General features: G+C 46.6%; 118 protein-coding genes and 2 tRNA genes (2 of these 120 cut by a window edge). 16 read left to right on the top strand and 104 right to left on the bottom strand.

Going from position 1 to position 115,343, the window contains the following annotated elements; all coding sequences use genetic code 11:
* The 4 genes from buk to ACQKD4_RS05230 all read right to left on the bottom strand — a co-directional run.
* Nucleotides 1-253: the 5' end (the start) of a butyrate kinase gene (gene buk, locus ACQKD4_RS05245; protein ID WP_427372659.1), read on the bottom strand. Its footprint begins 839 nt before the window's first position; 253 of the gene's 1,092 nt are visible here — the first part of the coding sequence; the start codon lies at nt 251-253; the stop codon falls past the left edge of the window.
* Nucleotide 254: 1 nt separating this feature from the next.
* Nucleotides 255-1,376, bottom strand: a complete 1,122-nt coding sequence (locus tag ACQKD4_RS05240) for a Glu/Leu/Phe/Val family dehydrogenase (RefSeq protein ID WP_427372658.1) — start codon at nt 1,374-1,376, stop codon at nt 255-257.
* A gap of 25 nt (nt 1,377-1,401) precedes the next feature.
* Nucleotides 1,402-2,298 (bottom strand): phosphate butyryltransferase, encoded by an 897-nt coding sequence (gene yqiS, locus ACQKD4_RS05235; protein WP_427372657.1) that lies wholly within the window; start codon nt 2,296-2,298, stop codon nt 1,402-1,404.
* Nucleotides 2,299-2,419: 121 nt separating this feature from the next.
* Nucleotides 2,420-4,057, bottom strand: coding sequence for a sigma 54-interacting transcriptional regulator (locus tag ACQKD4_RS05230; RefSeq protein WP_427372656.1), 1,638 nt, complete (start codon nt 4,055-4,057; stop codon nt 2,420-2,422).
* 135 nt (nt 4,058-4,192) lie between these two features.
* On the opposite strand from ACQKD4_RS05230, the gene ACQKD4_RS05225 reads away from it, so the two are divergent.
* Nucleotides 4,193-4,441 (top strand): DUF2627 domain-containing protein, encoded by a 249-nt coding sequence (locus ACQKD4_RS05225; RefSeq protein WP_074033291.1) that lies wholly within the window; start codon nt 4,193-4,195, stop codon nt 4,439-4,441.
* 655 nt (nt 4,442-5,096) lie between these two features.
* Here the strand turns inward: ACQKD4_RS05225 and spo0A are convergent.
* The 15 genes from spo0A to aroQ all read right to left on the bottom strand — a co-directional run bounded on the left by spo0A (nt 5,097) and on the right by aroQ (nt 18,809).
* The gene (gene spo0A / locus ACQKD4_RS05220) at nt 5,097-5,828 is read right to left on the bottom strand and encodes a sporulation transcription factor Spo0A (protein WP_427372655.1); all 732 of its coding nucleotides are present in this window, start codon (nt 5,826-5,828) and stop codon (nt 5,097-5,099) included.
* Nucleotides 5,829-7,526, bottom strand: a complete 1,698-nt coding sequence (gene recN, locus ACQKD4_RS05215; RefSeq protein ID WP_427372654.1) for a DNA repair protein RecN — start codon at nt 7,524-7,526, stop codon at nt 5,829-5,831.
* A gap of 13 nt (nt 7,527-7,539) precedes the next feature.
* On the bottom strand, nt 7,540-7,989 hold the full coding sequence (gene ahrC, locus ACQKD4_RS05210; RefSeq protein WP_074033294.1) for a transcriptional regulator AhrC/ArgR: 450 nt from the start codon (nt 7,987-7,989) through the stop codon (nt 7,540-7,542).
* A 155-nt stretch (nt 7,990-8,144) separates the two neighbouring features.
* Nucleotides 8,145-8,960 (bottom strand): TlyA family RNA methyltransferase, encoded by an 816-nt coding sequence (locus ACQKD4_RS05205; protein ID WP_427372653.1) that lies wholly within the window; start codon nt 8,958-8,960, stop codon nt 8,145-8,147.
* A 6-nt stretch (nt 8,961-8,966) separates the two neighbouring features.
* Nucleotides 8,967-10,859, bottom strand: coding sequence for a 1-deoxy-D-xylulose-5-phosphate synthase (gene dxs / locus ACQKD4_RS05200; protein WP_427372652.1), 1,893 nt, complete (start codon nt 10,857-10,859; stop codon nt 8,967-8,969).
* Nucleotides 10,860-10,982: 123 nt separating this feature from the next.
* Nucleotides 10,983-11,861, bottom strand: a complete 879-nt coding sequence (locus ACQKD4_RS05195) for a polyprenyl synthetase family protein (protein WP_427372651.1) — start codon at nt 11,859-11,861, stop codon at nt 10,983-10,985.
* Complete coding sequence (xseB, locus tag ACQKD4_RS05190) at nt 11,858-12,082, bottom strand: exodeoxyribonuclease VII small subunit (protein WP_074033298.1); 225 nt, start codon at nt 12,080-12,082, stop codon at nt 11,858-11,860. Before xseB ends, ACQKD4_RS05195 begins: the two co-directional genes overlap by 4 nt.
* Nucleotides 12,057-13,403 carry an exodeoxyribonuclease VII large subunit gene (gene xseA / locus ACQKD4_RS05185; protein ID WP_427372650.1) on the bottom strand — a complete coding sequence of 449 codons (1,347 nt, stop codon included), beginning with the start codon at nt 13,401-13,403 and terminating at the stop codon, nt 12,057-12,059. Before xseA ends, xseB begins: the two co-directional genes overlap by 26 nt.
* Nucleotides 13,396-14,232, bottom strand: a complete 837-nt coding sequence (folD, locus tag ACQKD4_RS05180) for a bifunctional methylenetetrahydrofolate dehydrogenase/methenyltetrahydrofolate cyclohydrolase FolD (protein ID WP_427372649.1) — start codon at nt 14,230-14,232, stop codon at nt 13,396-13,398. The genes xseA and folD overlap by 8 nt, the downstream gene beginning before the upstream one ends.
* Nucleotides 14,233-14,295: 63 nt before the next feature.
* Complete coding sequence (gene nusB / locus ACQKD4_RS05175) at nt 14,296-14,682, bottom strand: transcription antitermination factor NusB (protein WP_214692966.1); 387 nt, start codon at nt 14,680-14,682, stop codon at nt 14,296-14,298.
* A 112-nt stretch (nt 14,683-14,794) separates the two neighbouring features.
* A complete protein-coding gene (accC, locus tag ACQKD4_RS05170; protein WP_427372648.1) occupies nt 14,795-16,138 on the bottom strand; it encodes an acetyl-CoA carboxylase biotin carboxylase subunit in 1,344 nt (447 codons plus the stop codon).
* A gap of 7 nt (nt 16,139-16,145) precedes the next feature.
* Nucleotides 16,146-16,595, bottom strand: coding sequence for an acetyl-CoA carboxylase biotin carboxyl carrier protein (accB, locus tag ACQKD4_RS05165; protein ID WP_427372647.1), 450 nt, complete (start codon nt 16,593-16,595; stop codon nt 16,146-16,148).
* Nucleotides 16,596-16,712: 117 nt separating this feature from the next.
* Nucleotides 16,713-17,279 carry an elongation factor P gene (gene efp / locus ACQKD4_RS05160; protein WP_214820223.1) on the bottom strand — a complete coding sequence of 189 codons (567 nt, stop codon included), beginning with the start codon at nt 17,277-17,279 and terminating at the stop codon, nt 16,713-16,715.
* Nucleotides 17,280-17,308: 29 nt separating this feature from the next.
* Entirely contained in the window at nt 17,309-18,376 is a 1,068-nt protein-coding gene (locus ACQKD4_RS05155; RefSeq protein ID WP_427373269.1) for a M24 family metallopeptidase, read from the bottom strand.
* Complete coding sequence (gene aroQ / locus ACQKD4_RS05150; protein ID WP_427372646.1) at nt 18,372-18,809, bottom strand: type II 3-dehydroquinate dehydratase; 438 nt, start codon at nt 18,807-18,809, stop codon at nt 18,372-18,374. Before aroQ ends, ACQKD4_RS05155 begins: the two co-directional genes overlap by 5 nt.
* A gap of 141 nt (nt 18,810-18,950) precedes the next feature.
* Between aroQ and ACQKD4_RS05145 the strand changes: the two genes are divergently transcribed.
* Together ACQKD4_RS05145 and ACQKD4_RS05140 are read left to right on the top strand one after the other, a co-directional pair.
* Nucleotides 18,951-19,892 carry a DUF1385 domain-containing protein gene (locus ACQKD4_RS05145; RefSeq protein WP_427372645.1) on the top strand — a complete coding sequence of 314 codons (942 nt, stop codon included), beginning with the start codon at nt 18,951-18,953 and terminating at the stop codon, nt 19,890-19,892.
* A gap of 14 nt (nt 19,893-19,906) precedes the next feature.
* Complete coding sequence (locus tag ACQKD4_RS05140; RefSeq protein WP_214748021.1) at nt 19,907-20,317, top strand: SA1362 family protein; 411 nt, start codon at nt 19,907-19,909, stop codon at nt 20,315-20,317.
* Nucleotides 20,318-20,341: 24 nt separating this feature from the next.
* Here ACQKD4_RS05140 and hpt read toward each other — a convergent pair whose 3' ends face one another.
* Together hpt and mntR are read right to left on the bottom strand one after the other, a co-directional pair.
* Nucleotides 20,342-20,869 carry a hypoxanthine phosphoribosyltransferase gene (gene hpt / locus ACQKD4_RS05135; RefSeq protein ID WP_427372644.1) on the bottom strand — a complete coding sequence of 176 codons (528 nt, stop codon included), beginning with the start codon at nt 20,867-20,869 and terminating at the stop codon, nt 20,342-20,344.
* Nucleotides 20,870-21,045: 176 nt separating this feature from the next.
* Entirely contained in the window at nt 21,046-21,474 is a 429-nt protein-coding gene (gene mntR / locus ACQKD4_RS05130) for a transcriptional regulator MntR (RefSeq protein WP_074033309.1), read from the bottom strand.
* A 163-nt stretch (nt 21,475-21,637) separates the two neighbouring features.
* Here mntR and ACQKD4_RS05125 point away from each other — a divergent pair, with 163 nt between their 5' ends.
* On the top strand, nt 21,638-22,018 hold the full coding sequence (locus tag ACQKD4_RS05125) for a rhodanese-like domain-containing protein (protein ID WP_083600098.1): 381 nt from the start codon (nt 21,638-21,640) through the stop codon (nt 22,016-22,018).
* Between the two features lie 34 nt (nt 22,019-22,052).
* On the opposite strand, the gene gcvPB is transcribed toward ACQKD4_RS05125, so the two are convergent.
* From gcvPB to ACQKD4_RS05060, 13 genes are all read right to left on the bottom strand, one after another.
* Nucleotides 22,053-23,528 carry an aminomethyl-transferring glycine dehydrogenase subunit GcvPB gene (gcvPB, locus tag ACQKD4_RS05120; RefSeq protein ID WP_427372643.1) on the bottom strand — a complete coding sequence of 492 codons (1,476 nt, stop codon included), beginning with the start codon at nt 23,526-23,528 and terminating at the stop codon, nt 22,053-22,055.
* Complete coding sequence (gene gcvPA / locus ACQKD4_RS05115; protein ID WP_214748283.1) at nt 23,528-24,865, bottom strand: aminomethyl-transferring glycine dehydrogenase subunit GcvPA; 1,338 nt, start codon at nt 24,863-24,865, stop codon at nt 23,528-23,530. The genes gcvPB and gcvPA overlap by 1 nt, the downstream gene beginning before the upstream one ends.
* Before the next feature lie 25 nt (nt 24,866-24,890).
* Nucleotides 24,891-25,967, bottom strand: coding sequence for a glycine cleavage system aminomethyltransferase GcvT (gene gcvT, locus ACQKD4_RS05110; RefSeq protein ID WP_427372642.1), 1,077 nt, complete (start codon nt 25,965-25,967; stop codon nt 24,891-24,893).
* Nucleotides 25,968-26,115: 148 nt separating this feature from the next.
* On the bottom strand, nt 26,116-26,454 hold the full coding sequence (locus ACQKD4_RS05105) for a hypothetical protein (protein ID WP_214748009.1): 339 nt from the start codon (nt 26,452-26,454) through the stop codon (nt 26,116-26,118).
* Nucleotides 26,451-26,939 carry a shikimate kinase gene (locus ACQKD4_RS05100; RefSeq protein ID WP_427372641.1) on the bottom strand — a complete coding sequence of 163 codons (489 nt, stop codon included), beginning with the start codon at nt 26,937-26,939 and terminating at the stop codon, nt 26,451-26,453. The genes ACQKD4_RS05105 and ACQKD4_RS05100 overlap by 4 nt, the downstream gene beginning before the upstream one ends.
* Nucleotides 26,932-27,231, bottom strand: coding sequence for a hypothetical protein (locus tag ACQKD4_RS05095; protein ID WP_214692997.1), 300 nt, complete (start codon nt 27,229-27,231; stop codon nt 26,932-26,934). Before ACQKD4_RS05095 ends, ACQKD4_RS05100 begins: the two co-directional genes overlap by 8 nt.
* On the bottom strand, nt 27,207-27,611 hold the full coding sequence (locus ACQKD4_RS05090) for a hypothetical protein (RefSeq protein ID WP_427372640.1): 405 nt from the start codon (nt 27,609-27,611) through the stop codon (nt 27,207-27,209). Before ACQKD4_RS05090 ends, ACQKD4_RS05095 begins: the two co-directional genes overlap by 25 nt.
* Before the next feature lie 13 nt (nt 27,612-27,624).
* Nucleotides 27,625-27,861 (bottom strand): hypothetical protein, encoded by a 237-nt coding sequence (locus ACQKD4_RS05085; RefSeq protein ID WP_427372639.1) that lies wholly within the window; start codon nt 27,859-27,861, stop codon nt 27,625-27,627.
* Nucleotides 27,848-28,279: a prepilin-type cleavage/methylation domain-containing protein gene (locus ACQKD4_RS05080; protein WP_427372638.1), complete on the bottom strand. Its 432-nt coding sequence runs from the start codon at nt 28,277-28,279 to the stop codon at nt 27,848-27,850. The genes ACQKD4_RS05085 and ACQKD4_RS05080 overlap by 14 nt, the downstream gene beginning before the upstream one ends.
* Nucleotides 28,276-28,578 (bottom strand): prepilin-type N-terminal cleavage/methylation domain-containing protein, encoded by a 303-nt coding sequence (locus tag ACQKD4_RS05075; protein ID WP_427372637.1) that lies wholly within the window; start codon nt 28,576-28,578, stop codon nt 28,276-28,278. Before ACQKD4_RS05075 ends, ACQKD4_RS05080 begins: the two co-directional genes overlap by 4 nt.
* Nucleotides 28,579-28,592: 14 nt before the next feature.
* Complete coding sequence (locus tag ACQKD4_RS05070; protein ID WP_427372636.1) at nt 28,593-29,570, bottom strand: type II secretion system F family protein; 978 nt, start codon at nt 29,568-29,570, stop codon at nt 28,593-28,595.
* Complete coding sequence (locus ACQKD4_RS05065; RefSeq protein ID WP_427372635.1) at nt 29,552-30,358, bottom strand: ATPase, T2SS/T4P/T4SS family; 807 nt, start codon at nt 30,356-30,358, stop codon at nt 29,552-29,554. The genes ACQKD4_RS05070 and ACQKD4_RS05065 overlap by 19 nt, the downstream gene beginning before the upstream one ends.
* A gap of 58 nt (nt 30,359-30,416) precedes the next feature.
* On the bottom strand, nt 30,417-30,803 hold the full coding sequence (locus tag ACQKD4_RS05060) for a Spx/MgsR family RNA polymerase-binding regulatory protein (protein ID WP_074033321.1): 387 nt from the start codon (nt 30,801-30,803) through the stop codon (nt 30,417-30,419).
* Between the two features lie 250 nt (nt 30,804-31,053).
* Here ACQKD4_RS05060 and ACQKD4_RS05055 point away from each other — a divergent pair, with 250 nt between their 5' ends.
* Entirely contained in the window at nt 31,054-31,317 is a 264-nt protein-coding gene (locus ACQKD4_RS05055; RefSeq protein WP_012726597.1) for a DUF2626 domain-containing protein, read from the top strand.
* 30 nt (nt 31,318-31,347) lie between these two features.
* Here ACQKD4_RS05055 and ACQKD4_RS05050 read toward each other — a convergent pair whose 3' ends face one another.
* The gene (locus ACQKD4_RS05050; protein WP_427372634.1) at nt 31,348-31,968 is read right to left on the bottom strand and encodes an MBL fold metallo-hydrolase; all 621 of its coding nucleotides are present in this window, start codon (nt 31,966-31,968) and stop codon (nt 31,348-31,350) included.
* A gap of 157 nt (nt 31,969-32,125) precedes the next feature.
* Between ACQKD4_RS05050 and ACQKD4_RS05045 the strand changes: the two genes are divergently transcribed.
* Nucleotides 32,126-32,305 carry a DUF2759 domain-containing protein gene (locus ACQKD4_RS05045; protein ID WP_074033323.1) on the top strand — a complete coding sequence of 60 codons (180 nt, stop codon included), beginning with the start codon at nt 32,126-32,128 and terminating at the stop codon, nt 32,303-32,305.
* Nucleotides 32,306-32,416: 111 nt separating this feature from the next.
* Here ACQKD4_RS05045 and ACQKD4_RS05040 read toward each other — a convergent pair whose 3' ends face one another.
* The 22 genes from ACQKD4_RS05040 to ACQKD4_RS04935 form a co-directional block, all read right to left on the bottom strand.
* Nucleotides 32,417-34,333, bottom strand: coding sequence for an LTA synthase family protein (locus ACQKD4_RS05040; protein ID WP_427372633.1), 1,917 nt, complete (start codon nt 34,331-34,333; stop codon nt 32,417-32,419).
* Between the two features lie 222 nt (nt 34,334-34,555).
* A complete protein-coding gene (locus tag ACQKD4_RS05035; protein WP_427372632.1) occupies nt 34,556-35,518 on the bottom strand; it encodes an ROK family glucokinase in 963 nt (320 codons plus the stop codon).
* Between the two features lie 93 nt (nt 35,519-35,611).
* The gene (locus tag ACQKD4_RS05030) at nt 35,612-35,806 is read right to left on the bottom strand and encodes a YqgQ family protein (protein ID WP_012726602.1); all 195 of its coding nucleotides are present in this window, start codon (nt 35,804-35,806) and stop codon (nt 35,612-35,614) included.
* Nucleotides 35,803-36,825, bottom strand: coding sequence for a M42 family metallopeptidase (locus tag ACQKD4_RS05025; protein ID WP_427372631.1), 1,023 nt, complete (start codon nt 36,823-36,825; stop codon nt 35,803-35,805). The genes ACQKD4_RS05030 and ACQKD4_RS05025 overlap by 4 nt, the downstream gene beginning before the upstream one ends.
* A gap of 12 nt (nt 36,826-36,837) precedes the next feature.
* On the bottom strand, nt 36,838-37,887 hold the full coding sequence (locus tag ACQKD4_RS05020) for a rhomboid family intramembrane serine protease (RefSeq protein ID WP_427372629.1): 1,050 nt from the start codon (nt 37,885-37,887) through the stop codon (nt 36,838-36,840).
* 122 nt (nt 37,888-38,009) lie between these two features.
* Nucleotides 38,010-38,966, bottom strand: a complete 957-nt coding sequence (locus tag ACQKD4_RS05015) for an L-lactate dehydrogenase (protein WP_074033328.1) — start codon at nt 38,964-38,966, stop codon at nt 38,010-38,012.
* A 169-nt stretch (nt 38,967-39,135) separates the two neighbouring features.
* Complete coding sequence (locus ACQKD4_RS05010) at nt 39,136-39,906, bottom strand: DUF92 domain-containing protein (RefSeq protein WP_427372628.1); 771 nt, start codon at nt 39,904-39,906, stop codon at nt 39,136-39,138.
* Nucleotides 39,885-40,439 (bottom strand): 5-formyltetrahydrofolate cyclo-ligase, encoded by a 555-nt coding sequence (locus ACQKD4_RS05005; RefSeq protein WP_427372627.1) that lies wholly within the window; start codon nt 40,437-40,439, stop codon nt 39,885-39,887. The genes ACQKD4_RS05010 and ACQKD4_RS05005 overlap by 22 nt, the downstream gene beginning before the upstream one ends.
* Nucleotides 40,440-40,493: 54 nt before the next feature.
* Complete coding sequence (gene rpmG / locus ACQKD4_RS05000) at nt 40,494-40,658, bottom strand: 50S ribosomal protein L33 (RefSeq protein WP_255313299.1); 165 nt, start codon at nt 40,656-40,658, stop codon at nt 40,494-40,496.
* Nucleotides 40,659-40,742: 84 nt separating this feature from the next.
* Nucleotides 40,743-42,944, bottom strand: a complete 2,202-nt coding sequence (locus ACQKD4_RS04995; RefSeq protein ID WP_427372626.1) for a 1,4-alpha-glucan branching protein domain-containing protein — start codon at nt 42,942-42,944, stop codon at nt 40,743-40,745.
* Nucleotides 42,945-42,959: 15 nt separating this feature from the next.
* Entirely contained in the window at nt 42,960-43,712 is a 753-nt protein-coding gene (locus ACQKD4_RS04990; RefSeq protein ID WP_427372625.1) for a DUF4912 domain-containing protein, read from the bottom strand.
* Between the two features lie 115 nt (nt 43,713-43,827).
* Complete coding sequence (gene phoU, locus ACQKD4_RS04985) at nt 43,828-44,490, bottom strand: phosphate signaling complex protein PhoU (RefSeq protein WP_274664794.1); 663 nt, start codon at nt 44,488-44,490, stop codon at nt 43,828-43,830.
* Between the two features lie 16 nt (nt 44,491-44,506).
* The gene (gene pstB, locus ACQKD4_RS04980; RefSeq protein ID WP_224862754.1) at nt 44,507-45,268 is read right to left on the bottom strand and encodes a phosphate ABC transporter ATP-binding protein PstB; all 762 of its coding nucleotides are present in this window, start codon (nt 45,266-45,268) and stop codon (nt 44,507-44,509) included.
* Between the two features lie 110 nt (nt 45,269-45,378).
* Entirely contained in the window at nt 45,379-46,290 is a 912-nt protein-coding gene (pstA, locus tag ACQKD4_RS04975) for a phosphate ABC transporter permease PstA (RefSeq protein ID WP_427372624.1), read from the bottom strand.
* A 1-nt stretch (nt 46,291) separates the two neighbouring features.
* A complete protein-coding gene (pstC, locus tag ACQKD4_RS04970) occupies nt 46,292-47,236 on the bottom strand; it encodes a phosphate ABC transporter permease subunit PstC (RefSeq protein WP_074033335.1) in 945 nt (314 codons plus the stop codon).
* An 83-nt stretch (nt 47,237-47,319) separates the two neighbouring features.
* Nucleotides 47,320-48,255 carry a PstS family phosphate ABC transporter substrate-binding protein gene (locus ACQKD4_RS04965; protein WP_427372622.1) on the bottom strand — a complete coding sequence of 312 codons (936 nt, stop codon included), beginning with the start codon at nt 48,253-48,255 and terminating at the stop codon, nt 47,320-47,322.
* Between the two features lie 153 nt (nt 48,256-48,408).
* The gene (locus ACQKD4_RS04960; RefSeq protein WP_427372621.1) at nt 48,409-50,472 is read right to left on the bottom strand and encodes a peptidoglycan D,D-transpeptidase FtsI family protein; all 2,064 of its coding nucleotides are present in this window, start codon (nt 50,470-50,472) and stop codon (nt 48,409-48,411) included.
* Nucleotides 50,473-50,628: 156 nt separating this feature from the next.
* A complete protein-coding gene (locus ACQKD4_RS04955; RefSeq protein WP_074033338.1) occupies nt 50,629-51,237 on the bottom strand; it encodes a superoxide dismutase in 609 nt (202 codons plus the stop codon).
* A gap of 85 nt (nt 51,238-51,322) precedes the next feature.
* A complete protein-coding gene (locus tag ACQKD4_RS04950; RefSeq protein ID WP_427372620.1) occupies nt 51,323-52,795 on the bottom strand; it encodes an alpha-amylase in 1,473 nt (490 codons plus the stop codon).
* 113 nt (nt 52,796-52,908) lie between these two features.
* A tRNA-Ile gene (locus ACQKD4_RS04945) sits at nt 52,909-52,982 on the bottom strand.
* A gap of 7 nt (nt 52,983-52,989) precedes the next feature.
* Nucleotides 52,990-53,063, bottom strand: a tRNA-Met gene (locus tag ACQKD4_RS04940).
* 107 nt (nt 53,064-53,170) lie between these two features.
* Complete coding sequence (locus ACQKD4_RS04935; protein ID WP_214693048.1) at nt 53,171-54,814, bottom strand: Na/Pi cotransporter family protein; 1,644 nt, start codon at nt 54,812-54,814, stop codon at nt 53,171-53,173.
* 180 nt (nt 54,815-54,994) lie between these two features.
* Here ACQKD4_RS04935 and ACQKD4_RS04930 point away from each other — a divergent pair, with 180 nt between their 5' ends.
* On the top strand, nt 54,995-55,453 hold the full coding sequence (locus tag ACQKD4_RS04930; RefSeq protein WP_214693050.1) for a hypothetical protein: 459 nt from the start codon (nt 54,995-54,997) through the stop codon (nt 55,451-55,453).
* 17 nt (nt 55,454-55,470) lie between these two features.
* On the opposite strand, the gene ACQKD4_RS04925 is transcribed toward ACQKD4_RS04930, so the two are convergent.
* Nucleotides 55,471-57,171, bottom strand: coding sequence for a methyl-accepting chemotaxis protein (locus ACQKD4_RS04925; protein ID WP_427372619.1), 1,701 nt, complete (start codon nt 57,169-57,171; stop codon nt 55,471-55,473).
* Between the two features lie 213 nt (nt 57,172-57,384).
* On the opposite strand from ACQKD4_RS04925, the gene ispG reads away from it, so the two are divergent.
* A complete protein-coding gene (gene ispG, locus ACQKD4_RS04920; protein ID WP_074033343.1) occupies nt 57,385-58,506 on the top strand; it encodes a flavodoxin-dependent (E)-4-hydroxy-3-methylbut-2-enyl-diphosphate synthase in 1,122 nt (373 codons plus the stop codon).
* Between the two features lie 76 nt (nt 58,507-58,582).
* Nucleotides 58,583-59,167, top strand: a complete 585-nt coding sequence (locus tag ACQKD4_RS04915) for a hypothetical protein (protein WP_274665455.1) — start codon at nt 58,583-58,585, stop codon at nt 59,165-59,167.
* Between the two features lie 39 nt (nt 59,168-59,206).
* On the opposite strand, the gene ACQKD4_RS04910 is transcribed toward ACQKD4_RS04915, so the two are convergent.
* From ACQKD4_RS04910 to ACQKD4_RS04895, 4 genes are read right to left on the bottom strand one after another with little or no spacing between them, the layout of a single operon-like run.
* Nucleotides 59,207-60,595 carry an NAD(P)H-hydrate dehydratase gene (locus tag ACQKD4_RS04910; RefSeq protein WP_427372617.1) on the bottom strand — a complete coding sequence of 463 codons (1,389 nt, stop codon included), beginning with the start codon at nt 60,593-60,595 and terminating at the stop codon, nt 59,207-59,209.
* A 36-nt stretch (nt 60,596-60,631) separates the two neighbouring features.
* On the bottom strand, nt 60,632-61,057 hold the full coding sequence (locus ACQKD4_RS04905) for a Fur family transcriptional regulator (protein ID WP_214747940.1): 426 nt from the start codon (nt 61,055-61,057) through the stop codon (nt 60,632-60,634).
* Complete coding sequence (locus tag ACQKD4_RS04900; protein ID WP_214693059.1) at nt 61,050-61,907, bottom strand: metal ABC transporter permease; 858 nt, start codon at nt 61,905-61,907, stop codon at nt 61,050-61,052. The genes ACQKD4_RS04905 and ACQKD4_RS04900 overlap by 8 nt, the downstream gene beginning before the upstream one ends.
* Entirely contained in the window at nt 61,904-62,665 is a 762-nt protein-coding gene (locus tag ACQKD4_RS04895; RefSeq protein WP_214693061.1) for a metal ABC transporter ATP-binding protein, read from the bottom strand. Before ACQKD4_RS04895 ends, ACQKD4_RS04900 begins: the two co-directional genes overlap by 4 nt.
* Before the next feature lie 186 nt (nt 62,666-62,851).
* Between ACQKD4_RS04895 and ACQKD4_RS04890 the strand changes: the two genes are divergently transcribed.
* The 3 genes from ACQKD4_RS04890 (at nt 62,852) to ACQKD4_RS04880 (ending at nt 66,813) form a co-directional block, all read left to right on the top strand.
* Nucleotides 62,852-64,381, top strand: a complete 1,530-nt coding sequence (locus ACQKD4_RS04890; protein ID WP_427372615.1) for a Ppx/GppA family phosphatase — start codon at nt 62,852-62,854, stop codon at nt 64,379-64,381.
* 2 nt (nt 64,382-64,383) lie between these two features.
* Nucleotides 64,384-66,549: an RNA degradosome polyphosphate kinase gene (locus tag ACQKD4_RS04885; RefSeq protein WP_427372614.1), complete on the top strand. Its 2,166-nt coding sequence runs from the start codon at nt 64,384-64,386 to the stop codon at nt 66,547-66,549.
* A 93-nt stretch (nt 66,550-66,642) separates the two neighbouring features.
* Nucleotides 66,643-66,813, top strand: coding sequence for a DUF1427 family protein (locus tag ACQKD4_RS04880; RefSeq protein WP_074033351.1), 171 nt, complete (start codon nt 66,643-66,645; stop codon nt 66,811-66,813).
* Between the two features lie 29 nt (nt 66,814-66,842).
* Here the strand turns inward: ACQKD4_RS04880 and ACQKD4_RS04875 are convergent, their stop codons facing one another.
* From ACQKD4_RS04875 to ACQKD4_RS04855, 5 genes are all read right to left on the bottom strand, one after another.
* The gene (locus ACQKD4_RS04875; protein ID WP_427372613.1) at nt 66,843-67,412 is read right to left on the bottom strand and encodes a hypothetical protein; all 570 of its coding nucleotides are present in this window, start codon (nt 67,410-67,412) and stop codon (nt 66,843-66,845) included.
* A gap of 3 nt (nt 67,413-67,415) precedes the next feature.
* Nucleotides 67,416-68,318 (bottom strand): deoxyribonuclease IV, encoded by a 903-nt coding sequence (locus ACQKD4_RS04870; RefSeq protein WP_427373268.1) that lies wholly within the window; start codon nt 68,316-68,318, stop codon nt 67,416-67,418.
* 81 nt (nt 68,319-68,399) lie between these two features.
* Nucleotides 68,400-69,743, bottom strand: coding sequence for a DEAD/DEAH box helicase (locus tag ACQKD4_RS04865; RefSeq protein WP_214693072.1), 1,344 nt, complete (start codon nt 69,741-69,743; stop codon nt 68,400-68,402).
* 61 nt (nt 69,744-69,804) lie between these two features.
* Complete coding sequence (locus ACQKD4_RS04860) at nt 69,805-70,743, bottom strand: sugar ABC transporter substrate-binding protein (RefSeq protein ID WP_427372612.1); 939 nt, start codon at nt 70,741-70,743, stop codon at nt 69,805-69,807.
* Nucleotides 70,740-72,494 (bottom strand): HAMP domain-containing sensor histidine kinase, encoded by a 1,755-nt coding sequence (locus tag ACQKD4_RS04855; protein WP_337874026.1) that lies wholly within the window; start codon nt 72,492-72,494, stop codon nt 70,740-70,742. The genes ACQKD4_RS04860 and ACQKD4_RS04855 overlap by 4 nt, the downstream gene beginning before the upstream one ends.
* 129 nt (nt 72,495-72,623) lie before the next feature.
* Here ACQKD4_RS04855 and ACQKD4_RS04850 point away from each other — a divergent pair, with 129 nt between their 5' ends.
* The gene (locus ACQKD4_RS04850) at nt 72,624-73,577 is read left to right on the top strand and encodes a 4-hydroxy-3-methylbut-2-enyl diphosphate reductase (protein ID WP_427372610.1); all 954 of its coding nucleotides are present in this window, start codon (nt 72,624-72,626) and stop codon (nt 73,575-73,577) included.
* A 43-nt stretch (nt 73,578-73,620) separates the two neighbouring features.
* Here ACQKD4_RS04850 and ACQKD4_RS04845 read toward each other — a convergent pair whose 3' ends face one another.
* The 26 genes from ACQKD4_RS04845 to ACQKD4_RS04720 all read right to left on the bottom strand — a co-directional run bounded on the left by ACQKD4_RS04845 (nt 73,621) and on the right by ACQKD4_RS04720 (nt 97,224).
* Entirely contained in the window at nt 73,621-74,733 is a 1,113-nt protein-coding gene (locus ACQKD4_RS04845) for a Nif3-like dinuclear metal center hexameric protein (protein ID WP_427372609.1), read from the bottom strand.
* Nucleotides 74,733-75,449, bottom strand: coding sequence for a tRNA (adenine(22)-N(1))-methyltransferase (locus ACQKD4_RS04840; RefSeq protein WP_214749209.1), 717 nt, complete (start codon nt 75,447-75,449; stop codon nt 74,733-74,735). Before ACQKD4_RS04840 ends, ACQKD4_RS04845 begins: the two co-directional genes overlap by 1 nt.
* Nucleotides 75,450-75,545: 96 nt before the next feature.
* On the bottom strand, nt 75,546-75,884 hold the full coding sequence (gene cccA / locus ACQKD4_RS04835) for a cytochrome c550 (RefSeq protein ID WP_012726639.1): 339 nt from the start codon (nt 75,882-75,884) through the stop codon (nt 75,546-75,548).
* A 132-nt stretch (nt 75,885-76,016) separates the two neighbouring features.
* Nucleotides 76,017-77,111 (bottom strand): RNA polymerase sigma factor RpoD, encoded by a 1,095-nt coding sequence (rpoD, locus tag ACQKD4_RS04830; protein ID WP_012726640.1) that lies wholly within the window; start codon nt 77,109-77,111, stop codon nt 76,017-76,019.
* A gap of 35 nt (nt 77,112-77,146) precedes the next feature.
* On the bottom strand, nt 77,147-78,958 hold the full coding sequence (gene dnaG, locus ACQKD4_RS04825) for a DNA primase (RefSeq protein ID WP_214693088.1): 1,812 nt from the start codon (nt 78,956-78,958) through the stop codon (nt 77,147-77,149).
* Nucleotides 78,959-79,085: 127 nt separating this feature from the next.
* On the bottom strand, nt 79,086-79,928 hold the full coding sequence (locus ACQKD4_RS04820; protein WP_427372607.1) for a pyruvate, water dikinase regulatory protein: 843 nt from the start codon (nt 79,926-79,928) through the stop codon (nt 79,086-79,088).
* Nucleotides 79,915-80,544 carry a helix-turn-helix transcriptional regulator gene (locus tag ACQKD4_RS04815; protein ID WP_074033362.1) on the bottom strand — a complete coding sequence of 210 codons (630 nt, stop codon included), beginning with the start codon at nt 80,542-80,544 and terminating at the stop codon, nt 79,915-79,917. The genes ACQKD4_RS04820 and ACQKD4_RS04815 overlap by 14 nt, the downstream gene beginning before the upstream one ends.
* Before the next feature lie 20 nt (nt 80,545-80,564).
* Nucleotides 80,565-82,619, bottom strand: a complete 2,055-nt coding sequence (gene glyS / locus ACQKD4_RS04810) for a glycine--tRNA ligase subunit beta (protein WP_427372606.1) — start codon at nt 82,617-82,619, stop codon at nt 80,565-80,567.
* Nucleotides 82,612-83,505, bottom strand: a complete 894-nt coding sequence (glyQ, locus tag ACQKD4_RS04805) for a glycine--tRNA ligase subunit alpha (protein WP_214789808.1) — start codon at nt 83,503-83,505, stop codon at nt 82,612-82,614. Before glyQ ends, glyS begins: the two co-directional genes overlap by 8 nt.
* Before the next feature lie 295 nt (nt 83,506-83,800).
* On the bottom strand, nt 83,801-84,550 hold the full coding sequence (gene recO / locus ACQKD4_RS04800) for a DNA repair protein RecO (RefSeq protein ID WP_427372605.1): 750 nt from the start codon (nt 84,548-84,550) through the stop codon (nt 83,801-83,803).
* A 3-nt stretch (nt 84,551-84,553) separates the two neighbouring features.
* Complete coding sequence (gene era, locus ACQKD4_RS04795; RefSeq protein WP_074033366.1) at nt 84,554-85,462, bottom strand: GTPase Era; 909 nt, start codon at nt 85,460-85,462, stop codon at nt 84,554-84,556.
* A 30-nt stretch (nt 85,463-85,492) separates the two neighbouring features.
* The gene (locus tag ACQKD4_RS04790) at nt 85,493-85,840 is read right to left on the bottom strand and encodes a diacylglycerol kinase family protein (protein WP_427372604.1); all 348 of its coding nucleotides are present in this window, start codon (nt 85,838-85,840) and stop codon (nt 85,493-85,495) included.
* Nucleotides 85,837-86,313, bottom strand: coding sequence for an rRNA maturation RNase YbeY (ybeY, locus tag ACQKD4_RS04785; RefSeq protein WP_214782295.1), 477 nt, complete (start codon nt 86,311-86,313; stop codon nt 85,837-85,839). Before ybeY ends, ACQKD4_RS04790 begins: the two co-directional genes overlap by 4 nt.
* Nucleotides 86,291-88,378 (bottom strand): HDIG domain-containing metalloprotein, encoded by a 2,088-nt coding sequence (locus tag ACQKD4_RS04780; RefSeq protein WP_339962768.1) that lies wholly within the window; start codon nt 88,376-88,378, stop codon nt 86,291-86,293. Before ACQKD4_RS04780 ends, ybeY begins: the two co-directional genes overlap by 23 nt.
* 42 nt (nt 88,379-88,420) lie before the next feature.
* The gene (locus tag ACQKD4_RS04775; protein WP_074033920.1) at nt 88,421-89,377 is read right to left on the bottom strand and encodes a PhoH family protein; all 957 of its coding nucleotides are present in this window, start codon (nt 89,375-89,377) and stop codon (nt 88,421-88,423) included.
* A 134-nt stretch (nt 89,378-89,511) separates the two neighbouring features.
* Nucleotides 89,512-89,934 (bottom strand): hypothetical protein, encoded by a 423-nt coding sequence (locus ACQKD4_RS04770; protein WP_427372603.1) that lies wholly within the window; start codon nt 89,932-89,934, stop codon nt 89,512-89,514.
* Between the two features lie 5 nt (nt 89,935-89,939).
* A complete protein-coding gene (gene floA, locus ACQKD4_RS04765) occupies nt 89,940-90,926 on the bottom strand; it encodes a flotillin-like protein FloA (RefSeq protein ID WP_074033371.1) in 987 nt (328 codons plus the stop codon).
* Nucleotides 90,923-91,462, bottom strand: a complete 540-nt coding sequence (locus ACQKD4_RS04760; protein ID WP_224861488.1) for an NfeD family protein — start codon at nt 91,460-91,462, stop codon at nt 90,923-90,925. Before ACQKD4_RS04760 ends, floA begins: the two co-directional genes overlap by 4 nt.
* Nucleotides 91,463-91,567: 105 nt before the next feature.
* The gene (locus ACQKD4_RS04755; RefSeq protein WP_074033373.1) at nt 91,568-92,017 is read right to left on the bottom strand and encodes a GatB/YqeY domain-containing protein; all 450 of its coding nucleotides are present in this window, start codon (nt 92,015-92,017) and stop codon (nt 91,568-91,570) included.
* Nucleotides 92,018-92,051: 34 nt separating this feature from the next.
* Entirely contained in the window at nt 92,052-92,246 is a 195-nt protein-coding gene (gene rpsU, locus ACQKD4_RS04750; protein ID WP_029334745.1) for a 30S ribosomal protein S21, read from the bottom strand.
* A 74-nt stretch (nt 92,247-92,320) separates the two neighbouring features.
* Nucleotides 92,321-92,986: a deoxyribose-phosphate aldolase gene (gene deoC / locus ACQKD4_RS04745; protein WP_427372602.1), complete on the bottom strand. Its 666-nt coding sequence runs from the start codon at nt 92,984-92,986 to the stop codon at nt 92,321-92,323.
* Nucleotides 92,987-93,065: 79 nt separating this feature from the next.
* Entirely contained in the window at nt 93,066-93,944 is an 879-nt protein-coding gene (gene rarD / locus ACQKD4_RS04740) for an EamA family transporter RarD (RefSeq protein WP_427372601.1), read from the bottom strand.
* Between the two features lie 108 nt (nt 93,945-94,052).
* Nucleotides 94,053-95,210 (bottom strand): bifunctional cystathionine gamma-lyase/homocysteine desulfhydrase, encoded by a 1,158-nt coding sequence (locus tag ACQKD4_RS04735; RefSeq protein WP_214693119.1) that lies wholly within the window; start codon nt 95,208-95,210, stop codon nt 94,053-94,055.
* Nucleotides 95,176-96,114 carry a PLP-dependent cysteine synthase family protein gene (locus ACQKD4_RS04730; protein WP_427372600.1) on the bottom strand — a complete coding sequence of 313 codons (939 nt, stop codon included), beginning with the start codon at nt 96,112-96,114 and terminating at the stop codon, nt 95,176-95,178. The genes ACQKD4_RS04735 and ACQKD4_RS04730 overlap by 35 nt, the downstream gene beginning before the upstream one ends.
* A gap of 1 nt (nt 96,115) precedes the next feature.
* Complete coding sequence (locus tag ACQKD4_RS04725) at nt 96,116-96,583, bottom strand: S-ribosylhomocysteine lyase (RefSeq protein ID WP_427372599.1); 468 nt, start codon at nt 96,581-96,583, stop codon at nt 96,116-96,118.
* A 17-nt stretch (nt 96,584-96,600) separates the two neighbouring features.
* Entirely contained in the window at nt 96,601-97,224 is a 624-nt protein-coding gene (locus ACQKD4_RS04720; RefSeq protein WP_427372598.1) for a class I SAM-dependent methyltransferase, read from the bottom strand.
* Between the two features lie 308 nt (nt 97,225-97,532).
* Between ACQKD4_RS04720 and ACQKD4_RS04715 the strand changes: the two genes are divergently transcribed.
* A complete protein-coding gene (locus ACQKD4_RS04715; RefSeq protein WP_427372597.1) occupies nt 97,533-101,186 on the top strand; it encodes a S8 family serine peptidase in 3,654 nt (1,217 codons plus the stop codon).
* 44 nt (nt 101,187-101,230) lie between these two features.
* Here the strand turns inward: ACQKD4_RS04715 and ACQKD4_RS04710 are convergent, their stop codons facing one another.
* From ACQKD4_RS04710 to hrcA, 6 genes are all read right to left on the bottom strand, one after another.
* Nucleotides 101,231-101,983 carry a 16S rRNA (uracil(1498)-N(3))-methyltransferase gene (locus tag ACQKD4_RS04710; protein WP_427372596.1) on the bottom strand — a complete coding sequence of 251 codons (753 nt, stop codon included), beginning with the start codon at nt 101,981-101,983 and terminating at the stop codon, nt 101,231-101,233.
* Nucleotides 101,984-101,986: 3 nt separating this feature from the next.
* On the bottom strand, nt 101,987-102,925 hold the full coding sequence (gene prmA, locus ACQKD4_RS04705; protein ID WP_214820312.1) for a 50S ribosomal protein L11 methyltransferase: 939 nt from the start codon (nt 102,923-102,925) through the stop codon (nt 101,987-101,989).
* A gap of 18 nt (nt 102,926-102,943) precedes the next feature.
* A complete protein-coding gene (gene dnaJ / locus ACQKD4_RS04700) occupies nt 102,944-104,050 on the bottom strand; it encodes a molecular chaperone DnaJ (protein ID WP_214693130.1) in 1,107 nt (368 codons plus the stop codon).
* 110 nt (nt 104,051-104,160) lie between these two features.
* Entirely contained in the window at nt 104,161-105,987 is a 1,827-nt protein-coding gene (gene dnaK, locus ACQKD4_RS04695; RefSeq protein WP_427372595.1) for a molecular chaperone DnaK, read from the bottom strand.
* A gap of 29 nt (nt 105,988-106,016) precedes the next feature.
* On the bottom strand, nt 106,017-106,604 hold the full coding sequence (gene grpE / locus ACQKD4_RS04690; protein WP_074033385.1) for a nucleotide exchange factor GrpE: 588 nt from the start codon (nt 106,602-106,604) through the stop codon (nt 106,017-106,019).
* Nucleotides 106,605-106,621: 17 nt separating this feature from the next.
* Nucleotides 106,622-107,644 carry a heat-inducible transcriptional repressor HrcA gene (gene hrcA, locus ACQKD4_RS04685; protein WP_074033386.1) on the bottom strand — a complete coding sequence of 341 codons (1,023 nt, stop codon included), beginning with the start codon at nt 107,642-107,644 and terminating at the stop codon, nt 106,622-106,624.
* 192 nt (nt 107,645-107,836) lie between these two features.
* Between hrcA and ACQKD4_RS04680 the strand changes: the two genes are divergently transcribed.
* Nucleotides 107,837-108,442 carry a DUF1054 domain-containing protein gene (locus ACQKD4_RS04680; RefSeq protein ID WP_427372594.1) on the top strand — a complete coding sequence of 202 codons (606 nt, stop codon included), beginning with the start codon at nt 107,837-107,839 and terminating at the stop codon, nt 108,440-108,442.
* 44 nt (nt 108,443-108,486) lie between these two features.
* Here ACQKD4_RS04680 and hemW read toward each other — a convergent pair whose 3' ends face one another.
* The 5 genes from hemW to lepA all read right to left on the bottom strand — a co-directional run bounded on the left by hemW (nt 108,487) and on the right by lepA (nt 115,049).
* On the bottom strand, nt 108,487-109,665 hold the full coding sequence (gene hemW, locus ACQKD4_RS04675) for a radical SAM family heme chaperone HemW (RefSeq protein WP_427372593.1): 1,179 nt from the start codon (nt 109,663-109,665) through the stop codon (nt 108,487-108,489).
* Between the two features lie 43 nt (nt 109,666-109,708).
* A complete protein-coding gene (locus tag ACQKD4_RS04670; protein ID WP_427372592.1) occupies nt 109,709-110,890 on the bottom strand; it encodes a DUF1015 domain-containing protein in 1,182 nt (393 codons plus the stop codon).
* A 10-nt stretch (nt 110,891-110,900) separates the two neighbouring features.
* On the bottom strand, nt 110,901-112,064 hold the full coding sequence (locus ACQKD4_RS04665; RefSeq protein WP_427372591.1) for a phosphoglycerate dehydrogenase: 1,164 nt from the start codon (nt 112,062-112,064) through the stop codon (nt 110,901-110,903).
* Nucleotides 112,042-113,112 carry a 3-phosphoserine/phosphohydroxythreonine transaminase gene (gene serC / locus ACQKD4_RS04660; protein WP_427372590.1) on the bottom strand — a complete coding sequence of 357 codons (1,071 nt, stop codon included), beginning with the start codon at nt 113,110-113,112 and terminating at the stop codon, nt 112,042-112,044. The genes ACQKD4_RS04665 and serC overlap by 23 nt, the downstream gene beginning before the upstream one ends.
* A 113-nt stretch (nt 113,113-113,225) precedes the next feature.
* Nucleotides 113,226-115,049, bottom strand: a complete 1,824-nt coding sequence (gene lepA, locus ACQKD4_RS04655; protein WP_214693159.1) for a translation elongation factor 4 — start codon at nt 115,047-115,049, stop codon at nt 113,226-113,228.
* Nucleotides 115,050-115,268: 219 nt separating this feature from the next.
* On the opposite strand from lepA, the gene rpsT reads away from it, so the two are divergent.
* Nucleotides 115,269-115,343, top strand: the 5' end (the start) of a protein-coding gene (gene rpsT, locus ACQKD4_RS04650; protein WP_012726675.1) for a 30S ribosomal protein S20. Its footprint extends 186 nt past the window's final position; the window shows 75 of its 261 coding nt (coding positions 1-75); it begins with the start codon at nt 115,269-115,271; its stop codon lies beyond the right edge, outside the window.

The raw sequence follows: 115,343 nt of genomic DNA, 5'->3' as shown, positions 1-115,343 counted from the left end.
TTCCTGATGTCATCGGTGCAAGCAAACCACCACGACCGACAATCGCGGTCAAATCGTTGACCGCGATGCCAGTCTCTTCTAACAAAGCACGCACTTCTTGCTCACGATGAGGTAACTGCTCAGGAAGGCTGAGACCGGTCACGTCAATCTCATGGCGGACCGTACGTGTCATCACTTCTTCCTTCCCATCAAACAATCCAACTTTTGTCGAGGTCGACCCTGGGTTGATCGCAAGAATTAGCCGTTTTGTCATCTTAGCGTCTCCCTAGAATACTTTTTTCAACTTTAAGGAACTGACTACGTGAACGTGCCATCATGTGAATCCGTTCTTCGGCCATCTTGTCAGCCGCCACGTGCGTCGGTACTCCATCACGCTCCGCGATTTCAAAGACACGCATCATGTTGTCATAGATGAGTTCGACTTTCTTCATTGCCCGTTCACGGTTGTAACCTTCAAGTTCGTCCGCGACGTTGATGACACCACCGGCGTTGATAACAAAGTCTGGCGCGTAGAGGATCCCGTTCTCGTCAAGCACATCCCCGTGACGATCTTCAGCCAATTGGTTGTTTGCGGCACCCGCAACGATTTGAGCTTTCAATTGTGGAATCGTTTGGTCGTTGATGACTGCACCGAGTGCACATGGAGCGAAAATGTCACACTCGACCCCGTAAATCTCATCTGGTTTGACGACCGTCGCACCAAAGTCTGCTTCTGCACGTTTGAGCGCTTCTTCGTTGATGTCTGTCACAATCAAATGCGCGCCTTCTTCGTGGAGGTGACGACATAGGTTGTAGGCTACGTTACCGACACCTTGCACGGCAACCGTCTTCCCTGCGAGTGAGTCTGTTCCGAACTTCCATTTCGCAGCTGCTTTCATACCGCGGTAGACACCATACGCCGTTACTGGCGATGGGTTACCACTTGAACCGAACGCAGGGCTGACTCCTGTGACGTAATCTGTCTCCATATGGATGAAGTCCATGTCAGCAACCGTCGTATTCACATCTTCAGCAGTGATATAACGTCCGCTGAGTGATTGTACGTAACGACCGAATGCACGGAAAAGAGCTTCTGACTTGTCCGTCTTGGCATTTCCAATGATGACAGCCTTCCCGCCACCGAGATTGAGACCGGCTGCAGCATTTTTATAAGTCATTCCTTTTGCGAGACGCAATACGTCTGTGAGTGCTTCTTGCTCTGACTCATAATTCCACATACGAAGTCCGCCGAGTGCTGGACCGAGTGTCGTATCGTGAATCGCAATGATTGCTTTTAGACCAGACGCTTGGTCTTGGCAAAATACGATTTGTTCGTAATCCTCAGATTGTAAGACATCAAAAATACGGAAGCGTGGTTCTGTGTTTGTTTCCATCATGATCAATTCCTCCTGTTAAGTACGATTAGTTTTTGGCATGTAACAAAGCGAATGCGAGGGAATAAAGTTTCGCCTCCGCTGTATCGGCACGACTCGTCAATACGACAGGGGCAGATGCGCCAACGACAATCGCCGCAACGCTCGCCTCTGCGAAATACATGATTGATTTATAAAGGACGTTGCCGACCTCTATGTATGGTACGACTAATAAATCTGCTTGCCCCGCCACTTCACTATTGATTCCTTTTTGTTTCGCTGCGACCAGATCGACCGCGTTATCAAGAGCGAGCGGTCCATCTACGATACAGCCTTTGATTTGTCCCCGACGATTCATCTGACTGAGCAACGCGGCATCGAGCGTCGCGTTCATCTGAGGGTTGACAACCTCAACAGCTCCAATCGCTGCGACTTTTGGCGATTCGTAACCGATGTCATGCATCGCTTCTACCGCATTATGAATGATTTCGACCTTTTCTTCGAGCGTTGGTGCGATATGGATTGCAGCATCGGTCACACCAATCAATTTTTCCCGATTCGGAATTTGAAAGAGTGCGATATGACTCAGTGTACGGTTCGTCCGAAGACCGGCCTCTCGATTGAGGACGGCTTTCATGAATGTCGATGTCGACACCATCCCTTTCATGAGCACATCCGCCTCTTTGTTTTTCACGGCCAGTGCAGCACGTCTGGCAATCTCTACATCACCTTTTGCATGTAAAATATCGACGTCTGACTCATCGATTCCATACTGTTCACATAACTTTCGGATTTCCCGGGCTTCACCAAATAAAATGAAACGTGACAATCCATGATCCGTGGCAAGTTTTACGGCTCGGATCACTTCTTCATCCGCTGCCCCCGCAATGGATACCGTACAACCCTCTAGTTGTTTTGCGTTCGTCAGCATCCGTTCAAAATTCATCATTGTCCCCCCTTGCTCTCTACACTATAACATAAGCAAGTTTGTTTCCTAAATTGTAAGCGCTTTATTATGCGGATGACCATGCAAATAAATGCTTACCATGCATAAAAGTTCATGCATTTTATTGCATGGTTTCTAATTTATTATATAAAGTCCGAATCGAAATTTTTAAACGACGAGCAGCTTCTGACTTATTCCCACCAGTTTCTTCGATTGTTCGTTCAATCAAATCGCGCTCATATTTCGCTACCGCTTCATGGAGCGTTCGGGACTCAATGACTTTCTGACTCGGCGTTCGAGGTGATAATTGCAGGTGATGTGGAGCAATCCATTGTTCCGTGCTCGCCATATAAATCATCGCCCGACCAATCACATTCTCAAGTTCCCGGACGTTCCCTTTCCAATGCTGACTTTTCAGGAGTATAAGGGCATCTTCATCCACCCCTTGAACACTCCGACCATACTCTTGGTTCAACTTCCGAATGATCCGGTCACAAAGTGCCTCGAGTTCATTCAACCGTTCACGAAGGGGAGGGATATGGATGGGCATGCGATTGATGCGATAGTACAAATCTTCACGGAACGTCCCATCTGCCACTTTCTGTTCAAGATCGGCATTCGTCGCAGCGATGATGCGGACATCAATCGGAATCGCAGTCGTCCCTCCGACTCTGACAATCTCATTTTCTTGAAGGACTCGCAGAAGCTTCACTTGGACATCGAGAGGCAGTTCTCCGATTTCGTCTAAGAAAAGCGATCCACCGTCGGCCTCCTCGAAATAGCCCGTCTTTCCGCCACGCTTCGCACCACTGAACGCACCATCTTCATAGCCGAACAGTTCACTTTCGAGAAGCGTGGGTGAAATGGCTGCACAGTTTACCCGGATGAACTTTTTGAATTTCCGTGGGGACTCCCCATGAATGGCATGGGCGAACAGTTCTTTTCCTGTTCCCGATTCTCCGCGAATCAATACTGTCACCGGTGTCACTGCTGCCAATTTCGCTTGATCAATGACGAATCGCATCGTATCACTTGTCGCGATGATATCGGCAAACTGATATTTCGCCTCTAGATTTCGAATGCGTGTTTTCGCTTCTTGTAATTCATCACGCAGCGCACGAATTTGAGACACGTCGCGGATGACGCCGACCGAACCACGCAATTTCCCCTCAACGATGATCGGTTCGGCATTCACAAGGATGTCACGGCGTGTGGCACCGATTTGCATCCGAATGTCTCGGACCCCCTTCCCCGTCGATAGTACTTTCAAATGTACACTCTCCTGCATCCCGATGTCGGCAGTGGCAGGCTTATCGACGACATCCTCCTTCTTGAATCCCGTCAACCGTGTGTAAGACGGATTAATTAATATGGTGTTACCGTGATGATCGGCTACCGAAATCGCCTCACTCGTACATTCGATGATTGCCTCAAGCATCTGTTGATTCTGCTTCAATCGCTCGACAACGATCCGAATAAACTCTCCCGGCAACACAACTGCGTCTTGATAATGATCCTTCAACTCTTCAAACGTCTGATGCTGCCCTGTCGTCTCAATGACAAAGTCTAATGTTGCATCCGCATATTTCGTCCAATTATCCGTCACGGCGATGCCATAACTTTTGGCAAGTGCGATCCCTTCTGCTGATGCATCGGAGTCGACTACCGCAACGATTGTCGCGAGCGGAGAGTCCATCAACATGTTCAGGACTTCCGTCCCCCCTTTTCCTGCCCCGACAATCATCAATCGTTTATTCATACGAATTCCCCCATCTTTCTCTCTTCTCATCTTCATGCTACTGAATCCAAACATGATGCGCAAGCCGACTAAAAATAGACAGTGTGGAATGACTGAATTTCTGTTAAAATAATGTATGGTAAAGGAGGAGATTGCATGCGTTTCATCGCGCTTCTAATCTTAATCGTCCCTGGTTTACTCGGTGTTTACGGAATCAAATTACTTCGTGATAGCTTCTTTTTGAAGACGAGTGGACCGTTCACATGGATTGATTCACTCGCTGCCGCCTCCATGTTGCAGGGGACATTCGGACTTCTGCTCGCCATGGGCGGGATCGGATTTGTAGCTGGCTATATATTTAACCGCGACAAAAAAACAGGTAAAGTACAACGACTCGACTCATAAGCGCACAAAAAAAGGTTCCCTAACTTGACTTCATTTCAAGTGCGGAACCTTTTATTCGTATTGAATTGTGATCACTACGGATGATCTCCTTTCCAACTGCTTTACTTCCTTTGACATGAGATCCAACGTCTTCTTAATGAAGAAGTATGAAAGAACTTTAGTAACTGCCGTCTTGCGTGAACGGAACGTTTCCATTCGAGTTACTAACTTTTTTAGTTATCGGATCATGTCCAACCATCCATCGTGAAGTCGAACGCTTGCCATAAACTGTTCAACGGTTGACAACACTCCTTTTGGTTAACTGAACGATTTGTTTTTCCTATACCAACCCCTAGCTTCGAGTTGATGATAGAATCGTCTCGCGAATGAGCGACTGTCGCGACCTCACGTCGGGACATTAACGACTTGAGATGTCGTTCCCACCTCTGAGCTATTGTCGGATAGCGAACCGAGATGATTTTGTTTCTTCAAACATTGCTCCGGAACAAGTTTGAAAAGCGTTCATCTGACGCTTGTCCAAGTAACTTGGTACACCTTTATTATAACAAAACACTCTCGTTTTGCAAGCGCTTTCTTTCATAAAGTAAATAAATTTTTTAATGATTATTTTACAAAAAGGACTAAGCCATCAAACGGCTTAGTCCTTCTGAACGATTCAATTACTTTTAAACGACAAGTAGGTGACGAAATACGAAATGAACTCCGAGTTCTTCGGACTCCGTTCACGCTCAGGTCGCCCTTCAAACATCTCATGGTCGCGCATGCCATTCTCCCACGCCGTCTTGATGGCGTGACGCATCGCCCGCTCTACACGTGACGAAGTCGTATCATGCTCTTTTGCGACCATCGGATACAATTCTTTCGTAATCAATCCAAGCAAATCTTGACGCTCGCGTACGTAAATGACGGCTTGGCGGATATACTTGAACCCTTTGATTCGAGGAGAAATCCCAAGCTGTTGGAGCAAGAGCGAAATTTCAATTTCGTCTGGAGACATTCCTTCGAATTCGCGATTCGCACCATCCGACAACTCACGAATTTTCGTCAACAGTTGTTGAATATTGAAAGGTTTGACGAGAAAGTAAGAGGCACCCAATTGAACCGCTTGTTTCGTCACTTCATCTTTTCCGAACGCACTCAACATGATCACTTCTGGCTTAGCATCTCCGAGCTCTTCATGTAAACGTTGCAATACTCCGATTCCATCCAAATGAGGCATGATAATATCGAGTAAGAGTACATCCGGTTGGTGTGTCTTGACGACCTCTAAGCATGCTTCACCATCGTGCGCTGTTCCAACGACACGGAGATCAGGCTCAGATTCTAGTTGTCGGCTCAACAAATCGACGATTTCTCGATTGTCGTCCGCAATACATAATGTAATCACTTATGACACTCCTTTGATGAACTTCTGTTTTACTTGCTGTGACATTTCGAGCAACTCTTCAACATGTTGCTTCGTCAAGTCTGTCATTTGAATACCCGCAATCATTCGACCTAGCTCGTCAATCCGGCTCTCACGGTCAAGAGTGGCAACGTTCGTCTTCGTCCGGTCGTTTGTTTCCGTCTTCGTGATGTAAAGGTGTTGATCTGCCATTGCAGCAACTTGCGCTAAATGCGTGATACACAGTACTTGCGAACCGACAGACAGACGGAAGATTTTTTCTCCCATTGCTTGTGCGACACGCCCTGATACTCCTGTATCAACTTCATCAAAGATAATCGATGCGACTCCCACCGTTCGGGAAAAGATTGATTTAAGGGCTAACATGACACGAGAAAGTTCACCACCTGAAGCCACTTTCGCAAGTGGCTTGAACGGTTCCCCGACGTTCGTCATCATATAAAATTCGACATCTTCAAGACCGTCTTGTTTTAATGGCGTCGTTCGGAATCGAACTTCAAACGCTGTTTTCTCCATATACAATTCTTTTAGTTCTCGATGGATGTCGTGCTGAAGGGACTCGGCCGCCGCTTTACGTGACGCTGACAGTCGTGCACCTGCCTCTTTTGCAACCTTCTCTAGTCGGACAAGGTCTTCTGACAGTGTTTGCAGCAACTCCTCACGATTCGTCATCGATTTTAATTCATCGGATACTTGTTCCCCGTAAGCGATGACTTCTTCGATTGTCGTGCCATATTTCCGCTTAAGCTGTTGGAACAACGCTAGACGTGACTCAATTTCATCCAACCGAATCGGATCGAACTCAAGTGAGTCGAGTTGATCCCGCAATTGAAACTTCGCATCTTCGAGCAAATAATAAGCATTCGAGATTGTTTCTGACACGGATGCGAGGGAAGAGGACAATTGAGAAGCTTCTTCCATCTCGCGCATTGCGACCCCGATTTGGTCAAGTCCGTTCGAATCTTCCGCGACCGCCTCATAAGACAGGCGAATGTGTTGATGAATGCGTTCAAAGTTCGCTAATTCATCCCGTTCTTCCATTAACGCCTGTTCCTCACCTGCCTTTAGTTCAGCCGCCTCAATCTCTTTTGTTTGAAACGATAGCAAATCCATGCGTTGTGCAAGCTCTTGTTCGCTTTGACTGAGTCGCTTCAGTTCATCCGCGACTTTTTTCCAGGATGCGTACGCTGTCTGATACTCCTCTAATAGTGGTCCGATTTCCTTTTCGGCATAATGATCGAGAATGCCCAAGTGAAATTCTGAGTCCATCAAGTGTTGATGTTCATGCTGACCATGGATATCGACAAGCAAGCGACCGAATTCACGTAGCGTGGAGAGTGGCATCATCTTCCCATTCACACGGCAGACGCTTTTCCCGCTACTATGTAAGTCTCGGCGCAAAATGACTGTCCCGTCCTCGATTTCAATGCCATATTGTTCGGCCGCCTCAATGACCGGATGATCCGATTCAACCATGAACATTCCTTCGATTTCGGCCTTATCCTGACCATAACGAACGAACTCGCTCGATCCACGTCCTCCAACAAGCAACCCAATCGCATCTAACAAAATCGATTTACCGGCACCTGTCTCACCTGTGAGAACGGTCATGCCCCGATTAAACGGAATGTTTAATTCGTCGATAATCGCAAACTGTTTGATTGATAGTTCTGCCAACATACGTACTTTCACCTCATAACATTCCGAGTAGTCGCTCGATGATTTGCTTCGCTTTCTCCTCATCGCGAGCAATCATGAGAATCGTGTCATCCCCACAAACTGTTCCAATTAATTCATCCCATGACAGATGGTCAATCAAGACGCCGATTGCATCCGCGTTACCTGGTAGTACTTTCATGACAACCAAGTTTTGAGCTGAGTCGACCGAGACGAAGCTGTCACCAAGGATGCGCTTCATTTTTCCGTATGGGTTAAAACGCTGATCCGCAGGCAAGCTGTATTTGTATCGTCCGTCATTCAAAGGAACTTTTACTAAATGTAACTCTTTAATATCCCGAGATACAGTCGCCTGTGTGACGGGATATCCTAGGCGACGAAGTTCGTCTACTAATTCATCTTGCGTTTCGATTTCACGATTCGTCACGATGTCTCGAATTTTAATCAATCGCTGTCCTTTATTCATAAGCGCTGACACCTCATTCTTCGTTTCACATACACATTATCATTCTAAAGTATTGTCGAAAAAAGGTCTAGCATTCCAGTGGGTATTTCCACCATTCCCCATCTCTTCTTCGTCGATAAGAAAAAGCTACAGACAAATCTGTCTGTAGCCATTGCTTATCCCTTTAGTTTGGCATGTGCCGCATCTACCACGTCTTCGATTCGTAGCGATGGTTCGATCCCGCCTACTCCCGTATAACGGGCGAATAAGAGGAATTCAATATTTCCGTCTCCACCCGTGATCGGGGAGTAATCCAATCCTTCGACGAAGAATCCTTCCGATGCAAAATAGCGAACCATATCACTCGCCACACGCTCATGTACGTCACGGTCTCGCACAATCCCTTTCTTTCCGACGTCGGCTTTACCGGCTTCGAATTGAGGTTTAACGAGCGCCATGACGACCCCTTCTTGCTTTAAAATCGCTTTAAGAGGTGGCACCATGAGACGAAGTGAGATGAAAGAAACATCGATCGTCGCAAAATCCGGTTTGACGGGGAATTGATCGGCTGTCGCATGACGGAAGTTCATCCGTTCCATAACGATGACGCGATCATCGCTGCGAAGCTTCCAGGCGAGCTGGTTGTAACCGACATCGACCGCATACATTTGTGTGGCCCCGTTTTGAAGCGCACAGTCTGTAAAGCCTCCCGTAGAGGAACCGATATCAATCCCTACACGACCTTGTACGTCGAGCGGAAATACTTGCAGAGCTTTCTCAAGCTTCAGTCCGCCTCGTCCGACGTACGGTAGAACTTGACCTTTCACTTCAAGAGGGATATCGTCAAACACTTTATCGCCTGCTTTATCCAGACGTTCGGTCCCGCTGTAGACAAGACCGGCCATGACGGCCCGTTTCGCCTTCTCTCGTGTTTCAGCGAGACCGCGTTCGACGAGTAGTACATCTAATCTTGTTTTCGTTCTTTTTTCCATAATCCCTCACACATTCTGTCGATTTGTCTCCATCACGAACCGTTCAATCGATTCCGCCATTTGGGCTGGTCGGAGACCAATCTCTTCTAAAAGTTGGTTGACACCGCCGTGCTCGATATATCGGTCTGGAATCCCGAGGCGTTGAATCCGCGGGAACGCTCCTGTTTCATTCGCATGTTCTAACACACTGCTTCCAAAGCCACCTGCGAGTGCCGCTTCTTCAAGTGTCACGAGCGGAATGCCTTCTGCATATAAAGAAGTGAGCATTGCATCATCGAGCGGTTTGATCGTACGACAATTGATGACACGCACACTGAGCTTACCTTCTAATAATGAACGTACTTCCAAAGCATCTTGAACTTGTGGTCCAAACGTCAAAATGGCGACATCCGTTCCTTCCGCCTCGACTTCCCAATCATCGAGCGAGATTTCTTGGAGCGTATCACTCATCGGCACGCCAATCCCTTCGCCACGAGGGAAGCGGATTGCGATCGGTCCATCATCATAACGAAGCGCTGAGTAAACGAGTTGTTGTAACTCTTCTTCATCTTTCGCCATCAAAATTCGAATGTTCGGTACGTGACGCATGAAGGCGATATCGAATACCCCTTGGTGCGTCTCTCCATCTGCCCCGACAAGTCCTGAACGGTCAATCGTGAATACAACGTTCAAGTTTTGACGACAAATGTCATGGACAAGTTGGTCGTACGCGCGCTGGAAGAATGTAGAGTAAATCGAGACGACCGGTTTCAAACCTTGTGTTGCCTGACCTCCCGCTAACGTTACCGCATGCTGCTCGGCAATCCCGACATCAAACATGCGTTCCGGGAATTTTTTCGTGAAGCAGTCGAGTTTTGAACCGACACTCATTGCAGGCGTGATCAACGTCACCCGCTCATCCGACTCTGCCACTCTCGTGATCGTCTCTGCGACGACTTTCGAATAGCTAGGTCCTTTCGGTTTTCCCTTGATCACTTCGCCTGACTCAATCTTGTAAGGTCCTAAACCGTGCCACGTTCCAACACCGTCTAACTCAGCGGGACGGTAACCCTTCCCTTTTTTCGTGATGACGTGAACGAGAACCGGTCCATCGATTTTTTTCGCATATTCGAGTGTCTCAAGCAAGTCTTTCAAATCGTGACCGTCTGTCGGTCCAAAGTAAGTGAAACCGAGTTCTTCAAAGAATGTGCCTGGAATGAGTGCAGACTTCAACAAATCTTTTACTCGCTCCCCACTTCGTTCGAGTGAATTGCCGACGAGTGGAATATGCTTGATGATTGATTCCATCTCTTCACGTGCATGTTTCAATTTGCGTGACGCACGGATTCGACCGAGCATATTATGCATCGCCCCAACGTTCGGCGCGATGGACATCTCATTGTCATTCAAGATGACAATGACATTCTGCTTCTCGGCACCAATATGGTTCAACGCCTCGAGGGCCATTCCTCCAGTTAATGCTCCATCGCCGATGATGGCAATGGCACGATCATTCGCACGTCCCTTTAACTCATTTGCGATCGCAATCCCCATTGCTGCTGAAAGCGACGTCGAACTGTGGCCAGTCTCCCATACATCATGTTCACTCTCACATCGTTTAGGAAAACCACATAATCCGTTGTATTGTCGAAGGGTATCAAACTGGCTCGTACGTCCTGTCAAAATTTTATGAACGTACGCCTGATGACCGACGTCCCATACAAGTTGGTCTTTCGGACTGTCAAATACACGGTGAAGGGCTAGCGTCAACTCCACAACTCCTAGGTTTGGCGCTAAATGCCCTCCCGTCACTGCCAATTTTTCAATCAAGAATCGTCTAATGTCTGAGCCGAGTGATTCGAGTTCGGTGACAGACATCCTTTTCAGGAATGACGGGTCTTGAATGGATGTCAAGTCCATAATGACCATCCTTTCTCCTCACAGTTTACTGATTCGTACCTTACATTTTACAAGAATGTGACGGTAGATGCCACACATTCCCCAAAACAAAGGTGACACGATGTGCTCATCGTGTCACCGGGGTCAATGATTTCGTTTCACCACAAACGCCAACAAGTCTAATAATAGCGGAGCTTGAATCGAAAGTGACTCGATGGCAAAGGTCGCTGCCTCTACTTCTGCATCGAGCGCACGCTTAGCCCCGTCTAATCCGAGCAGTTTCGGATACGTCGTTTTTTCATTCTCTTCATCCGAACCGACACGTTTCCCGATTGTCTGCTCGTCTCCGACGACATCCAAAATATCGTCTTGTATCTGGAACGCGATACCAAGATGTCGACCGAATTGTTTTAATTGGGTCCGATCTTCCTCCGACACACCGGCCAGAATCCCACCCGCTTCAAGCGCATAGACGAGCAGTGCACCTGTCTTTCGTTCATGAATTGACTGGAGTTCCTGTAACGTGACGTCACTCCGTTTCTCAGCGAGCATATCGTCCAACTGACCGCCGACCATGCCAGAGCTACCAGCTGCTAGACCGAAAACGCGAATGATTTCGACGATTTCTTCAGCAGGGAGAGACATTTGTGTGAGAATGCGAAACGCATCCGTCAAAAGCGCATCTCCTGCTAAAATAGCAGTCGCCTCATCAAACTGTCGGTGACTCGTCGGTCGACCCCGGCGAAGATCATCATCATCCATCGCCGGCAAGTCATCGTGAATGAGCGAATATGTATGGACCATCTCGAGCGTCGCCGCAACCTCACTGCCTCGCTCGAGTGGAACACCGTACGTTTCTAGAACAGCATAGACAAGCGCGGGACGGATTCGTTTTCCGCCCGCTTCTAGAGAATAGACCATCGCATCGCGAAGTCGCGTCGGCATGTCACTCGCCTCAATGAGCGAACGCATCGATTCCTCGACAGTTCGCTTCCACTTGTTTAAATCATCCGTGCGGTTCATGCAGACCCTCCTTTTTCACGAAGGGTACCGTCTAACTCGAGTATTTCGTCCATTTTCTTTTCAGCGGCCGAGAGTTTTGTCTGGCACAAAGCAGATAACCGGACACCTTCTTCATATAAAGTCATCGCTTCCTCTAACGGTACGTCACCGGTTTCGAGTTGCGCGACAATCTGTTCGAGTCGTTCAAGTGCCGCTTCAAATGTCTGTTCTTGTTTCGTCACCAACAATCCTCTCCTTCACTTCAGCGACAGCATGACCGTCCCGAAAACGAATCGAGATGTTCCCATCGCGTAATTCTTTCACATTTTGCACATATGCTCCATCTTGTTCAATGAAGGTGTAGCCCCGTGATAGGACGGCGAGCGGACTGACCGCATGCAATCTTCCTACCTGTTGTGTAAATTGTCGTTTTGATTGTTCTAATGGTTTCGTCCGACGAAGTCGATCGACCATTTGATTGACCTGTTCTCCTTGTTGCGACAAGGTTCTTGAGAACCGTTTCACATCAAGCTGTTGTGACAACTGACGGAGTTGATGAGTCGCTTCGGAAAGATGTCGCTTCATCCCTTGCTCAAGGCGAATCTCCGATTGTGCAAAACGTTCTCGTTTTTGAGAAATCGTATAACGTGGTGATTTCAAGCCATAACTATTAATCATCCGGTCTACACGGTTCCGAGAATCATCGAGTTGAATCCTGACGGCTTTATGCAGATGGTTGTCTAGACGCTCTACATCTTTCCGTTGGGCGTCAATCATCGCTGTGGCGAGTTCGGCTGCCGCTGTCGGAGTTGCGGCCCGAACATCTGCGACAAAATCAGCGAGCGTATAATCTGTCTCGTGACCGACAGCAGAGATGATCGGGATGGTCGACGCATAGATGGCTTCGACCACGACATCCTCATTAAACGCCCACAATTCCTCAATCGAGCCGCCACCACGGCCGACGATGAGTACATCACAGTCGGTCCGTTCATTCATCCAACGAATGGCAGATGCCACTTGTGGGGCAGCCATTTCGCCCTGTACGGCCACAGGGGCGAATGTGATGGCAACGTGGGGCGCACGACGCCGAAGTGTGGTCGCGATATCATGTAACGCTGCCCCTTTCGGAGATGTAACAATTCCGATCCGCTCAGGAAACGTCGGAAGGAGTTGTTTTCGGTCTACATCAAACCAACCCTTCTCCTCAAGTTCACGTTTTCTCGCCTCATACTGTTCGTATAATAAACCGATTCCGTCTTGACGCATCAGTTCGACGTACAATTGAACGTCACCGGTCGCTTCATACATAGTCACTCTTGAGACGGCGATGACCTTCATTCCATCTTTCGGTTCGAATTGAAGCTGTTTCGCATCTCGAGAGAACATGACGGCTTTCATGCGGGACGCATCATCTTTCAAGGTGAAATAACAATGACCAGATGAATAGCGTTTAAAATTCGAGATCTCACCGATGACCGCGACTTGTCGAAGCAAGACATCATCATCGAGTTGTCGCTTCACATATCGAACAACTTCGGAGACCGGAAGTGGATTAGCCACGTGACGCTACCTCGACCGTGTTGTGCATAAGCATCGTGATCGTCATTGGACCGACACCGCCAGGAACCGGTGTAATCGCACTCGCCTTCTCTTTAACGGCCTCATAGTCGACGTCGCCAACGAGACGACCTTCGACACGGTTGACGCCGACGTCGATGACGATCGCACCAGGTTTGACCATGTCCGCAGTAACGAGACTTGCACGCCCAACTGCGACAATTAAGATGTCTGCCTGTCGCGTCATTTCTCCAAGGTCTTTCGTTTTCGAGTGACAGTACGTGACCGTAGCAGATTCATTCAAGAACAACATGCCGACTGGTTTTCCGACGATTTGACTGCGACCGACGACCACGACGTGTTTCCCAGCAATCTCAGTTTGTGTCTTTGCGAGATGCAAAATGCCGTGTGGTGTACATGGAAGCAACGTATCAAGACCGAGCATCATCTTTCCGACGTTTTCAGGATGGAAGCCGTCTACATCCTTCTCAGGAGAGATACGCATGATGACTCGTGATTCGTCAATGTGTTTTGGTAGTGGGAGTTGCACGAGAATCCCGTGTACTTCCTCATCCTCATTCATCAAGTCAATCAAGTCGAGCAATTCTTTCTCGCTAATCGTTTCATCAAAACGGAGCACTTGTGAATCGATTCCGATTTCTTGTGCTGCCCGTTCTTTCCCGCGTACATAGCTATGACTTGCTGGGTCATCCCCAATCAATACTACTTTCAATTTCGGTACGATGTTGCGTGCACGAAGTGCTGTCACACGCTCTTTTAACGTTTCTCGATATGATGCTGCCACTTGTTTCCCGTCGATCACTACTGCCATCTCTCTCATCCCCCGTTGTCTTTAGGTTTTTCTGTAGTTGGTCTGGTGTCTTATCTCTATTTTTTAGTCTTCTTTAATAATGTTGCCGAGTACGCCATTCACGAGCTTACCGGCTTCTTCGTCTCCGAACGATTTCGCGAGTTCGACCGCCTCGTTGATCGTAACGTTCTCTGGGATCGTTTCGACGTATAGCAATTCAAACGTCGCCATACGTAAAATCGTACGTTCGACATTCCCTAGACGATCCAAGCGCCAGTTTTTCAAGTTTTCGACGAGCAAAGCGTCAATATCCTCTTGATGCTCTAGCGTTCCTGTGACGAGTTGTTCGTAAAACGGATCAGACTCTTGCCCGTCCAATGCGAATTCGATGGCTTCGTCCACCTCTAATTTAGATACTTCGATTTGAAAAAGCGTTTGAATCGCTTTCTCTCGTGCTTCATGACGTTTCATTCAGTTACTCTCCTTTTACATGCTTTCATTGTGATAGTTTAGCATAAAGCACTCATAAATTCAGTACAAAAAACCAGGAAGCCGAAATAATGTTCGGGCTTCCTGGTTGTTGTTATTTCGCCAATGACATTTCTTTTTCGACAAATTTCGTGTCGAATGTACCGATTCGGAACTGTTCATGTGCCATCACTTGTTGATGGAACGAAATCGTCGTTTTGATTCCCGAAACCGTAAACTCGTCTAAAGCGCGTAACATCTTTAAAATCGCCTCGTCGCGCGTCGGCGCATGTACGATCAATTTGGCGACCATCGAGTCGTAGAACGGAGGAATCATCGCTCCTGCATATAGACCGCTGTCCACTCGAACGCCCATACCACCTGGGACGATGTATTGATCGATTTTCCCCGCCATCGGACGGAAGTCCATGAACGGGTCTTCTGCGTTGATCCGGCATTCAATCGAATGTCCAGAGAACGTGATGTCTTCTTGAGAGATGGCGAGCGGATGCCCGAGTGCCACTTCTAATTGTGCTTGCACGAGATCGAATCCGGTGATCATCTCCGTGACCGGGTGCTCGACTTGAATCCGCGTATTCATTTCCATGAAATAGAACTCATTGGATTCTGGAACATAGATGAACTCGATTGTCCCCGCTCCAGAATATTGAATCGCTTTCGCCGCTTTGACTGCCGCATCTCCCATCATTTGACGTGTTGCTTCGTCAATTGCAGGTGATGGCGCTTCTTCAACGAGCTTCTGCATCCGTCGTTGAATCGTGCAATCACGCTCGCCTAAATGAATCACATTCCCGAATTGGTCAGCGAGAACTTGCACTTCTACGTGACGGAACGACTCTATAAATTTCTCAAGATACACGTCTCCGTTACCGAACGCCTGCTTCGCCTCTTTGCGTGTAGCGACCAACCCTTGGATGAGTTCGTCTTCGTTTTGGGCGACCCGAATACCGCGTCCCCCACCACCTGCCGTCGCCTTGATGATGACCGGATAGCCCATCTCGCGCGCGAGTTCTACGGCCTCTTCATCCGTGACGACACCGCTAGAACCCGGGACGACCGGCACACCTGACTCAATCATCGTTCGTTTGGCCTCATCCTTGATTCCCATCTTGCGGATGGCATAGCTACTCGGCCCGACAAATTGGATGCCACACGCCTCACACATCTCGGCAAATTCAGCATTTTCAGCTAAAAATCCGTATCCAGGGTGTACCATCGTCGCGTCCACGGCACATGCGACCGACAAGATGTTCGGAATATTCAAATACGAGTCTTTTGACGGGTTTGGTCCGATACAGTATGCTTCGTCGGCCAAATGAACATGTAACGCTTCACGGTCTGCTTCTGAAAAAACAGCGACCGTCGGAATATTCAATTCTTTTGCAGCACGTATGATTCGAACCGCGATTTCTCCACGGTTAGCGATTAATAATTTCATAACGACCTCACTTCACGCTGAAGAGCGGTTGACCGAATTCGACGAGATCGCCATCTGCGACGAGCACTTCTACGATTTCGCCACTGATTTCCGCTTCGACATCGTTAAACAGTTTCATCGCCTCTAGAATACAGACAATTTGTCTTGACTCCACTCGATCACCTACGTTGACGAAGGCTTCTTTATCCGGAGCTGGACGGGAATAAAACGTTCCGACCATTGGAGAGGTGATTGTACGGTAAGACGCTTGTTCTGGCGTCGATTGTTCTTTATGTTCTTCTGCTTGAGGAGCAGGCGCAGGTGGCGTGATTGCTTGTGTCTGCATCACAGGCGCGCTCATGACCGCTTGCGCTTCTTTCTTTAATGACAGTTTGAAATCAGATGTTTCAAGCTCCATCTCATGAACCGTTGACTGGTCCAATAATTGAATGAGCTCTTTGATTTGATCGATTTGCATCTTTCTTACCCCCTGTTTATACCTGGTACTAATCTCCTCTTCACTATAACTGGTCAGACCAATGAATGCAATGAGAAAAAAAGAGTGCCCATTCATTCGAATGAACACTCTGTCAGATTAACCGTTGTAACGACCCATGAACTCTCCAGTACGTGTATCAACCGTCACTTTTTCACCTGGCTCGATGAAAAGTGGTACTTGAATCACATGACCTGTTTCAACTGTCGCGTTTTTCTTCACGTTCGATGCTGTGTCCCCTTTGACGCCTGGGTCTGCTTCGATGATTGTCAATACGACGCTTGTCGGAAGCTCGATTCCAAGAATCTCGCCATTGTAGTCCGCGATGCTGACTTCCATGTTTTCAAGCATGTAAGGAAGCGCTGCTTTCACTTGTTCGCTCGTCAACTCAAGTTGCTCGTATGATTCATTGTCCATGAAGACATACGTGTCACCCATTGGATAAAGGTATTGCATACGCTTACGCTCGATGTGTGCACGTTCGATTTTTTCTCCACCGCGGAACGTTGTTTCTTGGATCGCTCCGTTGCGCAAGTTACGCATTTTTGTACGAACGAATGCTGCACCTTTACCTGGTTTTACGTGTTGGAATTCGATGACTTGCCAAATCGAACCGTCAGATGTTTTGACTGTCAATCCTGTTTTTAAATCGTTAACTGATACCATGTTGATTTCCTCCTAAATTCAGACGAGACTCAAGCCTCAATCGTAATTAACTCTTTTGGCGACTGCGTCAGACGGTAACATCCGTCTTCCGTAACGACGACATCGTCCTCAATTCGGCAACCGCCGACACCGTTAATGTAAATACCCGGTTCAATCGTGACGACCATCCCTGGCTCGAGTACTGTTTCCGAGCGGAATGATAATCCAGGTGCCTCGTGCACTTCCATGCCAAGACCATGACCTGTCGAGTGGCCGAAGTATTCACCATATCCTGCTTCTTTGATAATGTCTCGTGTCAATGCGTCAGCTTCAATCCCTGTGATGCCAGCACGTGTACCTTCCACACCAGCGAGTTGGGCACGAAGCACTGTGTCATAGATTTGACGCAACTCGTCCGAAATCGGTCCTACTGCGAGTGTACGCGTAATATCTGAGCAGTACCCTTTATAGTAAGCACCAAAATCAAGTGTGACAAGTTCGCCAGATTCGATGACCTTATCGCTCGCAACGCCGTGCGGAAGTGCCGAGCGGAGACCAGAGGCAACGATCATATCGAACGATGACGAATCAGCACCTTTTGAGCGCATGAACATTTCGAGTTCGTTTGCGACTTCTCTCTCGGTACGACCCGGACGAATGAATGTCTGGATATGTGCATACGCTGCATCAGCGATTGCCGCAGCTTCCTTCATAATCTTAATCTCTGATTCATCCTTAATCAAGCGCAGTTTTTCAACGATTCCAGACGTCTCGATCAGATTTGCATCCACTTCTTTTTCATAAGCGCGATATTGACCGACTGTCATCGCGTCTTGCTCGATTCCAAGGCGTGCGATTGACTCACGTGACACAACATCTGCTACCGATTTGATGAGTGACGTATCAAGTTCAATGATGTCATACCCTTTTACTTGATCGTTCGCCTGTTCCGTGTAACGGAAGTCTGTGATAAAGCTTGCAGATTTCGCCTTGATAACGATCACACCACTTGATCCAGTGAAGCCTGATAAGTAACGGATGTTCTCCCGTTTTGTGACGAGCAATGCGTCAATCTCGTTTGCCTCTAACTGTGCTTGCAGTTTGTTTACGCGTTCAATCATGTCGATTCCTCCAATGTTCGATTAATGCATGCAGTGCCAACGTGTAACTCGTCAGTCCGAAGCCGGTAATGACACCTAAACAAACGCCTGCGAGTTTTGACTCGTGGCGAAACGTTTCTCTGGCATGCACGTTCGAGATATGTACTTCAACGACCGGGGCAGCGATTGCAGATATGGCATCGCGAATCGCGATCGATGTATGCGTATAAGCACCCGCGTTCAAAATGACACCTTCATAGTCGTAGGCATCATGTAGCGCATCAATCAACGCTCCTTCGTGATTGGATTGAATGAAAGTGAGTTCGACGTCATCCGGTGCAGCAAGCATCAATTCGGCAGCTAAACCTTTTAACGACACGTCCCCATACACGTCCGGTTCACGGCGACCCAATAAATTTAAATTCGGACCATTCAACACTAGAATCCGCAATCTTCTTCCCCCTCGTTCGTCAAGTCTTATCTATTGTAACAAATTTATCGAAAGAACGTGAATCGAGCCTTCCGCCCTTTCGTTTTTTTTATAAATCGCGGTATAATTCAAGTACAACTCTGTAAGAATCGAGGAAAGTGAATGAATTCTAAACCAAACATTCCTGTCGGAGGACAGGCACTCGTGGAAGGCGTCATGTTCCAAGGCCGCTCCGAGAGCGCATCCGCCATTCGGCGAAAAGACGGTTCCATCGAAACGTTCGAGCAAGCGCGCATCCTCGTCCCGTGGGTCCAATCGTTGAAAAAGGTACCGTTTTTGAGAGGGATTGTCGCATTATATGAATCCTTGAAGAACGGATCAGCGCATATGAATTTTGCAAGCGATCGTTATGACGTCGACCCGAGTGAAGATGTCAATACGAACGAGGAACAGAAGCAGAGCATGTGGATGATTGCTTTCATTGCCATCATCGGTGTGATTTCCTATGTCTTTGGGAAGTTGATTTTTAACGTGACTCCAGCTCTTCTCGCCTCGATGTTTCAAGACGTGCCGTTATTTTCCGGACACGTGGTTCAAAATCTTCTTGAAGGGGGAATAAAATTAGTATTGTTGCTCAGTTACCTCTATCTGATATCGTTGACGCCACTCATTAAACGCGTCTTCCAGTATCATGGGGCTGAACACAAGGTCATCAACTGTTATGAGTCCGGACGTCCGATTACGGTCGAACAAGTTCGAAAGAGCTCACGTCTTCATTACCGTTGTGGGTCGAGCTTCATTTTGTTCACCGTTTTCGTCGGGATTGGCGTGTATATGATCGTCCCAATCGATCCACTTTGGCTACGACTCGTCAGCCGAATCGCGCTCTTACCTGTCGTCATCGGAATCTCATTTGAAGTCCTACAATTCACCAATCGTTTCCGTGAACATCGTTTCCTTTCATTCCTTGGAAAACCGGGTCTGTCACTCCAACTATTGACGACTCGAGAGCCGAGCGATGAACAGATTCAAGTCGCAATCGAAGCATTCGAGACATGGGAACGTAAAGAGTTAGGAGAATCGGTCATTCATAGAGAGGGATAAGAGGAGGAAGCACCATGATCAGACAAAGAATTGGTTCGACTGCTGCAACAATCGTGTTTATCTTAGGCTTCATCGGGGTCGGCCATATGCTCGCCACCGATCCCGGTCGATTATTTAGACAATTGTTGTTCATCGGGATATTCGGGTTAGTCTTTTATGTGATCTACCGCGTTTTCATCGGACGACGTATGTCCCCAGAGGATATGCGCTATCGTAAAACCGCTCAAGCCTCTAAGAAACGGATGCAAGGGAACCGTGGACCTCAAGTCAAACCTTCCGCATCCGTGAAGAATAAGAAACACAAGAAGCCGGGATCAAATGTCACGAAGTTGTCCAAACGATCGAACGGACATCGAAGCAATCCCCCGCACCTCACCGTGATCGAAGGAAAAAAAGGGAAGAAGAAAAAGAAAGCCAACATGTAAAAAGGAGCGCCGCGGCGCTCCTTTTTACATTGTCTCTACATATCCGATGTATGGTAAGTTGCGATACTGCTCGGCATAGTCGATGCCATACCCGATGACAAACTCATCCGGGATCTCAAAGCCGACATAGTCTGCATCTAATTGCACGAGACGTCGAGCCGGTTTATCGAGAAGCGTACAGATTTTCAGCTGTTTCGGTTGATGCAGTTCCATATGCTTGCACAAGAACTTCAACGTCTGCCCTGTATCGATGATGTCCTCGATGATGACGACATACTTTCCTTCCACATCCAAGTCGAGGTCTTTACGTAGTTGTACACTCCCACTCGAAACGGTCTTTTTCCCATAAGAAGACGTCGCGACTGTGTCGAGTTGTACACTCCCTTTCATATAACGCATCAAGTCAGCAGCAAACACCATCGACCCTTTTAAGACCGCAACAATGACAATCGGCGTTCCATTTGCGTCTTTCTCAATTTCTTCTGCTAATTCTTGTACCCGATTTCGAATTTGCTGCTCATCAAATAGTTTTCCTTTAATTTGAATGTCCATCAGCTCGGCGAATGTTCGCCGTCACCCCCTATTTAGTGAATCCACGTTTCATCTTATCATATTATCGACTTAAAAATATACATTAGCAGATAAATTAGATGTTTTCGTTCGTATTTAAGTCCTGTTCACCCTACAAAAAAACGTCAACCGCAAGAAATTGACGTTTTTTCGATACATTATTCTTCTGCTGCTCGCTCTTGCTCACGAAATTCTCTAAATTGATCCATTAGTTCAGGTTTGTCTTCAAAAAATTCCACAAACTGCGTCATGCAATCGAGCGTATTTGAACTGAGGTGATGTTCGATTCCTTCCACATCCTCGTATACATCCGCTTCGTCGACTCCAATCAGACGTAAAAAAGACTCGAGCATCGCATGGCGCTCGACGAGTCGTTTCCCTACTTTTTGACCTTTCTTCGTAAGCATGAGGCCGCGGTATTTTTCGTACACCAGATATTCTTCACGGTCCAACTTTTGAACCATTTTGGTGACAGAGGAGGGATGAACTCCTAAATGTTCGGCAATGTCAGAAACACGCGCATATCCTTTTTCTGACATGAGTAAATAAATCCGTTCTAAATAATCTTCCATACTCGGTGTCGGCATGGGCACGACCTCCCCTAATGTTCCGGTTTCCACTTTATATTTTATCCTAACGAAGCTGAAATCGAAAGGGAAAGCCCCGATTCATTCAGTCAATCATTGTCTCGTGACCTTAAATTCATTATAATGAGATATGGTAACTTTGAAAGAGAAGGGAAGAACATCTATGGGAATTGAAACAATCCTCGTCATCCTCCTATGGGTTGCCTTGATCGCCTACATCGTATGGCGCTTCATGCCAGCTCGCGGGTTGAAAAAAATGAAACAAGAAGAATTCCGTGCTTCACTCCGCAAAGGACAATTGATTGACGTACGTGAACCGAATGAATATAAAGGTGGTCACATCGTCGGTGCTCGAAACATCCCGGTCGGTCAACTCAAGATGCGTATGAAAGAATTACGTAAAGACCAACCGATCTTAATTTATTGCCAAGGAAGCTCACGTTCTAACCAAGCGGCCAAACTACTCATGAAAAATGGATATAACAATATCTACATGCTTGAAGGCGGCTTCAAGAACTGGAAAGGCAAAATTAAAAAAGCATAAAAATGGGCGGGTCGATTGAATCGACCCGCTCCTTTTATTTCACGGATGACGCCTCACGACGTTCATATTTTAAAACAGGCTTCCGAGCAGCGAGCGTCTCATCCATACGCTTAACGACCGTCGTATGCGGGGCCGTCTGTACGATTTCTGGATTTTCTTCCGCTTCTTTTGCAATTTGAAGCATCGCATCGCAGAACGCATCAAGCGTTTCTTTTGATTCGGTTTCAGTCGGTTCCACCATAATACACTCTTCCACATTTAATGGGAAATAGATTGTCGGTGGGTGGTACCCGAAGTCGAGCAATCGTTTCGCGATATCAAGCGTACGGACACCGAGTGCCTTTTGTCGCTTCCCTGACAAGACGAATTCATGCTTGCAATACGTATCGTATGGTACGTCGAAGGCATCTTTCAATCGAGCAAACATATAGTTCGCGTTGAGCACGGCTTCACGCGATACACGCGTCAATCCTTCTGCTCCCATCGTTTTAATGTAGCTATACGCGCGAACATTGATCCCGAAGTTTCCATAGAACGGCTTGATTCGACCAATCGAGTGTGGACGATCATAGTCTAAGCCGAACCCTTTATCTGTCTTTGTGACGATCGGCGTTGGTAAGAACTGAATCAGATCACGTTTTACCCCTACTGGACCAGAACCTGGACCACCGCCACCGTGAGGACCCGTGAACGTCTTATGCAAGTTCAAGTGAACGACGTCAAAGCCCATGTCTCCCGGACGTGCGATCCCAAGAATCGCGTTCGAGTTCGCACCGTCATAATAGAGCTTCCCACCAGCCTCATGAACGACTTTTGAAATTTCGAGGATATCTGCCTCAAACAATCCGAGCGTATTCGGGTTCGTCAGCATGAGGGCAGCCGTATCTGCACCAACTTTTGATTTTAAATCTTCCAAGTCAACAAGGCCACGCTCATCCGACTTGACAGTCACCGTCTCAAATCCAGCGACAACGGCAGAAGCCGGGTTCGTTCCGTGTGCCGAGTCTGGAACGAGTACTTTCGTACGAGCCGTATCCCCATTGCGCTCGTGGAACGCTTTGATTAACATGAGCCCCGTCCATTCGCCATGCGCCCCTGCTGCTGGTTGCAACGTCACTTCATCCATCCCTGTGATTTCCGCAAGTTGCTCTTGTAAGTCGACCATGAGTTCAAGCGCACCTTGAATCGTTTCAACAGGCTGCAATGGGTGAATGTGCGCGAATCCAGGAAGGCGTGCCATATCTTCGTTCACTTTCGGATTATATTTCATCGTACAAGAACCAAGCGGATAAAATCCTGAATCTACTCCATGGTTTCGTGTAGAGAGCGCCGTGTAATGACGAACGACATCAAGCTCAGATACTTCAGGAAGTTCAGCCACTTCTTTTCGAATCATCGTCGCCGGCAATAATAACTCGAGGTCAACTTCCGGAACCGTTGGCGTCGGTAAGTTATATCCTGTTCGTCCTTCACGTGATACTTCAAAAATTAGCGTTTGTTCGTGTTGCATCATTTCATCCCCCCGACCACTTCGACAAACTGATCAATCTCTTCTTTTGTACGTAACTCTGTCGCACAGACTAGCATCTGTGACTGGCGCTCTTCTTCATACGTTCCGAGCGGAAGTCCACCAATCATTCCATGTTCAAGCAAGTGACGAGACACTTCTTCTGCATCGCGTCCGAAATCAACAACGAATTCATTAAACATTGGTCCCTCGTCAACGATTGTAAATCCTGCTGCTTTCAATGCTTCTTTCATGTAATGAGCTGTTTGGATATTCCGGACAGCCATGTCTCGAATGCCATATTTCCCTAAAGCGGACATCGTGATTGAGGCAGCCAATGCGTTGAGCGCCTGGTTCGAACAGATGTTTGAGGTTGCCTTGTCACGACGAATGTGTTGTTCACGCGCCTGTAACGTCAAGACGAATCCACGTTTTCCATCCTCATCTACCGTTTGTCCTACGAGTCGACCAGGTAGTTTACGCATCAACGACTTCTTCACTGCAAAATATCCACAAGACGGACCACCAAAGCTTTGTGGAATCCCGAACGGTTGAGCATCCCCGACCGTAATATCCGCTCCAAGCGCACCTGGTGATTCCAAAATGCCTAATGCAAGCGGGTTACTTGATACGACGAACAGTGCACCTGCATCATGCGCTTGTTTCGCCAATTGCTCCAAATCTTCAATACGACCGTAGAAGTTCGGGTATTGTACGACTAGACATGAAGCATCTGTTAAATCGAGGTCAGTTACATCCGTCACCCCATTTGTGACGTTTGTATATTCAACAGAAAGTCCTGGACCATCCGCATATGTGCGAATGACATCTTTCGCTTCAGGATGTACCGCTCCAGAAACGACAACGCGTTTTTTCTTCGTCTGCGCACTCGCTAGGTAAGTCGCTTCAGCAAGAGCCGTAATTCCGTCATACATCGACGAGTTTGCGACATCCATCCCGGTCAACTCACAAATCATCGTTTGGAACTCGAACATCGCCTGAAGCTCACCTTGTGAGATTTCAGGTTGATATGGCGTATACGCCGTATAAAATTCAGAACGTAAAAGCATATGGTTCATCACGGTCGGTGAAAGATGATCATACATCCCGGCTCCGAGGAAACTTGGATATGACTTTGTATGTTTGTTCTTATCCGCTAGTTTCGTCATATGACGAACGAGATCCACTTCCGGAAGTGGTGAACCGATTGCTGCAAGCGACGCTTTTTCGCGAAGCGACTCTGGAATATCCGCGAGCAACGATTCGATGGAATCCACTCCAATCGTTTGAAGCATGTCTCGCTCATCTTGTTCGGTCATCGGTAAATAACGAAATTCCATTCTATTCATTCTGAATCCCCCTGTTTCATTTCGTTCGTTTATAGAAAGGTGTCGGTACGCGTTCGGCTTCAATCTTTTTGCCACGAATGTCGATGACAAATCGCTCTTCATCTTTATAGCGTGCATCCACACGTGCCCAGGCAATCGACTCATTGACTGTCGGAGGCATCGTACCAGTAGTAACGACTCCAACGACGTTCCCATCGACTTCTACTTGCGCGCCTTGACGTGCGATTCCGCGACCAAGCAATCTCAAGCCCACCATCCGGTTCGGGATGTTTTCTTTTTGTGTGGCGAGCGCCTCTTTCCCAATAAAGTCAGTATCTAATTTAACCGCAAAATTAAGGTTCGCTTCGAACGGCGTAACCGACTCATCTAGTTCATGCCCATAGAGCGGAAGGCACGCTTCAAACCGTAGTGTATCTCGTGAACCTAACCCGCAAGGTGTAACACCCTCTGCTTCAAGCGCTTCCCAGATTGCTGAGATCCCTTCTGCCCGCGCATAAATCTCGAATCCGTCTTCTCCCGTATAACCACTTCGCGAAATGATCGAAGCAACACCGGCCACATCGCCGTTTATAAATTTAAAGAAACCAACTTCGTCAAGCGCTACATTCGTAATCGTTTGAAGAACAGCTTCCGCATTTGGACCTTGGATGGCAATTTGACCATATTCATCAGACTCATTCGTCACCGTGACGTCGCCACTAACAAATTGACGAATGTGCGCCTCGTCTTTTTCGATATTCGAGGCATTGACGACGAGCCAATAAGCATCTTCATCTAGCCGGTAAACGAGTAAGTCATCCACTACGCCACCATTCTCGAGACAGAGAAGGTTGTACTGCGCTTGACCGACTTTAATCTTTGAGACATCGTTCGTCACAAGATTCTGCACTTGTTCTAGAGCGTCCGGTCCTTCAACCCGAATTTCTCCCATGTGAGATACATCAAACATCCCCACGTTTTGACGTACAGCCTGATGTTCTTCTTTGATCGAAGAAAACATTATCGGCATTTCGAACCCCGCAAAATCAACCATCTTCGCCTTCGGTTCAATCAAATCGAACAAAGGCGTACGTTTCAAAGTAACCTTTTCCATAATATCCCCCAATCCCGAACATAAAATGCTTTTGTTTTTGAAATCTTTCGTTTTCCATTCCACTTTAACAATTTTTATTCTTTCTGCATAGTTAAAAAAGCGAAAAAGAAAAAGGATGAAAAACGAAAACGTTTTCATCCTCATTATTTCATATTTTTGTCTCGGTGGAAACGTCAGAGCGTTCGATTCCCGCCGTACGTTTGATTTCATGTGTCAGCCCGACTGCCGCCTGTTTCAATTCAATCGATTCGTCTTTAGCTTTGATACCGAAATCTTTGATTTGCGTAACGGAACGGTTGACCGCGTCCACATGCCCTTTGATTTCAGTGACTTGTTGGTTGATGACGTCAGCACGAATCTTAAATCGTTCCGTCAAACGGTTTAATCTTCCAAACGTCGGCTTCATCTGTTTTTTAAATAACAAATATCCATATACACCAAGTCCAATGATGGCGAATAAAAGAATTGCAAGGTTAATCCAAATCATACTTTTTCCTCCTTCATACGGATAATTTGCTCTGCAATACATCGCGGTGTCCGGGACGCATTAATCGTCTCGTCCGCTTCTTGATAAAGAGTGGTCCGTCGGTTGTACAATGTCCGAACTTCCGCCTCTCCTTTTTTCACAAGCGGTCGATCCGAATCTTTGATCCGTGCCCAGCATTCCTCAAATGGTAAATCTAAATGAATGATTTTACCGTGTTCGCGCATCCAACGAATATTTTCAGAGCGTTCGACAATTCCACCACCCGTGAGAACAAAGTCAGCATCGATTTGCTGAAGCACTTTTGTTTCCACTTCGCGAAACGCTGACTCCCCGTATCGGTCAAAATATGTAGCGATGTCGGTTCCAATCCAGGTTTCGATTTCTTCATCGAGGTCCACGACGTCTCCATGTTCTTGCATAAAAGTGAACAAGGTAGACTTACCTGTACCCATAAATCCCACGATATAAAACGGTTTCTTATTCATAAGCAATCACCTCTTTATGACGTTCACCAGATGTCAACACCATTTCCACTTCCGTTCGATTCGGTGCAATCGGACGACATGTCACCGTCCCCGTCGGTTTGGTGAGTGTTACTGGTTGATTGCCACAACGTTCTTTTGCCAACAACAAGTGGGATTCAAAACGTATGGCCAATATCTCATCTGAGATTCGTCTCGTCGTTCGTTCTACATCAGTATACCAAAATAATGCAGTACCAAGTAACCACACGACGATTGTCAACGTGGTGATCAGAAAGAATCCTCTTTCATACACATGACGTACCGCTCCCTCTCGAAAGTTGAATCTTTCCAAGAGATTCGAAATCCCATACCGACCGTTTCGACGCGATACTGATCGATTCCTCTTAAAAATAACAAGTTCCCCCCTCCATCCCCGACCATGACCAAGTTTCTATTCAGCTGTTTGATCGTCCATGACCACACTTCTTCATCTGACTTAAGGAAGTCACCTCTTAATCGTCCCCCATCGACGCGACAATTTTTGCTGTTCTGCAAACGACGCACGATGAGTTGGGGAGTCGTATGGTGGTCCCACTTCGGTTGTTCGTAAAGGCGTTGACCAAGGGTGAGCAATTCGACCAACAATATTAAAAAGATGGGAAGAATCAACAATACTGCCGTCATTTCTAACATGGTAAACCCCGGATCAAAGCGTCGGTAAGCAAAAACCCTTTTCACACACTTCTTCACGCCCAGTCGGTTCAGCGGCTTCAAGCAGCACCTCTCCTTGTAATCGTTCATAAATGAACAACGTGTCACGCAACCTTGTGACTTGGTCATTCCCTTCCGTCACAAACGACGTCAAAATGAGTACCCAGCCCATCACGACCGCTAGGCTCACACTCACTTCCCATAACGAGAATCCTTTCTCATCCCCCTTCATGGATGATCACCTCCGGTTCATACGTCCCAAGTCGAAACTTAAACGTGACGGATGTTTTCCCACTGACAAATTTCCACTGTCCTGCATAGGAAGCTGTTGCCTGGGAGAAGGTGATGGTATTGTAGGTCGGAAGATAAACAATGATTCCTTCCGGTACGTCCACCCTTCGCACTAACGTCATTCCACACATGATTAAATACCTTCGCTGTTTAGCCACCCAAATCAACTTTGGCACGCAACTTCCATTTTCCGAAATGTACGGGTATTGTCCCGCTTCTTGAATATTCGCCACTAACGTATCTGTAAAGTCATAAAGTTCAAGTCGCTCAAAAGGCTTCACTACAGGACTACTGATCAGTATGAGGAAGGAAATGATCACGAGTACCCACGCCATCTCGACAAACGTATAGCCTTTCATTGTTTCTTCAGCGAACCATCAAGTGGAGAATACGTGTAGGCTGACGATTGACAACTATACACTAGTGGATCCGTTTCAGAAGCACGCCCAATTACTTCTAATGTGGCAGGGTATGATTTATGTTCGGCATAGTGTAAATTGATTTCTGACTCGACGATTCGGACACTTCCCTCACAACTCACTTGGTCCGCCCGTGACTTCCCTTCTGTCAGCGTCGGTACGAGCAATAACAGTAAGATTGAAATAATGAGTAAGACTGCAGCCATCTCAACGAGTGTGAATCCTTGTTCTTCCTTCATGTGAATGTCCCCTTTCATAATTGAGCCATGATAAGTTTTACAGGCAAATAAAGCGTATAGAATAAGGTGCCAACCATGACGCTGAGCACTCCATAAAGTGCCGGCTCTACTTTTTCGATCAATTGACGACTATATTGTTCCATTTCTTCGAATACTAGTTCTCGATGAAGTGACATCAATTCACCGAGTTCTCCACTCATCGACCCCACCCCTAACAAACTAACCACTTCATAGTCAATAAACCGTTCCTGTTTGACAGCCATTTCGATTCCTTCACCGGCAGACAACCGTTTGTGAATCCGATTTGCCATTTCAGCCATCTCCCCCTTTTCATTGGCAAGACGACTGATAATTTGTCTGATGTTCGTTTCCGTCTGTTGTAACAACGACAATTCGCTGACAAACAAATAAGTCAGGTACAGAGTTTTACCACGGTTCCATATGTAAAACGGTAGTTCTACACCTCGTCGATGCAGCATGTAGACCGTGATCCCAAGCATCACAAATACAGAAAACAGAGCTGGAAAGAACCATTTCGATAGTAAAATTGAACCTGCTCCATCATACGTGGAGACATCAACCATCCCCATCAGCTTCGGGAAAATGTACAATGCATAGACCATCCCAAGACTGAGCAAGATAAAGAAAATGATTAAAGGATATCGAATGAGTCGCTTCAATTCTTCCTTCAACCGCATCCGCATTTCTAAAACTAAAACGACTTGAGATAACCCATCCATAAACCGTCCGTTCCGCTCGGCTGTCATCAATATCTCTTGCATTTGGCGATTTGTGATGATTAGCGCGAACACTTCCGCTAAGGAAGTACCAGATTCAAGTTGTGCCCTCATCTCCTGAACATCCGCTTTTCTGTTTCCTTTTTCATGATATTCAAGTGTTTCCATTGTGGCTTTCAACGATACACCTCGGGATTGAAGACGCAGAAAACGGTGAATCAATTGAATCGGTGGTTTTACTGAAGCGTTGCCCATTCACACGTCACCTCCTGATCACGCGTTAGTACACACCAATGTCTTGTTACTGACGATTTTCCGAGCAATTGTTCAAGCCGTTTCTCCCCATCCTGAATCGTCGCTGTATGAAACGTAGTAATCGTCAAATGCCCACTGAGTGCAGCATCGTAGGCGACGTTCAACTCTTCCTCTGTCCGTACCTCTCCGATTACAATGATGTCTGGGTCGGCACGTAACGTTTCTTTTAATAACTGCCGATGATTTAACCCTGCTTTTGCATTCACCTCGAGTTGAATCACCCCATCAATCTTTTGTTCTGGAGGATTTTCAATCGTGACAATCCGCTCGCGCTTTAAGTGATTAAGCAGCGCATACAATATTGTCGTCTTGCCCGCACCAGTAGCCCCTCCGATCAATAGGAGACCATGTCGCAATGCAGACATTTCTTGAAAACGTTCAACGTCCCCTTGTCTCAACAAGTGATGAAGCTCAAACGCTTGATTCGGTACCCTCCAGGACATCAATGTTTGCGCAAATGATGGGAGAAATGTTACGCGGATGACTTCTCGATCAAGTTCGTACACGCCCGACTGGGGCACACGTTGATTCGTGTCCGGTAACGAACACCAATATCGCATATGAAGTGTGAGACGGTCATATTGATCGATATCCATCGACTGAAGATCAAGCAGTTTCATATCTGATCGGATTTGAATCTTCACTTCATGTGTACTCGGTATAAAATGAAGATCGCTTGCCTCCGCCTCTCTCGCCACAATCATCAGTTGTTCAATAAGCTCCTTCATTCCGCTCACCTCGAGAACAGCATAAAAAAAAGCCCACCCTGTTGAAAGTGGACTTGTCTTATGAAACTTGTGTCGAAACGACATGATGACGACGTGCATATGTTTCGATTGAAACCTTGTCATAACCGACAATGACTTCTTTTCCGTCTGTTAAAATCGGACGTTTTAACAATTTTGGATTTTCACTCATCAGTTTGAGTAGTTCGCTCAACTTCAAATCTTCAACATCAACGTCGAGTTGTTTGAAGGCTTGGCTTCTAGTAGCAAGAAGAGAATCTACACCTTCTTCACTAATCGCAAGGAGTTGTAGTAATTCGTCGACAGTCGGTGCATCTCTGAAAATGTGACGTTCACTCACTTGAAGTTCTTGTTCCTGTAAAAACGCTTTCGTCTTCCGGCAAGAAGTACAGCTCGGGTACGTGTAAAACATTAATTCTGATGCCATTTTATGTTCCTCCTCATTTCAACTTTTCACTTCGCTCATTTTGTATAAGTTGATTATACATCTCTTATACCCTGTTTGTACATATTTTGTACAACTTTTTTATAAATTTTGTACAACTTTATTTTCCGTATTGATTTCACATATTTTTCACGATTATTTTGCTCAATTCTCACGTTTCCATAGCATTTTTTCGAATGTGTTGGTAAAATAGTGAATGAGAATGGAATAATGCACGTATGGGGGGATTAACATGGCAAGAATGTTTCGTGTCCTAGGCTTCTGGACTGGGCTAGTGGCGGCACTTGCTTTCGTAGGCGCACTAGGCGGCGACCAAAGTAGTAGTGAACATACTGGTGACTTTATCGTTATGGGACTTGTCTTCTTAGCACAAACGATTTTCTTCGTCGCACTTGGCTACTTAAAGCTTACTGAAAAAACATATGTATACGTCTTCGGCGCGTATTTGACAATTTTCTTCGTTGTCTTTACGTATTGGAGCAACTTCCAAATGTAAAAAAGATTGTCTCGTCGGAGACAATCTTTTTTATTGCTTGAAGAATGGATTCGTTTGCTTCTCTTCTTCAAGCGTTGTTTTTGGTCCGTGACCCGGATAAAGAAGCGTCGCACCCGGAATTAAGTGCTTCATACGTTCAATAGATCCCATCAACGTTGCCTGATCGCCTCCAAATAAATCGGTACGACCGACTGATTGTTTAAAAATCAAGTCACCACAAAACGCAATCTCTTCATCCGCCATGTACAAGACGACGCTGCCTGGGGAATGACCCGGGGTGTGATAAAGATGGAATGTAAAATTACCAACAGTCAATGTATCGCCTTCATATACCTTCTCAGCCGGTTTCATCGCCGGTACAGGAAGATTGAAAGCTTGCGCTCCGTTCTTTTCTCCATTCGTCAACCAGTCACTTTCAAGACGGTGGACATACACAGGAACTTTATAGCGTTCACGGAGTATATCCACTCCTCCAATGTGATCGAAATGGGCGTGAGTCAACAAAATCGCAGCGGGTATACCAAGACGATCGATCACCTCGAAAAATCTTGGGTCATCCGTTCCTGGGTCGATGATGACGACACTGCCTTCTTTTTCAAGGACGTATCCATTCTCCTGCGCTAAGCCTGACGTAATCTTCTTCACTTGCATATGATTCATCCCCCTCTCATTCAAAACAATATTGTGGCAAAATTGTATCGATGTCAACCTTTACTCGACAGCGCCTCAATAATCGGATAAAATAATAATGATATTTCAGTGAAATTTTTATGAATTTCATGACGTATAATTAAAGGGGGAACTCGTCATGCATTTGTATGAACCGTTCGGATGGATTTCTGTCATCGTCGCGATTGTGGCTGTATGGGGAATGATTCGTTCATTCAAAAAACGCCAATTCTTTCCACTCGCAGTTGCAGGCTTAACTGTACTCGTATTCGGATTCTTTGGTGTTGCCACGTTGATCTACGGCGGTATTCCAGGTTAATGGATTCGTATCAAGCAATCATCAAGCGACTTCGGTCGCTTTTTTTGTACCATCATTCCTCAATTAAAAAAAAACGAACCAAATCACATTGTGGTTTGGTTCGTTTTTAGGTTATTCATTCGTTTGTTCTTTAAAGCGGAGAAGGTCGGAATAGATCAAATCATCGTTCATTTGTAAGATTTTTTCTGCTTCTTCCGTCATTGGACCACAAAGCGTTGTGTCCTCAACTACTTCTCCAGTAGTAGCATTGTAACAAGTTGATTGCGTCCACACATATTCATCCGTCACAACCGTACCATCTCGGAAGATTGCACGACTATTTCGGTTTTCAGAGAACAAGTCATTCCCGAATCCGATTGTTTCCGATGTATCAATCCCAAGTAAGTGCAAGATTGTCGGTTTCATGTCGACGTGACTTCCGATCGTTTCATGCACTTCACCTTTTTCTTGATCCGGCAAGTGAATCGCAAACGGCACCTGTTGTAATTTCGCCACATCATATGGTGTCAACTCTTCTTTACCGAGCAACTCTGCCATCGCATTGTTGTGGTTCGTCGAGATACCGTAGTGGTCACCATAAACAACGAAAATCGTATCCTCCCACATTCCGTTCTCTTTTAATTGATCGATGAAGAGACCGAGTGCATAGTCTTGATATGCAAGTGCCTGCGGGAAGTTGTTTAACGTCGTTGAACTTGTCTCGAACTTCGGTACGAGCTCATAGTCTTCACTTGGCATCGTATATGGGAAGTGGTTCGTTAATGTGATGAACTTCGCATAGTACGGCTCAGGCAACTCTTGAAGCATCGGGATCGATTGTTCGAAGAAACTATCATCTAAGAGACCCCATTCTGTCATGTCTTCTGGGTTTCCGAGATCGTAGCTCTTCTCATCGAAGAATTGATCGACACCGATATTTTTATACATTTGGTCGCGGTTCCAGAACGATTTATTATTCGCATGGAAGACGGCTGAATAATAGTTATCTTCTTTAATCAACTCTGGAAGTGCTTGATATTCGTTGTCCGCGTTCGTAAAGTACACGGCACCACGCGGTAAGCCATATAGCGAGTTATCGAGCGCAAACTCCGCATCCGATGTCTTCCCTTGACCTACTGTATGGTAGTAGTTTGGCCAATAATGAGACTCTTCAATCAGCTTGTTCAAGTTTGGTGTGATATATTCACCGTTCGGCGCTTTCATGTTATGCGTGAAGTTTTGTGCAGATTCGAACGACACAACAATCACGTTTTTCCCTTTATACTTACCGAACAAATCAGGGTTCGGTGCAGCATAGTTTTGACGAGTGAATTGTTCAATCGTTGCAAGCTCAGATTCGTCAGCCATTGCTTTTTGAGCAGATGTTTTCGTTTGAAGCATCGCGTCATACACATGGAAGTTAAACGTTCCGATGTTTTTCACTAATAGCTCACGGTCGAATGAACGAGTCAACAATTCAGGACGTTCTGTCTCCGCCAACGAAAGGTTGAACAAGAATACCGATACAGCTGCAACGAATGTCACGAGCGCGCGACGATGTGAAGCGGCATTCTCTTTCATATTCATCCGCCATAAGATAAACGGTAAGACGAATACGTCACCAAGAATGATCAAGTCTTTCCATTCAAGTAGTGATGTGAACGATGTCGACAGCGTCTCCATGTTCGATGGTTGCATAATGACCGGCATTGTTAAATAGTCCGTAAATTCCCGATAATATACGGCATCCGCAAACAAGATGAAAGATGCCAACGCGTAAAGCGTGTAGAGCACCCATTTTTGTTTGTTTCCTTTAAAGAAGAAATGGAAGGCAAACAAGAATAATGTCGAACTGATTGGGCTGATCAGTAAGATAAAAGCTTGTGCGGTGTTTTCAATCGGAATGTTGAAGAAAAATTGATAGACGATATACGTCTTCGTCCAAAGCAATAACGTAAATATCCAAAATAGACGATATTCTTGAAACGAAGCGCGGACCGTATCGTTCAGTCTCGTCGATAGCTTCGAGAAGCGTTGAGATGAATTCATCTGACGGTCTCCTCCTCTTTTCAGTTTTCGGCATGTTTTTAGCCATTATTTTTTATATTTGTTCATACATTGTACAATTCGATTTGAATAGTACACGTCCAGTATCAAGTCCAAATCTTACCCCTTTTTTAATAAAAAATCAACTGTGACGTTACAAATTTTACAATATCCCATACCCTTTCCCATAAGAAAACACGCCTGCAATGTGCAGACGTGTCAGTTTTATACGCGTGTCGGAAGGAAATGTTTGCGTGCTAACCAGCCACAACCGATGACTCCGGCATCATTCTCAAGTTCAGCGATTTTAAACGTCGTCGACTCATAGACACGTTCGAGTGCAAAACGCTTAAATTGAGCATCGAGCGGTTCAAGCAATGCTGTCCCTGCTTTTGAGACGCCGCCACCGATGACGATCATTTTCGGGTTGAGTGTGTTGGCGATATTCGAAATCGTCAATCCGAGATATTCTGTCATCTCATCAATCACTTCTGTCGCGATTGTGTCCCCGTCTTTATAGGCTTCGAATACGTCACGTGCCGTCACTTCTTTCAAGTCGTTCAACGAAGTATCTTGATTTTTTCGTTTTTGCAACGCTAAACGTGAAATACCTGTCGCAGAGGCAATCGTCTCGATACACCCTAATCGGCCACAGCCACATTTTACAGCTTTCGCCTCATCTCGTTCGACGGTGATATGACCGATTTCTCCTGCCATACCAGCCGTACCATGAACGATGTTTCCGTTCGTGATGACACCACCACCGACGCCTGTACCGAGCGTGATGGCAAGTAATTCGGATGCACCTTCACCTGCACCTTTCCACATCTCACCGAGGGCAGCGGCATTCGCATCGTTTTCGAGGACAGCGGGGAGTCCGACCGCTTTTTCGAACTCACTCACAAGAGCGAAGTCTTTCCATCCGATGTTCGGTGAATACTCGACAACACCTTCAGAGAAATTGATGAATCCTGGGGCTCCGATACCTGCACCTGCGAAGTCTTCTTTCTTCTTACCTGACGTCTCTAAATACGTTTCAAATGAGGCTGCGATGTCTTTTGGAATATGTACACCGTTTTCTCGAATATCCGTTTTAACTTCCCACTTATCAGAAATGATGCCATTCATGTCTAAAACAGCCATCTTCACCGTTGTACCACCGATGTCGATCCCTAATAACCATTTCATACCGTTCACTCCTCATCTCAACTAAATCGCTTTCATTGAATAGTGTACACTATTATCCCCTCAGTGCAACCCTTTGCACTAAGGGGATTTCTGTCAATCTGTTGAATTTTTCAATTCGTGGGTCAAAATGATTTTCGCTGTATCGTATACACGTTGCTCGATGATGCCCCCTTCATACAACTCGTCGAGTTCCATCATCATCAGTGAGATTTCAGCATCCCGCTCCCCGATGTAAATAATGGTACCGAACGACTTTAAAAACTGTTGGACATCATAAAAGTTTTTCATGCTTCTTCCTCCATCGTTGACAAGACATAACGATTTAACAATTCTCTTGTCGCTTCCATAGACGTCACATGTGTCCGTTCATAACTATGGCTTGACTCAATTCCAGGACCGATCAAGGCATGCTTCACATCGTAGCCTGCACGGATCGCAGCCGACGCATCCGAGCCATAATAAGGATAGATATCCACTTTATATGCGATGTCATGTGCCTTACATAATGAAGTAAACTTACGGCGCAAGCTAATATCATATGGTCCAGATGAATCTTTGGCACAAATCGAAACCGTATATTCATCTGAATGTTGGCCATCTCCGAGAGCCCCCATATCGACGGCAATGTATTCCACAACATTTTCAGGAATGCCGGCATTTCCCCCGAATCCGACTTCTTCATAATTCGAGATCAAGAAGTGGACTGTATGTGGCAACTCATCATTAACCAAATCTTTAGCTAGGTCTAACAAGATGGCTACAGAAGCCTTGTCGTCCAAATGACGAGATTTGATGTATCCGGAAGACGTCACCTTAAATCGTGGATCAAATGACACAAAGTCACCGATTTCAATTCCAAGTGCCGTCACATCTTCACGAGAATGGACTTTCTCATCCAATCGAACTTCAATGTTTGAAGCAGAGCGTTCTGCAGAGTTCGTGTCTTTATACACATGAACGCTCGACTGATGGATGAGGATGGTTCCTTCGATCGCCTCCCCCTTCTCGCGATGAATGAGACAGTTTTCTCCTTCGATCGCCGTCCAAGCGTATCCACCCACTTGCGTGAGTCGTAAGCGTCCGCTCGGCAAGATGTCCTTGACCATCGCCCCAAGGGTATCGACGTGCGCCGTCAAAAGACGCGCCTCGTCCGAACGTCCTGGGAACGTCGCAAGCAACGCTCCTTTATGTAAACGAGACGTCTTGACACCGAGTGTTTGGAGTTCATTTTCTGCAAATCCGATCGCCTCCTCCGTCATACCAGACGGACTCGGGATTTCAACTAATGTTTTCAGTGTTTCTATCATCATATTCTCCCCTTACCAAGATCCATACCCGTACAGTAGACCAAATAACGTGGCCGTGAGCACAGAAAATAAGATGCGTTGTGTTCGATTTTCCTCATCAGGCAATCCGACGACACCAGAGACGACGAATCCACCTAGTAAACCACCCGCGTGTGCAAAATGATCCAAGTTCGCACCCAATACGAACGCGAGTCCTACATTTAATCCTAACATAATAAAGAGCGGAGGTCCGAGTGTCTTCATAAAGAGCGAACGATCCCGCAGTCCAAAATAGAGTAAGGCACCGACCAGACCAAATAAGGCTCCTGATGCCCCCGCTGAAATGGATTCACTGAACGCGTACGATGCTGTCGTCGCTAAAATCCCACCGATCACGTAGATGATGAGAAAGCGGAGAGAGCCGTACATTCGTTCAACGAGCGGACCAAGTGACCAGAGCGCAAACATGTTGATGGCAAAATGGAACCATCCGATATGCAGAAACATTGGCGTAATTAACCGCCACCATTCCCCTTCTTCGATGAGCGGGTTCACTTTCGCACCGAATGCGATCAACGTGTTCGGGTCGAATGTCGAACCGACCGATTCAGCTAGCCACATGACTAAAAACGTGATGAACATCAAGCCGTAAACTACTTGCGGTTTACCAAAGGAGAATCGTTTCTTTAACTCCGCTTTCTTCTTTCGATCCATTGCGACCGCGAGCAGTCGAAAACGGTCGTCCTCCATCGTAGGTGTACAAATCGAGCGAGATAATGTCACTCTCGCTGGAATCGGGAACGTCATGGAGTCGACCCGCTCTTCATCAACGAGACGGTCACCATATATGTGAATCGTCAAACGATTTCGTCCAATACGAGACAGACGAAAGGCGTTCAAGATTGCGTTAATGTCAGTACCGACATGATTCGCCCATGCTTTTTCAGTTTGAACGTATAAGTCATAGCGATCACCTGCTTTTGTATCAAACAAGATGACTGCACGGGACGGTTCTAATATCCCTTCGATTCGTCCACCGTTCTCGACCGCTTGATAAATGTCTTCCCAGAAGCAAGTCGCCAACAAAATCCCTCCTCTCTCATTCTATTGTAAATCACGTTGTACCTCACGACAAAGTCGTGGCTTGCCTCAAACGTACAAAAAACCCGCAACCTTTACGGCTACGGGTCACTCATATATCACAATTACAAGACAGGTTCCATCGTTTTCATAAGGACGTTCGCAGAATGTTGCATTTTTTGATGTTCTTCTTCTGACAACTCAATCTCAACGACCTCACGCACGCCCTGACGGTTGATGATGGCCGGTACCCCGATATGAATATCGTGTAAACCGTATTCCCCATCAAGATGAGCACCGACTGTCAGCAACGTGTTCTCATTACGAAGGACCGCTTTGACCAAACGGAGTAATCCGAGTCCAATGGCATAGTATGTCGCCCCTTTACGTTCGATGATGTGATAAGCCGCATCACGTACGTTCACATATATGTCTTCAAGGTCTTGCCAGTTATATTCATCATGCTCTTCAAGCAACTGTTCAACAGATTTTCCGTAGATACGAGCATTACTCCAAGCAGCAAACTCAGTGTCACCGTGCTCACCCATGATATAGGCATGACAGTTACGTGGGTCGACATTGAAATAGTCGCCAAGCATGTAACGTAAACGCGACGTGTCGAGAACAGTACCTGAGCCGAAGACGCGATGTTTCGGAAGTCCTGAATACTTCCATGCCAAATGCGTCATAATGTCGACAGGGTTTGAGGCGATAATGATGATGCCATCAAAACCAGAATCCATAATATCTGAAATCATCGACTTCATGATCTTCGCATTTTTTTCAACAAGGTCAAGACGAGTCTCCCCTGGACGTTGCGGTGCACCTGCGGTAATGACGACGATGTCTGCTACACCACAGTCTGCGTAATCCCCTGCCCATACACGCATCGGTGAAGACGCGAACGAGACGCCGTGGTTCAAGTCCATCGCTTCCCCTTCTGCTTTAGCCTTGTTGATGTCAATGATGACGAGTTCTTCACAAAGGCTTGCTGTCGTTAACTGGTACGCAAAGCTCGCTCCAACTGCCCCTGCCCCTACAAGTGCGACGCGCGTTACTTTAGCATGATTTAATGTTTCCATATTGATTCTCCACCCTTCGATCAATCTGTTTCATGTTTTTGTTATCTCTGTTACAACAAGATTGTAACATCATTCACAAACTCTAACTGCAGTGGAAACCGTTTTCACTTTGGCGATATTGTGACAACATTCACATTCATTTGAAACATATTCATTTTCTGTACTACCCTCATCCGAACACCAAAAAACAAATAGACGCCGCTCCAAGAACGGATAAGAAATTGACTGCATCATTCCCTAGCACACGCCACCCTGACACATATGTTGTAGAAACTTGATGATGAACTTTCTTTTCCGTCAGCTTTCCACAAACCGTACAACGAAACTTCCGTTGAACCGTCGCCCCGAGCAACGTATCGATGACACTCCCACTCAGTCCGATTCCCCAAAGCGCTACTAGTAATGCCATATCCAATTCGACAAACAGGAGAGAAGAGCAAACAATCACGAATGCGCCTACAATCGACATGACCGTCCCAAATGTTGAAACGGCACCGCTCGTTCCCGGCTCAACTTCTCTAAACGTGAACATGAAGCGCGGTTTACGTTTTGCGAGGACACCGAATTCAGATCCCCACGTGTCACTCGTCGCTGCCGCAATGGACACGATGTACATATAAAGATAGACGAGGTCATCTGTCAGTAAGTAACCGAGGGCACAAAGGATCCCTACCCCACCGTTTGCTAACACTTGAATGGCGTCGCGCGCTCCCGTTTTTTCGACAATGTCATCTACATTTTGTTTATCACGAGATCGATATTTCGAAGCAAGTGAAGATGTCGAGAAGAATACGCCGAGTAAATAGAGGCCGAACCAACCAAACGATAACCCGATCAATACCCCCGTCACCACTGTCAAGAAGGCTCCCGAGATTGTCAAGGAGCGTAACCGATACCCGAGAAAGGCGACGATACAAGTTACAACAAATATGGCAAACATTGAATCATCTCCTTTTCTGTCACAATCCACTGAACAGGTAGATCATGTGGTTCAGTCGGCACTTGATCGACCAATTGAACGGAGTACGCTAATGAAACCGTCTCCCCTTCATATGTACGTAAAAAACGATCATAGTATCCTCCGCCCCAACCAACTCGATATCCCGACCGGTCAAATACTCTTCCCGGCACAAGACAGAGGTCGATACTTGTCGTCGTCGGCGGGGTCGTCGGCTCCAAAATATTCATGACGCCCGTCTCAAGGTCATCTACTGAATGAATAATATGAAACGTTAACCCCTGCTCCGTTACTTTCGGGACGCACACCGTTTTTCCTGCTTCAAACGCTTCATGTATGATTGGCGACGTATCGATTTCAAGCGGAAGTGAAGAGGTCACGGCAATCGTCTGGCTTTCTTTCCATATCTCTGTTGCGAACAACCGCTGATGGATGACTCGGTCAACTTGTCGGCGATTGTTCATTTGTTTAATGTACTGATGGACAGTTCGTCTTAACGCTGCTTTGTCTTCCACAACGCATTCCTCCTTACAAAAAAAGCCGCCACATATGTGACGGCCGGTCCCTCATTACTTCACTTCGCGGTAAAGCGTGTGACGACGGAGACGTGGGTTGTATTTGCGCAACTCAAGGCGCTCTGGGTTGTTACGTTTGTTTTTCTTCGTGATGTACGTGCGATCGCCTGTTTCTGTGCAAGCTAATGTAATTTTAACGCGCATTTCTTTCACTCCCATCTTAATGATGTTGTATCAAGTGCTTTTGCTTTACAGTCTAAGCATACTCAATTATCCTACCAAGTTTCTTATGAAAAAGCAAGGTTATTTCACGTTCTTTTTCATTGATTCCTGTCCGTATGGAGAAGATTCAAGAGGTAGGCATGTGTTGACATTCTCGCTTACTTTATACCATTGTTTCAGGTCGTTCATCGAGAGCTCTTCGCCGACATAGACGTACTCCGCTGACGAGAACACACTGTTTTCAATACGATGGATTGCATCGAATAAACCACCGTGCCCGTGCGGGTTCCGTGTCGCTTCAAAGGACAACATAGTTGAGTATAACGGAAGCGCAAGTGATTGCGCAAGTTCTCTTGCAGCAGGAATCGTCATCCAATCAAAATGATGAATCACTTTGAATGATACCCGTTTCGAAAGTTCATGAACGAGTTTGACATACGCAATATTTTGCGTGGCAACCTGATTCATGACGTGCTCTAAAAATGGACTAGTCGGACGAACTCGATACACATGAACGTTTCCGTGTCGTTCGTATTCCGGCAACTCATCGTGATACGGCGTCAGCACATAGACGGTTTCTCCCTCATTTGCTCTCGCCTCCACTTCCTCGACGACACGATGACCAAGTCCACCGACGATATGACCGTGATATTCGGGTGTCAGCATAAGAATTGCTGACTCTTCTGCATCTCGTTCAGTCGTCACGTAATAGTCGTGCGGGGAGAGGAATGAATCGACATCAAGGTCTTCGTCTTGTAGGAATGGATACGCCGCATAATGATCATCGAGCAACTTGTTCGAGACAGTGCCTTGATAAAGCGCCGTTTCAAGTTCTGCGAAGAGACGTGTATGCTCCCTGAAGCGTTCAGCCGCATACTGTGCTGTCGTTTGCCCATCTAAGATAAACGCCCAGTCACTCGATACAGCCAACACATAATGGCGAATCAATTGTTTTAAGGCACGATTCGTCAAATCCGATTGATCACGATAATCTGCTATGTCTTTGACAAGTTGCATCTCCATCATGTGCAGGTGACGGAGCATCCATTCATTTCGTTCATTGATCCAAACTTCACCGTAGCCTTTTCGTCCCCATGTGTTCATGGAAACATGGACGGTTTGTAAATCTTTGAAGTGACGCTCAAGGAAGATTGCTGGCGTGATCGTTTCGATTCCAAATTCTTCGAGCCGCTCTGCGACTTTCCCAAGAAATTCAGGACCTTCAAACCACCAGTGGCCAAACAATTCCGCGTCAAACGGTGCTGTGACCAAGAACGGTGGGAATGTTTGTCCGCCATGTGCCTCCAGGTGCCCTTCTAACGTTTGAGCGAAGTCTGTCGCATGGTTCTCGATTTGATGTTCAGCCCACTCACGTACATAAAAGTCTTTTTGATCGGTGTCACCTGTGATGCGGTGCATTTTTAATCCTGTGTCGAATCGAATGCCTTCCGGATGCATGAACGATTGAATGTAGTCCCAATCTCGGTCGTAGGCCAAATCTCGATAAAACTCTCGATAGTCAGGGTGACCTGGATATCCAATCATCGAACTCCAGATTTTACCCGAGATGATTTGGTCTCGTGGGAACAATGCGACACCGTGTGGAGAATAGACCGGAGCACCAATGCCTTTTTCAGGAGTCGGGTCCGCATCGAGCAATGCATGTTCATCGACAAAGGTGTATCGGATTCCTTCCTCGTAGAGAATTCGGTCCACGCCTGGTGTATACGCACACTCTGGCAACCAAATCCCTGTCGGACGGAACCCGTAGTGACGTTCGAAACAGTTGAGACCTGTCCGAATTTCAGCCCGTGCCGCCTGCTCCGTGAAGAGATGTGGGTTGAAGCCGTGGGTCGCCGTACAAGTCACCATGTCAATATATCCCGCTTCACGATATGTACGAAACGCTTCATTCAAGTTTTTATTCCAATGAAGGAACGTATTTTTCAAGTCGTGATAACGCTGTTCATAGAAATGTAGCGTCGACGTCTCCTCATCCGTTCTTCCCTCTGAGAGTTCTAACGCAATCAATTCGAGCATCTCATCGATGTGCTCGACATATCGGTCTTGGATGAGCGGGTCAGCGAGCATTTCTACCACTGGTGGCGAAATACTGACTGTCCAATGCAATGGCCGCTTCAAGCAGTCAACTTGCCAAAGGATTGGAATATACGTTTCTGAGATGGCTTCATACACCCATCTTTCTTCTAATCGGTGCTTCTCTTCATGCCTAACGTACGGTAAATGAGCATGAAGGACGAGTGAAAAGTATCCTGGTTTCATGTAAAAATGTCCTCCTTAACGTACGTGACGGTATGCCGCATATTTTGGTAATGTATCTAACAACTCAGGAGAATCTACTTCCCCGTACTGCCAACGTCTCACCGGTTCCGCAAAACGTCCGATGCCGGCTGGTTCTGCACGCGGTGTATCAAGCGGTGCTGATGCCACGATTGGTAAAAATTCTCCCTCCATCGTGCGTATCCCGAATTCGAACACATATGTCGTATTCGGATCGAGAGGACGAACGAACCAACTATTCGTCATTTCAGGTAGGTCGAACGTATATGAACGATTTGCATGACCGCTCGCATAATCCAATAAGGTTACGTCTAAAATACGGAATGCTTTCGGTAGCTCTTCCCATCGTCTCATAAACTGAAGCTCTAACGTCTCTTTGACCAAATCAGACACTTCCCAGCACACATAAACCGAGTTCGGTGATTGTACGACTGCATGTAAAAAGTCTACGTTGTATCGGTCTGGCAACTGCCAGTATCCTTCTGGTCCTTTCGCAAGAAGTGGCGATACGTTCACATCACTCGTTTCTTTCGCTGTGGCAACTTGTTTACGCGAAGTGGCTCCTGGTGCTTTCGCTTTAGCTTTCTTATTGCTCTTTTGTTTCACAGGGACAACTTCCTCCAACTCTTGTTGCTGATTTCTCCATTTGCGCCATGCGTATTGGACTTTGCCAATCGGGACGTCTAGTTCTGCCGCAATCTGTTTCAACGTAAGTCCTTGTTGCTTCAAGGATACGATTTTCTCTTCCATCTCTGTATGGCTCCCTTCATGTAAAAATCCATGTAGACTAGTATTCGCTCATTCTTTATGAATTCCTGCCCAAAAAAATAAAGAACAACAGCACTGTTGTTCTTTACCACTAATCTTATTGATTCAAATCATAATGTTTCCCTTTTTCAAGGAAAATTAAATGTTCTCCGAAGTTTGTCACGTGATCGCCCATCCGCTCGAGATATCTAGCGATGTTTGAGAACTCGTATACATCGTTCGTTCCGACCGTCATTGCCGGAAGGGAACCGATGTATTGTTTAATCACCGTTAGATTGATTTCATCAATTACACGGTCCATTTCATTGAGTTCACGGACACGACTCACTTCTCCTTTACGATACGCACGTGTCGCCAACTCGAGCATGTCAATCAACTGTTCAGCCATCTGCTTGAGTGGTTGAATGTCATGTAAATAAGGAACATGTTCAATTCGCGTCACAGCTTTGGCGATGTTCGTCGCGTAATCCGCAATGCGTTCTAAGTCTGTCGCCGATTTCATCGTCACAATCAGACGACGTAAGTCAGTCGCAACTGGCTGTTGCTTTGCAATCAATAAAATCGCTTCGTCGTTGATTGCTAACTCTAAATCATCAAGTTCGTTATCGTTGTCGATTACCGTTTTTGCTAATTCAAGATCATGTTTTTCTAACACTTCGATTGCCGTCGCCGTTTGTCGCATCGTCAAGTTTGCTAAACGGACTACTTTATCTTCTAATTCAGTTAATTTCGTATCAAAAAATGTGCGATTTTGTGCCATCAATCTAGTCTCCTCCTTAACCGAAACGGCCAGAAATATAGTCTTCCGTCCGTTTGTCAGATGGATTCGAGAAAATCTTATCTGTTACATCGAACTCGACAACTTCTCCATTTAAGAAGAAGGCCGTTTTATCCGAAACACGGGCAGCTTGTTGCATGTTATGCGTGACGATGATGATCGAGTATTGCTCTTTCAACTCTTGAACGAGTTCTTCCACTTTCAGCGTTGAAATCGGGTCAAGGGCAGATGTCGGTTCATCCATCAAGATGACGTCAGGTTCGATTGCTAGCGTACGAGCGATACAGAGACGTTGTTGCTGTCCACCAGAAAGTCCGTACGCGTTTTCGTTCAGACGATCTTTCACTTCATCCCAAATGGCAGCGCCACGAAGTGAGCGCTCGACAATCTCATCGAGTACTTTTTTATTTTTGATGCCATGCGTACGAGGGCCGTACGCTACGTTATCATATACTGATTTCGGGAACGGGTTTGGTTGTTGGAATACCATTCCGACCGATGTACGTAAATCTTCTACTTTATATCCACGATCGAAGATGTTCCGACCATGATACAAGATTTCACCATTCGTCCGAACAGATGGAACGAGTTCTACCATACGATTCAACGTTTTAATGAATGTTGATTTCCCGCACCCTGATGGTCCGATGATGGCAGTAACTTCATTCTTTTTAATATCGAGGTTGACGTCAATCAAAGCTTGATCTTCGCCGTACCATAGGTTCAAATTGTTGACGACATAAGCGCTATCTTTTTTCATCTCAGTAGTTGTCGGTTCTGTCGTTGTTGTGTTCACGTTTTGATCTCCTTTATTGAGCTCTTGTTGTTTCATCATCTCGAGCTTCCTCCTCATTCATCTGCAAAAACGACTCAATGTCGGTTCGTATATTTGTTTCGGATATAAATTGCTACAGAGTTCATCGCAATGAGCATCGTCATGAGTACGATGATTCCTGCCGCGGCCAAGTTTTGGAATTCTGCTTGCGGTCGGCTCGTCCAGTTATAAATCTGGATTGGGAGCGCCGTAAAGTCAGAGAAAATACTGCTTGGTGTTGTTGAAATAAATGTTGCTGCGCCGACCATGATCAACGGTGCTGTTTCACCAATTGCACGAGACACGGCTAGAATGATTCCTGTGATAATCCCAGGAATCGCTGACGGTAAGACGACATTGAACGTGGTCTGCCATTTTGAAGCACCTAGCGCTAAAGAAGCGTGTCGTAACTCCATTTTGACTGCCCGTAATGCTTCTTGTGAGGCTACGATGACAATCGGTAAACTCATGAGTCCGAGCGTTAACGCACCTGCCATAACCGAGTTGCCTAATTCCATCACGCGGACGAATATCGTTAATCCGAGCAATCCGAAAACGATTGAAGGAACACCGGCTAAGTTCGAAATATTGACTTCGATAAATGAAGTCATGCGATTCTTCGGTGCGTACTCTTCTAGGTAGATGGCTGCACCGACACCGATGACGAACACCATTGGCACGATTAGAAACATCAACCATAACGATCCGATTAGCGCAGGATATAATCCTGCCTGCTCGGGACGACGTGACGGGAAGTTACGTAAGAAATCGAGATCGACCCAGCCCGCCCCTTTTGAGACGATGTCATAAATCAATGTCGACAAGACGACTAATGCAAAGACGAGTCCCGCCAAAAAGACATATTTGAAAATTTCATTCAGTTGTAAACGGCGTTTGATTCGTTCAGACACCGTTTCACGATCCATCAGGTTCTTCGTATTCTTGAACTCACTGTTCGGTAAAGCCATATTAGTACTCCTCTCTGAAGCGGCGCGTCACCCAGTTTGCGAACAAGTTCATCAATAGAGTGAAGACGAACAATAACGCACCAACCGCATAGATACTGTAATATTCGATTGTGCCGTAACCTGCATCACCTTTTGCGATTTGAACGATGTATGCTGTCATCGTCTGAATCGCATTAAGCGGATTGAACTCGAAGTTCGGTTGCGACCCACCCGCAATCGTTACAATCATCGTCTCCCCAATCGCACGGCTCATCCCGAGAACGATTGAAGCAATGATTCCAGACGTCGCTGCCGGCATAACGACCTTCGTCGCCACTTCAAGACGCGTTGCACCTAGACCGAGCGCACCATCTCGAATTTTCTTCGGCACCGCACTCATCGCATCCTCAGAAATCGAAGCAATCATCGGAATAATCATGATCCCGACGACAATACCAGGACTAAGCGCATTGTAAATTTGAAGTCCTGGAATCAACGCTTGCAAAATCGGAGTGATGAATGACAATGCGAAGAACCCGAATACGATGGTCGGTACACCTGCCAACACTTCTAAGATCGGCTTTAATACACGACGCGCGCGCTCCGAAGCATACTCACTCAAATAAATCGCAGACGCCAATCCAAGCGGTACGGCAACGATCATCGCAATCACAGTAATTTGGAGTGTTCCCATCACAAGGGCCCATACCCCGAAGCGCTGGTCTGCACTAAGCGGGTACCATTCTGTCGTTCCTAAAAATTCAGCGACAGGCACTCGTTCAAAGAACTTAAATAGCTCAAAGCCAAGTGTGAACGCAATACCGATTGTCGTGACGACCGATACGAATGCGCTCAAGAATAATAAGAACGGCATGATTTTATCAAACACGTTCGTCGTACTATATTTTTTTTGTTTATTTTGTTGAATCATCTCTCGAATCGAGAGCTCTTTGTTTGGTTCATTCATCTCGTGTATCGCTCCCTACCTCTTCATACTAGAAAGCATGGCGAGAAGGTGAGAGTTACCCTCACCTTCTGCCACGTATCATTTTATTCTCCAGCGATCTCATCGATCATCTTCATGTTTTCATCGTAACGCGCTTGCTCCATTTTTACGTAACCAACCTCTTCAGAAAGGTCAGCTGCATTTTCGTTCATGAAGCGTGCGAAGTCAGCTACTTGCTCTTTGTCTTTCAACGAAGCGTTGTTGACATACGTATAAATTTCACGTGAGAGCGGGTAAGACAAATCGTTGATTGTGTCATGTGTTGGCTCTACTCCTTCAACATTCAAGGCACGAAGTGTGTCTTGGTTCTCGAGGTAGTAAGCGAATCCGAAGAATCCGATTGCACCCTCTGTCCCAGCTACACCTGTTACGAGTACGTTGTCATCTTCAGACAATTGTGCGTCTTGACGAATATCTGTCTCATCAAGAACTTTCTCGTCGAAGAAATCGTACGTACCTGAATCTTTTCCTGGTGCGAAGAATGAGATTTCTTCATCTGGCCAGTCCGAACGAACATCCTTCCACGTTTTCACGCTTGTATCTGTCCACATTTTATTCAATTCTTCAATCGTGATATCTTGAGCCCAATCGTTCGCTGGGTTCACAACGAGTGAAAGACCATCAAGTGCGACTGAGAGTTGTGTAAATTCCACACCATTTTTCTCAGCTTCAGCTGCTTCTTCTTCTTTGATTTCACGTGATGCGTTCGAGAAGTCTGTCTCTCCCGTCACGAAGCGTTTGAAGCCACCACCCGTACCAGAGACACCGACTGTCACTTCAACTTCTGGTTGTTCAGCTGAATACTCTTCTGCGACTGCTTCCATGATTGGGAATACAGTTGATGATCCGTCCATGACGACTTTTCCTGAGAGCGCATCGCTTTCAGCAGCGCCACCTTCTTCATTGTTCCCACAGGCTGCACCTACGAGTGCGACCGAAGTGATTGAAGCGAGTAAAGCTGATTTTTTCATCCAAGACATTTGTGACGTCCTCCTTGAGTTTGCTTTGATTTTTGTTGTGGATCTGTTGTTCTGTCCTACAATTAATATCCTAATGAACTTCTATTAACGAGAAATAAACGGAACGTAAAAGAATTGTAAAGACAAAAAAAGAAGCCACCGAAGTGACTCCTTTCATTGAAGCATTGCATTCACATCTTCTAAGTTAAAGTAAGCTTTCATAATATCGTGCGCGACCCGCGTGTTGATTCCTTCCGCCTCAAGTCCAGGCATGATAATTGCCCATGCGATTTCAGGATCATCAAATGGCGCCCAACCTACGTGGTTCGAGTTAAGCGTCTTTATTGGTTCCCCTTTTGCATTACGTTTCGCCTGACCGTCTGCACCTTCAGCAATTGCCTGTGCCGTTCCTGTCTTACCGGCCGCAGTCATCCCGGTCTGTTGCAAAATCCGAGATGAACCAGATGAAGATTCAACCCCTTGACGATATCCTTCACGAACCCGCTCAATATACTCGTCTTGAATATCGACTTTATTTAACGCGTTCGGTTGGAACGTGCTGACGACTTGTTTCTTATTTTCATCGAGCGAACCTGGCTCAATAATTTCTTTTAGTAAATGTGGCTGAATGCGATAACCGCCATTCGCTAAGGTAGACGTATATTGTGCCAATTGAATCGGCGTGTACGAGATATACTGTCCGATCGACATATCCATGAGGAGCGTGACACGGTCGGGAACGCTACGGAATCCGATCGACTCGAACGGTAAATCAATTCCCGTCTCGATTCCGAGTCCGAACTGTTTATAGTAATGTTCCATCGTTTCAAATGCCTGTGTGACGTTTTCCCCGACAATTTGTCCGGTCGAATAATAGTCAGCCAAACGTAACGCGATTTGGAACATATAAATGTTTGATGACATCGCAAGTGCATCTAAATCGTTAATGTTCCCCATATTACGGTAAGAGGCTTTGGTCGACGATCCGATTCGAATCGGTGCGTCATAAATATATTCTCCTGGCTCGACGACACCTTCTTCGAATCCATAAGCGACCGTCGCCCCTTTGATGGTTGAACCGATTTGGCTGGCACGGAGCACAGTACCTGTCGAGACATCTTTGAATTCGTTTGTCTCTAAATCAAGCTCCTGACCTGACAAGGCGAGGAGTTCACCCGTCTGCGGGTTCATGACAACAGCAAACGCTCGGTCGAAATGAGGACTTCCCGAACGTCCTGCACGAATCGCTTTTTTCAAAATCTCGTCGACTTCTTTTTGGAATTCGATGTCAGTCGACAACACAATATCTTTACCCGGGTTCCCGCTCACGCGAGTCGGTTCCCCGACCGGTTCACCTTTATACGTCGTGAAGACATCGTATGCAGGCGTCCCGCGAAGGACATCTTCATATTGTTGCTCCAAGTAGGACGTCCCGACACGGTCGTTCAATCCATACCCTTTCGCCTGATAAGAAGCTCGTTGTTCGGCCGGGATTTGACGATAGCTTCCTAGGAAACTCTTGAACGTCTCATCGAACGGATAGTCCCGTTGATAGTATGGTTCGACGCTCACGCCTGGCAACATTTCTAAGTTTTCTTCAATGACCGCCATCTCTTTCGGGCTTGCGCCGATTTTGATGACTTGTGGGTCGAGCGCATAGCCGCTCTCCATATTATGTTTGATTGCGATGATTTCTTCTGTCGCATCATCGAACGTGATCTCTTCTTCTGTGATGGAGTCGAGTAGGAGCCGGTCTACATCTTGGTTGGACAAGGCAGCCCGCTCATCTTCCGGTAACTCCTCCAACAATGCTTGTGTACGTTCTTGTGCGAGTTCTGGATTTGTTGCAATCCAGTAATCTTTACGGTCACGTTCCGTCATTTTGCGATCTTCTTTCGGAATATCGACGATTTCCGACAACTTTTTGGCGACATCTAAGCGTTCATCCGCTTTCGTCACCTGCGAACGACGGTACATGATCGAGTAGTTTGAAATCGTATCCGCGAGCACTTGACCGTTACGGTCATAAATCTTCCCTCGCGGTACCTCGTATTTAATCTTACTTGACTCAGTTTTTTGTACTTCACGTGCAATCAATTCCCCATTCACGATTTGAACGACGCCTAATCGAAAGATTAAGGTCGCAAATAGAACGAAGACGATGAAAAATAACAAATTTAAACGTAACGGTAAGTGGTTTCGCCGTTTCTTCGGCACTTTCACACGATTTTTTGCCAAGTCCGTTATCTCCTTCCACAATCGATTCCTTCTATAGTATAGCGTACACGGTCATCTACTATTTTGTCCGTTTTTCACTATATCATAATTTGTTTACAAATTAATGAAAGACACAAAAAAACCCGAGACTCTATGAAGAATCTCGGGACAAACGACTTATTTTGCGTCAGCGTACAATTTCGCAACATAATCCCAGTCGATGACGTGGAAGAATGCATTGATGTAGTCAGGACGACGGTTTTGATAGTTCAAGTAGTAAGCGTGCTCCCAAACGTCAAGTCCGAGGATTGGCGTAACGCCTTCCATGATCGGTGAATCTTGGTTTGGTGTAGATGTCACTTCGAGTTTGCCGTTCTTCACGACGAGCCATGCCCATCCTGAACCGAAACGAGTAGTTGCAGCTTTTGTAAACTCGTCTTTGAATGCATCAAAGCTACCGAACGACTCGTCGATTGCAGCAGCGAGATCGCCTGAAGGAGTCCCGTTCTCGTTTTTCTTCAAGAGTTTCCAGAAGAACGAGTGGTTCCAGTGGCCGCCACCATTGTTACGGACAGCAGTTTGAATGTCAGCAGGAAGCGAATCGATTTTTTGAAGCAAGTCTTCGAGTGAAGAGTACTCCACGTCTTTTCCTTCGAGTGCATTGTTTACGTTTGTGACGTAAGTGTTGTGGTGTTTCGTGTGGTGGATTTCCATCGTGCGTGCGTCAATGTGTGGTTCGAGTGCATCATATGCGTAATCAAGTTGTGGTAATTCAAATTTAGCCATTACTAAAATCCCCCTTAAAAAGTGTTTTGAACAACGTTCGTTATAAATGTAACAGATTTGTGACGGTCGACTCAATTGTAATGCTTCACTCTACATCTTCTTCTGGTAACGCCCAGACTGAAATAGATCCCGCCGCCACTTTAAATACCCCAAATCCTTCATCATCAATCTCAATTTTATCTTCACGTGTATTCGTCAAGTCGACCCATGTTTCGCCAGCTCGCTCTTCCCCGACAAACATTTTCTTTTCAGCTTCATCTGAAGTTGAGATGAGAACGGCACATCCTGAACGCTCGATCTCCTCCACACCTTTGCGTACCCAGCCGATAACGTTTGCATCATCAAAGTAATCATCCTGTTCCCCATAAGCCTTTTCCCGACGAGCATAAAGAAGCGTGTCAATGGCGAGCTTCATCCCATCAGTCGGGTGAGGTCCGTCGATGCCGTAGTAATCCCCGTAGAAGACACATGGATAGCCATCTTTACGAAGCAAGACGAGACCGTATGCGATTTGCTTGAACCAATCTTTTACCCACGACTCGAGTGCCTCTTCCGGTTGCGAATCGTGATTGTCTACAAACGTCACTGAATGGAGCGGGTGTGACTGAACGAGCGTATCATCAAAAATGGTACGCATATCGAATGCGGCCCCTTCTTCTGACGCCTGATGTAATTTATAGTGGAGCGGAACATCGAATAAATCGACGTGGTAATCGATGTTATCGAGGAATTCACGGCATGCGTCCAAATCAGACTTCCAAAACTCTCCGACGAAATAGAATTGATCGCCTTTCTCTTCCCGCATCGTTTGACTGAACTCTTTCACGAAATCATAGTTGATATGTTTGATTGCATCCAATCGGAAGCCGTCACATTTCGTTTCCTCAATGAACCATTTACCCCAGTTCAACACTTCTTCCCGAACTTCAGGGTGATGATAATCGATGTTTGCGAACATCAAATAGTCATAGACACCAAATTCATCGTCAACATTGTCGTTCCATCTTTTATTCTCTCCAACTATAAAGAAGATGCCAGAACGGTCTGTCGCCGCATCATAATCCGTTCCATTAAAATGTGTGAAGTCCCATTTGAATGTAGAATACTTTCCATCACGAGCTTCATAATCAAACTTAGTCCATCCTTCGATTTCAAAAGGTTCTTCTGAAAGAACTTTCGTACGATCGTTCGGGTCCACTTCGAGCACCTCGAACTTCTCGGTCGCATCTGCTCCTGCTTTATGATTCATGACGACATCCATATAAATCTGCATCCCGAGTTCTTGCTGACAATAGGCTGTCGCTTCAAGAAGCTCTTTTTTCGTTCCGTATTTCGTGGCAATCGACCCTTTTTGATCGAACTCACCTAAATCATATAAATCATAAATCCCGTAACCCGTATCCTCACCACTTTGACCTTTTGTAACAGGTGGTAACCAAAGCGCCGTAATCCCAGCTTTATTTAAATCTTCCGCTCTCTCTTTTAACCGCTTCCAATGTTTTTGATCCGCTTCGACATGCCATTCAAAAAACTGCATCATGGTGTGATTTCGTTCCATTTTGTCCGCCTCATTTCATATTTTTCAAAAAACAAAATGCTAACGACTATTTACCCACGAATTTTAGATTGAAAACAAAAAAACAACTTTCACAAAATGAAAGTTGTTTAAAATGGACCCTGTAGGACTTGAACCTACGACCGGACGGTTATGAGCCGTCTGCTCTAACCAGCTGAGCTAAGGGTCCTTATAAGTAGCGGCGGAGGGAGTCGAACCCACGACCTCACGGGTATGAACCGTACGCTCTAGCCAGCTGAGCTACACCGCCATGTTGTTATACAGTAATAATATACTGAATATGCTCCATACTGTCAAGGGAAATTCCTTTCCATTGAAAAGAAAAGCACTCCAACACGTAGTTGGAGTGCCTCATCTTTATACCGTCACTTCGTTTGCATCTTCGAGTGTGATTTCCGTGATGTTCATAGCATGGTCACCGATGCGCTCAAGGTTTGAGAGCATGTCGACGAAGAACATACCTGCTTGTCCATCACAAGCACCCGTGTTCAAACGAACAACGTGGTTTTTACGGAATTGACGCTCGAGCATGTCGAGTTTCGCTTCCATTTCGATGACTTTACGTGCTTCGACCATGTCACCGCTCGCTAACGTCTGAAGTGATTTCTCTAACGTTTCGCGTGTGAGGTCATACATTTCAGTCAATTCTTTTTGAGCATCTGCTGAAAGTGTCACTTTCGTAGCAGTCTTATAGTCAATCAACTCAATGATGTTTTCAACGTGGTCACCGATACGTTCGATGTCGTTGATTGCATGCATGAGCGTCTTGTGCTCTTGTGATTCTTGCTCAGTCAAATCAACCGCAGCCAATTTAACGAGGTAATCTGTAATTTTCGCATTCAACGAGTTTAACGCTTCTTCGATATGCGCAGACTTTTCAGAGTGCTTCTTATCTCCTGTTGTCAAATAGTTGCGCGCTTCGTCGAGACCAAGTTTTGCGAAATCTCCCATGCGGATGACTTCGTACTTCGCTTGTTCTACTGCAATCGAAGGAGATTGCTGAATGAAGATTGGGTCCAAGTGCTGTGCTTTCGTATCGACGATTGAATCCTCACCAGGAACCAATTTCGTCACGATCCAAGCAATCGTTCCAATGAACCAGAATTGGACGAATGTGTTGACGACGTTAAACGTTCCGTGAGCAAATGCAATTTGCATCTTGTCTTCAATTGCCAAGAAGTCTGTAATCCAATAAATATAGTTTGTGAACGGAATCAACAAGATCATGAAGATTGTCGTTCCGATTAAGTTAAAGATAACGTGTGCTGCAGCTGCGCGACGTGCGGCAACCGATGCACCGATTGATGCTAAAATGGCAGTGATTGTCGTACCAATGTTGTCACCAAACAATACTGGAAGAGCGGCATCCAAGTCGATTGAACCACCTGCATAGAGTTCTTGTAAAATTCCGATTGTTGCAGAAGATGACTGGACGATAACTGTAAATACTGTACCGACGATGACACCGAGGAACGGATTGTCACTCATTGATTGCGTCAAGTCGATGAAATACTCACTTGAGCGGAGCGGACGCATGCCGTCTCCCATCAACTCAAGACCGTAGAACAATGCACCAAGTCCAAAGATGACTTGTCCAAGATGTTGGTAACGCTCTTTCTTAAAGAAGAAGAGTAAGACTGCACCGATTGCAATCATCGGGAGTGAATACTCACCGACATCGAATCCGATGATAAATGCCGTCACCGTTGTACCGATGTTTGCCCCCATGATGACCCCGATTGCTTGACGGAGTGTCATGAAGCCGGCGCTAACAAGTCCGACCGTAATAACGGTTGTACCTGAAGAAGATTGAATCAATACAGTAACGATAATCCCGGCGAGTACACCAAGGAATGGATTCGTTGTATACTTATCTAGGATGTCGCGCAGGCGATTCCCTGCAGACTTTTGGAGTCCGTCTCCCATCGATTTGATTCCGAAGAGGAAGATCCCTAGACCTCCAAAAAACATGAATAACATTTCTTGCAAATTGTATTCCACGATTTTTGTACTCCTTTTAATTAAGAATTGGTTGGATTTGCTTGGTTTTTAATGCCCTACTCATTATGCCTTCATCGGCATCTTCATGTAAACACGTTTTATGTAAAAGTTTTATTAAAACACTGTACTAATTTTAATGATTTTATGAATGTTGTAATATAACAGATTGGAGTTTTTAGCATGTTGTCCACCATTTTTACATTTATTCGAACGAGCGTAGTGCCGTCAAAACGAGCCCTCCGTCTCCGCCTCGCTCCACTTCACGCCTATATGGGAGCCACTTTTGTGTTGACGTTACTCATTACCGTCTTGGACTTTATTGTGATTCGTCCTGACTTTTTCATTCCAATGTGGCTCTTCTTACACGGATTCGCCATCTTCTTTTTCTATTTAATCTGGGTCGCTTTCATGGCTTTATATGTTCAATTATTTACAAGAGTCTATTCCAAAAACATGTGGGCTTACCGCCAAGCTTGGCCATACGCAGTGTCGATGACACTTGTACCAACAATTTTATTAGTGATTTTGTATCACATGAACTCTTCATTGATTTCGATTGGCTTTGTGATTGGACTTGGATATATCACCTATCCATTAACAAAAGTACCTCAAAAAAAACAACGACGAGCGTCTTCGTGAACGCTCGTCGTTGTTTTTTATTTTGGTGAAAGATCCTCAAGCGTTCGATTTAACGCTTCACTTTGACCTTCTAAGTCTGCGCCCGCAGATCGTAAGGCAGATTGAACGTGGGACCAGCGATCGACTCCCTCGCTCAGCTCTCCTAATTTTTGTTCAAGTAACGAACTGATTTCTCGTAGTTGCTCATTTGATTCGATTAATTGTAAAAGCTGTCTACCTGTGTGTGAGGTATGATCCGTGATGGATTGAAACTCGCCTAGCTGAACTTTGATCTCGTGATCGATCGTTCCAATTCCACTCTCTACTCGTGAAACGGCATCTTTTAATCCATGTACTTGATTGATGAAGTCATGGACTTCCACTAACAAATCCTTTCGCTCCTCGTTCAGCGCTTCGATTGCATGTACCGCGAGCAGTGTCGCTTCATTTGTCATTTTCGCTAAGTTCCCCACCTCACTGGCAACAACAGCAAATCCTTTCCCATGCTCACCCGCCCTTGCCGCTTCAATCGATGCATTAAGCGATAACATCTTTGTGGCTGCCGACACAGAGAGGATACTCTTCAGTGCTTCATCCGCTTTTGACGAGTTGGCTTCGCTTTCGATTAGTCTTTGCTGAATACTCCCTACTTGGTGTTCAACATACTCACTTGCGTTTTTGACAGATGAAAAGGTTTCAAGTTCTTCATGTAAAATGGACTTCAAGCGATTCCCCCGCTCATCGACACTTTCCATTTGACGTCCGAGCATTTCGATTTGTTCGGTCACTTCCTTCATTTTTGATGTAGAGTCGCTCGTTACCATCTGATACGAATCACTCGTATGTTCTACAGTGGTTGCGACTTCTTGAAACTGTTCCACTTGGTGATGACTGTTCATCAATTCTCGTTTAAAGACAGGAAGACTTTGATGGAACGCACTTGCCGTCTTTCCCATCATATCCATTGATTGATTCCATAAATGAATGAATGTATTGAACTCGGTTTCGAGAATATGAATTTCCTTTGATTTTGCTCCGAGTGACACATCATCGAATCGGCGCGATTCTACGGCATAACGCAATGAATTGGCAAGTATACTCAACGGTCTGACTTCGCGCTGAATCAATCGTGTAAATAGGATTGCCATCCCAATCATCGAAATCAATAAGATATAAATGATCAATCGTCGTAGCTCATTCATCGGACCAAGTGTCGATTCTTTCGTTACGACGAGAACATAATCCGCTTTCAACTCAGGAATGGAGATAGATGCCATTAAGTATCGTTCCGTTTCTGTCACTTCCGGTTTCGTCTTCGATGCGACTTTCTCCAAGGTTTCTGTTTTCTCCATCCCTTTTGGTCCACTCAATTGCTCAATAGACTGTCCACGCACTAAAAATTGTGCGGCTTCGAATTCATCCCCCGATAGAATAGAAGCTTGTTGCATATATGTAGATTTCAATGAACGATTTAGCTGCTTCTCGTTTGCAACGTATGCACTGTAGGACGTCTTCACCGATTCTCGCATGACCGTGACTTCCCGTACGAGACGTTGCTCGATTTCTGCGGACAACAATTGTTCAGACTTTAATGCGAACCAACCAAACGTCACGATAAAGACTAGTAAAATAATCGGCATGAGCGTCCATTGGAGGCGGTGTGCCATTTTAAAATGCCGATTCGGTCGATTGTTTTCTCTCATTTCCTTCATTTGATTCCGTTTGAAGCCCCATTTCATATGTTGCCACCTCTTTTTCTATTCTCGCCTTTATATCGGTCTTGAGACGGTGGAAAATTATGAAGTAGATGTTAAGATAACGTTAGAGTTTGTAAAGAGCACACATCCGTTACGCATCCTAGATGCTTTTTCACATTCTTTTCGTTATGATAATGAAGAAACCTTATTTTCTTAAATCGATTGGAATCTTTCCAAAAGAAGGAGATTACGTATATGTCAGAAATTTTGCATCGTTCATTAACTCGTCCGATTCGTGTCGGTAACTTGATTATCGGAGGATCGAACGAAGTCGTCATTCAATCTATGACTACAACAAAAACTCACGACGTCGAGGCGACAGTCGCCGAGATTAAGCGTCTAGAAGAGGCTGGGTGTCAAGTTGTTCGCGTGGCATGTCCAGACGAACGTGCAGCTGACGCACTCGCTGAAATCAAGAGCCGTATTAACATCCCGCTCGTTGTCGATATTCACTTCGACTACAAGCTTGCCCTAAAAGCCATCGAAAGTGGTGTCGATAAAATTCGAATCAACCCAGGTAACATCGGGCGCCGTGAAAAAGTAGAAGCTGTCGTAAACGCCGCGAAGGCAAAAGGAATCCCAATTCGAATCGGTGTCAATGCCGGGTCACTCGAGAAACAATTCCTTGAAAAGTATGGTTACCCGACTGCTCAAGGAATGGTCGAGAGTGCGATGCACCACGTGAAGATTCTCGAAGACCTCGGATTCTACAACACAATCATTTCACTCAAAGCTTCTGACGTGAACTTGGCACTCGAAGCGTATACGCTCGCTGCGAAGACGTTTGATTACCCGCTCCATGTCGGGATCACAGAATCAGGTCCACTTTTCTCTGGTTCACTTAAATCAGCAGCTGGGCTTGGCGCGATCCTCTCACTCGGAATCGGTTCAACGGTTCGTGTCTCTCTTTCAGATGACCCAGTCGAAGAGGTAAAAGTTGCGAAAGAAGTGCTCAAGTCATTTGGTCTTGCAGCAAATGCCGCAACATTAATCTCTTGTCCGACGTGTGGTCGAATCGAAATCGATTTGATCTCGATCGCGAAAGAAGTAGAAGAATATATTCAAAACATTAACGTCAACATTAAAGTTGCTGTTCTCGGTTGCGCGGTAAACGGTCCTGGTGAAGCACGTGAGGCTGACATCGGTATCGCCGGTGCCCGCAATGAAGGTCTTCTTTTCCGCCACGGTAAGATTATCCGTAAAGTTCCTGAAGCCACGATGGTTGAGGAATTGAAAAAAGAAATCGATGCGATTGCTGCTGAGAAGATGGCTGAACGCGAGCGTGAAGAACAAGAGCTTGCTAATCAATCAAATTAATGAATCACTTTACCCGCACGGTTGCAACCGTGCGGGTTTTTGATAGAATAGAGGGCATGTGAGGAGGAGTGATGAGATGCGAATCGGTATTGATTTAGATGGGACCGTAACAGACCCTAGAAGTTGCTTTATATATATGAATGAATCACTTGGTTACTCCATTGACTATCATCGTGCGACAGAGTATGAACTGCATACGTATACCACGATGGAACAGCATGAGTTTTGGAAGTTTATGATTGAAGAAGGACATGAGGAAGCAATCTATCGTCGTTCCCTTCCCCATTCCGATGTATTGGACGTATTATGGAAGTTGAAACAACAACATCACCTTCACTACGTCACTGCAAGAAGCGAGGCGGTTCGACCTGTCACAGAAGAATGGATTACGAGTCACCGACTTCCACTCGATTCGCTCGTGATGACCGGATCACACGATAAAATCAATGTCGTCAAAGACTTGTCACTCGAATTATTCATGGAGGACCGTTATGAGAATGCGGTATCGATCCACGAAGAAACGTCTATCCCCGTCCTATTGTTCGATGCACCTTACAATCGGAAAGTGCTACCTGAAGGTGTGACACGCATCTCAACATGGCGTGAAGCACATCATCAGATTGCGCATATCGAAAAACAAATGGTTCTTAACCAACGCTAAAAGGCACTCCCGTTCAGCTAACGGGAGTGCCTTTTTTAATTAGATGCGGCCAAGTTCTTCAATCACGTCACTTGCGAGTACACTTGCTGGATGAATCGTTTGACTGATCGATTTAGCTGCGAGCGCGTGCCAAAGGACTGCTTGTTCATTTGGTGACCATGCCCCACCTTCTCTCGCCCATAATGCGAGCAAAATTCCTGTCAACACGTCGCCGCTCCCTCCTTTGGCTAAGGCAGAGGCTTCCACTATATTGACCGCGCCTGTTCCGTCAGGTGCCACGATGAGGGTATATGTGCCTTTTAGAATCAAATGGACACGGTGCTGTTTTGCAAATTCGGTAGCAATGGTGAAGCGGTCACTTTCAATTTCTTCAACTGATCGACCTGTCAATTTTGAAAATTCACCAGGGTGCGGCGTGAGGATGAGCGGTCCTCGTGCTTCAAGTCGCTTCGTCGATAGTGCACCCGCGTCAACGATGACGGGGCATGATTGCCGAGTCACTTGTTGCCAAATCAAGTCCAAACCCTCACCTTCCACCATTCCAGGACCGATTGCAATCGCGTCGTATGTTTTTTCTAAGAGATCCGTATGCTGGTCGTACATCGCTTCAGGTAACGTCGGAATGAGAGGACTCGCCTCCCTTGGGATCGAGAGGTTTAACAAGCCAATCCCGGAGCGAAGTGCTGCGCGGCCCGCCATAAATGGGGCTCCGAGGAGATGACGACTTCCCCCAATCAATATGCCGTGCCCATAATCCGTTTTGTGACTGAATCGGTCTCTCTCTAAAAGCGATTGATCAAAATCAGATTCGGTCAATACGTTCCAGTCCGATGTATGCGGGAGCCCGATATCGATTCGTTCGAGCTGCCCATAATAAAGTGCAGTGCGGTTTAAAAAAGCTGTCCGCTTATAGCCATGTAAAGAATAAGTATGGGTCGCCTGAACAGCCAGGCCATCAAACTCACGAGCGTGGTCACTCGGTATACCGGAAGGAATGTCAATCGACAACACCTCTGCCGATTGTTCATTGATCCATTCAATGACGTCTCTCGCTTTTCCTGAAACGGGTCCTGAGAGTCCGACACCGAACAACGCATCAATGATGACGTCCGTAGTAATCGGTTGCTCAATGATGTGAACGAATGATGCCGCATAAGTCGCGTGTGTCGATGCCGCCTCCGATTTACTTTCACCTAGTGGTGACCAAACGCTCACGTTGTGACCTTTCACCGCAAGTTCTCTCGCGACAACCCATCCGTCTCCGCCGTTATTGCCTTTCCCACAAATCACTAGAATTGTTGAAGAGGAATCTATCTGCATCTTCGGCACGATTGCCGAAGCCGCTCGTTCCATCAATACTGCCTCAGGCATCCCGTTTTGACTGGCGGTTTGATCGATCTGTTTGATTTCTTTCGCTGTGTAAATCATCTGACTTCCCCCTTTCGATACAAAAAAGGGATTGAATCAATTCAATCCCTTTTGCTTACATTCTTTACAATACCCATATATCTCAAATTTATGATCGACCACTTCAAATTCAGGATCCACTGTTTCTACAAAACGCATCGGACACAAATCAAGTAGTTTTGTCTTTCCGCAACTTCGACAAATCAAATGGTGATGATGATGTGATGCGCTACATGTGACGCGAAACGACTTTTCGCCTTCAAGCTCTGTCGCTTCGAGTAGCCCTTCCTCAGCAAAAGACTTGAGGTTTCGATAAACTGTATCAAAACTCATCGTCGGATGCTTATCGCGCATATATTCCAGTACGTCTTTAGCACTGACGTAGCGATCTTCTTCAGAGAGAAAGGCATACATCTCAAGACGTTTCGGCGTAACTTTTAAAGAAGATGCACGAAGACGATTCAATTGTTCAGTCTCATTCATGTTGTACCTCCTTTTTCCTGAAACTCATCACTTTCTCAAGAATCATGACACCCGCCAAGATACCGACCGCGATTAACACGATGACCCCACCTGGTGCGACATCAAGGTCGTAAGCAAGGACAAGTCCACCGATTGTCGCAACTTCACCAAAGATGATGGACCAAAGGATTGTCTGTTTGAAACTTGAAGTGAAACGTAACGCCGCTGCGACAGGTAGCGTAATCAAACTTGATACGAGAAGCGTCCCGACGATTCGCATACTGACAGCGATGACAAGTGCTACGATGAACATGAACAATAGATGGAGCAATGTGCTCGGAAGTCCCGAGACTTTCGCTTGTTCTTCATCAAATGACAAGAACAATAACTGTTTATAGAAGATAAAGATTACAAGGACCGTTAAAATCGCCACACTGACAATCAATGTGATATCTGACTGACTCACTGCGGAGATTGATCCGAATAATAACGTCGACAAATCCACGGAGAATCCTCTTGAGAGCGAGATGAAAATAGCACTCAGTCCCATCCCAGCTGACATCATGATGGGAATCGATAATTCTTGAAAGTGAACATATTTACTTCGTAACCAGTTGAGTCCGAGCGCCGCCAATACCGAAATCAACGTTCCCATATAGAGAGGATTGAGATCAGCGAATAAGGCGATGTATTGCCCGAGAAATAAGCTGAATGAAATACCGGCAAGCGTCATATGTGACAGGGCATCGGCAATCAAACTCATTCGTCTAACGACGATAAACGAGCCGATGAGCGGTGCTGTGAAACCAATGACGAGCGCTGCAATGAACGCATAACGTAAAAAACTGTATGTCCAAAGGTCTGCAATCATGTTGTACCCTCATGGACAAGCACTTTCACAGGATATGGTTTAATGGATGACGCCAGTTCACCGAGCTCGCTATATTCTCGAAGACCACAATTACATGCCAAACGCCCACGGTCGAGATGGACGACTTTCGTGACGAGGTCCGTCACGACGTTTAAATCATGGGTGACGAGGACGAACGTACACGTCGTATGTTCCCTGAGCATATGCAGCACTTCATAAAAGTCTTGTAAGTGTTTCTGGTCCACACCAACCGTAGGCTCGTCTAGAATCAATAAGTCAGGCTGATTGACCATTGCCCGCGCGATAAAGACGCGTTGTTGTTGACCTCCTGACAAGTCCCCAATTTTACGATGGCGGAACTGCCACATGTTGACCGTCTCAAGCGCATTTTGAATCGCTGCCTGGTCCTCCATTTTTAGACGCTTAAATAAACCGAGGCGGCCATATCTCCCCATCGCCACAACTTCTTCAACAGTAACCGGGAATCCCGAGTTAAATGAAGCCGCTTTTTGGGAAACGTAACTGATACGAGACTTATCTTTAAACTGCGAAATTGGCTTTCCGAACAGTTCAACGGATCCTTGTTGTGGTTGTAGTAAACCAAGAATCGTTCGAATCAATGTCGACTTCCCAGAACCGTTTTCTCCAACGATTGCGACGAAGTCCCCTTGTCGAATATCAATCGAAACTTGTTGTAAGGCCGGTGTCCCATCATAGTAATAAGACACATCGTTTAATTTGACGACGGATGCTGTCATCTAATCCCTTCTCTCATTTGATAAATCGTAATCATTTCTACTTTCTAAGCGTTTGTATTATACAGAATATCCGGCACGCCTTCAAGCGAGACCGTTCTCGCCAATCAAAATGTTTTAAATTCACGTAAATCATATGTTCGTCCAAAACCTTGTCGATTACACTAAAGATATGAAGGGGATGGTTTTATGGAAAAGAAACTTGCAGTCATCGATATCGGATCCAACTCGATTCGGAATGTCATCTTTGAAGTCAACGAGGAAGGACAATATTTCGAGCGCCTAAACGTGAAAGAAGTAGCTCGTTTATCTAGTCATATTAGTGACTCGAATGAAATGACAGAGGACGGAATCGCTGCTTTGATCGATACGCTTCGGCATTTTAAAGAATTGAACGATTATCATATCGTTACTGATGTTCTTCCTGTCGCGACCGCGGCCATCCGAAATGCAAACAATTCGGATGATATCTTACAGCAAGTGAAAACCGCCACCGGTATGACGATTCGCTTGCTAAGTGATTATGAAGAAGCATTCTACGGGTACTCTGCCATTGTCAATTCGACGTATGTTGAAGACGGTTACTCTGTCGACATCGGTGGGGGATCAATGGAGGTCACCTATTTCCAGAATCGTGAGCTTGTCTTTTATCATAGCTTCCCGTTTGGTGCTGTCACCTTGACGAAAGAGTTCATGAAAGACGATACGATGACAAAAGACGAACGCAAAGCGTTGACCTCATACTTAAAGAAAGCATTTAAGGAAATCGAATGGTTAGAACCTCATGGCGTCCCGCTTGTCGGCGTCGGAGGGACAGCCCGTAACTTAGTTCGCGTCGAACAGACCATGTCGAATTTCCCACTTGAAGGAATCCATCAATATACGATTTCATCCGATCAACTCGAAGAAGTCGTGGATGAGCTCGTCGGCATGTCGAGTAAGCAACTCGGGCGAATGGATGGACTGTCAAAAGATCGGGTCGACATCATCGCCCCGGCTGTCACAGCCATCGGCGAACTGGCGAAATATTTGAAAGTTCCGGAGTTCACGATGAGCAATAACGGACTTCGAGAAGGATTGTTTTATGAGAACTATTTACATGAGCATGACAAAGTGCGGTTTGCCGATGTGAAAGAAGAAAGTTTCCGACATTTTGAAAAACAATATGATGTGAACCCGACCCGCCACCAACACTTGATTCGATTGGCTCGTCAGCTGTATACCGGACTGATTGAAGAGAAGGCCATCAAACCGAAACCGTTCGAACCAGGTCTACTCGAGGGTGCTTGTCGTCTCGCTTATGTCGGCGAATATATCGACCATAACAATAAGAGCGACCACACGTTCCATTTGATCACGACGAATGATTTCAAAGGGTTGAATAATGAAGACCGGCTCGCACTCGCGCTCGTTACATCATTTAAATCAAAACGCGTGTTAGAACAACATATCGAGGCCTTTCCGAAGTGGTTTGACCACAAATTGTTGAAGAGTCTTGAATTGCTCGGTTCAATTGTCAAACTTGTCGACGCACTTGATTTGACAGAGCGCCAAATCGTCACGGACATCCACGTCTCTAGCTCAAAAGATGGTCTTACACTCTCACTTGATACGAACGGGTCTGCCCGCTTTGAGTTACAACGAAGCACTCGACACAAAAAACACTTAGAACGCGCAATCGACCAATCGATTGAGATTGTCTTGAACGAGGAGGAATAAACATGCCCGACTATACGTACGAACATTTCAACAATCGGGAACTTAGCTGGCTCGATTTCAACGAGCGTGTCCTCGAGGAAGCGGTGGACGATCGTAATCCGCTCATGGAACGGCTGAAGTTTCTAGCAATCTTCAGTTCAAACTTAGATGAGTTTTATATGGTTCGTGTCGGAGGTTTAAAAGATGAGGTGCTCGCAGGGTTTAACCGTCCGGAAGACAAGACAGGACTCACTCCGAAGCAACAGATTAAAGCCATCTCGATGCGTGCTCAAGAACTTGTCGAGACACAATATGCGACGTATAAGAAAATCACGAAACAATTATCCAATCAAAACGTACGCTTTTTGCGCACGAAACATCTGAACAAGACACAACAAGAATTCGTGAAAGAGTATTTCCGTACACACGTCTTCCCGGTTCTCACACCGATTGCCGTCGACGCCTACCGTCCTTTCCCGATGCTGTTATCAAAATCATTAAATATTGCCGTCGAAATCGCTTCGAATGGCGAAGGGAAAAAGCGACTCGCCCTCGTTCAAGTACCTTCCGTCCTACCCCGTTATCTTGAACTGCCTACGGACGACGAGGAACATACCGATTTGATTCTCCTCGAAGATTTGATCATTCAATTTATCGATTCCTTATTTAAAGGGTTTGTCGTCGAATCGACGATGCCGTTCCGGATTACCCGTAACGCGGATATGCCTTTCCATGAGGAAGGGAGTCGCGATGTGTTGAAACAAATTGAAAAAGAGCTGAAAAAACGTCGCTATGGGGTCGCCATCCGGCTCGAAGTGCAGCAACGCTCATTACGAAAAGAACTGTTATTCATGCTTCAAGATGTGCTTGATTTGCACGACCGTGATATTTTCATTGTGGATGGTCCGATTGATTTGACCTTCCTGTTCGGTATATATAGTCAAATCGGGATAGAATATGACGACATGATCAATGAGACGTTGATCCCATTTATCCCGGAAGGTCTCGAATCCGGAAAAGATTTATTCCAAAGTATCGCCAAACAAGATTATCTTCTTCACCACCCGTACCACTCGTTCGATCCAATCGTACGATTCATCGTCCAAGCCGCTAAAGATCCGAACGTACTGGCGATTAAACAAACGCTGTATCGGGTCTCCGGTGACTCTCCGATTATCAAGGCCTTGACCGATGCGGCCGAGAGCGGTAAACAAGTGACCGTCCTCGTCGAATTGAAAGCACGATTTGACGAAGAGAAAAATATTCAATGGGCCAAACAACTTGAAAAAGCGGGCGCCCACGTCATTTACGGTTATAAAGAACTTAAGACGCATTCAAAAATCACACTCGTCGTACGTATTTTAGAAGGTGGTGTGTTGCAACGATTCATTCACCTCGGAACGGGCAACTATAATGACTCTACAGCAAAACTGTACACAGATATTGGGCTCTTGACGACAAACGAGGAACTTGCCGAGGATGCCACGAACTTCTTCAACTGGCTCTCCGGTTATGGAGAGCGACCATCTTGGCACCAATTCGAGACGTCACCTGATGATATGAAAGACTTCTTCCTCAACAAAATTGAAGATGAAATCAAACTACACGAGAAGTATGGGAACGGTAGAATCGTTGCGAAGATGAATTCGATTACAGACCGGGCCATCATCACAAAATTATATGATGCTTCGTCTGCAGGTGTAAAAATCGACTTGATTGTTCGAGGAATCTGTTGTTTACGCCCCGGAATTAAAGGTGTCTCTGAAAACATTCGAGTCATCTCCATCATTGATCGCTATCTCGAACATTCACGTATCTTTTATTTTTATCAAAATGGTAAAGAAGACTTGTATTGTTCTTCTGCAGATTGGATGACACGCAACATGAAGAAGCGGATTGAAATTCTCTTTCCAATCCTCAATGCATCGCATAAAACGTACATCAAAGATATGATGGCACTCCAACTTGTTGATAACGTGAAAGCAAGAAAACAACGTTCCGATGGTCGTTACGTATATGTGAAACAAGAGAATAAAGAGGAAGAAATTCAGTCTCAAATCATCATTCACCAATATACGGGAGGACGCTGGAACAACATCCCTAGCGTGTTCGAGCGAGAACCTTCAAACTGGGCTGAGCGCGAAGTTTTACGACTCCGAGCTGAAAATGAGAAAATGACGGATGACTGATGTTAGACTTCTCAAATTGAGAAAGTCATTGTATAATGAATGCGGTTCAGTCATTATAAAGCGCTTTCATTAGAAGAGACGGAGGAATCATACATGCAAGAAATTCTGCTTTCACTACTCGCTGGCTTAATCTGTGGTGCTATCTTCACAGCACTCAAATTGCCATTGCCAGCCCCGCCTGTGTTACCAGGTGTCGTCGGAATCTTCGGGGTTTTCCTCGGGATGAAAGTATATCAATTCGTCGTGGCAAACTGGCCATTCTAAAAAAACGATGCCTCTCAGGCATCGTTTTTTTAGTCTAACGTATGAATCGCTTTATGACAGGTTGGACACACCCAAATTCCGTGGTCATCTTGCAGATGATATTCCATCAGTTTTGATGCATCGTTTCCGTATCGTTCGAAAAGATTGATCTCACAAACTGAGCATGTTGTCACCGGAGCGTACGGGGCGACAAGCTTCTCCCGAAACAAATGCGCTTCATAATTCTCTTTTGTCCATTTTGATGAGGGGACATGGTACCCATCCATCCATTTCTGATGAATCGACTCGTACGGTTCGTCCGCTTCATACATCCCTATCTTCAAAAGCGGGTGGTGAAAATGAAGTTGGATTAAATCGACCAAACTGTACGTCGCCACTTCTTCCTTTTTAGCGCCAAGCCAGTATGGATCGTCAGGTTGCTCGATCAATTCCTCTAACAATACCTCTGCCTCTGCCACGATCCCATGCCCGATCACTTCGATGAACGCTGTCGGGGTCGCCACGGACCCTTTTACATACACGGGACTTTGTTCAAGAAAATAGGTCGGGAAAGCGTGCCACACATCATATTGAGTTGGGTCGACCTGAAGGATTGCCATCGTTTATTGATAAGAAAGCGTGAAGCGTTCACGCCATTCAGGATCAAATTGATTCGCACGGAACATCTCGATCTCTTGTTTATATGGTGCCACTTTCGTTTTTTCACTAACTGGAATATATGGCGTCTCTAAAATTTTTGGGAGATGTGCAAATGCCTCATGATGAATGATTCGATTTAATGTATCGAATCCAATCTCACCATACCCGATATTTTCGTGCCGGTCTTTTCTCGCACCGCGCACGTTTTTTGAATCATTCACATGAATCACACCGAGACGGTCGAGACCGACGATTCGATCGAATTCTTCAATCACTCCGTCCAAATCACCGACTAAGTCGTAGCCTGCATCATGTACGTGACACGTATCGAAACAGACAGAGAGACGGTCATTGTGTGTGACGCCGTCTATGATTGTTGCCAATTCTTCAAACGTCTTTCCGAGCTCGCTTCCCTTCCCTGCCATCGTCTCAAGCGCAATCTTAACCTGTTCGTCACCAGTCAACACTTCATTCAGTCCTTCAATAATCCGGGCAAGACCAATGTCTTCTCCGGCACCAACATGAGCCCCTGGGTGAAGAACGACATGGCGAGCAACTTGGAGTGCTTCAGCACGCTTCAACTCTTGTGTCAAAAATGAAACGGCCAATTCGAACGTCTCAGGTTTTGTCGTATTTCCGAGGTTAATGATATAAGGTGCATGGACGACAATCTCTTCGATGTCGTGAGCAGCCATATGTGTGAGTGCCGCCTCGATATTCAAATCCTCAATCGGCTTTCGACGTGTATTTTGAGGAGCTCCCGTATACACCATCATCGTATTCGCTCCATATGAAACAGCCTCTTCGCTACCTGCAAGTAGCATTTTTTTACCTGATACCGAAACGTGTGAACCTATTTTTAACATCATCATCTTCCCTTCATAAGCTTCTATCTTCAGTTTACACAAAAAGAAGAACCGACTCCAAGAAGTCGATTCTTCAAACGATTAACGCTTGTTTTTCTTACGAGCGGCACGACGATCCGAGCGCTGTTGTTGCATGTGCTCACGTGAAGCCGTCTCTTTTAACTTATACTTAAATTTCTTCTTATAGCCAGGTTTCACTTTCTTCTTCGCCTTCTTGATTTCACCGGCCATACGACTATGTGCCGTATGCGAGACTTTCATCTTCCGGTCTGTTTGGCGACGGCGACGTGTTTTGATTGGCTGAATCGAACCATTGCGCAAGTCCACGTGTGTGAATTCGAACCCTCGTTCTTCGAGTCGGTTGATTGGTCCATTTTCATGGTCTTCATACAACGTATACGCCTCACCAGAAGCCCCCGCACGACCTGTACGACCGACACGGTGCGTGTAAAAGTCAAGGTCTTTCGGAATCCCATGGTTGATGACGTGAGAAACGCCTGAGATGTCGATTCCTCGAGCTGCCAAGTCTGTAGCGATCACGTATTGATACTTCGCGTCGTTAATGTCCTTGATGGCTTGTTTACGGCGACGTGCCTGCATGTCCCCGTGTAACGTACCGACATTCAGTCCCGCTTCACGGAATGATGTCTCCAATTCATCCGCTTCTTGTTTCGTATTTGTGAATACGAGACAGACGAACGGATTGATTGCTTTTGCAATTTCGACGGTCAATTCCTTACGGTCACGGTGACGTACCGGGATGACGTGGTGCTTGATTTTTGGTGCGACACGATGTTCCGGGCTCGCTTCAGCGAAACGTGGGTCGTGCAAGTAACGCTTCAAGAACGGCTCGAGCTTCTCAGGAATTGTCGCTGAGAAAACCATTGTTTGAAGTTTTTCTGGAAGTGATTGCGCGATGCGGTCAACTTCCGGCAAGAATCCCATATCGAGCATTTGGTCAGCTTCATCGACAACGAAATGCGTCACTTTATGCGGGAACAAGGCTTGTGCTTTCATCAAGTCAAGGATTCGTCCCGGTGTCCCGATAATGAGTTGTGGTGGATTTTTCATCTTATCGATTTGACGTTCGCGGTCTGTTCCTCCGACAATCAAACTTGATTTGATGTAATCCGGATTCTTAATGAGGATTGATTTTAATTCTTCATGAATCTGCCATGCGAGTTCACGTGTCGGTGCGACAACGATCGCTTGGACAGATTCCTCTTCTGGGTTGATCGCTTCTACGATCGGTAATAGGAACGCAAGTGTTTTCCCCGTTCCTGTTTGTGATTTCCCAATAATATCTCGACCATTTAGTGCAGCCGGAATAATCCGTGCTTGTATATCGGTCGGTTTCGTGATGCGTTTTTCTGTTAACGCATCGATCATAAACGGTAGCAATTTGAACTGTTGGAAGCTGTTCAATCGATACACCTCCTGTTTCTTTCCACTTTTCCTAGCATAGCGGAATCAAATCATTTGTCAATCAATCTTTTGCCACGCCTTCATATAAATAACTCGATGAATAATAATGCTTGGCAATTTTCTTTCCATTTAAATGTTGTTCGAGCGCTTTGAAGCCGACTTCCATCATCTCGTTTGGCGACTGTACGACAGTCGCATTGACTTTCCCATTTTGAATGAGTGGATAAATATCAGAAATGCCGTCTACCGATACGATCGTCTTGTCCGTTAAGTCATGACTTTCTAAAGCTCGAACGACGCCGAACGTATTATCGTCATTGTGCGAAAAGACAGCATCAAACGGAATTTCTTCTTCTAACCAACGTGACATCTCAATCTCTGCTTGGAACGTATCATAGTTCCCTGTGATGGAGGCAATGATCTCGAATTGGTCGGCATTCGCTTTTTCATATTCCCGAATCCCAAGACTGCGGTCCATCGTGGAGCGTACCTTCGGCGTACCCCTCACTTCGACGACACGAATCGGTCGATCCAGGTCGCTATATTTCGCGGCAATTTGTTCCGCTGCCATCCGCCCGATATCGACATTGTCGGAGACGACCGAAGTCAAGATACTCGGATGATCAATCATCCGGTCAATCGCAATAATCGGGATATTTTCTCGTTTTGCACGTTCTAACGACGGTTGGATGAACGTGTCATCGAGCGTCGTCAAGAAGATGGCCTCGACCCCCCGATCAATCAAGGAGTCCAATTTTTCTTTTTCTAACACGCGCGAATCTTCACTCGTCGTAGGAATTGGGATAAATCCTTTTTGGTTGGCCGTATGAACGAACGAGTCTAACAGCTTGTTCGCATGCTCATGTTTATCGCTGACGAACACGAATCCCACTTCTTTTTCATCTGTTTTTTGCTCCGGTATTTGAATCGATGTGATCAGAAGGATTGTCATGGCCCAAACGATTGGTAACCAGAGCCAATAATGTTTGAGGGTTTTCATGATGGATCTCTCCTTGGAATTTTGATCAACATCGCCGTTCCTTTGTCGACGACGCTATCAATCTCCATCACTCCGTTCACACTCTTCAAGTATTCTTGAATCATGTAAATCCCAAGACCGTTTCCGCTGTCTTTCGTCGTGTTGAATGCCGAACCGACTGTCTTGAGTTGTTCTTCTGTCATACCAATCCCGTTATCTTCAATTAAGAACCGATATTCCTGCTCCGTAAAGAGAACGGTTACGACAACACTTCCCTCTGCACCTTTCGACTCAACAGCCTCGACCGCGTTTTTGAACAGGTTATAAATGATTTGAACGAGCATGTCGAACGAGGCATAGAAAGGAGGCATGTCATTCGGAACGAGTAATTCCCACTTGGTCGGACGCTTGTAACATTCAGCATCCATCAAAAATTCGAGTCGCTTCGCAAAGTCTAACATATCAATCCATTCTTCGTCTCTTCCTGCCTGATCAGGTTTGGCAAGTGTCAGCATCGTTGAGATTAAATCATTCGCCCGCTCCAATTCTTTGATGGCGACGTCTACCATGTCTTTATTGCTTTGTCCTTCTCGTGCCAACTGTAAGGTGATATGGACCGGTGTGAGCGGGTTTCGAATCTCATGGGCAATCCCGGCTGCCAATTGTCCAAGTGACGCTAGCTTTTCTTGATGCAAAATCAATTGTTGCTGGCTCAACTGTTCACGCCTTGATGTTTCCATCCGCTGGGCGTAATCGTTGTACGTATCCAGTAATGTCTCGACTTCTTTTGAACCGGTCCTCTCGAGCGTGATGGCACCGAGTGACTGCTGCTTCTTGATCTGATTGACAAGTTCGACGAGCGGATTCGTCAACGTTCGCGAGAGCAACAATCCGACAAGGATGCTCAAGAAGAACGTCACAAGTGCAATCATCAAGTACTGCCAACGCGTATCGTAGACCGTCTCATATACAGAGTCGTTCTGATGTTTTGCAAGCATACTCCAGCCACTGACTCGTGCATCCGGTTCGTACATCATCGTGTCTTCTTCCGTACTTAAAATCGTACGTGTACTCCGTCCTAGTACGTCGTCAATGACTTCACGTGATACGCGACGTTCTGCATCTGTGACCAAGTTGAATGAAGTCGTCAACACTTCTCCTTGTTCATCTAACAGATAAAGAATCATATCATCATTCGCTGACTCAAGCGACCGTCGGTACAAGTCAGAGTTGAGCACACTGATGCTTCCACCAAAAATACCGATTGGTCGGTTGTCTTCAATGACAGGAACATATAAGAACGTTCCCATGTCCCCACTAATCATGATAGGGTCACTCATATATAGTTCTTTTCCACTCGCAGTCAATACTTCTGCGAACTTGGGGTCACGTTTGATCACAGAAGAGGAAACTTGACGCTCAGAATACCATTTAAACGAATTCTTGCTGACATCATAATAGAAAATCGATGTAAAACTCGTTCGTTGATTTAAATACCCTGTCCGGATACGTTCTTCAATCCACGGTTCGTTTCCGACGTATGCTCCAAGATAAACCAGGTCCTCATACAATTTACCGAGTCGGGACTCGACATTTTCAATACTATCGTCAATCGCATAGTCAAATTGCTCTTTCGCCAGCTCTTCTGCACGAGACACCGTGACGCGATCAGCAGAGAATGCAAGCGACGAGATAACAAGTGCTAAAATAATGATGATGATAAACGTAATTTGGAAAAAGTATGATTTTTTAAGTTCACGCAACTGTTTCATTCGATTCACGATGTCCCTCCTTTCTAACCTAAAAATTATAGCATGAATACACGCAAATCTTTTCGTATTTTCGAAACAATGTTAGACTAATACGTATGAAAGCACTTCGAAAGGAGCCTTCGTCTTCATATGAAAGTTAAAAAAATTAGTCCACGCGGATATTGCTATGGTGTCGTCGATGCCATGAAACTCGCAAATGAGGCGGTTGCAAATCCAGATTTGCCACGCCCGATTCATATACTCGGAATGATTGTCCATAATCGTCACGTCACACAGGCGTTCGAGGACCTCGGTGTCAAAACGGTTGACGGTGAGGACCGGATGCAGGCGCTTGAAACAATCGACCGCGGAACGGTCGTCTTCACGGCGCACGGGATTTCCCCACTCGTTCGGAAACGTACCATTGAAAAAGGATTGACGATTGTCGATGCCTCTTGTCCTGACGTCCTCGTCACACATGATTTGATTCGGGAAAAAACGGCTGAAGGATATGATGTCATCTATATCGGGAAACATGGCCACCCAGAACCAGAGGGCGCGATTGGAGTCGCACCGAACCATGTTCATTTGATTCAATATGAACATGAAATCGATCAGTTACCGAGTCGGTTATTCGACCGGAAAATTCTCGTGACGAACCAGACGACGATGAGTCAATGGGATGTCTCTGCACTGATTGAGACGATTCAGTCCCGCTATCCACACGTTGAAGTGCATAACGAAATTTGTAATGCGACTCAAGTTCGTCAAGAAGCCGTAGCCGAACAAGCCGGAGACTGCGAATTATTAATCGTCGTCGGCGATCCAAAATCAAATAACTCGAATCGTTTGGCGCAAGTCTCTAAAGAGATTGCCGGCACAAATGCGTATCGCATCGGCGATTTGAGCGAACTTGATTTGAACTGGCTCGAGGGTGTCGAGACCGTCGCCGTGACGTCTGGCGCATCTACACCGACACCAATCACGAAAAAGGTCATCGATTTCTTGTCACAGTACGATCCAGAAGATTTGAGTACACATGATAAAACACCATATCTCGAACTTCGCAGTATCTTACCGAAAGTAAAGGCATTGCGTAAGTGAACGAATCCCCCATTCTCAACGAGAAAATGGGGGATTTTTTATGTCATCTGAATTGGAACGGGTTCGTGTTCGCTTCGGAGATCATCAACTCGACATCGATTTTCCCTTTCTGAAACTTCTCTGTGAGAATCCCGACCACGCCACGCTTCATGACACTTTCGACATGGTGTCCTGGGTCGACGACCGCAAGCCCTAGTGCCATCGCATCATGCGCCACGTGGAAGTATAAATCACCTGTTACATAGGCATCTGCACCTTTGAAATGTGCAGCGGAAACATATTTGTTTCCGTCCCCTCCAAGTACAGCCACTTTCTCAATCAATCGTTTCGGGTCCCCGACGAAACGGACACCTTCCACTCCAAAGCTCGTCTTCACATGGTCGGCGAACGCTTCAAGTGTTACAGGACGTTCAAGTCTACCGATGCGTCCTAACCCGTATACGTGTCCTTCAATCTCGTCTCGAATCAAATCGTATGCTACTTCTTCATACGGATGAGCATCTTTCATCGCTTTCAAGACTCGCTTCTTCTGGCTTTCGCGGACGACCGTCTCGATTCGAACCTCATCGACTTGTTCTGTCTCGTGAACTCTACCAATGAATGGTGTCGTCCCTTCAAGAGGAGTGAATTGTCCTTTTCCAGAAACTCGGAACTGACAATCCGCATAGTCTCCGATATGTCCGGCACCTGCTCTGCCTAATGCACGTGACACGTCTTCTGCGTGTGATTCCGGCACGAACACCGTTAATTTATAGACTGGCTCTTCATACGTTGGTACAAGTACTTTTGTGTCGTGCAACCCGATTGCTTCACTCATCCAATCGTTCACACCGCCAACACAAACATCTAAATTTGTATGTGCCACGTAGACCGCGATGTCATGCTGAATACATTTCATCGTGATTTTCCCTGCCGTAGAACGATCATTAACTTGAGATAACGGACTAAAGATAGGCGGATGATGGGCAATGATCAAATCCACCTTTTTCTCAATCGCTTCATCCACGACCGATTCAAGCACATCGAGCGTTACCATGACCCGTTTGACATCTTTATTGAGTGATCCGATCTGCAAGCCGATTTTATCTCCTTCGACTGCTAAGTGTTTTGGCGCAAACTCTTCAAACAACTGGATCACTTGATTGCCGTTCGCCATTACTGACTCACCTCTCTCATTTTGTCACGCATCCGTTTGAATTCGATTTGTTTTTGAACCAACGCCTCTGACTGAATGCCATCTGCCATTTGACCGAGTACATATTCGAGTTTATCCGCTTCACGACTCCACTTCAGTTTAAACGCCTCAGGGCGTTCCTGAATCAAATATGGACCGAATAATAGTTGCCAAGTCCGTTCTGTGAGATCGTCACTATACATCGTTTCAGTCCCTTTTTCGCCGACGAGAATCTCATATACCTTATCATTCTCTTCGACAATCGCTTCTTCGACGAGAACATATCCATTCTCAAGCAACCAACTCCGAACGTGTTGTCCGTCGACATTCGGTTGAAGAATCAGACGCTCGACTGCACCGAGCTTCTCTTTCCCGGATTCTAGAATCGAACGAATCAAACTGCCACCCATCCCACAAATCGAGATACATGTCGCTTCGTCTTCATGTAATACAGCCAGACCATCACCGAGACGTACATCAATGACTTCTCGCGCTCCAATCAAGTCTACTTGTGCTTTTGCGGCCTCCATCGGACCAACATTTACTTCGCCTGCAATCCCCTTTGAAATGATTCCTTGTTGAAGGGCGTAGCATGGCACATATGCGTGATCCGACCCAATATCAGCGAGCACGCTTCCTTTCGGGATATAATCGACAACTTGCTTCAAGCGGCGATCTAAGATGACACGTTCTTGCATGTAAGACAACTCCTTTGTTCTACTTCTTCCCTAGCGTATCGAATTCTTTACACTTCGACAACAAAAAACGCACCCCGCTACGGAGTGCGCCACTTCTTATTGTTCGATCAACCAGTTCGCAAGCACTTCTGCTTCTTCAGCTGATGCAAGACCTGCAGGCATCGCACCTTGTCCGTTGACAATGATGTTTGCGATTTCTTCTGGTGAAAGACGATCGCCAACACCAGTAAGTGCTGGACCAACGCCACCTTCAAGGTTTCCGCCGTGGCAACCTGTGCAACCCTTCGCTGCATATAACTCTTCTGGGTTCATTTCAGTGACTGCTGGACCTTCAGCCGCTTGTTGCGCCTGATTCACACCAAAATACGATAATGATACCATGGCAATAATTGCGACGATTGCGATTGCCGCAAACGGTAACAATGGATTACGCATTGTAGTTCCCCCTCATGTTCATTCCAAATTTCTATCCAACACTATTTTACTCAAAAAATAATAAAGAAGGAAGGAAAATCACTCATTTTCCTTCCTTTCTTCTAAAACTTCACACTTTATTCAAATATGAACTTAATCGAGGAAGTCTTTCAAGCGTTTGGAACGACTTGGGTGACGTAATTTACGAAGAGCTTTCGCTTCGATCTGACGAATCCGCTCACGTGTGACGCCGAACACTTTCCCGACTTCTTCAAGTGTACGCGTACGACCATCGTCTAGACCGAAACGAAGACGAAGGACGTTTTCTTCACGGTCCGTCAACGTATCAAGAACGTCTTCTAACTGTTCTTTCAACAATTCATAGGCTGCCGCATCTTGTGGGGCCATTGCATCTTGGTCTTCAATGAAGTCACCGAGATGTGAATCGTCTTCTTCCCCAATCGGTGTTTCAAGTGACACCGGCTCTTGCGCGATTTTTAGAATCTCACGCACTTTTTCAGGTGTGAGTTCCATCTCTTTCGCAATCTCTTCTGGAGAAGGTTCACGACCGAGGTCTTGGAGCAATTGACGTTGAACGCGAATCAATTTGTTAATCGTTTCGACCATGTGAACTGGGATCCGGATTGTACGCGCTTGGTCAGCAATCGCACGAGTGATGGCCTGACGAATCCACCATGTCGCATAAGTCGAGAATTTGAACCCTTTCATGTAGTCGAATTTTTCGACTGCTTTGATGAGGCCCATGTTTCCTTCTTGAATCAAATCAAGGAAGAGCATCCCACGACCGACGTAACGTTTCGCAATCGAAACGACGAGACGAAGGTTCGCTTCCGCAAGACGTTTTTTCGCTTCTTCGTCTCCTTGCTCGATTCGTTTCGCAAGCTCCGTCTCATCTTTCGCACTGAGAAGGTCGACACGGCCGATTTCTTTCAAATACATTCGGACCGGGTCGTTGATTTTAATTCCAGGTGGTACCGATAAGTCGTTTAAGTCGACTTCTTCATCTTCTTTTTTCGCAGGTGTTTCTTCTGCGTCAGCTGCGTCCTCTGTGACACGGATATCTTTCGCTTCTAAATCTTCGATGAAGTTATCAATGAAATCCGAGTCCACCTCAAAATGACTGAGGCGGTCTTGAATTGCTTGCATTGAGACAACGCCTTTTTTCTTTCCTAACTTTTCGAGCTCTTCTATGGCGTTAAATAAATCCTCTTTCTTCTTCTCTGCCATTTAGCAGTTCAACTCCTTCCAAACTTCATCCACGTTCATCGTTCTCGTAGACGACGACTACGGGCAATCAATTCTTGTAGCTTGGACGCCTGGTCAACAATACTTTCGGCGTCTTGAGCGATTTCCCTTTTTGCACGCTCGATTTGACGTTGCTCCTCATAACTGTTTATGACCCGAATGTATTCGTCTAAAACCTCTTCAGACAGTTCATCCGGTCCAGCCATCAGTCGGATCTCCGCAAAACGCATCGCATAATCGGGACGTTGGTCGCAGTAACGCTCCATAAACGGCAACGTCACTTGATCGAACTCATCTTGTGTCATCGTCTCAGAGACGATTTCATACAATGCCGAACCTAGCATACGATGTGTCTCATCCTGATAACGTAGCCCTAGACGATCGCGTACAAAGCGGACTTGTTCCGGTCCAGTCAACATGGCACGTAACAAATACTTCTCTGCTTTCATCCAGCGTGGTTCGCCCGTTTTACTCGAACGTTTTCGAACGGGTTCCACAGGCTCCATCGTACGGACGGGTGTCGATTCGCTTGACGTCGGACGAGGAATTCTCGAACGAAGCGTCTCGAGCGGAATCTCAAACTCATCCGACAGCTTTTTCACATATAAATCTCTTCGAATCGAATCATTCGTCTTACCGATCTCTTCAAGCATAGATTCAATAAAGCGAATCCGTTCTCCTTCTCGGTTCAAGTTTTTTCCTCGTCTGAGCATACGATTCATAAAATCAAGCACGCTCAACTGTTCCGTCTCGACAAACTGTTGCCAATGCGACGCCCCGTGTTGACGTATATAATCATCCGGGTCTGTCTTTTCGGGTAACGGTAAAACTTGTACATCGAGCGGGGATGACTCCAATAAGCGAATGACTTTTTGAGTCGCCTCTTGTCCCGCATGGTCTCCGTCATAACAGATGATGACTTCCTCCACGATTCGAGACAATGCTCTTGCATGTTGTGGAGAGAAGGCAGTCCCAAGTGATGCCACAACTTCTTGTGTACCCGCTTGCGCGACTTGTAAGACGTCTACGTTTCCTTCTACGAGAAAGACTCGCTTTTTCTTACGCATCAATGCCCGGGCTTGAGAGAAGCCAAATAGCAATTCACTCTTGTTGAATAGCGGTGTTTCAGCCGTATTCACGTATTTTGGTTGACGGTCATCAATCGCACGTCCACTGAAGCCAACGATGGTGCCGTCTCGATCCGCAATCGGAAAGACGACCCGTCCTTCAAATCGGTCAAAATATTCACCGGATTTGGACTTCGAGATTAAACCTGCCTCAACCATCACTTCTAAATCGAACCCTCGCCGCTCCAACAACTCGACAGTAAAGCGTCGTTGGTCTGGGGCAAATCCAATCTTGTATTGCGCAATCGTTTCTTCCGTTAAATCACGGTTGCGCAAATACGACAATCCCACTTCGCCAGCTTCCGTTTTCATCAAGACTTCATGGTACAAGTCCGCGACGAGCCGATGTGCATCACGCATCTGTTTACGCCATACTTGTTCACGTGTGAGTTCTTCGTCCCCTTGTATACCCTCTACTGAAATATTCGCGCGCGTTGCTAAACGCTCCACTGTCTCAGGAAAAGACAACCCTTCCGTCTCCATCACGAACGTGAATACGTTCCCTCCGGCACCACAACCGAAACAGTGATACATCCCTTTTTCAGGTGAAACGGAAAAAGACGGTGAGTTTTCGGAATGAAATGGACATAACCCGACAAGCCGATGCCCTTGTTTCTTTAATTCGACACGCTCGCCGATCAATTCGACGATATCGGTCGCTTGCTTCACTTCTGCGATGACTTCATCTGGTATCCGTGGCATCTTGACCACTCCCTGTTTCCAATCTCGCAACGAAACGGAACGCTCATCACGTTCCGTTTCACTGTACTGTCAATACTCTATTATACCCTCTCAAAGCAACGATTACTAATCGAAACACTTATGCAGATTAGTCGTCTTTTGATTGCTCGAGATGACGTAAGATAATACCCGCCGTCTCTTCGACCGCCTTGTTCGTCACATCGATCACATCACAACCGATTCGTTCATAAATCCCGCGAGCATATTCGAGCTCTCGATTGATTCGTTCAAGTTGTGCATAGTCTGCTTCCGGCTTCAAACCGAGTGATTTGAGGCGCTCCATTCGGATCGAAATCAACTTCTCTGGAGAGATGATTAACCCGACACACCGTTCTGCCGGTAAGTCGAATAACTCCTCTGGAGGTCGTGATTCTGGTACGAGTGGGACGTTCGCGACTTTATATCGTTTCAATGCCAAATACTGAGACAGTGGTGTCTTCGATGTTCGCGAGACGCCGACGAGTACGATGTCGGCTTTTTTCAGACCACGCGGGTCTCGACCATCGTCATATTTGACGGCAAATTCCATCGCTTCGATTTTACGGAAGTAATCATCGTCTAAGCGATAGATGAGTCCCGGTTTTTCACGCGGAGCTTCTTTTAGTTGTCCCGCTAATACATCGAGCAAATCACCGAGCAAGTCAACCGTCTTGACCTGGTGTTCTTCCCCGAGTTTCATGAGAAGCGCGCGATGCTCTTCATTGACGAGCGTGAATGCAATGATTGCGTGTTGCGCCTTCGCTTGTGTGACTACATCGATAATCGTCTGCTCATCCTCAACGAATGGGATGCGAAGCGTATCAATCGCATTCTCATGGAATTGGATACTCGCTGCTCGGACGACGAGCTCACACGTCTCCCCGACCGAGTCACTTACCACAAAAACGAGTTGTTTCGTAGTCAAATCGGTTTCCTCCTCAAATCGACTCATCGTTCGCTAACGCAATGAGCACCTTCGTCATGTTCGTTTTCGTCATCCGACCGAGAACAATCAATTTGCCATCCTTCTCTTCAACGACCGGCATGGCATCGATTTGTTTCTCAATCAATTTCATTCCCGCACGAATCAATGTCTCGCTTTTCTCGCAAACCGTGATATTCGGCATGCGTGTCATGATGACATTGACCGGCAATTGATCCAAATCTTGATTCCCAATGGCGGCGCGGAGGAGGTCTTTACGTGACAATACCCCTACAAGTTCTCTGTCACGTCCGACAACGAACAGCGAGCCCACATCTTCTAAGAACAGCGTGACAATCGCATCATATACCGTCATCTCATCCCGAACGACTTTCGCAGAGGACATGAAATCCCCGACAGTCAAGGAATCTAGCTTTTCTCGGAGCATCGACGAATTCCGTTTGCCAACGAACGTGTAGCCGACGCGAGGTCTTGCTTCAAGTATTCCTGTCATCGTCAAAATCGCAAGATCTGGACGCAAGGTCGCACGCGTCAGCGATAATTCCTGCGCGATTTGCTCCCCTGTAATCGGTCCATTTTCTTTTACAATCTCGACGATTTTTTGTTGGCGTTCATTCAGTTGCATAGCCAACCCCCTCTAGTTTGTTAGAGTACGAGCGCGTTGAAGTCTGCGACACTCTTAATCGTCGTAGCAAGTCGGTTCATTTCGTGGAGTCGGTTTTGGCGTACCGCCTCGTCATCACTCATAACCATTGTATGTTCGAAATACATCATAATTGGTGATTCAAGCGTCTGAAGAAGTTGAAGCGCTTTGTTGTAGTCTCCTGTTTGAACGGCATTCATCGCATCAGGAGCAGTCTGTTCAATCGCTTCATGTAATGCAACCTCTTGGTCGTTTTCAAACAATGACGGATCGACGTCTCCTGGCTCACCTTTTTTCGAGATATTGACGACGCGTGACAATTGCTCGATCAATGATTTCGCGTCCGTCGAGACGAATTGTTGAATCGCATGTGCACGAGCATCCAGACGGTCGACCGTAAGCGTAGTTGTCAACACGGCATCAATCACGTCATAGCGAACTTGCTGTTCTTGCAAGCGATATTTCAAGCGAAGTGTAAAGAACTCCACGAGCTGTGCCTTGACTTGTTCTTTATCGGCTTCATAGAGTCCTGCCTCCAGTTGTAATTCGACAACTTTCGAAAGAAGTTTGTCGATTGAGAGGTCAATCTTCCAATCCCCAAGGATTTGTACGACCCCTTGTGCTTGCCGACGAAGTGCGAACGGATCTTGTGAACCACTCGGGATCATGCCGATACCAAAGAACGCAGCAATCGAATCGAGCTTATCTGCGAGAGCAAGCACGGCACCTGTCGCCGTCTCCGGAGACGAATCACCCGCGAAACGTGGCATGTAGTGCTCACGAATCGCCGCAGCTACTTCCTTGTCCTCACCTTGTTGTAGGGCATACTTCTCACCCATGATTCCTTGAAGCTCTGTGAACTCGTAAACCATCTGGCTGACAAGATCAAACTTATGAATCGCACCAGCACGATTTACTTTTTCAAGATCTGCATCAAACAAAGGAGCAAGGGCTTGTGCGATTTCGGTCACACGTCGTGCTTTCGCTCCAGTCGTTCCTAATTTTTCGTGGAAAACGATTCGGTCGAGACGTGCAAGCTGGTCATCGATTTTTGTCTTCTTGTCTTCTTCATAGAAGAAGACCGCATCCGCAAGGCGCGCACGGATGACCTTTTCGTTCCCGCGTGCGACGTTTTCAAGATGATCGGCGTTCCCGTTTCGAACGGTCACGAAATAGTTTTTCAACGTTCCATCAACATATACCGGGAAATAGCGCTGGTGCTCTTTCATCGTTGTAATGAGAACTTCTTCCGGTAAGTCAAGATACGTCTCATCAAATTCACCAAAGAGTGCAGTCGGCCACTCGACTAAGTTCGTGACTTCTTCTAACAAATCGGCATCAAGCGGAATCGTCCACCCTTGATTTGTCGCGAGCGTTTGAATTTGACGTTCGATTTCAGCTTTACGTGTCTCGTAGCTTGCCATGACAAATGCAGCCTCTAGCGCTTTCACATATTCAGCAGGTGACTCGACGACGACGTCTCCTTTACTGAGGAAACGGTGACCTCGAGTCACATTCCCTGTTTTCACGCCTTCAATCGTAAAGTCGATGACGTCTTGACCGAAGAGGGCGATTAACCAACGAATCGGACGCATGTAGCGTAAACTGCTCGTTCCCCACTTCATGTTTTTCGGGAACGTCAAGCTTCGAACAACGTCTTCAAGGCCACTTAGCAAAGAACCTGTTGCTTGTCCTTTTTCATGACGCTTCGCGAAGACATACTCGACTCCCTTTTCTTCCGCAAAGTATAGGTCTTCCACTGACAATCCACGACCACGGGCAAATCCTTCTGCCGCTTTCGACCAGTTCCCTTCTGCGTCTTGAGCAATCTTCTTCGCAGGTCCGCGAAGTGTTTCCGTCAAATCTTGTTGTGTTTCCGCCACATCACGAACGATTACAGCTAAACGACGAGGTGTCGAATATACTTCGATTGATCCAAACTCAACTCGCGCTTCTTTCAAGAACGAGTCGATTCGTTCTCCTAACTGTTTTTCTGAACGCAAGACGTATTGAGCCGGAAGCTCTTCCAATCCAATCTCTAGTAAAAGGTCACGCATTCAAGTCACCTGCTTTCTCTTGTTTCAAAAGTGGGAAACCGAGACGCTCCCGTTCTTCAATAAATTTAGAGGCACATGCACGTGACATATTACGGACGCGTTGAATAAATCCAGTCCGCTCTGTCACAGAAATCGCGCCTTTTGCGTCTAACAAGTTGAACGTATGTGAACATTTCAAAATGTAGTCGTACGCAGGGAAGACAAGATTTTCTTCAAGAGCACGTTTTGCTTCCTTCTCATATGTGTCAAATAGCGTAAAGAGCATATCGACATCTGATAACTCGAACGTATATTTTGAGTGTTCGAACTCAGGCTGATAAAAGATATCTCCATACTTGAATCCGTCTGTCCAAACGAGGTCGAAAACGCTCTCGACTTCTTGAATGTACGAAGCGAGACGTTCGAGACCGTATGTGATTTCAACGGCAATCGGATCACACTCGATGCCACCGACTTGTTGGAAATACGTGAATTGCGTGATTTCCATCCCGTTTAACCATACTTCCCAACCGAGACCGGCTGCTCCGAATGTCGGGTTCTCCCAGTTATCCTCAACGAAGCGGATATCATGTTCGAGCGGGTTAATTCCGATCAACTCGAGACTTTCTAAGTACAACTCTTGGATGTTGCTCGGAGAAGGCTTCATGATGACTTGGAACTGATGATGTTGATACAGGCGGTTCGGGTTCTCCCCGTAACGTCCGTCAGCCGGGCGGCGCGACGGTTCTGTGTAACAGACATTCCAAGGCTCTGGTCCTAACGTTCTTAATGTAGTCATTGGGTTTAACGTACCTGCCCCTTTTTCCACATCATACGCTTGCATCGTCAAACAACCTTTCGATGCCCAAAAGTTTTGTAGCGTGAGAATGATTTCTTGCATAGTCATATGCTTCATAGATGACACCTCCAATAGTATTGAAACGACAAAAAACGCCCCTATGTGCCTAGCACATAGGGACGGGATTGATTCCCGCGGTTCCACCCTACTTGCCCCAATGATTGGGACCACTCTTAACAAGATGTGGGCGCTCTGGAATCGCCATTCACTCTTCTCATGACGCTCGGCTCACACCACCCCGAACTCGCTTCATTCATGACATGAAGAGTTACTTATTTCCTTCATCGCGCACGCTATTTCATTGTCTAATCGTAACTCATCGTATCGAATTCACTTTAAAAAGTCAATCCTCATTCAGATGAAGTCGAATCATTTGATCGAGCACTCGCTTCGTCTTCAATCGCAACCCACTATATGACTCCATGTATGCATCAAAGAGTTGACGCAAGAGGAGTCTAGAGTCGTTCGATAACGGTACGTTCCGAAATTCTGACAGTTCATGTTTGCTCATCAAGTAAAGCAATTTGGCGAGACGTTCTGATAATCGAACCGCTCCCTCTTCTCGATGCCGCCCACATAAAAAACCGCCAGAGGCGACCGAGAAATACATCGGATCCGTCACGTCCCCACAGCGGACGCACCCTGTCAGCACAGGGGAAACACCTAGAAGATGCAAGATACGCAGTTCGAGATGATGGGTGATCACATCTGCGTCCATCCCCGCATTCAATGCTTGAAGCGCATCCTGTAAAATCCGAAAGAGTGGACGATTTTGTACCCGATCCTCGACAGACCGGTCGACGAGCTCCAACCAATACATGGCGTACGCCATCCGGTCGACATCTTTCCGGATTTCCGGATAGGACGTTATGACATCGGATGATTTTAACTGAGCGAGCCCACGGCTAGAGGGGAAAATATACACACCTTCTACAAACGGTTGGCTCGAGGCATGAAACCGGCTCCCCGGTTTTTTTGCGCCTCGTGCCATAATCGCAACTTTGCCAAGCTCTTCTGAAAACAATGTCACGACTTTATTCGATTCACCATAATTGACGGTACGAATGACGATTCCCGTGACTTTTTGTAACATGGCTTAATACTCGTCGTCGCGGAAACCGAGGTCACGAAGCTGACCCATCTTGTTACGCCAGTCTTTCTGGACTTTGACCCAAAGGTTCAAGTACACTTTCGTGCCGAGAAGTGCCTCGATGTCTTGACGGGCATCTGTCCCGATTTCACGGAGCATCGTCCCTTTTTTCCCGATGATGATTCCTTTTTGTGAATCACGTTCCACCATGATGACGGCTTCGACATCGATCATCTCCGAGTTATCACGTTTCTTGATTGATTCGATTGCCACAGCGATCGAATGCGGGACTTCGTCTCGCGTCTTATGCAACACTTTTTCGCGAATCATCTCTGAGATGATAAATCGTTCCGGGTGGTCTGTCACTTGATCGGCCGGGTAGTACATCGGTCCTTCAGGTAACAATTTCTTGATTTCTCCTAAGAGCGGTTCGACGTTATTGCCTTGTAAAGCCGAGATTGGGACGTACGCTGCAAAGTCCAATTCATTTGTATATTGCTCGATCACTTTCGGCAGTTCATCCGGGTGAATCAAGTCGATTTTATTCATTACCAAAATGATAGGTGTGTCGAGTCCTTTCAATTTTTCAATGATGAAGTCATCGCCAGCACCACGAGGTTCCGTCACGTTCACCATGAAAAGAATTGCATCGACTTCGCGAAGGGCGTTCGTCGCCACTTTCATCATAAAGTCGCCGAGGCGGTGTTTTGGTTTATGGATTCCCGGTGTATCGATGAAAATGATTTGGGAATCATCCGTCGTATACACACCCTGTACTTTATTTCGTGTCGTTTGTGGTTTATCCGACATGATGGCAATCTTTTGACCAATCACGCGGTTGAGGAATGTTGATTTTCCGACGTTCGGTCGACCAATGATCGACACGAAACCAGATTTAAAATCTTCTTGATACATAATGCACCTGCTTTCTCAATTTCAGAACTCTTAGTATAGCACGTTCCATAGCCTTGGACCGAATATAATGAGTGCTGTCACAGCCGCTCCGATTGAAGCGACGAGGACGGCACCCGCGGCCACGTCTTTCGCCTGCTTCGCGAGCGGATGGACATCTTTTGTGACAAGGTCGACCGCCCGTTCGATGGCCGTGTTCATGAGCTCTAAACTCAGGACTAGCGTCACCCATCCGAGCAGGATAAGGTTTTCTATCCTTGTCGTTTGTAGCCAAATCGCGACAGCAAATACGAGTAAGGCGGATATGAGATGGACACGCATATTCCGTTCTGTCCGAATGGCATGGAAGATTCCCTCACATGCCACACGAAACGGTCTCACACGTTGCCTCGCTTCAACTCGAAATGAGTGAGAACTTCCTCTTGTCTTGCTGTCATTTCCGCCTCTTCCTCTGGTGTCATGTGGTCATATCCTAACAGATGAAGGAATCCATGGATGGCCAAGAAACCGAGTTCTCGCTCAAAGGAATGTCCGTAGTCCGCTGCTTGTTCGCGGCATCGTTCCACCGAGATGACCAAATCTCCGAGGAGATGCGGTTCGTCCTCATCGAGTGTGAAGTCCATTTCGTCTTCGCCCATCTCATCAAAGGCAAAGCTGATCACATCGGTCGGGGCATCTTTGCCTCTCCACTCCCGATTCACCTCATGGATTTCTTCATTCGTTAAATACGTGACCGACAACTCACTCGGCTCTTCAACTTCTTCTAATTGTGCGGCATGTTTTAGAATCGACTCGACAAGCTCGATTTGAGACACTGTCAACAATTCATGTTCATCGTTCGAGATGATTTGCATGTAGTTCTCCCTCTTTCTTTAGTTCTGGATATTCAATTCGCTCGTGGAACAAGCCCGTCAACGTCTCGCATGCGCTCTCACCGACGCGCCAAATTTCTTTTGTCGTCAAGTCGCAGTCTTCAAACTGCCCATCTGCTAACTTGTCTCGAATGATGGCACGAACGAGCATCCGGATTTTCTCCGGTGTCGGTTGCTTTTGCGAACGAACGGCCGCTTCGATTGAGTCGACAATCATGACGACCGCCGCTTCACGCGTTTGAGGCTTCGGACCAGGATAACGATATCGGGACTCCACCACGTCTTTCTCTTGATCTTCTTTCGCTTTGACAAAGAAGTATTTCAATAAAGATGTCCCATGATGTTGCTCAGCAATATCGATGATTTCCTTTGGTAGTTTATAGCGTCGCAATAGATCGGCCCCATCATAAGGGTGAGCCATGATGATGTCAGCGGACTCTTCTGGTGTCAGACGATCGTGCGGATTCCCTCCACCTTGCTGATTTTCAATGAAGTGAAGAGGACGTTCCGTTTTCCCGAGGTCGTGGTAATAACTCGCCACCCTCGCGAGCAACCCGTCCGCCCCAATGGCTTCACATGCCGATTCCGCCAAGTTTGCCACCATCATACTATGATGATACGTGCCTGGCGCCTCCATTAAGAGCTTTCGGAGCAACGGATGTGTCGGACTCATCAATTCGACGAGTCGACCAGACGACAGGACGCCAAACCAAGGTTCTAGGAAAGGCAAGAATCCAAATGTCAACACGATGGATAGCAAGGCGCTGATGACAGCAAACCCAGAAAGGTACATCGCCATTTCCCAAGTCACTTGAACGTTTCGTAATAAGAGCAACGCAATGACCATGATGATATTCACGATGCCGAGTAAGACGCCCGACAAGAACAAGCGCTTCCGCTGAATTTTTGGCTCGACTAAAAAGACGGCTAAGAAACTTCCGGTCGCGACATATACCAACGTCATGAAGTTTGTGCTTTGTCCGAATGTGACGACGATACTTCCCGCAATCATGGTAATGAACGCCGATGCGAGGGCGACACGCTCGTCAATCAAGATACGTAGTAATAATACGACGAAGGCAGTCGGTGCCAAAAGATAAGCATACGTCGTGTAGTCGACGCCGATGTATCCGACGCCAAAGAAGATACCGAGTTGCAACAGAAGCAACCCATAGACGGTCACTAATATTTTCGGACTTAGTAATAGATCTTTGATTTTCGAGCGGATAAGCATGAATAAGAAACCGCCCGTCAATAATCCGCTCAATAAGAATGATCCGAACAGTGGAGCGAGTGACCGGTTCGGATCGATCGCTCCAGTGAGTTCTAGCTTCCGATAAATCTCACGCGTGACGACTTCCCCTTGACTGACAAGAAGTTGCCCTTCTTGGATGATGACAGGATCGACGGCATCGACGGCTTCTTGTTCTTTTTGACGAGTCGCTTCAGAGTCAAACACATAGTTCGGAACGATGAGTTCATCGCTTAATGTTTTTGCGATTGCACGGAATTCAAACGAGAGTGGTGATTGATCAACGATTGCAGCCGCGCGGTCTCTGGCCGCTGCGACCGCTTCATTACTCGTTTCAATTCGATCATCCATCACTTGTTGCAAAGCCGTCACCGTCACGTCTTCAACGGTTTGGCGCGTATCTTCCGTCGCCTCGAGGAGTGAGTTCAGCTCTTCGTCTGCGAGTACCCCGCTCGCTTCCGTCGAGTTCAGACGGCTCTTGATATCTGCCAGTTCCGTCTCTTCATCCGTTTGGTCGAACGCCGCGAACAATTGCTCGACTTTAGCAATCTGTTGATCGGCAAATTCTCGACGAAGCGAAAACTGACTGCCGACGCCGTTCGTGACTTCTTGTTTCAACCGTTCAGTCGCCACTCGGTCCTCGACCGTAATCGGAGACCGGATGTCCTGCTCGGCAATCCCTAACGGTTCCACACTAATAATGGATGGGCGCACGGTGAAGTATAGAATGGCACCTAGTAAGAGAAAGAAAATCAGCGAAATCGTCGCGACTGTCCAATGTTTGGCTTGCTGCATTCGTGTGCCCCCCTTTCACAATCGTTGACCTCACTATCGTCCTTATGTGAGGTCTGTACTATAGGCGTTGATAATTTTCTTAACGAGTGGATGGCGGACGACGTCAGACGCGCTGAAGTGTTCAAAGTGAATCCCATCCACACCCTCTAATAAGCGTAACGCCTCTTGTAAACCTGACGCCTTGCCTTTCGGTAAATCGACTTGTGTCAAATCCCCCGTGACCACCATCTTCGATCCGAAACCGAGTCGCGTCAAAAACATCTTCATTTGTTCTTTCGTCGTGTTTTGTGCCTCATCTAATATGACAAACGCATCTTCTAACGTACGTCCACGCATATAGGCGAGTGGAGCCACTTCGATTGTCCCTCGTTCTAATAAGCGATTCGTCTGTTCCACGCCGTAGACGTCGAACAAGGCATCATATAACGGTCGAAGATAAGGATCTACCTTTTCTTTCAGATCACCTGGTAAAAACCCAAGATTCTCCCCTGCTTCAACGGCAGGTCGCGTCAAGATAATCCGTTTCACCTGACCTTCTTTTAGTGCTCGCGCCGCTAGCACGACTGCCAAATACGTTTTACCCGTTCCAGCCGGACCGATTCCAAAGACAAGGTCTCGTCGTTCGATTGCGCGAACATAGCGACTCTGCCCAACTGTTTTAGCACGAATCGGTTTCCCCTTGTTTGTCGTGAAGACGACACGCTCATAATGTTCGAGCAGTTCGTCACCCTTTCCGACTTGGATATGTTGAATGACGCTGATGGCGTCGCTTTCGTTAAGACGTGCACCTTTTTTCACTAACGTCTGTAACGTGAGGATGACTTGTTTTGTCAATTCCAGCGCTTCTCCGGTATCGGCTTGGATAATCAATTCCTCGCCTCTTGGAATGAGTGCCACTTTCAATTCTGTCTCAATCGCTTGGAACACTTCATCTTTCGGTCCGAGTAAAGCTTGTGCTTCATTCGCATGTTCCATGACGAAAGGTATTTTATCGGTCATAATCAATGGATACGTTGCCCCCTCTAAATATCGGTTATTCCTCTTTTACTTTAGCACTATCACGCCTATCGTGAAAGAAAGACCGTGTATTTTCCCCATGCAAAAGGCAGTAACGCGAGGTTACTGCCTTTGCCTTACTTCTTTCGTTTCGAGACCGGAGGTTGTAATACCTCGCTCCAAATGACAGCTTCCCGCATTTGTTTTTTCGAAACTTTCAGTTGTCGCGGTTTGATTTCCTCATGAATCGGAGGGATTTTCACCGCTTGTTCAAACTGTGCACTCACTTTCGGCATCTCGACTTGACGTTCCCGAGGAGCTGGTCGCTCTTCGGTTCGCGCTACCCGTCGTCTCACCTTTTGTGGTGCTGGCTTTTGTTCTGATTCGGAGTCGTCAAACGCCGATTCAATTTCTTTCATCACATCTCCGACCGAATCCAAGTAGCGTTTCAGTTCACTGCTCTGAGGACGGTCGCCTGAAGACGATGACTTCTCAAGCCGCTTCATCACCGCCGAGGCGATCCCGAAGGCTGCTAACAAAAGTACCCATAGTCCTTCCATATTTATCACTCACTATCTGATTCAGAATCGATAGGGGACCCGATCGCTTTTCGCATTTCCGTATCTGCTTGAACGTTCAAGTAATTCACGTAATCCATGACGCCGAGTTTACCGTTACGCAACGCTTCGGCCATCGCGAGCGGGACTTCCGCTTCGGCGCCGACAACTTTCGCGCGCATTTCCTCTACAGAAGACTTCATTTCCTGTTCGCGAGCAATCGCCATCGCTCGGCGTTCTTCCGCCTTCGCTTGGGCAATCTTTTTATCTGCTTCGGCTTGGTCAGTCTGAAGGACCGCCCCGATGTTCTTACCGATATCGATATCTGCAATATCAATAGAGAGAATTTCAAACGCCGTACCTGAATCCAAACCTTTTGTGAGCACGGTACGTGAAATCATATCTGGGTTCTCAAGTACGTGCTTATGATTGTTTTGAGATCCGATTGTCGATACGACACCTTCCCCGACACGGGCGATAATCGTTTCTTCTCCCGCACCACCGACGAGACGATCAATATTAGCACGCACCGTAATACGCGCTTTCGCCTTCACTTCAATCCCGTCCATTGCCACACCGGCGATAAATGGTGTCTCAATGACTTTCGGGTTAACCGACATTTGTACGGCTTCAAGTACGTTACGTCCTGCCAAGTCAATGGCAGCGGCACGTTCGAACGATAATTCGATGTTTGCGCGGTGTGCCGCAATCAATGCGTTTACGACACGGTCAACATTACCACCCGCCAAGAAGTGACTTTCGAGTTGGTTCGTGTTTAAACCGAGACCGGCCTTGACTGCTTTAATCAATGGGTTAACAATTTTTGATGGTACGACGCGGCGAAGGCGCATCCCGACCAATGTGAAAATCGAGACGTGTACACCCGCTGCGAATGAGCTGATCCATAATCCGATTGGCACAAACGTGAAGAAGACGGCAAGCGCAATCAATCCTCCACCTGTGATGAGTAACGTCGTCAATAGTTCTGGTGTCATTCTGTTACATCCTCCTTCGGTTCTATAAAGGTCCGAACGACAATCCGCCCTGAATCCACTTTATATACCTGAATTTTTGTCTGCTGATCGAGATAGCCACCCTCTGTCACGACGTCAATACGTTCTCCGTCGATTTCGGCAGTACCGGCCGGGCGAAGTGGTGTTAACGTCACACCGACTTTCCCGAGAAGTTGTTTACGGTCATCATGGGACAAGTAACCTTTTTCGGTCGATGTCGAATCCGTCAAAATCAACCCTTTATAAATGAGCGGGCGATTCGTACTTAATCGGCGGTATGCCCAGAATCCAAGTCCAGTGAGCACCGCTGCTGCCAAACCGATGGAGAGCCATAGCTGACCGATTGTCGCACCCGCCATGATCAAACTGGCCACGACCGCTCCGATCCCAAGCAAACCGAACAATCCAAACCCTGCAACGAACACTTCAATTCCAAGAAGGACGACTCCGACAAAAAAGACTGTCAGAATCACTCCGAGACCAAATGTCATCGTCTTGCTACCCCCTTCCAAATTCAAAGCTATCTCCTATCTCTAGTGTATACGAAACAAGAATGAATGTGGTTTCAGAATACGCAAAAAAAAGCAGAAACTTTCGGTTTCCCGAAAAGTTCTGCTTTCTCATCAATTCGTCAATTGTTGTTTGACGATTCGGTTCACAAGACCACCGTCTGCCTTGCCTTTGACTTGCGGCATGACGACGCCCATCACCTTACCCATATCAGATGGAGCGGATGCGTTCGTTTGAGCAATTGCTGCTTGGACGATCGCAGTCACTTCATCTTCTGAAAGTTGTTCAGGCATATAGGCTTCTAGGACGACAATCTCTTCTGCTACTTTGGAAGCAAGGTCTTCACGACCAGCGCTTTCGAATTCTCGGAGGGAGTCTCTGCGCTGTTTCATCTCTCGGTTGAGCACCGTGAGTTCCTCTTCCTCGGTAAGATCTTGACGACCTAGTTTGATAGCCTCATTTTGGAGCGACGCTTTTACCATCCGGATCGTTGTGAGACGATCTTTTTGTTTAGCGCGCATGGCTTGCTTCATGTCGTCCGTCAAGCGTTCTTGAAGACTCATGAGCCAACACCCTCTCTACACAATGAAACTGGAATCAGAATTTCTTACGCTTACGCGCAGCTTCTGATTTCAATTTACGTTTTACGCTTGGCTTTTCGTAGTGACGACGTTTACGAACTTCGGCAAGTGTGCCATCTTTCGAAACACCGCGTTTGAAACGACGAAGAGCGTCTTCAAGCGATTCGTTTTTACGGACACGAGTTTCCACTAGTTTTCCCTCCCTCCGAATTACACGACTAAGGAAACGTGTTTCACACGTCATATCATATTATAGTGAAATTAAGTCGTGTGGTCAACCACTTATTAATAGTCGCTGTCTGAACGTCCACCAGTGACGATCGCGATACCAGCTGAAGCACCGATACGTGTCGCACCAGCATCGATCATCGCTTTCGCACCTTCGAAGTCACGAACACCGCCTGAAGCTTTTACGCCGAGGTCTGGTCCGACTGTTTCACGCATGAGGCGAATGTCTTCGACCGTTGCGCCACCAGTAGAGAAACCAGTTGATGTTTTGACGAAATCTGCTCCAGCTTTCACTGAAAGTTCAGCAGCTTTCTTGATTTCTTCTTTTGTAAGCATGCATGTCTCGAAGATGACTTTGACGAGTGTACCGTTTGCCGCTTCGACAACCGCACGAATGTCACGTTCTACGAGGTCGTAGTCGCCGTCTTTGAGTGCTGCGATGTTGATGACCATGTCGACTTCATCCGCACCGTTAGCGATTGCGTCTTTTGTTTCGAATGCTTTCACTTCAGGCGTGTTCGCTCCGAGTGGGAACCCGATGACTGTACATACTTTGACGTCGTCATCCGACTTAAGTTGCTCCGCAGCATATTTGACCCATGTCGGGTTGACACAGACGCTTGCGAACTTATATTCGAGCGCCTCTGTACAAAGTTTTGTAATTTGATCTTTTGTTGTTTCAGCTTTTAAAGCTGTGTGGTCGATATAACGGGCTAATTCCATTATTCATTTCCTCCTCTGACAAATAAGTCTGACATCTAACATATTACCACGTTTTTTCGAGATGTAACAGCTTTCAAATTCAAATGAGTTGACGACGTTTACGAGCGACGATCCAACTGTTCCAACTGAAAAAGAAGATAGCCAGCCAAATGCAAGTAAATGCGAAGACATGATACGCTGTGAACGGTTCATGATACATGACAACACCAATAATCAGACTAAGTGTCGGTGCGATGAATTGAAGGAATCCGACGAGTGTGAATGGGATATGTTGTGCCCCGTAACCAAACAAAAGAAGCGGAAGCGCCGTCACCACACCTGTTCCTAGCAATGCGACCCAAATCATCGGTGACATGTCGAAGGCAATCTGGTCCGTGACGACCTGATTGCTGAGAAAGATGAGCGCGACAGGCACGACAGCTAACGTCTCAATCCCAAGACTGACTGTTGAAGCGAGAGGTCGCCGTTTCTTCACCATCCCGTAAAAACCAAACGTACTCGCTAACACGAACGAGATCCATGGAAACGAGCCATACCCAAGCGTCAAGACGAGGACGCCGATTGACGCGATCCCGACCGCCATCCATTGGACTCGGTTTAATGATTCCCGAAAGACGAGCACCCCTAACACCATACTGACAAGCGGATTAATGTAATAGCCGAGGGATGCCTCGATGATATAACCGTGATTGACAGCCCATATGTACACGAACCAGTTTGCACTGACGATGAATCCGTTCAACATGAACGCGTTTCGTGTGGCAGGGTGGCGAAGAGCGTAACCGAACTCTTTCCACTGATTCGTCCATCTTAAGACGAGTAATATAAATAAAAAGGACCAAACGATACGATGTGCCAAAATTTGTCCACTCGGCACTTCCTGCAAAAACTTCCAATAGATTGGGAGGACGCCCCACATCACGTAGGCCCCGATTGTCGTCCATATTCCCTTGTTCACACGTTCACCCGCTCTCTTTCAAGTTAAAAATAGTTTAGTCGATGAATGACTTCCGATACAAGGCTTTTGTTTCATGAAAAAAGGACGCGAAATCGCGTCCCCTACTGTTTATTGCTTTATCTGTTCGATGGCAGACAGAGCTTGTGCTAAATCTTCAACTAAATCATCGATATCTTCTAATCCAACCGAGATTCGAACGAGGCCGTCCGTGATCCCGAGTTCTGCACGTCGCTCAGCCGGAATCGACGCATGTGTCATGCGAGCAGGAACACTGATCAAGCTTTCAACTGCACCTAGACTCTCTGCGAGCGTGAAATACTTTGTCTTCGCGACCATCATTTCAGCCGCTTCGGCCGAACCGACGTCAAACGCAATCATGCCACCGAACCCACGCGCTTGCGACAAGTGGACGCGTTTCGCTTCTTCACTAGAGACACTCGGGTGAAGGACACGTGACACGTTCTCGTTTGATTGTAAGAATTCAACCAACGCCCGTGCGTTCGATTCAATCTCTTCCATTCGAACGGCAAGTGTCTTAATCCCACGTACGACGAGGAAGCTGTCTTGAGGTCCGAGGACTGCACCGACCGAATTTTGGAGGAATGCCAACGCTTCTCCTTGTTCTTCCGTACGTGCGACGACTAAACCTGCCACGACGTCACTATGACCGCCTAAATATTTTGTGGCACTGTGTAAGACATAGTCAGCACCAAGGTCGATCGGATTTTGGAAGTAAGGTGTCATGAACGTGTTATCCACGACGAGCAAGACATCTGCCTCATCCGCAATCGTGCGCATCGCTCGGATATCCGTCACGTTCAAGAGTGGATTTGTCGGTGTCTCCACATAAATCATTTTCGTGTTCGCTTGTAGCGCATCACGAACCGCTGTTTCATCGGATGTATCGACAAAAGTTGCCTCCAAGCCTCGTGACTGAAATACTCGATTGAATACACGGTACGTTCCTCCATATACATCAGACCCGACGATGACGTGGTCTCCAGATTTCAACAACATGAGTACGGTCGAGATGGCAGCCATCCCAGAACCGAATGCGAAACCTTGCACACCGCCTTCGATATCCGCTATGAGTGTCTCAAGTGCGGTACGTGTCGGGTTCGCAGATCGAGAATACTCATATCCTTCCCGTAAGTTACCGATTCCGTCTTGCTTATATGTGCTCGTTTGATAAATCGGTGGTGTGACCGCCCCTGTTAACGGGTCGGTCGTTTTACCGCCGTGAATGAGTGCTGTCTTTGTACGCATGTTCTGCCTCCTTGACAATTCCTTGACTTAAATATCGTTCTGCACTGTCTGGCAAGATCGTCACAATCGTGCCTTCAGTCATTTGATTTGCTTCCTTTACACATGCTGCGATGGCAGCACCAGAAGAACTTCCGATGAGCAATCCTTCCTGTTTCGCAAGATGCGCCACGTAATAGAAGGCTTCCTCATCTGTGATGGTATGAATCGCATCGACATAAGCCTTTTCCAAAAATGGTGGCCATTTCTCGACGCCGATTCCTTCAGTTTTATGTGGACCTGGCTCACCGCCGTTCAAAATCGAACCGACCGGCTCCACGACAACGGTTTTCGTCCCTTGTGGTTTTAACGTTTTGGCGACACCGGTGAACGTACCTCCTGAACCCGCCCCCGCTACAAATACGTCGATTTGTGGCACGTCCTTCAACAACTCTTGCGAAAGGATGTCGACATAGGCGTCCGGGTTGTCCGGACTTGAAAACTGTTCCGGCACGTATGCGTCATGTTCTTCAGCCAACTCAATCGCGTGACTGATCGCACCTTTCATTCCGAGCTCGGTCGGTGTGTTGACGACAGTCGCTCCAAGAAGACGCATCAATGCCTGTTTCTCTTGACTAAACTTTTCAGGGGTGACGGTAATCAGACGAATGTCGTACCGCTGGCAAGCGAGTGCGAGTCCGATTCCCGTATTCCCAGCTGTCGGCTCAATCACCGTACCACCTGGTGCCACGTCTCCACGTTTCATCGCCCGCTCAATCAAATTCATGCCGAGCCGGTCTTTGACACTTCCTCCTGGATTCACCATCTCCATCTTCCCGTATACTTTTACCGTAGCTGGAACCGGTAACGAACGGAGCTCGATGAGCGGTGTGTCCCCGATGAGTTCATAGACGTCACGGACAATCATCTTACGCTTCTTCCTTGAAGATGATATGCCACTCGTCACGTTTTGCAAGCATGTCAGCTGCTAATTTTTTTGCTCCCTCAAAATCATGATGATTCGCATTCCCGCACTGTACCGGGTTTTGTGCTGGCAACTCTTCTGCGTTCATCGCATCGCGTAATGTCGCTTCTACGAGGTCGAGCATGCGTTCATAGTCTCCATCATTCAACATCGTCCAATAGAAACCTGTTTGGCATCCCATCGGAGAAATATCCACGATGTCTTCTGAATGATTACGGCTGTTTTCGGCAATTAAATGTTCGAGAGAGTGGACAGCACGCATCGGCATGAGGCCTTCGTTCGGTTGGATAAAGCGAATATCATACTTGTAAATCGTATCAGCCGTTCCTTCTTTTACACCGGCAAGACGGACAAATGGAGCCTGCACTTTCGTATGATCCAAGTTAAAGCTTTCAACGTTATATGTTTTCATGAGTAATTCCTCCTAAATTATTTTGTAGCGACGACAAGCCAAACAAATTTATTTTTCTGTGTCATTGTCACGTTGTATCCATTCGCCTCTAGCATCGTACGAATGGTTGTCGTATATGGATAGTATTCACGATTTAAATCCTCGACCAAGTCTGAATAGCCTTTTGCCGTAGCCCAGTCAATAATTTCTTGGCGTGCGTGTGGGGATTCGAACATCGTATCAAGCAATACGAATTTCGGATGTCCCCAATCGCGAACATATTGACCAATCGCTGTTTCTTTTTCAGAATCCGTCAAGTGATGGAAAGCGTAAGAAGACACGACCGTATCGACATGTGAGAACGTTGGATAACGGATAAAATCTCCATGTTCGACCGAGATGCCCAACTTCTCAATTGCAATCTGCCTCATTTCTGGAGAAGGTTCGATTGCAATTAAAGGATGTCCCTTTAAAATTCGGGCACTCAAGTTGCCTGTGCCGACACCAAATTCCAAGACCGTTCCTTCAACGTGTAACGCAACGTCATCGAGCATTTGATCATATCCGGCAAATACTTCATGATATTGCTCGTCATGTCCCCCGACTGCCGTATCGTAATCTTTCGCCCAATCCTTGAAGATATCCATGAATGGTAAATTCATAGCGCCACCCCATCCTTAATTCTGACTAAATTGATATGTTTTATTGGTATTTAACATTAACGTTACATTAACAGGTTTTTTTGGACATTTCAAGTCATTCGCATGATTCTTCCGATTACCAAAATTTGATATAGGTCTTATGTTTTAGGTCTTTAGTAATTGTCTGAACATTAAAATTTGTGCAAAAACACCCCCCTGATTTACAAAAAAATCCACTCTTTTTTGTCTGAACAACGATATGATAGTTCACAATGCAAGAGAAATCTTTATTTTTTACAAGTAATAACAAATATTAGGGGGTAAACACGTTGTCAAGAAGAAAAGTCTACTTAAACGCTTCACTTGCTACATGTATTGCTTTGACACCTGTGTTGATTCAAGCAGGTACGTCATCTGTTTCAGCAGAAGCTTCCATCAAACCAAAAATTGAGCTCGAAAAGAAACAGAAAAAAGTTCGGGTCGTTGTCGAACTCGTCGGTGCACCTGCAATCGCAGAAGCAGCGCAAAAAGGGAAAAAATTTAATGAGTTGACGAAATCAGAACAAAACAAGGCGCAACATTCTGTTCAGTCTGAACAGAAACGCGCAAAATCCGCTTTGAAAAAACAAGGTGTGACTGCTACACCGATCGAAGAGTTCACGACCGTCTTTAATGGCTTCTCCACTTTCCTCTCAACAAGTGAAATCGCTAAAGTTGAAGCGCTACCTGAAGTAGCGACTGTCCATGTCGTAAATGAATATGAACGTCCTGAAGTGAAACCAGATATGGTTACAAGCAACGGAATGGTACAAGCCGAACAAACATGGGGGGATTACGGATTTGCCGGAGAAGGTACCGTCGTCGCTGTCATCGACTCGGGCATTGATGCCGACCACCGAGATTACCGAATCACAGATTCGAAAACGGCAGAATTGACGAAATCAGAAGTCGATCAGGCCATCACTTCGTTCGGTCTACCTGGTGAATATGTGAATGAGAAAGTCCCATACGCCTATAATTACTACGACGAAAATGATGATATTAAAGATGATTCCCCAGGCGCTTCTATGCACGGTCAGCACGTCTCAGGGACAGTCGCTGCAAACGGTGATCTCGAAAACGGTGGAATTAAAGGGGTCGCACCTGAAGCTCAAATCCTTGGCCTTAAAGTATTCAGTAACGACCCGAACTACGCATCTACATACGGAGATATTTATATTAAAGCGATTGACGATGCGATCAAGCTTGGAGCTGACGTCATCAACATGAGTCTTGGTTCAACAGCAGGTTTTGTCGATGCCGACTCACCTGAGCAACAAGCCGTTCAACGCGCTGTAGACAACGGTGTCTTCATGTCCATCTCTGCTGGAAACTCAGCATACTTCGGACATGGATTTGACTTACCAACGGCTTCAAACCCTGATACGGGTGTCGTCGGGGCGCCTAGTGTCAGTCAAGCATCGACATCGGTCGCTTCACTCGAGAACGATCAAATTCAATTGGATGCTTTCCGCGTCGGTGACGAAAAAATCGGATGGAAGAAACAAGATGGACCTGCATTCTCGGAAGGTACATATGACGTCGTTTACGTCGGAGATGGGCAACCAGAAAACTATGCCGGGAAAGACGTGAAAGGAAAGCTCGTCCTCGCCGTTCGCGATGGAGGATACTTCTACTCGAAGATTCAAAAAACGGCTGAGGCACAAGGGGCAGCCGGTGTCATCGTACGAGGCGCCGTCTCACACGGAGACTATGTGTCGATGGCTCTCGATCAACCACTCATCCCGATGGCATCACTCAGCATCCAAGACGGGAACGAATTAAAAGAGAAATTAGCGGATGGACCGCTCCAACTCACGTTTGCTGGTGACCGAATCAGCGTCAACAACCGTTCGGCAGGCGCAATGTCTGATTTCACATCTTGGGGTGTCACACCGAACCTTGACTTCAAGCCGGAACTTTCAGCCCCAGGCGGTCAAATCTTCTCAACGTTCAACGACAACCAATACGGTTTGATGAGCGGAACATCGATGGCCGCACCTCACGTTGCCGGCGGTGCAGCTCTTGTTCTTGAACGCGTCGATCGTGATTTCGACTTGAGCGGAGCGGCTCGTGTGACGATGGCAAAGAACTTGCTACTCAATACGTCGAAGCCCGTCACAGACATCGGACCGTATAACCAAGAATTGAAGCAGTCTCTTCCATATTCACCACGTCGGGCGGGAGCTGGTCTCATGCAACTCCATGCGGCCGTCACATCTCCGGCAGTCGCGTATGAGAAGAAGACGAAAGAAGCGAAAGTCGCTTTAAAAGAATTGTCGAAGAGTAAGGCGAAGTTCACGATTGTCGTTGAAAACATGTCTGACGAATCACTCACATACGATGTGGCCGCTTCCCTCCAGACAGACCTTGCCGTCACTAATAAGGATGGCGTCATTCAGAATGCGATGGAAGCTCAGGCGCTTCAACAAGCAATCATTAAGATCAATGGAAAAAACACAAGTAAAGTCACGTTGAAGGCAAAACAAAAGAAAGAAATCACAGTCTCGATTGACGTCTCGAAGGCACAAGTACTTAATCCTGAAACTTTAGAAGGAACGGTATCTGCAAAATCAGTCTTTGAGAATGGTTACTTCGTCGATGGATTCCTACGCTTGACTGACCCACGTGGGACAGACGGCAACCCGTCACTCGTTGTCCCATTCGTCGGATTCGAAGGCGATTGGGGCAAAGCACCAATCTTTGACGAAACGATTTATGAAGATGGTTCATTCTATGGAATCTCTGGATTGGTCGATGCGGCCGGGAACTATTTAGGAGAGAAACTTGATGAGTCTGTAACTGAAGAAGCGGTAGCGATTTCGCCTGACGGGGACGGTTCAAAAGACACGGCTACCCCGGTCTACTCGCTCTTACGAAATGCGAAAGACGTCAAGTATCGGATCGTCGATGAAAAAGGAAACGTCCTTCGTACCCTTAAAATCGAAGAGGAATTGAGAAAGAACTACTTTGATGGCGGAAGTGGTGACCCATACTACTACACGTCAGATAACGCTTGGGACGGAAAACTGAACGGAGAGATGGCGCCGAAAGGAACGTACTACTACGAAATTGAAGCGAGCATCGACTACATGAAAAAACAAGCCCAGACGCTACGGATTCCAGTGAAGGTGGATTACACGGATCCTCGCTTCACGATTCGTTGGAACGAAGGTGTGGCTAGTGTCAAAGCATCCGACGACTTTGCAGGAATCAACGGTATCGAATTCCTTCTTAATGGGAAAGTCGTTGCGAAAGAAGCAAAAGATACAGCAAACTTCACACTCGATGCACCACTTGAATCAACGGACCAACTATCGGTTCGCGTTTCAGATAATGCGGGTAACGTGATCACACGCGACGTATCTACAGAAAATGACGCAGATAAACCAGGAGTTTTTGTCGATGCACCGCTCGCCTTATCGCCATACGGTTCATCGATTGTACCAATCATCGGTCAAATCAAAGATGCCTCTGACGTTGTATCGTTCACCGTCGACGATGTGGACGTACCGCTCACGTATGACGCAGCTGCAAAACAATACACGTTCAATACGACACGTTCGTATGAAGATGGATTCCACAAGATTCGTTTCATCGCGGAAGACACGTCTGGTAACGTGACGAATTTCGTCCGTCCAATCTTTGTCGATTCTACGGAGGCGACGCTCTCAATCAGTAACGTGCCGAAGAACGTTTCGGCGAAGCAAGACACTGTGAACGTGAAAGTTCACGTGAAGGATAACTTTGACGATATTAAGCTTCGTGTCAACGGTGATTTGAAATGGAGTCACACGTTGAAAGAACCTTATGCGATGCGTGCGTTCTCGCGTACCGATACCATCTCACTTCCTGTGAAGAAAGGTCAAAACACCTTCACATTTGAAGTGACTGACCTCGGTGGAAACGTGACGAAGAAAGTCATCACGATCAATAAAAAATAATGAAATCACGAAAAAACGGCTGCCCACAAGGGTCAGCCGTTTTCTTATCCTTTCGCCAATTCAAGCGCGTATGAGATGGCAGACAGCGCATAAAGAGGAGCCGTCTCCGAACGAAGGATACGAGGTCCGAACGCGCAAGCGATCGCACCCGACTCTATCCATTGCGTGACTTCTGCTGTGTCAAATCCACCTTCCGGTCCCGTGATGACGAGGAGACGTTGTTTTGATTGAAGTCGATTCAATGTGTTGGCAAGTGCCGACTGTTCGCCTTCTTTCGCCGATTCTTCATATGCGATGATGACTTCGTCGTATTGTTCGAATTGCTGTGACAGTTGCTTCGAAGTGAGGAACGTACATGACGGGACGACGGCCCTATACGATTGCTCAGCCGCCTCTTGCATGATTTTTTGAATACGTTCTACTTTTTTCGGCACTTTTTTCGAGTCCCATTTGGCGATTGATCGGGAAGATTCGAACAATAGAAGATGATGAACGCCGAGCTCGGTCGCTTTTTGAGCGACAAGTTCGACCTTGTCTCCTTTTGGCAACGCATAAGCGAGCGTCACGTCAATCGGCAGTTCGGTCTCTGATTGACGAGTCGACAATACTTTAGCCACTCCACTTTTCTTCTCAAGCGACGTCACGACACATGCGTACTCATTGCCCGTCCCGTCGAGAAGAACCATTTCATATCCCGCCCCTTGTCGCAGGACCGTTCCGATATGATGAGCGACATCTGAAGGAAGTGTCACAACGTCGCCTGTGAAAGCTTCTGGTGTCAGAAAATAACGTTGCATAGCTTACCCCTTCTTGGCGATGATCGCGACCCAGTCTTCCATCACACGTGTCTCTTCAATTTCAAAGCCTGCAGCCATTAGAGCGTTCGTGACTTCCGCTCGTTTCTCTCCAATGATCCCGGATGTGATGAAGCGACCACCTGTTTTTGTACGAGCATATGCGTCTTCGATGAAGAGAAGAATGACATCGGCAAGGATGTTTGCCACGACTAAGTCATATTCTCCATCTACACCTTTTAATAAATCTCCCGTATCCACTTGAACAAGTGATTCAACACCATTCGTCTCTACGTTTTGACGAGCAGCTTCAACAGCAACCGAATCCAAGTCTAGCGCTTTTACGCTCGTCGCTCCAAGTTTCGCAGCGGCGATCGACAATACGCCCGATCCTGTACCGACATCAATGACGCGGTCACCTTCCTGGATGTAGTTCTCAATCGCTTGAATACAGAGCATCGTCGTTGGGTGTGTACCTGTACCGAACGCCATGCCCGGGTCAAGCAAGATGACATTCTCTTCCGGTTGTGGTGTGTACTCTTCCCACAAAGGGACAATCGTCAGCTGTTGTGAGATTTTGACCGGCTTGTAATACTGCTTCCAAGAATGCGCCCAATCTTCCTCATCAATCTCTGCGACCGTGACCTCGCCTGATCCGATATCAAGCATGTTCCGGAGTCGCTCGATTTCTTTTTTCAAGTTTGCGAGCACATCTTGGAAATCACCTGAAGCCGGCACGTACGCTTTGACGTGTACTCCAGAAGTCGGATACGTTTCACGATCCGAAACGTCCCAAATCTCTCCGAAATGGTCTTCCGCCATCATTCGGTCGAAGTCTTCGACGTCCTCGATGACGACACCTTGTGCCCCCACTTCGTGTAATAAGTTCGATACGGCTTCCACCGCAAGCTGTGTCGTGTGGACACAAATTTCAGACCATTTCATCGTTTGTACACACTCCTTTTAGTGACTAAAGAACTTTTTCATTTTTTGGAACATGCCGTGTTCCTCTTCGACACCCGATTCGCCACTGATTTCTTCGAATTCGCGAAGCAATTCTTTTTGGCGGTCTGTCATATTTTTCGGTGTCATGACAATGACGCTCACGTACTGGTCGCCATTCGCGCCACCACGAACACTTGGCATCCCTTTTCCGCGTAAACGGAACTTCGAGCCAGTTTGTGTTCCGGCTGGCACTTTCAAACTCACGTTCCCGTGAACCGTCGGAACTTCGATTTCTGCACCGAGTGCCGCTTGAGCGAACGTGACCGGCATTTCCATCGCAATGTGTTGGTCGACACGTTCAAAGATCTCATGAGCTTTCACGCGGACGACGACGTATAAGTCTCCGGCTGGTCCTCCGTTCACGCCAGGACCGCCTTTTCCAGATAGACGGATCTGTTGCCCGTTATCGATACCGGCTGGGATTTTCACTTCGACGGTCTGTTTCTTCTTCACATGACCTGAGCCGTGACAAGTCGGACATTTTTCTTTGATCGTCTTACCGCTACCGTGACACTTGCTACAAGGACGTTGGTTGACCATACGACCGAGAATTGTGTTTTGCTCAACCGTCTCGACGCCACTGCCGCCACACTGGTTACATGTTTCTGGTTTTGTTCCGGGTTTCGCACCATTCCCCATGCACGTGTCACACTCGACTTCAATTTCGAGCTCGATTGTTTCCGTCTTGCCTGTCACACTCTCCATAAAGTCAAGGTCGACTACATATTGATAATCTTCCCCACGACGCGGTGCGTTCGGGTCTTGACGGCGTCCGCCGCCACCGAAGAACATGTCAAAGATATCACCGAATCCACCTTGGAAGTCACCGCCGCCTCCGAACTGGTTCGCTCCCTCAAAACCGAATCGGTCATACTGGGCACGTTTTTGTTCGTCAGAAAGCACTTCGTAGGCTTCACCAATCTCTTTGAACTTATCCGCCGCATCTGCCTCTTGGTTGATGTCCGGGTGATATTGACGGGCCAATTTCCGGTATGCCCGCTTGATTTCTTGTGCCGAGGCCGACTTATCGAGCCCGAGCACTTCATAATAATCTCGTTTCGCCACTATTCTCGCTCCTATCCTTACAATCTACGTATCGATTTTACCGATTCTACCTTAACATGGAAAGAGCCAAAGCAGAAACCTGCTTTGGCGCTCTCCTTTACAACGGCTGTTTATTTACGGTCGTCGAGATCCTCAAACTCTGCGTCCACGACATCATCGTCCTGTTTCGCTTCTGTTTGTGGTTCTGCGCCTTCAGCACCTTGCTGTTCAGCCATTTTAGCATATACTTTTTGCGTCAACTCTTGAACGACAGCTGACAATTCGTCTTTGGCTGTACGGATCGCCTCAAGGTCTGAACCTTCGAGAGCAGTTTTCGCTTTTTCTTTCGCAGCTTCTGCTTTTTCTTTGTCCGCCTCTTCCACTTGCTCACCAAGGTCTTTGATTGCCTTGTCTGTCGCGAAGACGAGTTGGTCTGTTTCGTTGCGAAGTTCCGCTTCTTCTTTACGTTTGTTATCTGCGTCTGCGTTCGCTTCAGCTTCTTTCACCATACGCTCGATTTCTGCCTCATCGATACCTGAAGAAGATTGGATTGTGATCGATTGTTCTTTGTTCGTACCAAGATCTTTCGCTGATACGTGAACAATTCCGTTTGCATCGATATCGAATTTAACTTCGATTTGTGGCACTCCACGTGGTGCAGGCGGAATGTCAGTCAATTGGAAGCGACCAAGTGTCTTGTTGTCTGGTGCCATCGGGCGTTCCCCTTGAAGGACGTGGATGTCAACAGCAGGCTGGTTATCTGCAGCAGTTGAGAACACTTGTGATTTCGATGTCGGGATCGTCGTGTTGCGATCGATCAGTTTCGTCATCACGCCACCCATTGTCTCGATACCGAGTGAGAGTGGAGTAACGTCGAGAAGGACGACGTCTTTTACGTCTCCAGCGAGAACTCCACCTTGGATTGCTGCACCGAGTGCAACAACTTCATCCGGGTTTACCCCTTTGAATGGCTCTTTCTTCGTGAAGTCGTGGATTGCTTTTTGGACGGCAGGGATACGTGTCGAACCACCGACGAGAATGATCTTATCGAGGTCAGATGGTGTAAGTCCTGCATCTTTCAAGGCACGACGAGTTGGTTCCATTGTGCGTTCGACAAGGTCAGCCGTCAATTCTTCAAACTTCGCACGCGTGAGTGTCATCTCCAAGTGGAGTGGACCTGCTTCACCTGCTGTGATGAACGGAAGGCTGATGTGTGCGCTTGTGACGCCTGAAAGGTCTTTCTTCGCTTTTTCAGCCGCATCTTTCAAACGTTGAAGTGCCATCTTGTCTTTCCCGAGGTCGATGCCGTTCTCTTTTTTGAATTCTGCAACGAGGTAGTCGATGATTTTTTGGTCGAAGTCATCTCCACCGAGACGGTTGTCACCAGCTGTAGCGACAACTTCGAATACGCCATCACCAAGCTCAAGGATTGAAACGTCGAATGTACCACCACCAAGGTCATAGATCAAAATCGTGTGGTCTTCACCTTTATCTAAACCGTAAGCGAGTGCCGCAGCTGTTGGCTCGTTGATGATTCGTTTGACATCAAGACCAGCGATTTTACCAGCATCTTTAGTCGCTTGACGCTCAGCGTCGTTGAAGTATGCAGGAACTGTGATGACTGCTTCCGTGACTGTTTCACCGAGGTAGTCTTCAGCATCTTTCTTCAACTTCTGCAAAATGATTGCCGAGATTTCTTGTGGTGTGAATTTCTTACCGTCTACGTCAACTGTATGCGACGTTCCCATGTGACGTTTGATTGATTGGATCGTGTTCGGGTTCGTGATGGCCTGACGTTTTGCGACCTCACCTACTTGACGCTCTTCTCCTTTGAATGCAACAACCGAAGGAGTCGTACGGTTACCTTCTGCGTTTGAGATGACGACTGCTTCGCCACCTTCCATTACTGCCACACATGAGTTTGTAGTCCCTAAGTCAATACCGATAATTTTACCCATCGTTTATTCCTCCGTCTCGTTAAGTAGTATTATTCTGCAACTTTTACCATGCTTGGACGAATGACTCGACCATGCATCGTATATCCTTTTTGAAGCTCCATCGTCACGATGCCCGATTCGAACTCGTCGCTCGGTTCTTGCATGACTGCTTGATGGAAATTCGGGTCGAACGGCTGTCCGACTGCTTCAATTACTTCGACTTGCTCAGCATTCAATACGTCAAGCAGTTGACGATGAATCATGTCGACGCCTGATTGAATTTGCTTTGCATCCTCTGAAGTTGCTTGCACTTGAAGTGCACGCTCAAAGTTATCAATGAGCGGAATCAATTTTTCAATGACAGACTGTGAAGCAAACTTGACGCGTTTTGCATTCTCTTCATTCGTCCGACGACGGAAGTTGTCAAAGTCGGCACGAATGCGAAGTTCGCTCGCTTTCAACGCTTCGATTTCTTTTTGTAAGTCCGTCCCCTCAGAACTTTCTTCCACAATCTCAGCATTTAAAACCTCATCTTCATTTGATTCGGTTGACTCGTTCTCTTCTGTCTGTGCCGAGTCTACAGATTTTTCTTCAAGCACGTCTTCTTGTTCATGCCCGTTTTGATGATCTGCTGTCATAGTAAAACTCCTTTCCGTCACTCATCTAGTTTCGTTCGTCGCAACGCTTCGATAATTTGTCCCATCATTTGGACACCGTGACGGTAATTCATTCGAGTCGGACCAATCATGGCAATCGTTCCGAACGTTTTTCCATCTAGTGTATAATCCGAAGTGATGACACTACAATTTTGAAGGGCGACAATTCCGTTCTCGCTCCCAATGCTCACATAAATCTCGCGATTTGGCAACGATTCGAGCCAGTGCGTCAATCGTTCTTGCTCATCAATCCATTCTAGGAACGGTCTGAGCGTGTCTAACGTCTGAAACTCAGGTTGGTTGAAGATATTCTTCTTGCCCCCGAGATAAAGCGAAGACGGCGTTTGAATGCCAACCGTCGATTGAATCAGTTGCATCATATTTTCATATTGCTGTCGCTGCGCGAGTTGCAATTTTGCAACCTCTTCTCCGATCCGGACTTTAAGTTGTCCGATCGCTGTTCCGACGAGACGATCATTTAACAATCGAATCGTCTCCTCGATGACTTCAGGAGCTACACGAGATTCGAACATGACCGTACGATGCTCGACATGACCTTGATCCGTGACGATGAGAACGACACCTCGTCGCTCATCTAATGGCATAAAGTCCACACGTGCCAATCTTTCGGATTGGCTATTGGGACCGAGGGCGACCGTCGTATAATTGGTCAAATCAGAAAGGAGATCTGCAGCTTGTCGAATCAGGATCTCAGACTCTTTTGAAGATTGCTTTAAACGCTCTTCTAAGCGACCCGTTTCCCGCTCGTCGATGATTTGCTTCTCGACGAGATGGTCTACGTAATATCGGTATCCGACCTCTGACGGGATTCGACCCGCGGAAGTATGTGGTTTTTCAATCAACCCCATGTCTTCCAAATCGGCCATATCGTTCCGAATCGTTGCCGAACTAAACGTCAAATCGTCTCGTTTCGATAACGTACGCGAACCGACCGGTTGAGCCGTCTGAATATAATCGTCAATGATGGCTCGAAGAATGAGCAATTGTCGATCTGTCAGCACAACATCACTCCTCTCTGAAAAAGTTACCTCGCTTTATTAGCACTCATATTTAACGAGTGCTAATCACACTTCAAATATTATCATGTTCTCACTATTTGTCAATTCATACACTCGGATTTTTTCACCTTTTTTGCAGACGGCAAACCTGAAAAAGAAGCAGCGTTTCGTTATGATAGAACGTGAGGTGATGAAATGTTTACAACAAAACAATTTAACGTATTCAAACAGGACGGACTCGACGAACGCATGTCTGGCATCCGTTCGGATATTCAACCGCTCTTTCATCGGATTTATGACGAGGTCGGCCCACAGCTCGAGGCAGATGTCGGAATCCCTCTCTACCTGCATGTCGCAAAACATGCACGCCGCACGGTAAACCCTCCGAAAGACACATGGATGGCCATCTGTCACGATAAGCGTGGGTATAAAAAACATCCACACTTACAAGTCGGGCTTTTCGACGACCACGTTTTCATCTGGCTCGCATTCATCTATGAGATGCCGAACAAAGATGCAATCGCGAAACATTTGCAACAAATCGATTTTAAATCAACGTTTACTGATTTCCATATTGCGGGCGACCATATGAAAAAAGATGCGTTCCTAATTGAAGAGACATCAAACGAAGACATCCAGGCGTTGCTCGAGCGCTTCGGCACTGTCAAAAAGGCTGATTTCTTAATCGGACGACAACTGCCTGCCGATGCATCGATTCTTCAAAACGAAGACGCTTTTCTCGCTTTGGTCGAAGACACGTTCGCTCGGCTCACGCCGCTCTATCGTGATCTCGTCTTATAATGCTAAAAAATGGACAAATCCCAAATAAGGGACTTGTCCATTTTTCATGACTTGGTATGCTCGAGTTTTGCCTCTCCGATAAATGCCGCGAACGCTTCGTTCGCGAGTGGTAGACCAGACGCCGTCAATCGGATATGGGAGTCTGTCCGTTCAATCAACGACTTCTTCACCAAATCGTCGATGACGTGACCGAACACATGATCGAGTGCCACGCCATACTTCTGTTCAAATGTCTGAAGGGAGACCCCTGAACGCATGCGTAATCCGAGGAACAGCTCTTCTTCCATTTTTTCTACTTCTTCGAGCTCAGTCACCCGTTTCACCGGGATACCTTCCGCTTTAATATAGTGAGGGATCGGTGCGATATTTGCACGACGTGTGCCATTTAAATAGCTGTGCGCACCTGCCCCGAATCCATAATACTCTTCGTTCCGCCAGTACACTTGGTTGTGACGACTTTCTCGACCCGGCAACCCATAGTTCGAGATTTCGTATTGCTTCAGTCCATGTCGTTCAAGTGTCTCCATCACTTTGAGATACATCTCGACCTCGACATCCTCTCCCGGTAAACGGAGCTTACCTTTTCGGTCTTGAATCGCAAACACGGTATGCGGCTCAAGAATTAAGGAATAGGATGAGACGTGTTGAATCGGCAGCTCGAGCGCTAGCTTCAAGTCTCGGTCAATCTGCTCGAGCGTCTGTTCTGGTAGCCCGAACATGAGGTCAATCGAGATATTATCAAAGCGCTTCGCCGCTTCATTCACCGTTTCAAATACGTCGTCAGCGCGATGCGTTCTTCCGATCCGTTCGAGCCCACCATCGTCGAATGTTTGGACACCGAAGCTGAGTCGATTGACGCCGCCGGCTTTCATCGTGTCGAGTTTTTCCGTACTTACAAAGTTCGGGTTCGCTTCGACAGAATACTCTAGGTCGTCTGAAGCGAGCGGGAGGAGGTGTCGACGGACCATGTCCATCAGGCGACCCATCTGCGCTTCATTGAGCGCCGTCGGTGTGCCCCCTCCAATAAAGATGGTCTCAATCCGTTCTGTCTGAAACGCTTCGAGCGTCAATACCATCTCTCGTTCTAATGCATCTAAATATTCATCAACAGGTTGGTTTTTTAAAAACACCTTGTTGAAATCACAGTAATAACAAATATGTTCACAAAATGGAATGTGAAGATATACGGCTTTAGCCAATTTCGGCCACCCCTTTCTTCTCATTCCATTTATAACGCTTTTCGTCCGTTCTTTCCAGCCTGCGCCATCAATCGAACCGATGAATAAACAGACCGCTCTTTAACTTTGGTTCGAACCATGTCGATTTCGGTGGCATTTGCCCACCCCCATCAGCTACTCGCATCAACTGTGGCATCGTCGTTTCATGGCACGTAAACAGTAATTGGTCAGGGACTTGCGCGAGTTGTTGCAATTCTTCGATTGACCGGTTCCCTCCAACAAAATCGACTCTGGCATCCGTACGAATATCTTCGACGTTGAAGTACGGAGCAAGGATATCACGCTGTAACACGGCGACATCGAGATCGGTTTCATCTTTTCGTTTCGATAACTTGTAATAATTTCCTCGATACGCAGCGCCGAACACGCCATGACTTTCAGGTAAGACGAGTTCATCTTCTTCTGTCACTTCATACGAGAACGAAAGTCCTTCCAACATATGTTCCACTTCTTCAGGGGCGATAGTGGTCAACAGACGATGATATGGCAAAATCGTCAACTCGTCGCTCGGGAAGAGGACACCTAAAAAGTGTGTTCGTTCATTCTTTTGAGAATGTCCCCCACCCATCTCAGAAACGACCGCTGCCGCTTTTGCGCGATGATGACCATCCGCGATATAGATAGACGGAATCGTCGCACCAATCATCATGACGCGCGCAAGTTCTCGGCTCGGAATCATGAATCCTTCATGTAACACGCCACGATCATCCGTAAACGAGAACAGTGCCTCTTCTTCCGTCGCACTGTTTAAAATCTGTTTCAGACTCGCATGTGGCGGGTGGCTAAGTAAAATCGGACCGGTATGCGCCCCCGTCGCTTGGACATGTTCGACCCGTTCCCGTTCCTTCGTTTCACGGGTATGTTCGTGAATTTTGATTCGCCCGGCTTCATAGTCCGCAACTGAAAATGTGGCGACTAAGCCCGTTTGCTGACGTTCGTTCCGGGTCAATCGATATACGTAAAATCCACTCGGGCGAACCGTCAGCTCGTCTTCGTATAGACGTTCTAGCTCCTGACGAGCACGCTTTCCCCAGTCTTCGAGTGAGAGGTTTGCTTGAAGAGCTTCTGGCTTATCTACCTTCAAAAATGAGTTCGGTTGCTCAGCGATGACCGCCTTCGCTTCTTCTACAGAAACGACGTCATACGGATCTGCGGCAACTTCTTTAGCGTGTACGGGCATGTATGGGCTGAACGGTTTAAATACGACCATAGGATCCTCCTTAAAATTCTCGGACGCGAATGACGCCCTTGATGTCATACAGTGCATGAATTGATAACGGTTCATGTTCGTTGTTGTCTAAATCAATCAATGTATAGGCCATCTCGCCTCGGCTACGGTTGATCATGTTATCGATGTTCAGTCCATGTGAGGCGAGCTCTCCCGTAATTTGTCCGACCATGTTCGGCACATTTTGATGCAAAATCGCGAGGCGACGTTTGCCGGTATACGGAAGTTCCGCATTTGGGAAGTTGGCGGACGAACGGATGTTACCAGTCTCCAGATATAATTTGAGTGTCTCGACGGCTTGGATGGCACAGTTGACTTCTGATTCCTTTGTCGAGGCACCGAGATGAGGCAATGCCATCACTTGAGGATGTCCGATGAGCGAGTGTCGAGGGAAATCGGTGATGTATAGCCCGACGTGATGATGGAATGCTTCAACTAAATCAGTATCTTTCACGAGCTCTCCGCGTGCGAAATTCAAAACGGTCATACCAGGCTTCATCCGTTCGAACCAACTCCGGTCGATACTGAAGCGCGTCTCTTTCGTCAGCGGCATATGAATCGACAAGAGATCAACGGACCCTAAAACCTCACTCAAATGCTTGGCGCGTGTGACGTGTTTTGAAATATTCCAAGCGGCATCGACCGAGAGATGGGGATCATATCCGATGACATCGACCCCAAGTTGGAGAAGGTCATTGGCAAGTGAAGCCCCAATGGCCCCAAGCCCGATGATTCCTACTTTCTTCCCCCGTAACTCGGCCCCGAGGAACTGCCGTTTCTGTTGCTCCATCGCTTCTTCTAACTGAGATTGTGACTCGGTCGCCTGTTCATTTACCCAGTTTAATCCTTTGACGATCGGTCTGACCGAGAGGATCATACTGGCCAGGACGAGTTCTTTCACCGCATTCGCATTCGCGCCAGGAGTATGAAACGCTACGATTCCTTGTTTTGCCAGTTGATCCAGCGGTAGATTGTTGACCCCGGCACCTGCCCTTGCAATGGCGAGCAGATGGGGTGGGATCGCTTCATCGTGCACGTTATGACTTCTGAGTACCCAGGCGTCAGCTTGATCTGATGAATTGATGATATATTCATTCGGCTCAAATCGCTTCAGACCCGCTGCAGCGATTTGGTTAAATGTTTTGATGTGATACATGGTTCTCCTCCTCAAATGCTCTCATGACGTCGACAAGGCGCACAGCACCTTCTTTTGGCATCGCGTTATAAAGACTCGCCCTTAGACCACCGACGGAACGATGACCGCCGAGTTCGAGTAATCCGCGTTCAAGGGCAAATTGTTGAAAGTCCTTGTCTCGATTTTGATCACCCGTTGTGAATGGGATGTTCGTTAAGGAACGGCGTTCTCCCGACACGAGAGGAGAAAATAGATTTGAATGTTCAAGGAACGAGTAGACCGTATCGCTTTTTCCACGATTCAGTCGCTCCATCGCCTCGACGCCCCCTTGATCTTCGACCCACTTGAGGACACGTTCTGCCGCATACATACTGAACGTCGATGGCGTATTGAATAATGTATCGACATGAAACCCGTAATGAAGATAACTTGGTAGCTCGATCGACTGAATCAAGTCGCGACGTATGATGACGACCGTCAGTCCTGCTGGTCCAATATTTTTCTGCGCCCCCGCATAAATTACACCGAAGCGCTCAACGTCGATCTGCTCGGCAAGAATATTCGAAGAGGCATCCGCAATGAGTGGGACATCCGTTTCGGGTATAGTCGTGAATCGGGTTCCTTCAATCGTATTGTTTAACGTCACATGTAGATAGTCGACATCTTGAGCGAGTCTCGGTTCAAATGACATCCCACCTGCCTCATCTATGAGCGAATGGATGACGTCGACCTGTCCGAAGTGCCTGGCATCTTCCATCGCTTTTTTAGACCAAATCCCTGTATCGACATAGGCGAAACGATTTCGTTTCCGTAAATTCATCGGGATCATGGAAAATTGTAGTGTCGCCCCACCTTGCAACCAAAGAACGGCATAGTTCTCAGGAATATGCATGAGTCTTCTGAGTCTTGCCTCGAGCGAGTCGACCACTTGTTGGAATGACTCTGAACGATGACTCGTTTCGATGATCGAGACCCCTTCATATTCGAATGTCAGCAGATGTTGTTGAATCTCTTGCATCACTTCTTTTGGTAGCATGCCGGGACCCGCAGAGTATGTATACGTCGACACGGTGTTTCCTCCTCTTTTGTCTGTCTAAGGGTGTACTCTTCCTTAAAAGAAGTGCCATTTCCTGCCTAAACAAAAAAATCACCCGATTCGAACATCAGGGTGATTCAATCCAATTATTCTTCGTCCATCGATAGAACGGACATGAACGCTTCTTGCGGGACTTCGACAGACCCGACCATCTTCATGCGCTTCTTACCTTCTTTTTGTTTCTCAAGGAGTTTCCGCTTACGCGAGATGTCTCCCCCATAACATTTAGCCAAAACGTTTTTACGAAGTGCTTTGATTGTCGAACGTGCGACAATTTTTGTTCCGACGGCAGCTTGTACAGGGACTTCGAACTGCATCCGTGGGATGAGTGCTTTCAACTTCTCGACAATCACTTTTCCGCGCTCATACGCAAAGTCGCGGTGAACGATGAAGCTGAGGGCATCGACCACTTCGTTGTTGAGCAAGATGTCCATCTTCACGAGACGTGATTGTCGATAACCGATCAACTCATAATCGAGAGACGCATACCCTTTCGTGCTCGACTTCAATTGATCGAAGAAGTCATAGACGATTTCACTCAATGGAATCTCATACGTGATTTTGACGCGTGTCGTGTCGATATACTGCATATCGATGAACGTCCCACGTTTCTTCTGGCAAAGTTCCATGATGGCCCCGACATAATCGTTCGGTGTCATGACGGCCGCTTTGACATAAGGCTCTTCAATCGATTCCACTTTTTGTTGTTCCGGCATCTTCGATGGGTTATCAACGTGGACGACTTCTCCTGAAGTTGTCGTCACGTGATAGATAACCGATGGTGCCGTCGTGATCAAGTCGATCCCGAACTCACGCTCAATCCGTTCTTGGATGATTTCCATGTGAAGCATCCCTAGGAATCCACAACGGAAACCGAATCCGAGTGCTTGTGACGTCTCAGGTTCAAACTCGAGCGCGGCATCAGAAAGTTGAAGCTTTTCGAGTGCCTCACGAAGGTCGTTGTAGTTGGCTGCATCGATTGGATACAATCCACAGTACACCATCGGGTTCATTTTACGGTAACCCGGAAGCTGAGACGTGGCAGGATTTTTCGCAAGTGTGATTGTATCCCCGACACGAACATCTCCGACTGTTTTGATTGACGCAGAAAGTGTTCCTACATCACCGACGTTCAATTCTTTGACCGAGACAGGCTTCGGTGTCGATACACCGAGGTCCGTTACTTCGAACGTCTTCCCGGTAGCCATCATCTGAACTTTATCTCCTACTTTGACCGAACCGTTGACGATTCGAATCGATGCGACGACACCACGGTAGGCATCATAGTACGAGTCGAAAATCAAGGCTTGTAACGGTTCTGACGGATCACCTGTCGGAGGTGGTACGAGTTCGACGATTTGCTCGAGAATCTCTTCGATTCCAATCCCTGCCTTGGCAGAAGTCGGGACCGCATCGCTCGCGTCGAGACCGATGACGTCTTCAATCTCTTGACGCACGCGATCGACATCCGCTGACGGCAAGTCGATTTTATTGATGACCGGAATGATTTCGAGGTCGTTATCGAGTGCTAAGTAAACGTTCGCAAGAGTTTGCGCTTCAATTCCTTGTGCCGCATCGACGACGAGAATTGCACCTTCACATGCCGCAAGCGAACGCGACACTTCATACGTGAAGTCGACGTGTCCTGGCGTGTCAATCAAGTGAAGAATATACTCTTCTCCGTCTTTTGCCGTGTAGTTCAATTTAACAGCGTTCAATTTAATTGTAATCCCACGCTCACGCTCTAAATCCATCGCGTCAAGCGTCTGCTCTTTCATCTCACGAGCCGTGAGTGCACCAGTTTTCTCAAGAATCCGGTCAGCGAGTGTCGACTTTCCATGATCGATGTGAGCGATAATCGAAAAGTTACGAATCTTCTTCTGACGATTCTCTAATTCTTGTTTATTCATATATGGGTTCACCTATCCTTCTCATGCATACCGTGTCATTATATCAAAATCCTAAAGTAATGTGTACGACCTACTACAACAATACCACATATAGTTTTCAGAATAATCATCAAGTGGTTGCTTTTCATATAACCGTTTGCTACAATTGTGCTTGTTCTGTTGAATGATTACTTGAAGTAATAAGAACATACACTTTCTTGTTTCAGGAGGTGACAAACAATGGCAAACATCAAATCAGCAATCAAACGTGCAAAAACTTCTGAAAAACGTCGTGTTGCGAACTCTCAAGAGAAA

Source organism: Exiguobacterium sp. NPDC077395, assembly GCF_050269125.1.
Lineage (GTDB): Bacteria > Bacillota > Bacilli > Exiguobacteriales > Exiguobacteriaceae > Exiguobacterium > Exiguobacterium aestuarii_A.
Note: the sequence above shows the minus strand (reverse complement) of the source record. Positions and strands in the feature narration are given on the sequence as shown.

Coding starts and splice junctions, on each gene's coding strand:
- ACQKD4_RS05030 (WP_012726602.1), bottom strand. CDS start 35,806: ATGAAAAACTTTTATGATGTCCAACAGTTTTTAAAGTCGTTCGGTACC.
- ACQKD4_RS04915 (WP_274665455.1), top strand. CDS start 58,583: ATGCGAATCGGTATTGATTTAGATGGGACCGTAACAGACCCTAGAAGT.
- lepA (WP_214693159.1), bottom strand. CDS start 115,049: ATGAATAAACAAGAATTAGAGAATCGTCAGAAGAAGATTCGTAACTTT.
- ACQKD4_RS05040 (WP_427372633.1), bottom strand. CDS start 34,333: ATGAATTCATCTCAACGCTTCTCGAAGCTATCGACGAGACTGAACGAT.
- ACQKD4_RS05050 (WP_427372634.1), bottom strand. CDS start 31,968: ATGCAAGTGAAGAAGATTACGTCAGGCTTAGCGCAGGAGAATGGATAC.
- ACQKD4_RS05100 (WP_427372641.1), bottom strand. CDS start 26,939: ATGAATAAGAAACCGTTTTATATCGTGGGATTTATGGGTACAGGTAAG.
- pstC (WP_074033335.1), bottom strand. CDS start 47,236: ATGAATGAACCAAACAAAGAGCTCTCGATTCGAGAGATGATTCAACAA.
- ACQKD4_RS05070 (WP_427372636.1), bottom strand. CDS start 29,570: ATGGGCAACGCTTCAGTAAAACCACCGATTCAATTGATTCACCGTTTT.
- hemW (WP_427372593.1), bottom strand. CDS start 109,665: ATGAGAAGAAAGGGGTGGCCGAAATTGGCTAAAGCCGTATATCTTCAC.
- ACQKD4_RS04755 (WP_074033373.1), bottom strand. CDS start 92,017: ATGAGTCTTCAAGAACGCTTGACGGACGACATGAAGCAAGCCATGCGC.
- ACQKD4_RS04880 (WP_074033351.1), top strand. CDS start 66,643: ATGCAAGAAATTCTGCTTTCACTACTCGCTGGCTTAATCTGTGGTGCT.
- ACQKD4_RS05065 (WP_427372635.1), bottom strand. CDS start 30,358: ATGAAGGAGCTTATTGAACAACTGATGATTGTGGCGAGAGAGGCGGAG.
- ACQKD4_RS04955 (WP_074033338.1), bottom strand. CDS start 51,237: ATGGCTAAATTTGAATTACCACAACTTGATTACGCATATGATGCACTC.
- hpt (WP_427372644.1), bottom strand. CDS start 20,869: ATGGACATTCAAATTAAAGGAAAACTATTTGATGAGCAGCAAATTCGA.
- ACQKD4_RS04995 (WP_427372626.1), bottom strand. CDS start 42,944: ATGAAACCAGGATACTTTTCACTCGTCCTTCATGCTCATTTACCGTAC.
- recN (WP_427372654.1), bottom strand. CDS start 7,526: ATGTTGGCAGAACTATCAATCAAACAGTTTGCGATTATCGACGAATTA.
- ACQKD4_RS04990 (WP_427372625.1), bottom strand. CDS start 43,712: ATGGAAGAGAAAATCGTATCCTTGAAGCAACAAGGACTTACGTTGAAA.
- yqiS (WP_427372657.1), bottom strand. CDS start 2,298: ATGAATTTTGAACGGATGCTGACGAACGCAAAACAACTAGAGGGTTGT.
- ACQKD4_RS05145 (WP_427372645.1), top strand. CDS start 18,951: ATGAATTCTAAACCAAACATTCCTGTCGGAGGACAGGCACTCGTGGAA.
- ACQKD4_RS04910 (WP_427372617.1), bottom strand. CDS start 60,595: ATGATTTACACAGCGAAAGAAATCAAACAGATCGATCAAACCGCCAGT.
- pstB (WP_224862754.1), bottom strand. CDS start 45,268: ATGAAAAAAGATAGCGCTTATGTCGTCAACAATTTGAACCTATGGTAC.
- gcvT (WP_427372642.1), bottom strand. CDS start 25,967: ATGGAAAAGGTTACTTTGAAACGTACGCCTTTGTTCGATTTGATTGAA.
- ACQKD4_RS05010 (WP_427372628.1), bottom strand. CDS start 39,906: ATGTTTGCCATATTTGTTGTAACTTGTATCGTCGCCTTTCTCGGGTAT.
- ACQKD4_RS04820 (WP_427372607.1), bottom strand. CDS start 79,928: ATGAGTCGATTTGAGGAGGAAACCGATTTGACTACGAAACAACTCGTT.
- ACQKD4_RS04670 (WP_427372592.1), bottom strand. CDS start 110,890: ATGGTCGTATTTAAACCGTTCAGCCCATACATGCCCGTACACGCTAAA.
- ACQKD4_RS04890 (WP_427372615.1), top strand. CDS start 62,852: ATGGAAAAGAAACTTGCAGTCATCGATATCGGATCCAACTCGATTCGG.
- phoU (WP_274664794.1), bottom strand. CDS start 44,490: ATGGCACAAAATCGCACATTTTTTGATACGAAATTAACTGAATTAGAA.
- ACQKD4_RS04665 (WP_427372591.1), bottom strand. CDS start 112,064: ATGTATCACATCAAAACATTTAACCAAATCGCTGCAGCGGGTCTGAAG.
- accB (WP_427372647.1), bottom strand. CDS start 16,595: ATGCAAATCGATCAAATCAAAGAGCTCATTCAATTATTGGACCAGTCA.
- ACQKD4_RS04900 (WP_214693059.1), bottom strand. CDS start 61,907: ATGATTGCAGACCTTTGGACATACAGTTTTTTACGTTATGCGTTCATT.
- ACQKD4_RS05055 (WP_012726597.1), top strand. CDS start 31,054: ATGGCAAGAATGTTTCGTGTCCTAGGCTTCTGGACTGGGCTAGTGGCG.
- grpE (WP_074033385.1), bottom strand. CDS start 106,604: ATGACAGCAGATCATCAAAACGGGCATGAACAAGAAGACGTGCTTGAA.
- ACQKD4_RS05225 (WP_074033291.1), top strand. CDS start 4,193: ATGCGTTTCATCGCGCTTCTAATCTTAATCGTCCCTGGTTTACTCGGT.
- ACQKD4_RS05140 (WP_214748021.1), top strand. CDS start 19,907: ATGATCAGACAAAGAATTGGTTCGACTGCTGCAACAATCGTGTTTATC.
- ACQKD4_RS04710 (WP_427372596.1), bottom strand. CDS start 101,983: ATGCAACGTTATTTTCTGACACCAGAAGCTTTCACAGGCGACGTTGTG.
- ACQKD4_RS05240 (WP_427372658.1), bottom strand. CDS start 1,376: ATGATGGAAACAAACACAGAACCACGCTTCCGTATTTTTGATGTCTTA.
- ACQKD4_RS04815 (WP_074033362.1), bottom strand. CDS start 80,544: ATGCAACTGAATGAACGCCAACAAAAAATCGTCGAGATTGTAAAAGAA.
- ACQKD4_RS04905 (WP_214747940.1), bottom strand. CDS start 61,057: ATGAATGAGACTGAACAATTGAATCGTCTTCGTGCATCTTCTTTAAAA.
- ACQKD4_RS04775 (WP_074033920.1), bottom strand. CDS start 89,377: ATGACCGATAAAATACCTTTCGTCATGGAACATGCGAATGAAGCACAA.
- ACQKD4_RS04730 (WP_427372600.1), bottom strand. CDS start 96,114: ATGATTGTCCGTGACGTCTATGAACTCATCGGGGACACACCGCTCATC.
- ACQKD4_RS04770 (WP_427372603.1), bottom strand. CDS start 89,934: ATGGAAGGACTATGGGTACTTTTGTTAGCAGCCTTCGGGATCGCCTCG.
- pstA (WP_427372624.1), bottom strand. CDS start 46,290: ATGGCTTTACCGAACAGTGAGTTCAAGAATACGAAGAACCTGATGGAT.
- ACQKD4_RS04860 (WP_427372612.1), bottom strand. CDS start 70,743: ATGAAAACCCTCAAACATTATTGGCTCTGGTTACCAATCGTTTGGGCC.
- efp (WP_214820223.1), bottom strand. CDS start 17,279: ATGGTATCAGTTAACGATTTAAAAACAGGATTGACAGTCAAAACATCT.
- ACQKD4_RS04735 (WP_214693119.1), bottom strand. CDS start 95,210: ATGCGTACAAAGACAGCACTCATTCACGGCGGTAAAACGACCGACCCG.
- ACQKD4_RS04965 (WP_427372622.1), bottom strand. CDS start 48,255: ATGTCTTGGATGAAAAAATCAGCTTTACTCGCTTCAATCACTTCGGTC.
- nusB (WP_214692966.1), bottom strand. CDS start 14,682: ATGAAACGTCATGAAGCACGAGAGAAAGCGATTCAAACGCTTTTTCAA.
- cccA (WP_012726639.1), bottom strand. CDS start 75,884: ATGCGTAATCCATTGTTACCGTTTGCGGCAATCGCAATCGTCGCAATT.
- ACQKD4_RS05060 (WP_074033321.1), bottom strand. CDS start 30,803: ATGGCATCAGAATTAATGTTTTACACGTACCCGAGCTGTACTTCTTGC.
- ACQKD4_RS04930 (WP_214693050.1), top strand. CDS start 54,995: ATGTTGTCCACCATTTTTACATTTATTCGAACGAGCGTAGTGCCGTCA.
- floA (WP_074033371.1), bottom strand. CDS start 90,926: ATGACACCAGAACTATTGACGACGTTACTCATCACAGGTGGAGGATTG.
- ACQKD4_RS04895 (WP_214693061.1), bottom strand. CDS start 62,665: ATGACAGCATCCGTCGTCAAATTAAACGATGTGTCTTATTACTATGAT.
- ACQKD4_RS05195 (WP_427372651.1), bottom strand. CDS start 11,861: ATGAACCGCACGGATGATTTAAACAAGTGGAAGCGAACTGTCGAGGAA.
- mntR (WP_074033309.1), bottom strand. CDS start 21,474: ATGCCGACACCGAGTATGGAAGATTATTTAGAACGGATTTATTTACTC.
- glyQ (WP_214789808.1), bottom strand. CDS start 83,505: ATGACTATGCAAGAAATCATTCTCACGCTACAAAACTTTTGGGCATCG.
- ybeY (WP_214782295.1), bottom strand. CDS start 86,313: ATGCAAATCATCTCGAACGATGAACATGAATTGTTGACAGTGTCTCAA.
- dxs (WP_427372652.1), bottom strand. CDS start 10,859: ATGGACTTGACATCCATTCAAGACCCGTCATTCCTGAAAAGGATGTCT.
- ACQKD4_RS05080 (WP_427372638.1), bottom strand. CDS start 28,279: ATGAAAGGCTATACGTTTGTCGAGATGGCGTGGGTACTCGTGATCATT.
- ACQKD4_RS04725 (WP_427372599.1), bottom strand. CDS start 96,583: ATGAAAACATATAACGTTGAAAGCTTTAACTTGGATCATACGAAAGTG.
- accC (WP_427372648.1), bottom strand. CDS start 16,138: ATGAAATTATTAATCGCTAACCGTGGAGAAATCGCGGTTCGAATCATA.
- ispG (WP_074033343.1), top strand. CDS start 57,385: ATGTCAGAAATTTTGCATCGTTCATTAACTCGTCCGATTCGTGTCGGT.
- rpoD (WP_012726640.1), bottom strand. CDS start 77,111: ATGGCAGAGAAGAAGAAAGAGGATTTATTTAACGCCATAGAAGAGCTC.
- gcvPA (WP_214748283.1), bottom strand. CDS start 24,865: ATGGAATTTCGTTATTTACCGATGACCGAACAAGATGAGCGAGACATG.
- ACQKD4_RS05085 (WP_427372639.1), bottom strand. CDS start 27,861: ATGAAGGGGGATGAGAAAGGATTCTCGTTATGGGAAGTGAGTGTGAGC.
- gcvPB (WP_427372643.1), bottom strand. CDS start 23,528: ATGCAACACGAACAAACGCTAATTTTTGAAGTATCACGTGAAGGACGA.
- ACQKD4_RS04925 (WP_427372619.1), bottom strand. CDS start 57,171: ATGAAATGGGGCTTCAAACGGAATCAAATGAAGGAAATGAGAGAAAAC.
- ACQKD4_RS05015 (WP_074033328.1), bottom strand. CDS start 38,966: ATGGAAACATTAAATCATGCTAAAGTAACGCGCGTCGCACTTGTAGGG.
- dnaK (WP_427372595.1), bottom strand. CDS start 105,987: ATGGGTAAAATTATCGGTATTGACTTAGGGACTACAAACTCATGTGTG.
- dnaG (WP_214693088.1), bottom strand. CDS start 78,958: ATGCCACGGATACCAGATGAAGTCATCGCAGAAGTGAAGCAAGCGACC.
- ACQKD4_RS04840 (WP_214749209.1), bottom strand. CDS start 75,449: ATGCAAGAACGTGTCATCTTAGATCGCCGCTTGAAGCAAGTTGTCGAT.
- prmA (WP_214820312.1), bottom strand. CDS start 102,925: ATGAAATGGTCTGAAATTTGTGTCCACACGACACAGCTTGCGGTGGAA.
- ACQKD4_RS05025 (WP_427372631.1), bottom strand. CDS start 36,825: ATGATAGAAACACTGAAAACATTAGTTGAAATCCCGAGTCCGTCTGGT.
- deoC (WP_427372602.1), bottom strand. CDS start 92,986: ATGGAATTAGCCCGTTATATCGACCACACAGCTTTAAAAGCTGAAACA.
- ACQKD4_RS04855 (WP_337874026.1), bottom strand. CDS start 72,494: ATGAAACAGTTGCGTGAACTTAAAAAATCATACTTTTTCCAAATTACG.
- recO (WP_427372605.1), bottom strand. CDS start 84,550: ATGTTACAAAAAGTCACGGGAATCGTCATTCGTACCGTCAATTATGGT.
- ACQKD4_RS04850 (WP_427372610.1), top strand. CDS start 72,624: ATGAAAGTTAAAAAAATTAGTCCACGCGGATATTGCTATGGTGTCGTC.
- glyS (WP_427372606.1), bottom strand. CDS start 82,619: ATGCGTGACCTTTTACTAGAGATTGGATTGGAAGAGCTTCCGGCTCAA.
- ACQKD4_RS04885 (WP_427372614.1), top strand. CDS start 64,384: ATGCCCGACTATACGTACGAACATTTCAACAATCGGGAACTTAGCTGG.
- ACQKD4_RS04875 (WP_427372613.1), bottom strand. CDS start 67,412: ATGGCAATCCTTCAGGTCGACCCAACTCAATATGATGTGTGGCACGCT.
- rpmG (WP_255313299.1), bottom strand. CDS start 40,658: ATGGGAGTGAAAGAAATGCGCGTTAAAATTACATTAGCTTGCACAGAA.
- ACQKD4_RS05205 (WP_427372653.1), bottom strand. CDS start 8,960: ATGGAAAAAAGAACGAAAACAAGATTAGATGTACTACTCGTCGAACGC.
- ACQKD4_RS04680 (WP_427372594.1), top strand. CDS start 107,837: ATGTTTACAACAAAACAATTTAACGTATTCAAACAGGACGGACTCGAC.
- era (WP_074033366.1), bottom strand. CDS start 85,462: ATGTATCAAGAAGATTTTAAATCTGGTTTCGTGTCGATCATTGGTCGA.
- ACQKD4_RS05075 (WP_427372637.1), bottom strand. CDS start 28,578: ATGAAGGAAGAACAAGGATTCACACTCGTTGAGATGGCTGCAGTCTTA.
- ahrC (WP_074033294.1), bottom strand. CDS start 7,989: ATGAATAAAGGACAGCGATTGATTAAAATTCGAGACATCGTGACGAAT.
- ACQKD4_RS05035 (WP_427372632.1), bottom strand. CDS start 35,518: ATGAAATGGTTATTAGGGATCGACATCGGTGGTACAACGGTGAAGATG.
- ACQKD4_RS04845 (WP_427372609.1), bottom strand. CDS start 74,733: ATGGCGAACGGCAATCAAGTGATCCAGTTGTTTGAAGAGTTTGCGCCA.
- ACQKD4_RS05125 (WP_083600098.1), top strand. CDS start 21,638: ATGGGAATTGAAACAATCCTCGTCATCCTCCTATGGGTTGCCTTGATC.
- folD (WP_427372649.1), bottom strand. CDS start 14,232: ATGGCAGTAGTGATCGACGGGAAACAAGTGGCAGCATCATATCGAGAA.
- ACQKD4_RS05090 (WP_427372640.1), bottom strand. CDS start 27,611: ATGTTAGAAATGACGGCAGTATTGTTGATTCTTCCCATCTTTTTAATA.
- ACQKD4_RS05105 (WP_214748009.1), bottom strand. CDS start 26,454: ATGATTTGGATTAACCTTGCAATTCTTTTATTCGCCATCATTGGACTT.
- ACQKD4_RS04870 (WP_427373268.1), bottom strand. CDS start 68,318: ATGTTAAAAATAGGTTCACACGTTTCGGTATCAGGTAAAAAAATGCTA.
- ACQKD4_RS04780 (WP_339962768.1), bottom strand. CDS start 88,378: ATGCAGCAAGCCAAACATTGGACAGTCGCGACGATTTCGCTGATTTTC.
- ACQKD4_RS04950 (WP_427372620.1), bottom strand. CDS start 52,795: ATGGAACGAAATCACACCATGATGCAGTTTTTTGAATGGCATGTCGAA.
- ACQKD4_RS05045 (WP_074033323.1), top strand. CDS start 32,126: ATGCATTTGTATGAACCGTTCGGATGGATTTCTGTCATCGTCGCGATT.
- ACQKD4_RS05230 (WP_427372656.1), bottom strand. CDS start 4,057: ATGAATAAACGATTGATGATTGTCGGGGCAGGAAAAGGGGGGACGGAA.
- ACQKD4_RS04720 (WP_427372598.1), bottom strand. CDS start 97,224: ATGAATTTACCATTCATGGATATCTTCAAGGATTGGGCGAAAGATTAC.